Source organism: Cohnella rhizoplanae (assembly GCF_948329515.1).
Taxonomy (GTDB): Bacteria; Bacillota; Bacilli; order Paenibacillales; family Paenibacillaceae; genus Cohnella; species Cohnella rhizoplanae.
In genome coordinates, this window is record NZ_CAOJCN010000021.1 from 1 (window position 1) to 97,170 (window position 97,170).

Genomic DNA, 97,170 nt, shown 5'->3' on the forward strand with positions numbered 1-97,170 from the left:
GTCCCACGCGTACCCATCTCGAACACGACCGTTAAGCCCTCCAGCGCCAATGGTACTCGGACCGCAGGGTCCCGGGAGAGTAGGACGCCGCCAGGCCGACAAGCAGCACAAGAGAACCACCTTCTTCGGAGGGTGGTTCTTTTCGTTGTGTGCGGAAAAGAATGTTCAGACGTTGCCAAAAGAGATCTTAAACGCGACGCCTGGAGGTGAAGCACTGGAAGGTGACGCCGAACTTGTCCTTCACGACGCCATAGGCAGGGCTGAAGTGAAAGGCGCCAAGCGGAACCTTGACCTCGCCCTCTTCCTTCAGCGCCTCGTAAATACGGGTCGTTTGCTCGGCATGGGGCGTCGTGATACATATGGTGAGCAGATCGCCTTCTCGCGCGGGCTTGCCCGGATCGCAATCGGCGACCATCAACAGAGCGTCGCCGATTTTTAACTCGCTGTGCGCGATACGCCGCTGCGCCGAATCGGTCTCAGGCTGTCCGGGATCCTCCGTGCCGGCCTCGACCGTCTGCACGAAGGAGACCTCCGCGCCTAGTGCCGTGACGTAGAAATCGATCGCCTCGCCGGCGCGGCCGTCCAACATTACAAAAGGAACAAGTTGCACGCTCATTCTAACTCAACTCCTAGGCTTGAATTGAGGTAGGCAGCACCTCTAAGACGAGCCTAACGGATAATGGTGACAAGTGTTGTCATTGATCTTTGCTGCGTGCACATTAAATTTCGACTGTATCCTCGTAAGATGCCAAAATCGAGTTAAGAAGGCCGGGGAAACGCGTCTCCAGGTCGTCCTCGCGAAGCGAGAGGATGCGCTGCGTACCGTGTACCCGCGTGCGGATGATTCCGGCTTCTCGCAGCGTACGGCTGTGATGCGTGACGGTGGACTTGGCGATGGGCAATTCGATATCCCCGCAGGCTCGTTCTCCGGCCTGTTTGAGCTTGAATACGATCATAAGCCGGACAGGGTCGCTAAGGGCATATAAGACGGAAGAGAGCTGGATATCCGCCGTATCTGGATGAAATAGAGGCTTCATGATGCGGAGCCCTCCTTTGGTTTAGATTCGTAATTGCATTTTATCATAATGGATGTTATATTTCTATTGTTCGATAATCATAGTACAATAAAACATTGAAAATAAATGATTGGAGATGAATGACATGAACGCAAGCAATGCTGTGAATACAGCGAACCGCGTAGCTGCGAATACGGATATTCCGACGTTTAAGTCGGAGAAGGTCGCGACGCTCATACTTGGATTGGCGATGGTACTGGTCATCATGAATACGATGATGTTCAATCTGGCTCTGCCGGACGTTACGCAGGCCTTCGCGCTGTCGCCGTCGAGCGCTTCATGGATCGTGACCGGCTATTCTATCGTATTCGCGATTGCCTCGATTACGTACAGCCGATTGTCGGACTACGTGCCGATCCGGCGCCTTGTCGTAATCAGCTTGCTGCTCTTCAGCTTGGCTGCTATCGTCGGGCTGTTCGCGAACAGCTTCCTGATGCTGCTGATCGTACGGGTCGTGCAGGCGACCGGCGCCGGCGCGATTCCCTCGCTCTCGCTGGTGCTTATCAGCCGGTATGTGCCGGTGGAGCGCAGAGGCGCCGCGATGGCCATCATTATGTCTGCCGCATCGCTGGGTCTCGGTCTGGGTCCGGTAGTAGGCGGCGCGGTCGTGGAATACCTGGGCTGGCACTTCCTGTTCGCGGTCAGCGCGCTGACGCTGATCCTTGTGCCTATCCTGGCAATCGTGCTGCCTAAGGAAAGCAAGGGCGCCGGTTCGCTCGATCTGCCGGGCGCGCTGTTGGCCGCCGTCAGCACGACGGGACTGTTGTTATTCTTGACGAACCATCAATGGTACATGCTTGCCGGCGGCGCGCTGGCGCTCATTCTGTTCGCGGCTCGTATCCGCACGGCCCGGAATCCGTTCGTGCTGCCCGCGCTGTTCGGGAACCGCAAGTACCTGCTGCTAAGCGCCGTCGGCGTCGCGGCCTACCTCTCCAGCTTCGCGACGTTGTTCTTGCTGCCGCAGATTCTGGTGCATCTCCACGGCCTCAGCGCGATCGAGTCCGGTCTGGTGATCTTTCCCGGCTCGCTGCTGGCGCTCCTCATGTCGCGCAAGGTCGGCGGGATCATCGACCGCAGAGGCAACGCGGCGATTATCCGTTATATCCCGTTGCTGATCCTGCTGTCCGTCGTTTTATTCGCGCTGCTGTCCGGTACGTCGTATGTATCGATCCTGTTGATCTACATGCTGCTGAGTCTCGGCTTCACGTTCATGACCAGCAGCATCTCCAACGAGATGTCGCGGCTGCTGCCCGCTTCGCAGATCGGCTCGGGCATGGGGCTGTTCCAGCTCCTGCAATTCGTAAGCGGCGCATTCGGCGTCGCGCTGTCCGCGAGCGCGATCGACTGGCAGAAGAGCCTGCCGCTGAAGGAAGCATACAGCAACATCTACTGGGGGCTGGCCGTCGTCGTCCTGCTGTCGCTGGGCTGCGCGTACCTCTATCTTCGCGGCCGAGGCGCGAAGCCCGCGTTGTCTCCCGCCGTGCAAGCCGATCGCCCTTAAGCTATAGTAATAGCAAGAAGGGGGTTGAGCGCTCGCATGCACATTCGTCACCTGACGCTCGAGGATTTCGACGAGCGGATCGCTTTATCCGAATTTGCGTTTCAATTCAAGATGCCCGAGCGCAGGCGTGAAGAGGAACTCGCGTTTTTCCGCCCCGCAGAGCATATCGGCGCCTTCGATCAGCAGGGCAGGCTGCTGTCGGCGCTAATCCTCCTCCCGCTGCGCGTCTGGGTGAACGGTACCAGCATGAGCATGGGAGGCGTCGCCGGCGTAGCGACCTGGCCGGAAGCCCGAAGGCACGGATGCGTGTCGCGCCTGCTGCATCAGGCGCTCAGGGAAATGCGCGAGCAGGGGCAGACCGTCAGCATGCTGCATCCGTTCGCGTTTTCCTTTTACCGCAAGTATGGCTGGGAGATGACGGTGGAGCGCAAGAAATACGAGCTGGAGCCGCATCACTTCCCTGGAAAAAGCGACGTTGCGGGCACCGTCGAGCGAATCGGGACGGATACGGCCGTTGTGTCGCACGTATATGCAAAGGTAGCTGCGCGTTATACCGGTACGCTGGACCGGACGGAGGAATGGTGGACGCGCAAGCGCTGGAACACGCCGGGCCTGGTGGCGGTGTACCGCAATGCGCAGGGCGAGCCGGAAGGCTATCTGCATTATCAGGTGGAGAACCGGGTCATGACGGTATTGGAGTGGGTTGCGCAGACCGAGGACGCCCGCGGCGGATTGTGGAACTTCGTCCGCAATCACGACTCGATGATCGACCGCGTGCTCATGACGGTATCGGCGGACGACCCGCTGCCGTTTCTCGTCGCGGATCCCCGCTTCAAGCAGGAGCTGCAGCCGTACTTCATGTCGCGCATCGTCGACGCGGAAGCGTTCGTCTCGAAGTACAGGTTCGCGGCGGGTGCAGCAGAGGAGATCCTAGTCCGGCTGTCGGACGTTCATGCTCCATGGAACGAAGGCATGTTCCGCCTGATCTTCCAAGCGGACGGCGAGGCGATACTTATCCGAGTCGAGGAAGCCGGAGCCGATTCGGCCCCGGCTGCGGCGATCCTGGACACCCAGACGCTGACCGCGCTGCTGCTGGGCGGACGTCGCCCGGGGCTGCTGTCTGCGGCTGGCAGGCTGAACGCGGAACGTGCTGCCATCGATACGCTGGAACGCCGTATTCCGCGTTATCGCACGTTTCTGATGGATTTTTTCTAATTGATTATCGACACACGCGCCTATCCGCACCAATCACAAAACCGGCCACCCACGCGGCGGCTCGGTTTTGTGCTTTAATCGGCGCGTCACGGCTTCCGCCCCTTGGAGGCTTCGTAACGATCGACCGCTTCTTGGACGGGATCCTTGCCTGGAAGCTTGGCATTGATGCGCAGCAGAAGAAGGATCGCGACGACGAGCAGGATGAAGTTTACGAATTGCACGGCAAACACCGCCCTTGTGGGATATATTCCTAATGTATATGAAACGGGAAGGAGCGGGAAGTAAAATCCGGAAGCTCGGCGGCCGTCGTTAAATGACCCGTATTTGGTGCATACTGATGATCAGAATGCCGTGATCGGCGAACCTCAAGCGCTCGTGCGAGCGGGGTTGCATTTTCAAATAAAGCGCGTATAATATGGATATAGTCAAAGAAAGTCAAAGTCAGATGTCAAAGCCGTTCTCCGGAAAGGGGGTTAGGCTCTTGCTATGCGCAACATATCCGATCTGATCGAGCACTATCTGAAGCAGATATTGCAGAGCAGCGCGGGATCGATCGAGATCCAGCGGGGGGATCTGGCGGAGAAGTTCTCTTGCGTGCCCTCGCAGATCAATTACGTCATCAGCACCAGATTTACCCTTGAAAAGGGGTATAGTGTAGAGAGTAAACGGGGAGGCGGCGGCTACATCCGCATCCAGCGCGTGGACCTGCCGTCGCTCGAGGCCGTGCAGCGTCTGCTCCTTCAGAGCACGGGTACCCGAATCGACGAGACGAAGGCGAACGGACTGATCTATCAGCTCGAGGAGGCCGGGATCGTCACCGTCCGGGAGGCGCATCTCATGCGAACCGCATTGTCGCCGGAGGCGCTTCCTCTCAAGCAGCCGCTGCAGGACGAGCTGAGGTCGAACCTCATGCGGGTCATGCTGCTGGCGCTTCTGGCCCGGTAGACCCAGCCGGAAGATAACCGCGAATCATCGACGCTACGGGGAGGAGATTAAGGTGCTATGCCAGGAGTGCGGCCAGAGGCCGGCTACGCTTCATTTTACGAAATACGTAAACGGGGAAAAGACGGAGCTGCATATATGCGAGGCCTGCGCCAGGGAAAAGGGAGAACTCATCCCGGGCTCGTCCTCCGGCTTTTCCATCCATAATCTGCTCTCCGGTCTGATGGACTTCGATCCCGTCGGTCTCTCCGGCGCCAAGGCGCAAGCCCAGACGCTGCGCTGCGAAGGCTGCGGCATGACCTACGGTCAATTCAGCAAGCTCGGCCGGTTCGGCTGCGCGCGCTGCTACAAGCAGTTCGCGGAGCGGCTCGACCCGCTGCTGAAGCGCGTGCACGGCAATACGGTCCACGTCGGCAAGGTGCCGAAGCGGGCAGGCGGGCTGGTGAGGCTGCGGCGCGAGATCGACGGGCTGAAGCGAGAGATGCAGAGCCGGATCGAGGGCGAGGACTTCGAGTCCGCGGCCGACCTGCGCGACCGCATCCGCGAGCTTGAGCGCGAAGTCCAGAACGGTTAGGGGGCAGAGCACATGGGTAATCGGAAATATACCGCGGAGGCGCTGAGCCCCTGGATGAAGGGGGAGGCGCCCGATCGCGACGTGGTGCTGAGCAGCCGGGTCCGCATCGCCCGCAACTTGCGTCATCTGCCTTTTCCGATGATGGCCTCCGCCGCTCAATCGGTGGAAGCGATGGAGCGTCTGCTCCAAGTCGGAGAGAGCGGCAGGCTGAGCGGCTTGGGCGAAGTCAGCAGCGTGCGTCTGACGGAGCTGAGCGAGCTGGAGAAGCAGGTGCTGGTCGAAAAGCATCTGATTAGCCCGGCGTTGGCCAACCATGCCCAACACGGGGCGTTGATGCTCGGTCCCGGCGAGGACATCAGCCTGATGGTGAACGAAGAGGACCATCTTCGCATTCAATGTCTGCATGCGGGATTCCAGCTCAAGGAGACCTGGGATACCGCGAGCAAGATCGACGATATCTTCGAGGAAGCCGTCGACTACGCGTTCGACGAGAAGCACGGATTTCTGACCAGCTGCCCGACCAATGTCGGCACCGGGATTCGCGCATCGGTCATGATGCACCTGCCCGCGCTCGTGATGACGGGACAGATCAACAGGATCCTGTCGGCCGTCACGCAGGTCGGCCTGGCGGTCAGAGGCGTATACGGCGAAGGCAGCGAGGCGACGGGCAACCTGTTTCAAGTATCCAACCAGATCACTTTGGGTCAGTCGGAGAGCGAGATCATCGACCATCTGCACGCGGTCGCCCGCCAGATCATCGAGCACGAGAAGGCGGCGCGGGCCAGGCTGATGAGCGATTCCAGGTTGAAGGTGGAGGATCGGGTCAAGCGCTCGTTCGGCATCCTCAGCTATGCGGCGATGATCGACGCCAAGGAAGCCTCGCAGCGGCTGTCCGACCTGCGGCTCGGCGTTCATCTGGGCCTGCTGCCCGAGGTGGACGAGGGAATGCTGAACGAGCTGCTGGTCTCGATTCAGCCGGGATTCCTGCAGCAGGCGTACGGCGAGGCCCTCGATTCGGATCAGCGGGACATGACCCGCGCCCAAATGATCTCGTCCAGACTGGCAACTCATGCCTAAATCAACTATTCTTATATTATACGGAGGAGGTGCTGTCTCATGATGTTCGGACGATTCACCGAACGCGCACAGAAGGTTCTTGCATTGGCACAGGAAGAAGCAGTGCGCCTGGGACACAACAACATCGGTACGGAGCATATTCTGCTCGGTCTTATCCGCGAAGGCGAGTCCATCGCCGCCAAGGCGCTGATCGCGCTCGGTCTCGGTCTCGAGAAGATCCAGGACGAGGTCGAGTCCCTCATCGGACGCGGCCAGGAGCAGCCGACGAACATCGCGTATACGCCGCGCGCGAAAAAGGTCATCGAGCTGTCGATGGACGAAGCGCGCAAGCTCGGTCATACGTACGTCGGCACGGAGCATATCCTGCTCGGCCTGATCCGAGAGGGCGAGGGCGTGGCGGCCCGCGTGCTGAACAACCTCGGCATCAGCCTGAACAAGGCGCGCCAGCAAGTGCTGCAGCTCCTCGGCAGCAGCGAGAGCGTGTCGCAGAACCACGGCCCTTCGAACAACGTCAGCACGCCTACGCTTGACGGCCTGGCCCGCGATCTCACGGCCAGCGCCCGCGACAACAATATCGACCCGGTCATCGGCCGCGCCAAGGAGATCGAACGCGTCATTCAGGTGCTCTCCCGCCGGACCAAGAACAATCCGGTGCTCATCGGCGAGCCGGGCGTCGGCAAGACGGCGATCGCCGAAGGCCTTGCGCAGCGGATCGTGAACAACGAGATCCCCGAGACGCTCCGCGACAAGCGCGTCATGACGCTCGATATGGGCTCCGTCGTCGCAGGTACCAAGTATCGCGGCGAATTCGAAGACCGCCTGAAGAAGATCATGGACGAGATTCGCCAAGCGGGCAACGTCATCCTGTTCATCGACGAGCTGCACACGCTGATCGGTGCCGGCGGCGCGGAGGGCGCGATCGACGCGTCCAACATCCTGAAGCCCGCTCTCGCGAGAGGCGAGCTCCAGTGCATCGGCGCCACGACGCTCGACGAATACCGCAAATATATTGAAAAGGACGCCGCGCTCGAGCGCCGCTTCCAGCCGATCACGGTCGACCAGCCGTCGCCCGAAGAAGCGATCCTGATCCTGAACGGCCTGCGCGACCGCTACGAGGCGCATCACAGGGTCAAGATCACGGACGATGCCATCGAAGCCGCGGTCAAGCTGTCCGATCGCTATATCACGGACCGCTTCCTGCCGGACAAGGCGATCGACCTCATCGACGAGGCCAGCTCCAAGGTAAGACTGCGCTCGTACACGGTACCGCCGAACCTCAAGCAGCTTGAATCGCGCCTCGAGGATATCCGTAAGGAGAAGGACGCGGCCGTGCAAAGCCAGGAATTCGAGAAGGCGGCAGCGCTGCGCGATACCGAGCAGAAGATTCGCGAGGAGCTCGACTCCACGAAGAATCAGTGGAAGGAAAAGCAAGGCCGCACGGACTCCGAGGTGACGCCGGACGATATCGCCCAGGTCGTCGCGAGCTGGACCGGCATCCCGGTCGTCAAGCTGGCCGAGGAAGAGACCGAGCGCCTGCTCAAGCTCGAGAGCATCCTGCACGACCGCGTCATCGGCCAAGAAGAAGCCGTCAAGGCCGTCGCCCGCGCCGTGCGCCGTTCCCGCGCCGGACTCAAGGATCCCAAGCGTCCGATCGGCTCGTTCATCTTCCTGGGCCCTACGGGCGTCGGCAAGACCGAGCTCGCGCGCGCCCTGGCCGAAGCGATGTTCGGCGACGAGAACGCGGTCATCCGCATCGACATGTCGGAGTACATGGAGAAGCACTCGACCTCCCGTCTCGTCGGCGCGCCTCCGGGATACGTCGGCTACGACGAAGGCGGACAGCTCACCGAGAAGGTCCGCCGAAAGCCGTATTCGGTCGTGCTGCTCGACGAGATCGAGAAGGCGCATCCCGAAGTGTTCAACGTGCTGCTGCAGGTGCTCGAGGACGGTCGTCTGACCGACTCCAAGGGCCGTACGGTAGACTTCCGCAACACGCTGATCATCATGACGTCGAACGTCGGCGCCGACCAGATCAAGCGCAATTCCTCGCTCGGCTTCACCGCCGTGCAGGATGCGGGCAAGGACTACAACAACATGAAGGATAAGGTGCTGGGCGAGCTGAAAAAGTCGTTCCGCCCCGAGTTCCTGAACCGGATCGACGAGACGATCGTCTTCCACCCGCTCGCCGAAGAGCACATCGCGCAGATCGTCACGCTCATGGCCGACGATCTCAAGAAGCGCCTCGTCGAGCACGACGTCAAGTTCGAGCTGACCGAAGCGGCCAAGAGCTTCCTCGCCAAGGAAGGCTTCGATCCGGCTTACGGGGCGCGTCCGCTGCGCCGGGCGATCCAGAAGCATATCGAGGACCGTCTGTCCGAGGAACTGCTGCTCGGCAAGATCTCGAAGGGCGACTCGCTCGAGATCGACGAAAAGGAAGGCGCGCTGGTCGTGAACAACACCAAGCCGTCGTCTCCCGAAGAGAGCGAAGCCGTCAAGAACAACGTTTAATCCGATCGTATGCCCTATCCGCGCCGGCGGGACACTCGTTTAGAGTCGTCCTGCCGGCGTTTTTTGCGTTACCGGAGATATTCCCTCTTGCCGATTGCGCCCCGCACGCGCAACGCGTATGATCGAATTAGACTAAAGCGAGGTGGAAGGATTTGCCGATCAAGGTGCTGATCGCCGACGACAACTCATTTATCCGCGAAGGAATGAAGATCATCCTGTCGAGCTTCGAGGAGTTCGAGGTGGTCGGAACCGTGGAGGACGGGGCGCAGGCCGCCGCCTTCTGCGAGGCGCAAGCGCCGGACGTGGCGCTGCTCGACGTGCGCATGCCGAACATGAACGGGGTGGAGGCCGCGAGGCTCATCGCCGCCCATACGACGACCAAGCCGCTCATCCTGACGACGTTCGACGACGATGAATATATTCTGGAAGCGATCAAGGCGGGAGCCAGAGGCTACCTGCTGAAAAATAACGATCCCGAACGGATCCGCGACGCCATCAAGAGCGTGCACAACAACCATGACGTGCTTCAGGACGTCGTGCTGGACAAAATCAAGGCGCAGCTCGCGCAGAGCGCCGCCCCGCAGCAGCAACAGCCGGTACCGGCCGCACCTTATGCCCGGCCCGGCGAAGCGATCGACCGCAGTCTTTTCACCGAGCGCGAGCTCGACATTATGGAGCAGATCGCCCGCGGCTTGTCGAACAAGGAGATCTCGCGCAAGCTGTTCATCTCCGAGGGCACGACGGCCAACTACATTACTTCGATCCTGAACAAGACCGGCCTCGAGCACCGCACGCAGATCGCGATCTACTACCTAACGGGCGAGGCACGCGTGCCGGAAGAGGAGTAAGAGGCGACGATGGAGTTGTGGCTGCTCGGAAGCAAATCCGCATTGCTGCTGTTTATCGGATATATGCTGTACGCGACGCCTCACGATGCGTCGTTCCGTCCGGCTTATATGCTTGTTCTGTTGATCTACCTGTGTCTGAGCTTCGGCATTCCGCCCATGCGGCGCTTCAAGAAGGCGTCGCTCGCGCTGTATGCGCTGTCCGCCGCCCTCGCGGTCTACGGCGCCTTGGAGCTGCACCCGCTGTTCCTGCTGCTCGCCGTCCCGAGTCTATACGAGCTGGCTGCGGGTCTGGGCGCCGTCTCTTGGCAGACTGCGGCCGTGCTAATCGCGGCCGCATGGCTGCTGCCTGCGGAGGACCGGCCGCTGTACGCGCTGACCGCCGCGATGTGCTTCATGCTCTATATCTCCACTAACAGGCTGCACGCCAGGCTCGCCCTCCGCGAAGAAGAGCGGGACAAGCTGCAGGAGGACGCGCGCAGGCTGACCCGGGCGCTGGCGGACAACGAGGAGTATGCGCGCCAGTCCGAGTATACGATCAAGCTGGAGGAACGGGGCCGGCTGTCGCAGCAGATCCATGACGAGGTCGGCCACTCGATGGCGGGGGCGCTTATCCAGATGGAGGCTGCCAGACGCCTGCTGGACGCCGACCGGACCAAGGCGGAGGAACTGCTGGGCAACGCGATCGTCATCTCCAAGGAAGGGCTGGAGCGCATCCGGCTGACGCTGAAGCAGACCAAGCCGCCTGCCGAGCAGCTGGGCATCGGGCGCCTGCAGCTGTTCGTGGACGAGCTGTCGGCGAAGTACGATATACGGGCGACCCTGAACTACGCCGGCGATCTGGATGCGATCACGCAGCTGCAGTGGCGCATCATTCAGGCGAACGTTACCGAAGCGGTCACCAACTCGCTGAAGTACAGCGGCGCCGAGTCGATCGCGGTCGAGGTGATCGTGTTCAACAAATTCGTCAAGGCCGTCGTGCGGGATGACGGCCGCGGCGCGGACAAGGTCGTCAAGGGGCTCGGCATCGTCGGGATGGAGGAGCGTTCGGCCGCGGAAGGCGGCACCATCATCGTGGACGGCTCCCGCGGCTTCAGCGTGACGACGCTGCTCCCCGTCCGCGCAGGTTCATGACGATTCTCATGAACGCATCATATGAGATTTCTCATGTTAAAGGGTGAACTTATGCACTGACATAAGGGCGTCCTTTTTCTTTATGATTAGAGCATCAAATGAACGACGGGAGCGAATGCGCGATGAATATTATCGAGATCGGCGGACTGACCAAGAAGTTCGGGGACTTCGCGGCGGTGGACAATATGTCTCTTACCCTGAAGGAAGGGGAGATCTTCGGCTTCCTCGGCGCCAACGGCGCGGGTAAGAGCACGACGATCAGCATGATCGCCTCGCTGCTCCGTCCGACGAAGGGCGAGATCAAGTTTCTCGGCAAAAACATCGCGAAGAACGCGCACTTCGCCAAGATGAACATCGGCATGGTGCCGCAGGATCTGGCCATCTACGAGGATATGAGCGCGTATGAGAACGTAAGGTTCTTCGCCGGACTGTACGGCTTCAGAGGCGGCGAGCTCAAGGCGCGGGTCGAGGAAGCGCTGAGCTTCGTCGGACTGGGCGACAAGCAGAAGGAGCTTCCCAAGAACTTCTCGGGCGGCATGAAGCGGAGGCTTAACATCGCCTGCGCGATCGCGCACCGGCCGAAGCTCATCATCATGGACGAACCGACGGTCGGCATCGACCCGCACTCTCGCAATTACATTTTGCAATCGGTCAAGGAGCTTAACCGCATGGGCTGCACGATCCTGTACACGAGCCACTACATGGAGGAAGTCGAAGAGATCTGCACGCGCATCGCCATCGTCGACCACGGCAAGATCATCGCGGACGGCACCAAAGAGCAGCTCAAGGCGATCATCACCGACTCCAAGGAAATCTGGATCGACGTGAAGAGCGTCGAGGGGCTGAATCAGGAGCAGTTGAAGGAAATTCGCGGCGTCCTGAGCGTCCGGATCGAGGAGCAGCGGATCAAGATCCAATCCCGCGCCGAGATCGGCAACCTGAACGACATCGTCCAGCAGCTCATCCGCGACGGCATGGAGATCCGCGCGGTCGAGGAGCAGGCGCCGAACCTGGAGACGGTATTCCTGACGCTGACCGGCCGGAATCTGAGAGACTAAGGGGGACACGCGCGTGAACACGCTGCATATCGCAAAAAAAGAGATCGTAACGGCGCTCCGCAATAAATCCACCTTTATCTTCATGCTGGCCTTCCCGATCGCGCTTATGCTCATCCTCGGGCTGGCGCTGTCCAACGCTTTCTCCGGCAGCGTGGAGATCGACGATATCAAGATGGCGTACAAGATCGACCAGGCCAGCCCCGCGCTCGCCGCAGGATGGCAGAGCTTCGCGGATGCAGCCGAAGAGAGCGGAGTCACGATCGAGGCGCTCCCTCCCGGACAGGACGGCAAACAGGCCGTCAAGGAAGCGCAGTACGCGGCGTACGCCGAAGTCTCCGACCAGGGCATCGACTTCTACGACAACAGCCGGAGCACGATCGAGAGCAATATTTTGCAGGGGATGCTGACATCCTTCGCAGACCGCTACAATCTCGTGGCGGCCTACGCAAACGCCGGCGCCTCATCCCCGGCAAGCGATGCCGGGCAGACGTCCGTACAACTGGTGAAGACCTCTTCGCTCACGCCGGATAGCAAGCCCAATTCCATGGACTACTACGCGATCGCGATGACGACGATGATTGCTTTGTACGCCGCGCTCAGCAGCGCCTCTCTGATCGAGAGCGAGCGCTCCCGCCATACGATCGTCCGGCTGTCCGCCGCGCCGGTGTCCAAGACCGAGATCTTCGCGGGCAAGGTGCTTGGCGGCACCGTCATCAACGCCATATTCATCGTCGCGGTGATGCTGCTCAGCCACTTCGCATTCGGCGCGAACTGGGGCGATCATCCGGGGCATGTCCTGCTCGTCCTGCTGACCGAGGTCGTGATGGCGGTCGGATTCGGTCTCGCGGCGGGCATGATCTTCCGCAACAAAGCGTCGCAATCGTTCCTGCTCATCTTCATTCAGATCGCCTCGTTTGTAGGCGGCGCATACTTCCCTGTGGACGATTTCGGCGGCTTCATCGGCGCCATATCCTACTATTCTCCGCTTCGCTGGAACAACTCGGGCGTCATGCAGACGGTGTTCGGCGGCGATACCTCGGCCGCCCTATGGGCAGCCTGCTATAACCTGGCCGGCGCTGCCGTGCTGCTCGCCATATGCATGTTCCTGATCCGCAGAAGGGAGACGATCTAACCGTGAAAACGATCCTCTGGCTTATGGCGCATACGCTGCGCAATACATTCCGCAAACGGTCGAATATCATCCTGTTCCTGCTGCCGGTCGCCGGCGTGATGCTGTCGGCCGGCCTATACGGCCAGACCGGCGGTACCGGCCTTAGCATCGGCATCGTACAGCAAGACGGCGCGGATGCCGTCGGCCGCGACGTCGCCGCCTTCGTCGGGGCGCTCGACGGCGTGAAGCTGACGGATACGTCGGATGCCGATCTGAGAGACCGGATCGCGGCCGGCAAGCTCGATGCCGGCATCGTGATTCCGCCGGGATTCGGCGAGTCGCTCAAGGCGGGCAAGCCGATGCAGCTCGAGCTGCTGTCCGTCAAAGGCGCGCAGGTGACGGCTTACGTCCAGGCGATGCTGGACGGCTATCTGAACAACGTCGCCTCGATCGCCGCCCAAGCGAAGGGAGACGAGGCGCGTTTCGAACAAATTTACGGAGAATATACGAAGGGCAGCTTCAAGGTCAGCCGCGAGCAATTGACCGATGCGTCCAACGTGAAGGACACGACTTACCAATCGCTCGGCTTCCTGGTCGCCTTCATGATGTTCTCGGCCGTCAATATGTCGGAGATGATCCTGCGGGAGAAGGAGAATCGCACGTTCCTGCGACTGCTCTCCTCGCCCGTCACCGCCAAGTCGTACGTCGCGGCCAACGTCGCGGTCAACGTCGTCGCCATGGTGTTCCAGACCGCGCTCACGCTGTGCTTCATGCGATACGTGCTGGATATCGACTCCGGCGTGCCGATCATGCAGCTCGCGTTTTCCCTGGTGCTCTTCGGCATTGGAGCGATCGCGCTCTCGCTCCTCATCGTCTCGCTCTCCAAGTCCAGAGGCCAATCGAGCGCGCTGCAAAATCTCATCATCACGCCGACGTGCCTGCTCGCGGGCTGCTACTTCCCCATGGAGATCATGCCCGATGCCATCCGCAAGATCGGCGCATTCCTGCCGCAGCACTGGCTGCTCGACACGGTGAACCGCCTGCAGCAAGGCGACAGCTTCGGCAGCCTGTATATGAACCTGCTGATCCTTGCAGCCTTTGCCGCCGCCTTCGCCGCGATCGCGATCTTCCGGTTCAGCCGCAACAACGATACGAGAACCTTCGTTTAACGATGCCGCGTTCGCGACGCTCCGATGCCTTTCCTCCGTTCCGCCGCCAGGATTGTCCCTGCGGCGGATCTTTGCGCTTCGGGGAGGGGCGGACTTTAACCGGGTAATGCAAGTATGATACACTTCTTATAACTAGCGAATGACGAAGGGAATCCCATGGCCAAGCTGAAAATCAAGTTCGTCTGCACCGAATGCGGCACCGAATCGCCCAAGTGGATGGGCAAGTGCCCGGGGTGCGGCGCATGGAACACGATGGTGGAAGAAGCGGAGCAGGTCGTGAAGGCGAACGTCGGCCGCAGCAGCGAGCTGACCCGGACGAAAGAAAAGGCCCAGTCCATCATACACATAGAAAGCGGCAAGGAACCGCGTATCCCGACGGGCAACGGCGAACTCAACCGCGTGCTCGGCGGCGGGCTCGTGCCGGGCTCGCTGCTGCTCGTCGGCGGCGACCCGGGCATCGGCAAGTCTACGCTGCTGCTGCAGACGTCGAATACGCTCGCCGGGCAGGGCCTTACCGTGCTGTACGTATCCGGCGAAGAATCCGTGCGTCAGACCAAGCTTCGCGCCGACCGGCTGGGCGCGCTGAGCGAGCGTCTGTTCGTCCTATGCGAGACGAACCTCGATCTCGTCGAGCAGTCGATCGAGGAAGTGAAGCCGGACTTTCTCGTCATCGACTCGATTCAGACCGTATACCGTCCGGACGTGCCTTCGGCGCCGGGCAGCGTCGCGCAGGTGCGCGAGTGTACGGGCCAGTTCATGCGCATCGCCAAGCAGGGGGGCGTCGCGACCGTGCTGGTCGGCCACGTCACCAAGGAAGGCGCGATCGCGGGTCCGCGCCTGCTCGAGCATATGGTGGACTGCGTCCTCTACTTCGAAGGCGAGCGGCATCATTCCTACCGATTGCTGCGGGCGGTCAAGAACCGCTTCGGCTCGACCAACGAGATCGGCATCTTCGATATGTCGGAGGACGGTCTGCGCGAGGTGTCGAATCCGTCCGAGCTGTTCCTGACCGAGCGTCCGCTCGGGGTATCCGGTTCGACGGTCGTCGCGAGCATGGAGGGGACGCGGCCCGTGATGGTCGAGCTTCAGGCGCTCGTCGCGCCGACGCACTTTCCGTCGCCCCGCCGCATGTCCTCGGGTCTCGACCATCACCGCATCTCGCTCGTCATCGCGGTGCTGGAGAAGCGGATGGGCATGTTCTTCCAGAACCAGGACGCCTACGTGAACGTCGCCGGCGGCATCAAGCTGGACGAACCGGCGGCCGACCTGGCCGCGGCGGTCAGCCTGGCATCGAGCTTCCGCGACCTGCCGACCAAGCCGGACGACGTCGTGTTCGGAGAGGTGGGGCTCACCGGCGAGGTGAGGGCGGTCTCCCGCGCCGAGACGCGCGTCAAGGAGGCGCTCAAGCTCGGCTTCAAGCGGGTCATTCTGCCGGAGGCGAGCATGAAGGGATGGCAGCCGCCGGCCGGCATCAGGCTGGTCCCGGTCAAGTCGGTAGCCGAAGCGCTCAAGGCGGCATTGGAATAGGGGGTACGGATAGCGTGACGAAGGAGATCAAAGACAAAGAACGCGAGCAGCAGGATGTGATGAACCAGCTGCTGCAGATGGTCGCGCCCGGCATGCCGCTGCGCGACGGGCTGGAGAACGTGCTGCGCGCCAAGACGGGGGCGCTTATCGTCGTCGGCTACAGCCCGGAGGTGATGGAGGTCGTCGACGGCGGCTTTTCGATCAACTGCGACTTCAGCCCGAACTACCTGTACGAGCTGGCCAAGATGGACGGCGCGATTATCCTGAGCGAGGACGCCAAGCGGATCCTGTACGCCAATACGCAGCTCATTCCGGACCCCTCCATCTCCTCGATCGAGACGGGGATCCGGCACCGCACTGCGGAGCGCGTGGCGAAGCAGACGGGCAAGCTCGTCGTGTCCATTTCCCAGCGCCGCAACATCATCACGATGTACCAAGGGCAATTGCGCTACGCGCTCAAGGACATGGCGGTGATCCTCACGAAGGCGAACCAGGCGATCCAGACGCTGGAGCGGTACCGCGCGGTATATACGCAGACGCTGACGGACCTGTCGGCGCTGGAGTTCGAGAGCCAGGTCACGATGCACGAGGTCGTCTACGCGCTGCAGCGGGCGGAGATGGTGCTGCGCATCCGGATGGAGATCAAGCGGTACGTGCTCGAGCTGGGCAACGAAGGCCGTCTGATCAACATGCAGATGGAGGAGCTGGTGGGCAACGCCGAAGAGGAAGCGCGGCTGCTGCTCAAGGACTACGCCAAGGACGCCTCCGAGGAGCGCATCCGCGAGATCCAGCACGCGCTGAAGAAGCTGAGTTCCGAGGAATTGCTGGATACGGTGCTGATCATCCGCCTGCTCGGTTACCTGTCGCTGAGCGCCGTAGCCGAAGAGGGAATGCCGTCACGCGGCTACCGGATCCTCGGCAAGATCGCGCGTCTGCCGGCCGTCATCATCCACAATCTCGTCGAGCGCTTCGGCGCCCTGACGCATATCGCCCAGGCTTCGATCGAGGAGCTGGACGAAGTCGACGGCATCGGCGAGGTGCGCGCCCGCGCGATCCGGGACGGACTGCAGCGCATCCGGGATCAGGTGTTCATTGACAGACAGATATAGGCGTCATACAATGGGGAATGTTGCCTGCGGAGACGATATCTGCATCCGCTCGCAGCCGGCTCTTAGACTAGCCCGGCAGGGGCCATGCCGTCCAAGCGTTGGCGATCGGTCCGATCGGGTATAGTAAAGTAGAGGTGAAAACCAATGTTTACAAAGTCACTGCCGAACTTGTTCACCATAGGCAATTTGTTTCTCGGCGTCGTATCGATCATATTGGCTTTTAACGACCGCGCGGACGGCGCGGCGCTGCTGGTGATCATCGCCATGCTGCTCGACGGTCTCGACGGCCGGGTGGCCCGGGCGCTGAACGTCCAGAGCGAGTTCGGCAAGGAGCTCGACTCGCTGTCGGACGTCATCTCGTTCGGCGTCGCGCCGGCCTTCATCATGTATCAGGCCGCCTTCATCGACGTCAATCCGGCGCTCGCGTGGATCATTACCGCCATCTTCCCGATCTGCGGCGCCTTGCGGCTCGCCCGCTTCAACGTGATCGAGGGCATTCCCGGCTACTTTATCGGCCTGCCGATACCGGCGGCCGGAGGCGTGCTGGCGACACTCGCCCTCTTCCACAACGATCTGCACGTTTATCTGCTGCTCGTAGCCACATTGGCGCTGTCTTTCCTGATGGTCAGCAGCCTGAAGTACCCGAACTTCAAGAAGCTCGGCCTGCCCAAGGCCGCGATCTGGGCCGTGCCGCTCGTCGTGGCGGCCGCGGTCATCCTGGCGTTCATGTTCCCCCGCGCGATCCCCAACTTCATCCTCGTGATGCTGCTGCTGTACGCGCTCTGGGGCTTAAAAAAAAACGTTGAGCGCCTGTTCTCCGGCGCCTACAAGCGCCTGCGCCGCAAACGGCGCAATAAAGAGGAGCGCCCGCGCCGCGGCGCGTAGCCGGTCCCCGGCCGGTTCCGCAGGCCGCCTCCATGAACGCAAAAGCCGTCCCTCGCCGATAAGGCGAAGGACGGCTTTTTTGTATTGCCGCGACGGTCTCCCGATCTAGGTCAGGTTAAACCAGCCGAGCGTGCTGCATTTCTCAGATTCCTTGGTGACGACTTCATCCAGGTTGACGCCAAGCAGATTGCAATAAGCGGACAGATAGAACAGGTTCTTGCCCATCTCCGAACGAATGATGTCGGCGCATTGCTCGCAGAGCTCGCCCGCCATATGGGACTTGGTCTGACGCTTGGCCTCGTCCAGCTCCAGTTCGGGGGTGAAGCCCTGCTGCCTGGCGCTGAGCTCGATACACCCGCATTCGGTGATGGACTTGGACACAGCCCGGTTGACCGAAGCGTTCGATTGACTGTACTTGGTCATGACATCCAGCAAGCTGCGGTGACGAAGCAACAGCTCCGAGACCTGCTGCTGAAATTCCTGCAGCGTTGGCGCGCTCATTCCATCCACCTCGGTTGCCCGTATTGGCGTTGCTTAGCCATATTATAGTGCAAGGCGTCCGGTATTACAAAGCAATCCGGCGTTCACGAGCATCGGCTCTGCACGGACTTCCGCTCTTCCTTCCGGACTTCCGTCCCCCGGGGAGCAGCCCTCGGAGACGCGGACAGCGAATTTCACATTCGGAAATCGGCGTTCTTTCCCATCTCCATGACGATTAACTCTCGAATTTTTGGACCATACTGGTAGCAAATCAGGTTATTCTTGGGAGTGATTCTTATGTTGATGAAAAGACTGATTCAAGCCTTCGGATTGCTGGCAGGCCTCGCGATCGGACAAGGATTCGCGTCGTCGGCGGGCTCGCCCGGCAGCCGGACGTCCTGGATGGGTGGCGCGCTCGGCACGGCTGCGTACGGCGGCGGCATCGGCGCTTATTCCGCTTGGATCGGCGCCGTTCTGGGGCTGCTGATCGCGACGGCCTGCGCGGGAGCGCTGTCCGAGCTGCTGCGCAAGGGCGTAGACAGGCTCGCGGGCATGCCGGCCGCGCAGCTGCTCGCGGGGCTCGCGGGCGGCGGCACGGGCCTCATCCTCGCGATGCTGCTCATGCCGTATCTCGGCGCCGTGCCGCGCGTGGGCGCGCTGCTCTCGGCGTCGGCGGCGCTCGCGTTCGCGTATGCCGGAACGCACATCGGCCTGCGCAAGCAGGAGGAGGTATCCGGCTGGGGCGCGGAACGGCGCAAGCCCGAACCGGCCGCCGAGGCTTCGCCCAGGTACGAGGAACACAAGATTTTGGACACCAGCGTCATTATCGACGGCCGCATCGCCGACATTTGCAAGACGGGATTCATCGAGGGCACGCTGGTCATCCCCGAGTTCGTCCTGGAGGAGCTGCAGCATATCGCCGACTCGTCGGACCTGCTCAAGCGCAATCGCGGCCGCAGGGGGCTGGACATCCTGAACAAAATTCAAAAAGAGCTCGACGTGAAGGTACTGATCTACGAGGATCCGGGCGATGAGACCGGCGAGGTCGACAGCCGGCTGGTGAAGCTGGCTAAGGCGATGCGCGGCAAGGTCGTCACCAACGACTTCAACCTGAATAAGGTGTGCGAGCTGCAAGGCGTGTCCGTCCTCAACATCAACGACCTGGCGAATGCCGTGAAGCCGGTCGTGCTGCCGGGCGAAGAGATCGTCGTGCAGGTCATCAAGGACGGCAAAGAGCACGGCCAAGGGGTCGCGTACCTCGACGACGGCACGATGATCGTGGTCGAAGGCGGCCGCGACTTCATCGGCACGACGATGGAGGTACTCGTCACGAGCGTGCTGCAGACGTCCGCGGGCCGCATGATCTTCGCGAAGCCCAAGCTGCTCGAGCGCGCGCTCTAGGACGTCCTGCGCCGGCTATCCTGAGGCGTCAGCTAGACCGGCCGAATGCGCGAGCCGCCGCGTAGTGGCGATTCGCTGAGGCTGCATAAACTGCCGCGGCTGCTCAATCTGCCGCGTAATGGCGATTCGCCGCGATCGCTCTATCCATGCGTCCGGGCGATTCGCCGCGGCCGCTCAATCCGCAGCGGCCGGGCTTGTCCCGCTCCCTCTTGGAAAATAAGCGCCGACCGGGTATGATGGAAGGGTATACGGGCGGGACCCGCTGGGGTCCCGTCCTTCTTCACGATCGCGGACGGATGCGGGCTGGGTCCGCCCGCGGTCATGCCAAGCGAAAGAGGGCGTGCACATGGACTGGGGAGCGGTCATCGTCGCGGCGGGACGGGGCAAGCGCATGGGCGCCGACGTGAACAAGGCGTACCTGCCGCTGGCCGGGCGTCCGGTGCTGGCGCATACGCTGGAGGCGTTCGAGGCGTGCGAGGCGGTCGCCGAGATCGTCGTCGTCGCCGCTGCGGGCGAAGAAGCCGCGGCCGAGGCGCTGGCGCGCGAGCTGGGACTGCGCAAGGTGACGCGCGTGATCGCGGGCGGAGCCGAGCGGCAGGACAGCGTGTATGCCGGGCTGGCGGCGCTTCGGACCGAGGGCGCGCTGGTGCATGACGCGGCGAGGCCGCTCGTGACGCCGGAGCGGATCGCGGCCTGCTGCGAGGCCGCTGCGGCGCGGGGTGCCGCAGCGCTGGCGGTGCCGGTCAAGGACACGATCAAGCTGTCGGACGGCGGCGGGATGATCGTGTCTACGCCGGAGCGCAGCCTGCTGTGGGCCGTCCAGACGCCGCAGGCGTTCCGCCGCGCGGAACTGATGGACGCCCACGAGCGTGCGAGGCGCGAGGGCGCCACCGCGACGGACGACGCGATGCTGCTGGAGCGGCTGGGCCGCAAGGTGGCGATCGTGGAGAGCGATTATTCGAACCTTAAGATTACGACGCCGGAGGACCTGCCCATCGCTGAATTGCTGCTGGAGCGGCGCCGGCGGGACGGACTGGAGCGAATCAGATGATTAGAGTGGGACAAGGCTTTGACGTGCATCAGCTGACCGAGGGGCGTGCGTGCATCATCGGCGGCGTTCATATTCCATACGAAAAGGGACTGCTGGGCCACTCCGACGCCGACGTGCTGCTCCACGCGATCAGCGACGCGGTGCTCGGCGCGCTGGCGCTGGGCGACATCGGCAAGCATTTTCCCGATACGGACGCAGCCTTCAAGGACGCAGACAGCGTCCAGCTGCTGGAGCGGGTGTGGGCGCTCGCCAAGGGGCGGGGTTACCGGCTCGGCAACGCGGACGCGACGATCATCGCCCAGGCGCCCAAGATGGCGCCGCATATCCCCGCGATGGTCGACGTAATCGCGCGGACGCTGGAGGCGGAGGCCGACCAGGTGAACGTGAAGGCCACGACCTCCGAGCGACTGGGCTTCACGGGACGCGGCGAGGGCATCGCGGCGCAGGCGGTCGTGCTGCTGGTCAAGCAAGATTAACGATGCTAACTGTGGAGGTGCATGGACATGACTAATCTACCGGCCGGCAAGGTCCGGGTTCGCTACGCGCCGAGCCCGACGGGTCACTTGCATATCGGCAACGCGCGCACCGCTATTTTTAACTACTTATTCGCCCGCCATCACGGCGGGGACTTCATCATCCGCATCGAGGACACCGACGTCAAGCGCAACGTCGCCGGGGGCGAGGAGAGTCAGCTGACGTATCTCAAGTGGCTCGGCGTCGATTGGGACGAGAGCGTGGATCGCCACGGCGATTACGGTCCGTACAGGCAGACGGAGCGCCTTCATATCTACGACGAATTCACCAAGCAGCTGCTGGACCGCGGCCTCGCTTACCGCTGCTACGCGACCGAGGAGGAGCTGGAGGCGGAGCGCGAGGAGCAGCTCGCGCGCGGCGAGACTCCTGCCTATTCGGGCAAGTACCGCGATATCACGGCCGAGCAAGAGGCGCAGCTCGTCGCCGAAGGCCGCATACCGGCGATCCGGTTCCGCGTGCCGGAAGGACGCACGTACACCTTTAACGACCTGGTCAAAGGCGAGATTACGTTCCGCTCCGAGGACTTCGGGGACTTCGTCATCGTCAAGCGCGACGGCATCCCGACCTACAATTACGCCGTGGCCGTGGATGACCACCACATGGCGATAAGCCATGTGCTGCGGGGCGAAGACCATATTACCAACACGCCGCGGCAGCTGATGATCTACGAGGCGCTCGGCTGGGAGCCGCCCGTGTTCGGCCACATGACGCTGATCGTCAACGAGAGCCGGAAGAAGCTGTCCAAGCGCGACGAGTCGATCGTCCAGTTCCTCGAGCAATATGACGGACTCGGCTACCTGCCGGAGGCGCTGTTCAACTTCATCGCGCTGCTGGGCTGGTCGCCCGAGGGAGAGGAGGAGATCTTCTCGCGCGAGCAGTTCATCGAGATCTTCAAGGCCGAGCGGCTGTCCAAGAGCCCGGCCGTGTTCGATACGGCCAAGCTGAACTGGATCAACCAGCATTATATGAAAAACGCGTCGCCTGAGCGCGTGCTGGAGCTGTGCCTGCCGCATCTGAAGAAGGCGGGCAGAGTCTCCGAGCAGCCGGACGAACGGGAGATGGCCTGGGCCGCGGCGCTCGTGACGCTGCTTCGTGAGCATCTGCGCTTCGGCGCGGAGATCGTGCCGCTGTCCGAGCTATTCGTGCGCGAGCGGGTCGAAGTCGACGACGAGGCGCGCGAGGTGCTCGCCGATCCGCAGGTGGCGACGGTGCTGGAGGCTTTCGCCCGGCAGATCGAGGCGGCTGGCGACGAGGGTTTCACGGTCGAGGGCATGAAGGCGCTCATCAAGGCGGTGCAGACCGAGACCGGCGCCAAGGGCAAAGGGCTGTTCATGCCTATCCGCGTGGCGCTGACAGGGCAGATACACGGGCCGGACCTGAACGGCACGATCTGGCTGATCGGCCGCGAGCGCGCGCTGGCGCGCCTGCGCGAGACGGCCGCGTCGCTCGGCTGAGCCTGGACACGGCGGTTGGCGGCAGGGTTGCTGCTGAACCGCGGATTTTTCACCGCTATTCGCATGATGGCAGTGAGCTGTCGGGGCCGGATAGCGGAACTTATTTCCGCTATCCGGCAGGGAAGGTAGCATGTGCAGGTGAATAGCGGAGCTTATTTCCGCTATGCGGCAGGGAAGGCAGCATGTGCAGGTGAATAGCGGAACTTATTTCCGCTATCCGGCAGGGAAGGCAGCATGTGCAGGTGAATAGCGGAACTTATTTCCGCTATTCGGCCGGAAAGGAAGCATGTGAAGGGGATAGCGGAACTTATTTCCGCTATCGGCTACGAAGGCGACATGTACAGGTGAATAGCGGAACTTATTCCGCTATCGGCAGGGAAGGCGCCACGAAGGTGACTAGCGATGCTCCGCCGTCGCCTCGCACTCCGCGATGGCCCGCCGCGCCCCCCCTTGCCACCTGCAGGACGTTGCACTATACTTGCTGTAATAGCGACGAACAGGAGAGTACGCCACGACTAGGAACGACCAGAGAGGACTGTCCAGGGTGAGAGCAGTCTCGTTCCGACGTGGGGGAAATGCGCCTGGGAGCCGCAGCGCCGAGCGAATCGACGTGCGCCGCCGATCCGACCTGACCGCAGGCGGACGGCGGCGGGCGCGCGTTAGGCGTTGCCGGGGGGCCCCGTTAACGGCCGTGAGAGTCGGGCGATTCGCCGCGCCTTGCCGATGAGCAAGAGCGCCGTTCGCCCCAAAGCAGAGTGGGACCGCGTATCAACGACGCCTCTGCAGCGAGAGCTGCCGTGGCGTCTTTTTTCGCATCCGGCGGCTCCGCGGTTGACAGTCGATGCTCCGGCATGGCCGGCAGCACACATCGAGGGGGGAAGAACATGGGCTTCTGGGAAACGGTGCGTTCCGACATAGAAGCGGTGTTCGAAAACGATCCGGCCGCCCGAAGCCGGTTCGAGGTGGTCTTCACGTATTCGGGCCTGCACGCCATATGGGCGCACAGAATCGCGCACGCCTTCTTTAAGCGCCGATGGTACTCCGCGGCCCGCGTCATCTCGCAGGTGAGCCGCTTCATGACCGGCATCGAGATCCATCCCGGCGCGAGGATCGGACGCAAGCTGTTCATCGACCACGGGATGGGCGTAGTCATCGGGGAGACGTGCGAGATCGGCGACGAGGTCGTCATCTACCAGGGCGTGACGCTCGGCGGCACAGGCAAGGAAAAGGGCAAGCGCCACCCGACCATCGGCAACCGCGTCGTCGTCGCTTCGGGCGCCAAAGTATTGGGTTCGTTCAAAGTGGGCGACAATTCCAATATAGGCGCCAACTCCGTCGTGCTGCGCGAGGTGCCGCCGGACAGCACGGTCGTCGGCATCCCCGGCCGCGTCGTGAAGCGGGGCGGGCAGCGCATCGGCGACCGTCTCGACCATACCAACCTGCCGGACCCCGTCATCGAGACGTTCCGTTTCATGCAAAAGGAAATCGACGACCTGAAGGGCGAGCTCGAGCACCTGAAGCGGGAGCAGAGCGGTTACTTTGAACCGAGGCCGCTCGAGCTGAAGGCCAGATGCGATTCGGGGACCGACGAGGGCGACGGCAAGCCGGAGCCCGAACCCGCCTACTCTGCCGCGCGTTCAAGAACAACAAAGGAGCCGTAAACGACCATGACCCTTCGCATTTACAATACGCTGACCCGCGAGGCCGAAGAATTCGTGCCCCAGCAGCCCGGCCAAGTCACGATGTACGTATGCGGACCGACCGTATACGGGTATATTCATATCGGGAACGCGCGTCCCGTCATCTTCTTCGACGTCGTGCGCCGGTATATGGAGCATGCCGGTTACAAGGTCAATTATCTCACTAACTTTACCGACGTCGACGACAAGATGATCCGGCGCGCAGACGAGATGGGCATCACGGTGCCCGAGCTCGGCGAGCGCTTCATCCAGGCGTTCATCGAGGACACGACCGCGCTCGGCGTCGTTCCCGCTACGCAGAATCCGCGGGTGACCGATACGATTCCGGAGATCGTCTCGTTTATCCGGACCCTCGAGGAAAAGGGCTACGCTTACGAAAGCGGCGGAGACGTGTATTACCGGACCGCGCGCTTCCCCGATTACGGCAAGCTGTCTCACAAGAACCTCGCGGACCTGCAATACGGCATCCGGATCGAGGTGGACGAGCGCAAGGAATCGCCGCAGGACTTCGTCCTTTGGAAAGCGGCCAAGCCGGGCGAGATCAGCTGGAGCAGCCCATGGGGCGAAGGACGCCCGGGCTGGCACATCGAGTGCTCGGCGATGGTGCTCAAGTACGCGGGAGAGACGCTCGACATCCACGGCGGCGGCAACGACCTGCAGTTCCCGCACCACGAGTGCGAGATCGCGCAGTCCGAAGCGCTGACCGGCAAGCCGCTGGCGCGCTACTGGATGCACAACGGCTTCGTCAATATCGACAACGAGAAAATGTCCAAGTCCATCGGCAACGTGGTGAATCCCCGGGAGCTGCTGCAGCGTACGAGCGCGCAGGCGATCCGGTACATCATGCTGACGGGGCACTACCGGAGCCCGATCAACTTCAGCGAGGAATCCGTATCCCAGGGCGAGAACAGCGTCCAGCGCCTGGCCAACGCCCGGGACAATCTCAAGCACCGGCTGTCCTCGGTGTCCGATCTGGTGCCGGCGGATCCGTCCGTGACGCCCAGGCTCGCGCAGTTTCGGGCGGCGTTCGACGAGAAGATGGACGACGACTTCAATACGGCCGACGCGATCACGGTCTGGTTCCAGGCGGTGTCCGACGCCAATACCTACCTGAAGCGCGATGCCGCCTGCGCGGCCGATATCCACGCTTATCTGGAGCTGATGGCGGAGTTCGACCGCGTGCTGGGCCTGCTGCCGCCCGAAGCGGGCGCCGAGCTGCTGGACGCGGAGGTCGACGGTCTGATCGCCGAGCGCGCCGAGGCGCGCAAGCGCCGCGACTTCGCGAGGGCGGACGAGATTCGCGACCTGCTGGCGGACAAAGGGATTATCCTCGAGGATACGGCTCAGGGGATGCGGTGGCGCCGCAAATGACGGAGCGACTCGCGAACATGGAGCCGGTCATCGCGCCTGAACTGCCGCCGGACCAGCCCGTTCACCTGCTTAATCCGATCGTGCTCGCCTACGTCGGCGACGCCGTATTCGAGGTGTACGTCAGGCAGCGGCTGGTCGCCTCCGGCTCGCGCAAACCTCACGAGCTGCACAAGGCCGCCACGCGCTACGTATCCGCGGCGGCGCAGGCGCGCCTGCTGGCGCGCTGGGGGCCGGCGCTGACCGAGGAGGAGGCGGACGTCGCGAGGCGCGGCCGCAACGCGAAGTCCGGTCAGCCGCCGCGCAACGCGGACCCCGGAGATTACCGGCATGCGACGGGTCTGGAGTGCCTGGTCGGCTATTTATATTACAAGGGACAGCGCGCGAGGCTCGAGGAGCTGATCGGCCTCGCGTTCGCGCCCGAAGAGAACCAGCCGGAGCGTTCCGAGGGACCCGGGCGAAAGGAAGAGACGACATGAGCAATCGCAGCAATCGCCCGGGAGGTCCGGGCAAGCCGGAGCGTCCGGCGCAGAGAACGAGGACGCCGGCCGCCTACGGACGGCCGGGAGCAGGCGCGGAGAGCCGCGGCGCGCGGCAGCAGGCGGAAGGCAGGAACGCCGGGGCAGAAGGCCGCGGGGGGGCGGAGGGCCGTCCCGCGGACAAGCTGGGCGGCGGCATGGCCGGCCGCAGGCACGCAGGCGGCGGCGCAGGGTTCAGGTCCGGCGGAGCGGGGGACCGGCGGGGCGGCGTCTCGCAGCCGGCGCGCGAACGCCGGCAGGAAGCGGACGCCGCCGCGCGCGAGGAACGGTCGCGCGCGCTGGCATACGCGGACGGGGCTGAGGACGCCGGCGGCGACGAGGATGCGGCCGAAGAGGGCGAGCAGTATCTCGCCGGCAAGCATCCGGTGCTCGAGGCGCTCAAGGCCGGCCGGGCGCTGAACAAGATCTGGCTCTCCAGCCAGGCGCAGAAGAGCCTCGTCCAGCCGATCCTGGAGGAAGCCAAGGGACGCGGCGTCGTCGTTCAGTACGCCGACAAGCGCAAGCTGGACAGCCTGGCGCCCGGCATGCAGCATCAGGGCGTGGTGGCGCAGGCCGCCGCCGTCTCTTACGCCGAGCCGGCGGAGCTGCTCGCGCGCGCGGCCGAGCGCGGCGAGGCGCCTCTGATCGTGCTGCTCGACGAGATCGAGGACCCGCACAACCTGGGGTCCATCCTCCGGTCCGTCGACTGCACGGGCGCCCACGGCGTCATCGTGCCCAAGCGCCGCAGCGCGAGCCTCACGGCCGTCGTCGCCAAGACGAGCGCGGGCGCGGTCGAATACGTACCCGTCGCGCGGGTGTCCAACCTGGCGCAGACGATCGACCGTCTCAAGGAGGCGGGCGTCTGGATCGCCGGCGCGGCCGGCGAGGCGAAGACTGATGTCTACGCCACCGACCTCACCGGCCCGATCGCGATCGTGATCGGCAGCGAGGGCAAGGGCCTGTCCCGGTTGATCCGCGAGAAGTGCGACTTCCTCATCTCGCTGCCGATGTTCGGCAAGCTCAACTCGCTCAACGCCTCGGTCGCCGCGGGCATCATCCTTTACGAAGCCGTGCGCCAGCGGCTTGCGAAGCGCGGCGGCGGTCCGGGCAAGGGCGGCCATGCTTCGCCGTGAGGACATTCTGATCGTCGACGGATACAATATGATCGGCGCCTGGCCCGAGCTGGACCGGCTGAAGGCGAGCCGGCTGGAGGATGCCCGCGACAGGCTGCTCGACATGCTGGCGGATTATCAGGGATATTTGGGGCTTAAGATCGTCGTCGTATTCGACGCCTTTCGCGTGCCGGGCGCCGGGGCGAAGCTCAAGCAGCATCGGCTCGGCGTCGTGTACACCCGCGAGAAAGAGACCGCGGACGAGTGCATCGAACGTCTGGTGGGAGAAGTGAGGTCCGTCCGCCGCGACGTGTACGTCGCTACCTCCGATCAGACCGAACAGCATGTGGCCTTCGGCCGCGGCGCGCTGCGCCTGTCCGCGCGCGAGCTGCTGCTCGCGGTGGAGGAGAGCCGGCGGGAGATCGGCAGGACGATCCGCCGGGAGCCGCCTCCCAAGCGGAATCCGCTCGGCGGGGTGCTGAGCGAGGACGTGGCGCGGGTATTGGAGCAGTGGCGCAGAGGCGATCGTGCGTCCGACGATTCGGGCGGCAAGACCTAGGTCCGCAGTCGTCCGGGACCTCCCGCCTGCCGGCTGCCGGGTTCCGGTCGGGGTGCCGAATGGGCCGCAAGTCGGTTTACCAAAACGCAAACAAATGTCCGCATTCCCCGGAAGCCTTGAATTATAAGGGTTTTCTTCATTGACGCTATGGGGTACATCAAGTATATTGGTAATAGTTTGGTAGGTAGATCCAGTGCGTATCCTGGAATGTCTTGAAGCCGGAGGGATGACCCGTGAGCGTCGACGTGAACGAGCTTGCAACATATGATTACGACTTCAAGACCGACGAGGATATCGTAGAGTCGGTCCGCGCGGGCGATTCCGATGCACTGGAGTACTTGATCAATAAGTACCGCAATTTCGTCCGGGCGAAGGCCCGTTCTTATTTTTTGATCGGCGCGGAGCGCGAGGACATCGTGCAGGAGGGCATGATCGGCCTGTACAAGTCGATCCGCGACTTCAAGGGAGACAAGCTGGCTTCCTTCAAGGCGTTCGCGGAGCTGTGCATCACCCGTCAGATCATCACCGCGATCAAGACCGCGACCCGGCAGAAGCATATTCCGCTCAATTCCTACGTTTCGCTGGACAAGCCCATCTACGACGAGGACTCCGACCGTACGCTGCTGGATGTCATCTGCGGCTCCCGCGTCTGCGATCCCGAGGAGATGATCATCAACCAGGAGGAGTTCTACGGTCTCGAGGACAAGATGTCAGAGATTCTGAGCGACCTGGAGCGCAAGGTGCTGATGCTCTATCTGGACGGACGTTCTTATCAGGAGATCGCCGTCGACCTCGACCGTCACGTCAAGTCGATCGACAACGCGCTTCAGCGCGTGAAGCGCAAGCTGGAGCGGTATTTGGAAGTCAGGGATATCGGGCTTTAAGCCGGCACAATGCCGTTTAACTGCATAAGTAACGCATACAGGGCAGCGCCGGACGGCAGGCTGCTTTTTTCATTTTCAAGGGCGCGCGGCGCAGCGTGTTTAAAGAGCGCATCCGCATGGCTAGAATAGTAGAGAGCTCTGCGGCCCAAGTCCGGAATAACGTCCCAGACCGGCGCCCCTATATCAATAGTCAAGCTTTTTCGTTGACATTGCATATGGGCTATGATAAATTACTTTAGTAACCTTAAGGTGGAGTTTTATGCGCAGCCCTGAATATGGTGTGATACGCCAGGTGTCGTTGTCGTACGTAACGACGTAGGCGTGTTAACCGGATTCAATGTCTTTTTTTTTGTGATCTGGCACAGCCCGGGAGGTGGAACAGATGCGGGTAATCATCACTCTCGCTTGCACGACCTGCAAGCAGCGGAATTATGCGACGACCAAGAACAAGCGCACGCACTCCGATCGCATCGAACTGAAGAAGTTCTGCAAGTTCTGCAATGAGCACACAGCTCATCGCGAGACGCGCTAAGCTCTAGGAGGTTTTGGGACGTGACTTTCCTGGCCAAAATGAAACAGAGCTTTGGGTCCTTTACTTCGTTCTTTGCCGATAGTTGGAGTGAACTGAAGAAAGTCCGTTGGCCCAAACGTAAAGAGTTGGTCAGCTACACGCTCGTCGTTATCGTGACGGTAGTGATCGTAACTATTTACTTTTGGGTATTGGACGTCATCATTTCGCGGTTGATCGACCTCGTCATTTAACGCGGAACCCAAAGGTGGCTTTTCCGATGGAAAAAAGATGGTATGTAGTTCACACGTACTCCGGTTACGAGAACAAAGTTAAGACGAACCTGGAGAAGCGCGTGGAATCGATGGGCATGCAGGACAAGATTTTTCGCGTGCTCGTGCCCATGGAGGAAGAACTGGTCAACAAGGACGGCAAGAAAAAGACCGTGATGCGCAAAGTGTATCCGGGCTACGTCCTCGTCGAGATGGTTCAGACGGACGATTCCTGGTACGTGGTCCGCAACACGCCCGGCGTGACCGGGTTTGTCGGATCGACCGGATCGGGATCGAAGCCTACGGCCCTGTTGCCCGAAGAAGTGGATCAGATTCTGAAACACATGGGCATGGAGGAACCGAAGCCGGTCATCGACTTCGAATTGAAGGAAAATGTCCGCGTCAAGGTTGGTCCCTTCGCGAACTTCGTCGGATCGGTCGAAGAGATCCTTCACGACAAGAGCAAGCTGAAGGTGCACGTCAACATGTTCGGCAGAGAAACCCCGCTTGAGCTGGATTACACTCAGGTGGAGAAGATATAATAGTCTGGCGGATGGGGGCGTTCGCGCCGCCGCTCGCAGGTTTCTGGATTTGAGCGGGAGGGACCAAGCATCCCGTTATACCGCATTTTGAGCTGGAGGTGCAACAACATGGCAAAAAAGGTCATTAAAATGGTCAAGCTGCAGGTACCGGCCGGCAAGGCTAACCCTGCGCCGCCTATCGGTCCCGCACTGGGTCAAGCAGGCGTTAACATCATGGCCTTCTGTAAGGAATTCAACGCGCGTACGGCCGACCAAGCCGGCCTGATCATTCCGGTCGTCATCACCGTATTCGAAGACCGTTCCTTTACGTTCGAGACGAAGACGCCGCCTGCGGCAGTTCTGCTTCGCGTCGCTGCTGGCATCCCTAAGGGATCCGGCGAGCCGAACAAGAAGAAGGTCGCTACCGTTAAGCGCGCGAAGGTTCGCGAGATCGCCGAGCAGAAGATGCAGGATCTCAACGCGGCTTCCGTCGAAGCGGCTATGCGTATGGTCGAAGGCACTGCCCGCAGCATGGGCGTCGTCATCGAAGACTAATAGCGAACCTGCATCGGGGATCGCGATCGCGCTTGGCCCCTACCCGGGGACAACGCGCGAAGTGGGAGGAGACTTCCGTTACTACCACACAAGGAGGAGAACTACATGGCTAAGCACGGCAAGAAATACCAAGAAGCCGCCAAGCTGATCGACCGCGACGCAACTTATGAAGCTGCCGAAGCGATCGAGCTTGTGAAGCAAGCGGCCAAGGCCAAGTTCGACGAATCCGTCGAAGTGGCTGTCCGTCTCGGCGTCGACCCGAGAAAGCAAGACCAGAACGTGCGCGGCGTCGTCGTCCTGCCTCACGGCACGGGTAAGACCCAGCGCGTGCTTGTATTCGCCAAGGGCGACAAGCTCAAAGAAGCCGAAGCCGCTGGCGCTGACTATGTCGGCGACACGGACCTCATCAACAAGATCCAGCAGGGCTGGTTCGAATTCGACGTCTGCGTAGCGACGCCGGACATGATGAGCGAAGTCGGCAAGCTCGGCCGTATCCTCGGCGGTAAGGGCCTCATGCCTAACCCCAAGGCCGGCACGGTTACGAACGACGTGACCAAGGCCGTCCAAGAGATCAAGGCCGGTAAGATCGAGTACCGTCTGGACAAAGCAGGTCAAATTCACGCTCCGATCGGCAAGGTATCCTTCGATTCGGCGAAGCTCGCCGACAACCTGAAGGCACTGGTCGACGCGCTGAACCGCGCCAAGCCGTCCGCCGCAAAGGGCATCTACCTGAAGAACATCTCGATCTCCTCGACGATGGGCCCAGGTGCGCGCCTGAACGTTTCGGCGTACCGTCTCTAATCGCCAGCTTCTGGCGGTTGACAGACCGAGTATGGACGTGTTACTTTAATCAAGTTGAATATTAATACCGTAGACCGTAGGTGCCGCGAGGCTTAATTTCCTACCGAGGTGTGTGTATACATTCGTTACTCGTTTCTGCTTGGCAGAGATGCGTAAGATTAATGTAGCGATCATGCCTCCGCGATGTCTGCGGGGGCATTTTTTAATGCCTTGGTGAAGACCATCTGCCTTGCAGACGATCGGTGCGGTGAAGTCCTACGACCAGGAGGTGTACGAAATGGCAAATGCAAAAATTATCGAAGGCAAACAGCAGGAAGTCGAAGCGATCGCCGCCAAGCTCAAGTCGAGCGCGAGCACGGTCGTTGCCGATTACCGCGGTCTGAACGTCGCTCAAGTTACCGAGCTCCGCAAGCGTCTGCGCGATGCGGGCATCGAGTTCCAAGTTCTGAAGAACTCGCTGGTCAGCCGCGCTGCGGCTAGCGTTGAACTCAGCGATCTGGATGCCGTACTGACGGGTCCTACCGCTGTAGCGTTCAGCTCCACGGACGTCGTTGCCGCCGCGAAGATCCTGAACGACTTCGCGAAGAAGAACGATGCGCTTAAGCTGAAGGGCGGCGTCATCGAAGGCCGCTTTATCGACGCGGTTCAAGTTAAGGCACTGGCCGACCTGCCTTCCCGCGAAGGCTTGCTGTCCATGCTCCTCAGCGTCCTGCAAGCTCCGATGCGCAACTTCGCGCTCGCCGTCAAGGCGGTCGCAGAGAAGAACGAAGCAAGCGCATAAGTCGAACGCCTCGGCATCCGGGGCGCGCGAATTGAATTTCCACCAACAAATCATCTAATATAACGGAGGTACTACCATGAGCAAAGAGTCCATCTTGGAAGCCATCAAAGGCATGAGCGTCCTGGAACTGAACGACCTGGTAAAAGCAATCGAAGAAGAATTCGGCGTAACTGCTGCAGCACCTGTAGCTGCTGGCGCAGTTGCAGTAGCAGAAGTCGAAGAGCAAACTGAATTCGACGTTATCCTGCTCGAAGCTGGCGCTTCCAAGATCAACGTCATCAAGGTTGTTCGCGAAATCACGGGTCTCGGCCTGAAGGAAGCGAAGGACGTTGTTGACAACGCTCCTAAAGCCGTTAAAGAAAAAGTGGCTAAGGACGAAGCTGACGCTGTTAAAGCTAAGCTCGAAGAAGCCGGCGCTAAGGTCGAAGTTAAGTAATTTTGGCCTCACAATCGATTACAAACCCCTTGAAGCTTGTCTTCGAGGGGTTTGTGCATGAGAGGGGAAGAGGAGATGGCCGATCATTATTATTCGCGGCAGCCTAGCGCGCGCAGCGATCGCAAGAATATCGAGGCCGTGCTTCGCGGAGAGAAGCTTCGGTTCGTCTCCGATTCCGGCGTGTTCTCGCGGGACGGGGTGGACTACGGCAGCCGGGTGCTCCTTGATCATATCGAACTGGGGCAGCAAGACCGCGTGCTGGACGTGGGTTGCGGCTACGGCCCGATCGGCCTGACGGCGGCCCGCCTGGTGCCGCGAGGACATGTGACGATGCTCGACGTGAACGAACGGGCGGTGGCGCTGAGCCGGGAGAATGCCGCGCTTAACGGAATCGTCAACGTCGAGATTCAAGTGAGCGATCTCTATGCGGCCGTAGAGAACCGGACGTTCGACGTCATCTTGTCCAACCCGCCCATCCGTGCGGGCAAAGAAGTCGTGCATCGTATTCTCGAGGAAGCCGCCGCGCATCTGAACCCGGGCGGATCGCTCTGGATCGTTATTCAGAACAAGCAAGGCGCGCCGAGCGCCAGGGCCAAACTCGAGGCATGCTTCGGCGAAGAGCAAGTGAGCGAGGTCGGCAAGGATAAAGGTTATCGGGTGTACAGGGCGATAAAGTCTTGATCAATTCCCGTTTGACCTCGCTGGGCGATTGTGTTACTATTAGAAGATGTCAGATTTAAGATGGGCTAGTTGTCTGCATGTAAAAAGATGTTAGATGAGTACCATTCATAGGAATAAAAATACGCCGATTGGCGTATATTGGGTGAATGGGCTGGATATGAGTGCCATTGTGCCGCCGCATGGGGCATAGGGGCTTTTCTTTGTTTGCCGCTGCGTTTGGTTGACACATTTGCGCTTTTGCGTATCCTCCCGCTGTTATTTTACCCACTTTCCGCGTTTAATCATACCGTAGGGTTCCCCGCGGGACGGCTGCCTCTGCTAGTGCTGGAGAGAGGATCTCGCTCCGCTACCATATGCTTCACAGTAGACTGAAGGGGTGAGGATAAGTTGGCAGGACATCTTGTTCAGTATGGTCGCCGCACCAGGCGCAGTTATGCCCGCATTCATGAGGTGCTGGACATTCCGAACCTGATCGAGATCCAGCAGCAATCGTACCAGAAGTTCCTGGACGACGGGCTGCGCGAGATCTTCCAGGACATCTCCCCGATCTCGGACTTCACGGGCAATCTCGTGTTGGAGTTCGTAGACTACAGCCTTGGAGAGCCGAAGTATTCGGTCGACGAATCCAAGGAACGCGACGTGACGTACGCGGCTCCGCTGCGCGTCAAGGTACGCCTGCTCAACAAGGAGACGGGCGAGGTCAAGGAACAGGAAGTGTTCATGGGCGATTTCCCGCTCATGACGGAGACCGGTACCTTCATCATCAACGGCGCCGAGCGCGTCATCGTTAGCCAATTGGTGCGTTCGCCTAGCGTGTATTACAGCACCAAGGTCGACAAGAACGGCAAGAAGACCTACACCGCTACGGTTATTCCGAACCGCGGCGCTTGGCTCGAGCTCGAGACGGACGCCAAGGACATCATCTACGTGCGCATCGACCGCACGCGCAAGATTCCGGTCACGGTACTGCTCCGCGCGCTGGGATTCGGCATGGACGCCGAGATTCTGGACTTGCTCGGGCAGGACGAGTTCATCCGCAACACGCTGGATAAGGACAACACCGACTCCACGGAGAAGGCGCTGATCGAGATCTACGAGCGTCTGCGTCCGGGCGAACCGCCGACCCTGGAGAACGCGCGCAGCCTGCTGATCGCCCGCTTCTTCGATCCGAAGCGCTACGATCTGGCCAACGTCGGCCGTTACAAGATCAACAAGAAGCTTCATATTAAAAACCGTCTGTTCAACCAGCGCCTCGCGGAGACGCTCGTCGATCCGTCGACCGGCGAGATCATCGCCGAGTCGGGACAGGTCATCGACCGCCGTCTGCTCGACCAGATCCTCCCGATGCTGGAGAAGAACGTCGGCTTCAAGAACTATCGCGTGACCGGCGTCAACGAAGCCGAGGACATCCCGCTGCAGAGCATTCTCGTGCACTCGCCGGTTGAAGAAGGCAAGGTCGTCAAGATCATCTCCAACGGCATCATCGACAAGTCGGTGAAGCATATCACGCCGGCGGACATTATCTCGTCCATCAATTACTTCATCGACCTGCTGCACGGGATCGGCAGCACCGACGACATCGACCACTTGGGCAACCGTCGTCTGCGTTCGGTCGGCGAGCTGCTGCAGAACCAGTTCCGCATCGGCTTGTCCCGTATGGAGCGCGTCGTCCGCGAGCGCATGTCGATCCAGGACCAGAACGCGATTACGCCGCAGGCGCTGATCAACATCCGTCCGGTCATCGCCGCGATCAAGGAATTCTTCGGTTCGTCCCAGCTGTCGCAGTTCATGGACCAGACGAACCCGCTCGCGGAGCTGACGCACAAGCGCCGTCTGTCCGCGCTCGGTCCGGGCGGTCTGACGCGCGAACGCGCGGGCTTTGAAGTGCGCGACGTACATCCGTCCCACTACGGCCGCATGTGTCCGATCGAGACGCCCGAAGGTCCGAACATCGGTCTGATCAACTCGCTGTCCACGTTCGCGCGGATCAACGAGTACGGCTTCATCGAAGCGCCGTACCGCAAGGTCGATCACAGCACCGGCATCGTCACCGAAGAGATCGTCTACATGACCGCGGACGAAGAGGACAATTACATCATCGCCCAAGCGAACGCCCAGCTCACCGAAGAGGGCAAGTTCGCCGACGATATGGTCATCGTCCGTTACAATAAGCAAGCCGACAACATCCTGACCATGCCGAGCGACCGCGTCGACTACATGGACGTATCGCCGAAGCAAGTCGTGTCCGTCGCGACCGCGATGATCCCGTTCCTCGAGAACGATGACTCCAACCGTGCGCTGATGGGCTCGAACATGCAGCGTCAAGCGGTGCCGCTGCTCGTCCCGGATTCGCCGTACGTAGGCACCGGCATGGAGCACAAGGCAGCGAAGGACTCCGGCGTCTGTATCGTCGCCAAGCACGACGGCGTCATCGAGCGCGTCACGGCCAACGAGATCTGGCTGCGCCGGATCGAGATGCTGGACGGCAAGGAAGTCAAAGGCGACGTCATCAAGTTTAAGCTGCAGAAGTTCATGCGGTCGAACCAAGGTACCTGCATCAACCAGCGTCCGATCTGCCGCAAGGGCGACATCGTCAAGAAGGGCGACATCCTGGCCGACGGTCCGTCCACGGATACCGGCGAACTGGCGCTCGGACGCAACGTCGTCGTCGCGTTCATGACGTGGGAAGGCTACAACTACGAGGATGCGATCCTGCTGTCCGAGAAGCTCGTGAGAGAGGATGTCTACACCTCGATTCATATCGAGGAGTACGAGTCCGAAGCGCGCGACACCAAGCTCGGGCCTGAAGAAATCACGCGCGACATCCCGAACGTCGGGGAAGACGCGCTCCGCAATCTCGACGAGCGCGGCATCATCCGCGTCGGCGCCGAGATCAGCGCGGGCGACATCCTCGTCGGCAAGGTCACGCCGAAGGGCGTTACCGAGCTGACCGCTGAGGAACGCCTCCTGCACGCGATCTTCGGCGAGAAGGCGCGCGAAGTGCGCGACACCTCGCTCCGCGTACCTCACGGCACCGACGGCATCGTCGTCGACGTGAAGGTGTTCACGCGGGAGAACGGCGACGAGCTGCCGCCGGGCGTTAACCAGCTGGTGCGCGCCTATATCGCGCAAAAGCGGAAAATCTCCGAAGGCGACAAGATGGCCGGACGCCACGGCAACAAGGGCGTTATCGCGCGCATCCTGCCGGAAGAAGACATGCCGTTCCTGCCGGACGGCACGCCGGTCCAAGTCGTCCTGAACCCGCTGGGCGTACCGTCGCGGATGAACATCGGGCAAGTGCTCGAGGTTCACCTGGGCATGGCCTGCCGCTACCTCGGCATTCGCGCGGCGACGCCGGTATTCGACGGCGCGCGCGAGCACGACGTGTTCGACACGATGGAAGAAGCAGGCATGCAGCGCAACGGCAAGACCAAGCTGTACGACGGCCGCACGGGCGAACCGTTCGAGCGCGAAGTCACCGTCGGCGTTCTGTATATGATCAAGCTCGCGCACATGGTCGACGACAAGATCCATGCTCGTTCTACCGGCCCTTACTCGCTCGTCACCCAGCAGCCGCTGGGCGGCAAGGCCCAATTCGGCGGCCAGCGTTTCGGGGAGATGGAAGTATGGGCGCTCGAGGCCTATGGCGCTGCCTATACGCTGCAAGAAATTCTGACCGTGAAGTCCGACGACGTCGTCGGCCGCGTGAAGACGTACGAATCGATCGTCAAGGGCGAGAACGTCCCTGAGCCTGGCGTGCCGGAATCGTTCAAGGTCTTGATCAAGGAGCTTCAGAGCCTTGGCATGGACGTGAAGATCTTGTCCGGCGACGAGCAGGAGATCGAGATGAGAGAGATCGACGACGAGGACGATACGACCGGCGACAAGCTGAACTTGAACCTGGAAGGCTCCGAGGTCAGCGCCGAGTAATACCGATAGGATCCGTCCGGGTCCCGTGCGCGAACCGCACGGGTTCCGTCCGGGCCATCGCCGACGTAAGCAGCACGAGATCGTCACGACCGTTCGTCAATCGCAACGTAATCCGAGCCACGATGAAGGAGGGCTTGCTCCTTGTTAGACGTTAACAATTTCGAGTTTATGAAGATCGGGCTAGCTTCCCCGGACAAGATCCGTTCATGGTCCCGAGGCGAAGTCAAAAAGCCTGAAACGATTAACTATCGTACCCTTAAGCCGGAGAAAGAAGGTCTTTTCTGCGAAAAGATCTTCGGGCCGACCAAGGACTGGGAATGCCATTGCGGCAAGTACAAGCGCGTCCGTTACAAGGGCGTCGTGTGCGACCGCTGCGGCGTCGAAGTCACCCGCGCGAAGGTGCGCCGCGAGCGCATGGGCCACATCGAGCTCGCCGCTCCGGTTTCGCATATCTGGTATTTCAAAGGCATTCCGAGCCGCATGGGCCTCGCCCTCGACATGTCGCCGCGTTCGCTCGAAGAGATCATCTACTTCGCATCTTACGTCGTGACGGATCCGGGCGACACGCCGCTTGAGAAGAAGCAGCTTCTGTCCGAGAAGGAATACCGCAGCTACCGCGAGAAATACGGCTACGCGTTCAGCGCCGGCATGGGCGCCGAAGCGGTGAAAAAGCTGCTGCAGGACATCGATCTCGACCGCGAGCTCGAAATGTTGAAGGAAGAGCTCCGCACGGCGCAAGGCCAACGCCGCAACCGCGCGATCAAGCGTCTCGAAGTCGTCGAATCGTTCCGCAACTCCGGCAACCTGCCGGACTGGATGATCCTCGACGTGCTGCCGGTCATCCCGCCGGAGCTTCGTCCGATGGTACAGCTGGACGGCGGCCGCTTCGCGACCTCCGACCTTAACGATCTGTACCGCCGCGTCATCAACCGGAACAACCGTCTGAAGCGCCTGCTCGACCTGGGCGCGCCGGACATCATCGTACAGAACGAAAAGCGGATGCTGCAGGAAGCCGTCGACGCCCTGATCGACAACGGCCGCCGCGGCCGCCCGGTCACGGGCCCCGGCAACCGTCCGCTGAAGTCCCTCAGCCATATGCTGAAGGGCAAGCAAGGCCGCTTCCGTCAGAATCTGCTCGGTAAGCGCGTCGACTATTCCGGACGTTCCGTTATCGTCGTCGGGCCGAGCCTGAAGATGTACCAATGCGGTCTGCCGAAGGAAATGGCGCTCGAGCTGTTCAAGCCGTTCGTCATGAAGGAGCTCGTGCTCAAGGGCCAGGCGCACAACATCAAGAGCGCGAAGCGCAAAGTCGAACGCGTCAGCCCGGAAGTATGGGACGTGCTCGAAGAAGTCATCAAGGAGCATCCGGTTCTGCTGAACCGCGCCCCTACGCTTCACCGTCTGGGCATCCAGGCGTTCGAACCGATCCTGGTCGAAGGCCGCGCGATCAAGCTGCATCCGCTCGTCTGTACGGCCTACAACGCCGACTTCGACGGCGACCAGATGGCGGTCCACGTGCCGTTGTCGGCAGAAGCGCAGGCTGAAGCGCGCCTGCTTATGCTGGCGTCCGGCAATATCCTGAACCCGAAGGACGGCAAGCCTGTCGTCACGCCTTCGCAGGATATGGTTCTCGGATGCTACTATCTGACGATGGACAATAAGGACGCGCATGGCGCGGGCATGCGCCTCGCCGAAGTGAACGAAGCCGTATCCGCGTACCAACGCGGCGCAGCCGATCTTCATGCGCGCGTCGTCATTCCGGTCAAGGCATTGAACAAGAAGACGTTTAACGAGAAGCAGCAAGACGCATTGCTCGTGACGACGATCGGCAAGATCATTTTCAACGAGATTTTCCCGGATACGTTCCCGTACATCAACGAGGCGACCAAGGACAATCTGCTGAAGGGTACGCCGGAGAAGTACTTCATCTATGACAAGGGCGCAAATCTCGACCAGATCATGCAGGATATCCCTACGCCTGGCGCAGTAGGCAAGGAATATCTCGGCAATATCATCGGCGAGTGCTTCCGCATCTACCATACGATGAAGACGTCGATCATTCTCGACGACATCAAGCAGCTCGGCTTCACTTACTCGACCCGCGCGGGCATCACGGTCGCCGTATCGGACGTCACGGTGCCTGTGGAAAAGGTCGAGATCCTGAAGAAATCCGACGAAGCCGTCAAGACGATATCGAACCAGTATCGCCGCGGTCTGATCACGGACAGCGAGCGCTACGACCGCGTTATCGACATCTGGTCGAAGACGAAGGACGAGATCACGGAAGTGCTCATGAAATCGATGGACCGCTACAACTCCATCATGCTCATGGTCGACTCCAAGGCGCGGGGCAACAAGTCGCAGATCACCCAGCTGGGCGGCATGCGGGGTCTGATGGCAACGCCGTCGGGCCGTATCTTCGAGCTCCCGATCAAGTCGAACTTCCGCGAAGGCCTGACGGTCCTCGAGTACTTCATCTCGACGCACGGAGCGCGTAAAGGTCTGGCCGATACGGCGCTTCGTACCGCCGACTCGGGCTACCTGACCCGCCGTCTCGTCGACGTCGCGCAGGACGTCATCGTCCGCGAAGAAGATTGCGGCACGGACAAGGGCATTATCGTCAGCCGCATCGAGGACGGCAAGGAAGTCATCGAGGAGCTGTTCGACCGGATCGAAGGACGCTACGCGTTCGAGACGATCCGTCATCCGGAGACCGGCGAGATCATCGTCGGCCGCAACGATCTGATCGATACGCCGAAGGCGGAAGAACTGATCCGCGCAGGCGTGGAGAAGCTGCAGATCCGCTCCGTGCTGAGCTGCCGCGCCCGCCACGGCGTGTGCAAGATGTGTTACGGCCGCAACCTGGCGACGGGCAAGAAGGTCGAGATCGGCGAAGCGGTCGGCATCATCGCCGCCCAATCGATCGGCGAGCCGGGCACCCAGCTGACGATGCGTACGTTCCACACCGGCGGCGTTGCCGGAGACGATATCACGCAAGGTCTGCCGCGTATTCAGGAGCTTTTCGAAGCCCGGAATCCGAAGGGCCAAGCGGTCATCTCCGAGATCGACGGCGTCGTCAAGGAGATTCGCGAGACCAAGGATCGCCGCGAGATCGAAGTGCAGGGGGATGCCGAGACCAAGGTCTATCCTGTCACTTACGGCTCCCGGATCCGCGTCTACGAAGGTCTGCACATCGAGGCAGGCGACGAGCTCACCGACGGTTCGATCGATCCGAAGGAAATGCTCCGCATTAAGGGCGTACGCGGCGTGCAGAACTACATTCTGCAGGAAGTACAGCGCGTATACCGGAACCAGGGCGTTGAGATCAACGATAAGCACGTTGAAGTTATGATCAAGCAGATGCTTCGGAAGATCCGGATCGTCGATCCCGGGGATACGACGCTGCTGCCTGGATCCTTCGTCGACGTGCATGAATACGAAGCGGCGAACCGCGAAGCGATCTTTGCAGGCAACGAGCCTGCGGTCGCGCGTCCGGTCCTGCTCGGCATCACCAAGGCATCGCTCGAGACCGACTCGTTCCTCTCGGCTGCCTCGTTCCAAGAGACGACCCGCGTCCTCACGGACGCAGCCATCAAGGGCAAGGTCGACCGCCTGCTCGGCCTGAAGGAGAATGTCATCATCGGCAAGCTCATTCCGGCGGGCACGGGGATGTCGCGTTACCGCAACATCCGCGTCGTCGATCCGACCGAAGAGGGCTACGAAGACGAAGCGGAACTGGAACCGGTATCGGCCGAGTAACGCTTCTGTGACGAAAAAGACTGCCGGGCATCCGTCCGGCAGTCTTTTTTTGCGCTGTACGGGATACCTGCCGAGGAGGCCACTATGCCGGCCGGCGTTTACGAACGCGAGTAGAATCGGGTAAACTCTAAAAAAGCCCCGAATGAGAGCGGTAGCGCGGGAGACTGCGCCGTTGCCTTCATGATGGGGACAAGGGAGCCTAGCCGCCATGAAAAATACAAGAGCATCCGCGACGCTGCTTGTAAGTCAATTTATTTTTGTCCTGCTCGTCATTCCTTGGCTGATCGTCGCCTTGATGTCGTTCATGATTTTCGATTCGCCGGATTCGGTCGAGACCGCGTGGCCGATCGCCGTTGTCGTATTCGTATGGGCTTACCCGCTCGGCCTGATCGTCAGCATCGCCTTGAGCTGGGTGCTCTACCACAAGCGCAAGTTCAGGGGAGCGGTCTGGTGTAATTTCATTCCGCTTATTTGGCTGCTGCCGGCGGTATATGTTACCTTTTTCCTCGATTCCTTTTGAGCGGTCGTCGTTTGTAGCGCGCACCGCATATCGTCCGCGAAGCCTGTCCGCCTTCTCGACTGGAGAAGCGTGGGACGGGCTATTTGGCGTGCGGCGGGATTGTCCACATGTGGATGACGGATTATACGTCCGGATTGTCCACGGGGATGAGCCGGGTGAGCGGTTATGCGCCTGTGAATAACGCAGAAAGGATTGCAAATGCGCCTACATTTCCCCAAACTGCCCACAACCTTGGGATAAACCCGCCTCGAGTGTGAATAAACGCATTGTGAAACGCCCTTTAGATTTAATAGTATTAACGTATATGACCGTTAAAGAACGGAAGTGAAGGGCCTTTGCGTACGAACGCCATACTCCGGCTCGAGAAGGCGAGCAAGCATTATAAAGGAAAAGCGGTTTTGGACGATGTCTCGATAGCGCTGAACCGGGGAGAAACCGTGGCCATAACGGGACCCAACGGCTCAGGCAAGAGCACGCTGCTAAAATTGCTGGCAGGGCTCTCTGCGCTATCCTCGGGCACAAGGGAGCTTAACGGCGGCGGCGGAGGAGACAGAATGGTCATCGGATATGCGCCGGATCATCTCCCGAAGCTTAAATTCACGGCACGGGAATATTTGAACCATATGGCCGCGATACGGGGACTGGATGCCGCGACGAGATTGCGGAGAATCGAGGAGCTGCTCGAACAGGTAAATCTGAGGGATCGGCCAGGGCAGCAGATGAGGTATTTCTCGAAAGGGATGCTCCAAAAGGTGAATCTCGTGCAGGCGCTGCTTGGCGAGCCCGAGCTTCTCCTGTTGGACGAGCCGATCGGCGGTTTGGACGAGGAGGCGCAGAGCGTGCTCGGCGGCATGCTTAGGAGCCTAAGGCTAGAAGGAATGGCCGTCGTCGTCGCCGGTCACGAGCATGCCATACTCCGCCAATGGGCGGATCGCATTATCAGTATTAGCGACGGGCGGATCGTTGCGGTCGAGGATTCGCCGCTCTCGGTCGGAGAGATATACTGGCGACGGATTGTCTGCCGATGGCCGGCGGGAAGAGAGACGGAAGCGGCGGCGCTCGGACGCTTGTCCGGCATGCTGCAATACCGGCTGGAAGACCGGACGACAGCCGTCTATTGGGCCGATGCCGAGCGGAGCGACGCACTGCTGCGCGAGCTGCTGGAGGCAGGCGCCTCGGTCGATTCCGTAGCCATGGGAACGGGAAGGATGATCTGAAGCATGCTGCCGCTAATAGGTTATCATTTGGCTTACTATACGAGATCTTACCGCTACGTGGCACCTGTGATCGCATACGTGGGGTTTCTCCTTTTTATTTACACGCTTACGCCGAACCCGGTCATGGAGAGCTATGCGTTTTCCGCCGTCTGGCTATTCGTCGTCTCCGCCTGGATCGCCTTCGGCTTCGCGGATCTGGAGCCGGGCGCCCAACAGCCGGTGACCGCCTTGCACGCCGGCAGCGCGAACAACTATCACCTGTCCAAGCTGCTGTTGATGACCTTCGTCGGCTTGCTGCTCGCGCTGTTCGCCGTCCTGTATCCGGCCCTTGCCGGCAAATTCGAACGGGCGCCCGCGGCGGGAGAGTGGATCGCGGCATTATTCGCGCATGCGGGCCTATTCGTTCTCGGCATGGGCATCTCGCTCTGGTTCACCGAACGGGGGTTTGGCAAATCTCAAGCCTCGCTGCCGGCGCTGATGGCGTTCTCGTGCTGTCGCTCGCTTCGGGCCCAGCGCTCGAGCGTGTTCATGCTAGTGCGGGCTGCGTACGCTGGCTGCTGCCGCCGTCGGGTCTCGTATCCGAGGTCCTGACGAGACAAGATCGATACTCGGAATGGGAGACGGCAGGTATGATTTTGTATGCGTTTGCGTATGCGGCACTGTTGAGCGGAGGATTCGTGCTTCGGGCCTCCCGGCATAAGTTCTAGCCGAGAGGGCTCGGGAAAATGCGCATTTAATCATTGACAAAATAGGCTAAACACCCTAAAGTAATGATAAACGTTATCAATGATAATGATAATCATTAATATTTGGGGGCAAAGAAATGAAAAGACAGTCGTTTTTTCGAATGAACCGAAGCAAGCGGGGCAGAGGTCTTCTTCTGTTCGCTATGATGGCCGCGGTGTTCGCGCTGGCCGCGTGCGGCAACAGTAACAATGGGAACCATTCATCGCCTGCAGCGAGCAGCCAACCGGCAGCAACCGCCAGCGCGTCCCAGAGCGCGTCCGCAAGTCCTTCGGCCAGCCCGTCCGCCGAAGCGCAGACCGGTACGATCACGTATCAATCCGAAGCGGGACCGGTCGAGGTCCCCGCGAACCCTCAGCGGGTAATCGTGCTGTCGGGCTACACGGGAGACGTGCTTCAGTTGGGCGTGCCGCTGGTCGGCGTAGACTCGTGGTCGGTCGCGAATCCGCGCTTCGCCGACAAGCTTCAAGGCGTGACCGAGGTGTCGGACGAAGATCTGGAGAAAATTATCGAGCTGCAGCCCGATCTCATCATCGGCTCCTCGGATTCCAAAAATCAGGATAAGCTGAAGCAGATCGCGCCGCTTGTCACGTATACCTATAATAAAGTCGACTATCTGACCCAGCATCTGGAGATCGGCAAGGCGCTGAACAAGGAGAAGGAAGCGCAGGCTTGGATCGACGATTTCAAGCAGCGGGCGACCGCGGCGGGGGAAGAGATCAAGGCGAAGATCGGTCCGGACGCGACCGTGTCGGTCATGGAGGCGTACGATAAGGAAGTGTACACGTTCGGAGACGCCTGGGGCCGCGGCACGGAGATCCTGTTTCAGCTGATGGGTCTCAACATGCAGCCGAAGGTCAAAGAATCGACCGCGAAGGACGGATACTTCACCCTGTCCGCAGAGGTGCTGCCGGATTACGCCGGCGATTACATCATTCTGAGCAAGGACCCGGGAGCCGACACTTCCTTTCAAAAGACCGAGACCTACAAAAACATACCTGCGGTGAAAAACAACCGCGTGTATGAAGTCGATTCGCGAACGTTCTACTTCAACGACGCGATGACGCTCGAATGGCAGCTGGCGTTTTTCAAGGAAAAGTTCCTCGGTAACTAACTCACGGATGAAGCGGGAATTTCGCGACCGAGCGAGGTTCCCCTTTCCTATTTTTAATAGAAAGCGGAGCGGCTGATGAACTCGAACAGAAAAATGAAGTTTGCCGTGACGCTCGTCGCGGGATTGATCGCGCTGGCATGCATGTTCACGGTCTCCATGATATTCGGCGCCAAGGATACGACCGTCAACGACGTGTGGCTCGCTCTGACCACCCGGGAGGCGGGAGAAAGGCTTACCCCCCTGCGCGAATTGCGGCTGCCCCGCGAGACGGCGGGCATGATCATCGGAGCGGCGCTAGGCGTGGCGGGCGCCGTCATGCAGGGCCTGACGCGCAATCCGCTGGCCGACCCGGGAATCATCGGTCTATCCGCGGGCGCAAGCGCGGCTCTGGCGTTCACGATGGCGACGATGCCGTCCGTCGGTTACTTCGGCATGATGATCGCGTGCTTCATCGGCGCGGGTGTAGGCGCGGTGTTGGTGCTGGGCATCGGCGCCGCGCGCAAGGGCGGCATGTCTCCGATGCGGATGGTGCTGGCGGGCTCCGCCGTGTCGGCCTTTCTGTACGCCGTGTCGGAAGGCATCGGCCTCGCGTTCAAGATTTCCAAGAACATATCGATGTGGACGGCGGGCGGCCTGATCGGCACGACTTGGGGGCAGATCCAGACGATCTCGCCTTTCATAGGGCTCGGCATCCTGGCGGCCATCGTGCTGGGCAAGGCGCTGACCCTGCTGAGCGCGAACGAGGAAGCGGCGATCGGGCTCGGGCTGCGCACCGGCCAGATCAAATTCGTGCTGTATGCGGCCGTTATCGTATTGACGGGCGCATCGGTGGCGCTGATCGGCAATATGGCGTTCGTCGGTCTCATGATTCCGCATATGGTGCGAATGCTCGTAGGCACGGACTATCGCAAAGTTGTGCCGATGTCCGCGATCGTCGGGGCGATATTCATGCTGGCCGCCGATACGATAGCGCGGACGGTCATCGCGCCGTACGAACCGCCTATGGCGTCCATCATCGCGATCATGGGGCTGCCGTTCTTCCTGTTCATCGTGCGCAAAGGGGTGAAGACGACGCCATGACCGACACGCGTTCGCTTCGCAAACAGCAGATTATCGTCGTATCGCTCGTCGCTTTGACGCTCCTGACGATTGTCGTCAGTCTCGGTCTCGGATCTTCGTCCGTCTCTTACGGGCGGATCATCCCGACGATACTCGGGCACGGCAGCTTCAAGGAAAAGTTTGTCCTGTTCGATCTGCGCCTGCCCCGCATCTGCATCGTGGCCGTGGCCGGCATGGCGCTCGCGCTGTCCGGCTCGATCCTGCAGGGGATCACCAACAACGACCTGGCCGATCCGGGCATTCTGGGCATTAATTCAGGCGCCGGCATCGGCGTGGCGATCAGCTTCCTGCTGATCCCTGCCGAACCGGGTTCATTCGTGTATGTAATCCCGGTATCCGCCTTCCTAGGCGCGATGGCGACGGCCGCGCTGCTCTACGCTTTTTCCTACGATAGGCAATCGGGACTTCATCCGATGCGTCTAGTTTTAGTCGGCATCGGCTTTTCGTTGGCATTTTCCGGCCTGATGGTGTTCATCACTTCCGCGGTCGATATCTACAAAGTCGACTTCATCTCCCGCTGGCTCGCCGGCAACGTATGGGGGACGGACTGGACCTTCCTGTGGGCGCAGCTGCCATGGCTTGTCGTGCTGCTGCCGTATACGCTGTATAAGTCCAACACGCTGAACCTGCTGTCGCTCAACGACGCGACCGCGATCGGCACCGGGGTGCCGATCGCCCGGGAGCGCGTCGGCCTGCTTGTCGCCTCCGTGGCGCTCGCCGCCTCGGCCGTGGCCGTCACGGGCGGCATCGCGTTCATCGGGCTGATGGCGCCGCATATCGCCAAGTCGCTGGTCGGACCGCGCTATCAGCGCTTCGTGCCCGTAGCCGTGCTGACCGGCGGTTTCCTGCTGCTGCTGGCGGATACGATCGGCCGCAATCTGGGGAATTCGCAAGGCGTCGCCGCCGGCATCGTCGTTTCCTTTATCGGCGCGCCGTATTTCGTTTATCTGCTGCTGAGGCGGGTCTGAGGCGCGAACGGACTGATTTTTGCTTATGCCTGTCCGCGCTCCGTTCAATTAGGCTTATTCTTTCCCGTCCGAAATATACTTTGCAATGAAATAATCAGTAAAGTATACTAATCTTGTGACGGGGGGAGCGATTGGCAGCATGAAGACGATAAAGACTCCGAGATATCAATTGATCGTTGACGACATTAAAAAGAAAATATTAAACGGCGAGATCTCGACCGAGGAACCGATTCCTTCTCAGATCGAGCTGGCCAGAATATATGAGACGAGCGAGATCACGTCGCGCCGCGCTTTGACCGAACTAGCCCAAGAAGGCATGATTTACAGAGTCAGAGGCAAAGGTTCGTACGTCAGCAGGTTTTATGCCGAGACCTCCGGCGCCGAATCGCGCATCGAGACCATTTATTTAATCTATCACGCCCTGCCCGTCGAACAGTTCAACCATGGCTTTTTCGCCGACCTGTTGCGGGGCCTGCACGAGAAGTGCGAGGAGAACCAGGTGCAGTTCCAGATGTGGGATATCGGAGAACGCGAAAAGCTGCCGCCCAATCCCGAACGCTCCGGCCTGGTGCTGTTGCCCGGGGCGATGGAGACGGACTTCGTATCGGCCGATATCGTGGCAGGCTGGAAGAGCGAAGGCCGTAAAATCGTGACGGTTCATTTTTACTTTCCTCATCTCCAGATTCCGTATGTCATCGTCGACAATATGACAGGAGGATACCTCGCCACCCAGCACCTGCTCTCGATCGGTCACCGGCGTATCGGCATCGTGCTGACCGGCAGCTCGCTCGCGGGCCTTAACCAGGAGTTCTCGCTGCGGTTCCAGGGCTACAAGCTGGCGCTGTCGCAGTATAAGATCGAGTTCGACCCGGCGCTGGTCGTCGTCATCGAAGGAAGCATGGAGCAAGCGGACTCGGGCGCCCAGGGCTTCGACCGGCTCATGGACCTGGACGCGCCGCCGACCGCGGTCTTCCTGACGAGCGATATCAAGGCGTTTGGCGCGATGAAGGCGGCAGAGCGCAGAAATCTTGTCGTTCCGGGAGACGTCAGTCTGGTTGGTTATGACGATCTGTTCGTCAGCAGTTACGTTCGTCCCGGCCTGACGTCCATCAATCAGAACACGTACCGCGTCGGCAAAAGAGCGGTCGAGTTGCTGCTCGAGGGCGAGATCGCAGGCGACAAAGAATTCAGCAAGGACGAAATCGTGCCCAGCCTGATTATCCGGGACAGCACCACCGAATGGAATCCAGAAGATTGAAACGGATCCGATACGGAAGCATGAATAGACGGCCTAGGCCGTCTTTTTTTATTTTTCTTGAATAATCTTCTTTCAAAGTATATATTAATAAGTGCAAGTATACTTAATAAAGTTGAGGAGAGGTCCTATGAGAGCCTTGAACAAATGGTTGCCCGCAGTCGGCTCAACGCTAGCGATCGCTATGGTCGCTGCATGCTCGAACGGCAACGGCGATGCTTCTTCGTCTCCGATTGAAAGCGATTCCAGCAATTCTCCGGCAGCTCCCTCTGCGTCGGCATCTCCATCCGCGTCGGCATCGGCATCTGCGCCAGTCGCCTCGGAGCTTTCGGGGACCTTCAAAATATCGCTGCCCAATGCCTCCGCCTCCGTATGGAACGCAGTCGCCGATGCCTACATGGTCAAGCATCCGGGCGTGAAGATCACCGTCGACAACAAACCGATGGACGGTTACAAGGAATGGCTCACCTCCCAATTCGCTGCCGGTACGCCGGACGTGGATCTCGCGGTCATCAACGAAGTCGGCAGCCTGCAGGACGACAAAAAGTTCGTCGATTTCTTGCCATGGCTGGACAAGAACAACCCGTATACCGGCAAGGCATGGAAGGAGAGCCTTGATCTCGGCACGATGGGCATCAACTTGGACGCGCTTGGGGAAAACGATCACTTGTATCCGCTTAATTTCGAGTCGGTTCAAATCGTTTGGCTGTACAACAAGGAGATCTTCGACAAATCCGGCGTGCCGGAGGCGCCAAAGACATTTAACGAGCTGATCGAAGCGTTCAAAAAAATCAAAGCGGCCGGTTATATCCCGCTGTCCCTCGCGGGCAACTCCAACTCCATGTGGAGCGGCGAGGCGGGCTGGCTCGTACGCGTGTACGGCGATCAATATATGCGCGACTCGGTTAACGTCATCCGGTCGCAGCCGAACGACTATAACTTCGTGCCCGGGATGGACGACGTCTGGAAGTACGATCCGACCGATCCGTACAACGACTCCAACAGCAACGTGACCAAAAACGATCTTCGCGTATGGAAGGCGATCAAAGACAAGACGGGGCCTTTTAAAATCGAAGGCAATCCGCAGTGGAAGACGTTCATGGAAAATCTGAAGACGCTGTTCCAATACACCGAGCCCGGATTTTTCGGCGTAAACGCGGATCAAGCATACAGCCTGTTCCTGACCGGCAAGGCCGCGACGATGCTCACGACGCCCGGGTCGTACTGGCAGTTGCCGAAGGATCTGGCCGACGAGAAGAAGTCCGGCTCCACGGGAGGCGCGAAGGCGTTCGAATACGGATTTTTCAACATGCCGTCGATGGAGGGCGAAGGAGTGCTGGCCCCCGCCCGCACGATCCAGATCCCGATCGGATTCTATGGACTCGTGTCCAAGGATGCCAAGCAAACCGAGCTGGGCGTGGACTTCATGATGTATCTGACGAGTCCGGAAGGCTACAAGGTGTACGTGACCGCCATCCAGAACAGCAAGGATGCCTCGATCGCCGGAGCGCCGGCGCTGAAGGACATCGAGCTGCCCGAGGAGATGGCGAAGGCGTTCGCGAACTTCGAGCCGATCGGGAATACCGAAGGCTTCACCAGCGCGAACAACATGCTGGCACGCGGCTTGTGGGATTACCAGCCGTCCGTGCAGGAATGGGTAGGTCTGATCCAGCAGTACTTCGGCGGAAAGATCACGATCGATCAGTACTTGGCCAAATATCAAGCGACGGTCGACAAGTATCTGGAGGCCGCGCTGAAGGACAAGAAGAAGGAGCTGTCCGATCTGGAGACGCCGGAGCGCCAGCCGCCGGAGAGAAAATAAGAACGAAGCGTCTCGCGCGGACGGCGTCCGTCCGCGCGGAACGCTCCGCTTCGGAGCATCGGAGAGGGTGATGACTTGCGGAAAACCTGGAAGCTGGGCTGGGCCTTAATAGCGCTATGTATGCTGCTCGCGCCGGCGAGAGTTTGGGCGCAGACGGCGTGGAATCTTGAACAAGGAAAATCGGTCACCGCGATGGCGATGTCCCCGGACGGCAAGCTGCTTGCCGTCGCCAGCTCGGACACGCATGTGTATCTGTTCGGCGCGGACGGCAAGCGGATCGCCGCCATGAAGACCGGCAACGTCGTCACGGGCGTGGGCTTCGCCGGAGCGGATCGGCTGCTGGCATCTTCCGACGATCGCAATCTGTACGCCTTCGACTTGAACGGCGAGCTGTTGTGGAAGCGGGACCTGAAAAAGCGCGTCGAGGGCGTCGCTCCGTCGGCTGACGGAACGACGGCGGTAGTGACGATACAGAACAGCTCCGACCTGCTCCTCGTCGATCCGGCCGACGGCAGTACGCTGGCCAAGACGTCGATCGGCGCGCGCGCCGCCGATGTCGCGACCGCTCCGGGCGGCGGCTATATCGCGGTAGGCGGCAAGGATCAGAACGTGTACTTGCTGGACGGCAGAGGAACCCTGCTATTCGAGGCCGGCATGAGCGGCACGATCGGCAGCGTTGCCGTATCGGACGAAGGCCGCGTGGCTGCAGGCTTGACTTCATCGACGGTCGTGCTTCTAGATCGCGACGGCAGCAAGCTTCGCGAGATCGCCGTGACGGATTCGGTCAAGGACGTCGACCTGACGCCGGACGGGGAGACGATCGGCGTGGCGGACTATGCCGGTCATTTCTATCTGATCTCCTCGGCGGGCAAAACGATCTGGCAAACGCAGGTGCCCGCTTCGGCCACGCAGCTCGCGTTCGGCGCGGAGGGCAAGACGTTGTACGGCGGGACGGAGAACGGCGGCGTCTACAGCTATGACGTGAAGAATGCCATAGCGGGCGCCCAGTCCGAAGCGTCGAAAAAGCGAATGATGCAGGCTGCCGCAGGCGCAATCGCGCTTCTGTTGATCGCCGCCGCGCTCTACCTGCTCAAAAAATATAACCGGCTTTCCGTTCTCAAACGCATCTGGCAGGCTAAATGGATCTATCTAAGCTTGTCTCCGGCTTTTATTTTGCTGATTGGCTTCATGTACGTGCCGGCGCTATCCGGCTTGTACCACTCCCTGTACGAATGGAACCCGGGCGGCAGATCCACGTTCGTGGGCCTCGACAACTTCCGCAGAATCTTAAGCGACGACTATGTCGGCAAAGGCATCGTCAATCTCGGCATTCTGATCGTCGCGGGCCTTCTGAAGGCCATCGTGCCGCCGCTGTTCGTGGCGGAGCTAATCTATCACCTGAAGAATAAGCGGCTTCAATATTACTTCCGTACGGCGTTCGTGACGTCCATGATCGTGCCGGCCGTCGCGTTGCTGCTGATCTGGCAGAACCTGTACGACCCGAATATCGGACTCATCAACCGCTTCCTGGAAACTGTCGGGCTGGACGGACTGGTGAATTCGTGGCTCGGCGATCCCAAGACCGCGATCTGGGCCGTCGTTTTCATCGGATTTCCGTTCGTCGGCATTTTGCAGCTGCTCGTGCTTTATTCGGGTCTGATCGGCATTCCCGACGAATGGATCGAAGCCGCCAAGATGGACGGCGCACGGCTGCCGCGTATCATTCGGTCCATTCATCTGCCGCTGCTGGCGGGGCAGTTCAAATTTCTGATCATCCTGACGCTCATCGGCGTCATTCAGGACTTTAACGCCATATTGATCGTGACCGGCGGGGGGCCGATGGATTCCACCTACGTGCCCGCGCTGCAGATGTACTACGCCGCGACCAAGTTCGACGAGCTAGGCTACGCCTCGGCGCTCGGCGTCTCTATGTTCTTCGTCATCCTGGTCATTACGGTCGTCAATATGAAGTTCCTGCGAAGCTCGCGGGAGTGAGGAGGTTGCCTATGTCCGCACCCGTTCGCGCGACCCGCGCGCCCAGAACGATCGTCGGCCTGCCGATGCCGCGTCCGGCCGCCGTCCGGCAGGCGCTGCTGATCGGGACGCTGACGCTGCTGATCGTCTTGACCCTCGTACCGATCCTGTTCATGTTTTACAGCTCGCTTAAGAGCAATTCGCAGATTCTGGGCAGCTTTTGGTCGCTTCCCTCGCCGCCCCGTTGGGGGAATTACGGGGAGGCCTTCGACAGCATCTGGCGTTACGTGCTCAACACGATTCTTTACGCGGGAGGGGCGAGCTTGCTCGTCGTCGCACTGTCCGCGGTATCGGGCTATCTGTTCGCCAAGAAGGCGTTTCCGGGCAAAGAATTCCTGTTCCTTATGCTGCTCGCGATGATGATGGTGCCGGGCATCCTCACGCTGATCCCCGCCTTCGTATGGTACGAGAAGCTCGGGCTGACGAACACGCCGCTTGCGATTATCGTCGCGCATGCGGCCGGGGGGCAGATCTTCGGCACCTTCCTGTGCAGAACCTCGATGGAGGCCGTTCCTTCCTCGCTGTTCGAGGCCGCGCGCATCGACGGCGCCAAGGAGCTGACGGTATTCGCCCGAATCGTGCTCCCGCTATCCGTCCCGATTCTGGCGACCATTTTTATAATGCAGACTGTCGGCACCTACAACGATTACGTATGGCCGCTGCTCACGATCCGGGATAGCGACATGCAGATGATCGGCGTCGGGCTGACGCAGTTCACCAAGCAATTCGGCATTACGGACAAGGGCGTCCAGTTCGCAGCTTACTCTATCTCTTCGCTGCCGCTCATCGTGATCTTTTCGCTGGGCATGAAGTATTACATTCAAGGGATGGTTCAGGGCGCCTTGAAAATGTAGGGGGAGTCGCAAATGCAAACAGGCTTATACGAATGGCTGGAGCTGTATAAGAATCCGCCGGCCAAGTATCGGCCCGTGCCATTCTGGTCGATTAACGGGCAGCACGACGAGCACGAGATTCGGGAGCAGGTCGCCCGTCTGCAAGAGATGGGAATGGGCGGCGGATTCTTCCACCCGCGTCCAGGTCTCGTGAACGAGTACCTGAGCGACGAATGGTTCGACCTCTTCGCGGCTGCCCTGGACGAAGCGGAGAAGAGAGGTCTGCAGCTCTATATTTACGACGAAAATTCGTATCCTTCCGGCTTCGGAGGCGGGCATGTGTCCGCCGAGCTGCCGGACTGCCTGAGCCGGTCCGCCGGCCAGACGATACTGGAGCGTCCCGGGCCGGGCGAGCTGCCCTACGCGAACGCGCACTTCCTGTCGAGTCCCGGAAAGCCGATCGCGGCGTACGCATTCGAGCGCACGCCGGCAGGCGCGATCCGCCTAACCCGCCGCCTGGACGGGGTGCCCTCGTCCGAATGGGATCGGTACGGCCATTCTTACCTGATTTATGATTGGCGCGCGGCGGAGACGAACGCATGGCTGGGCGGCTTCGCCTATGTCGATCTTATGCGGCCGGAGGTAGCGCGCGTCTTTATCGAGCGGACGCACGAGCGCTACAAGGCGCGCTTCGGCGACCGCTTCGGTACGACGATACCGGCGGTGTTCACCGACGAGCCGGAGGTGTCGCCGGGCAACCTGTTCCACGCGGAAGTGGCGTTTCCTTTCTCCTACTGGTTCGCCGCGCAGTTTGCGGACCGGACCGGCTACGATCTGATCGCGCATCTGCCGCTGCTGTTCCAGGACGCCGAGGACGGCACCGGCACGCTGCGCAGTTCGCGGGAGGTGCGCGTCGACTACTACCGGGTCATGTTCGAGCTGTGGCGGGACAACTACGTCATCCCCCTCGGAGAGTGGTGCCGTGCGAACGGCCTGGCGTTCACCGGGCATTACCTGGAGCACCAGTGGCCGATTCCTTGGGTGCGTTTTTCTCCCAACGTCATGTCGCTCTACGAATTCATGGATTGGCCGGGCATCGACTTCCTGACGTGCAGCCCGCTGGCGGCGGACGGAACCGATTCGCTCCTCGTCACCGTGCGGGAGGCGGCGAGCGTCTCTCGCCAGCTTGGCAAGGCGCGGACGCTGTGCGAGGCATTCGGCGCAGGCGGCTTCGACGCCTCGACGCAGGACTTCAAGCGGATCGGAGACTGGCTGCTCGCGCATGGCATCGACTTCCTGAATCCGCATCTGACGGCCGCCTCTCTCGCGGGTGCGAGGAAGCGGGATCATCCGCAATCGTTCGACTGGCGCGTGCCCTGGCAGTACGAGCTGAGGGAGCTGGCCGATTATTTTGCCCGGGCGCAGCTTGCATTGACCCAAGGGAAGGCGGATCGCCGGGTCCTCCTGCTCCACCCGACGGAGACCGCCTATCTGTACCCGGCGACGACAAGCTGGGCGGCGAAGGGACATCCCTTCGAGGAGATGGTGGCGGCGTACAAGGCGCTTCTTCAACGGCTATCGGATGCAGGCATCGATTACGACCTGGGCGACGAGGAGATCATGGCGCGCCACGGGGCGATCGCGGAGGACGGCAGGTGGACGGTCGGGTCGGCGAAGTACGACGAGATCGTCTTGCCTGCGGGGATGGAGTCCATGAGACGGACGACGGTCAGTCTGTTCCAAGCCTACGTCGAGGGCGGCGGCATCGTGCGCGTTCTGGGCGACCGCCTCCCGGACTTCGTGGACGGCAGGCGCGACGACGCCTTGGCGGCACTGGCCGCCCGGATGCCCGAAGCGTTCGACCGCACGTCCGTCGACGCGCTCGTCTCGGCCTGGACGGCCGACAGCCGTCGGCGCAGCGGATACGGGCTGAGCGCGGCGGACGTGAGCGAGCGCGCCGGCGGCGAAGAGGCGGCATGGGCGGCGTCTGAGAGGCCCGAGATTCGAGGGCTCGCCGCCCAATCGCGGGAGCTGCCGGGAGGCGGGCGGCTATTGTTTCTTGCGTACAGCGCGCCCGAGCCCCGGACCGTGACGCTTGCCCTGTACGCGCCCGCCGCGCTGCGGCTTGATTTGCTGCGGGGGACGGCATGCCGGACTGCAGCCGACGGCGCACGCCAAGAACTTCGCCTGGAGCAGGGAGAATCGTACTGCTACCTGCTGCTGGACGGCGAGGCGGCCATCGGGGAGGTATCCGCTAGACTCCCGTTCGCCATAGCGTCGGAAGACATGCGCGCGGAGGCCGTCCCTTCCGGCGCAGTCGAGCGCAGTCTGACCTTCGACCGGATCGTTCCCCTGGGCGACAACGCGCTGATGCTCGACTATGCGGATGTGACGGGCCGGCATTTCAAGATGAGGGGCGCATCCGTGTACCGGGCTTGCCGCCTGCTTTATCAGGAGAACGGCTTCGACGACAATCCGTGGGACAATGCCGTGCAGTACAAACGCCGCATCCTAGAGCGGGCCCGGAACGCGAGCGCGCAAGGCTTCGAGGCGGTGTTCCGCCTGGCGGTCGGCACCATTCCCCGGCACATCCGTCTTGCCGTCGAGCAGGCGAGATTTTTTCGGCTCGAGATCAACGGCAGGGCGATCGCGCCTTCGCCTTCGGAGAGCTGGATGGATCGCTCGATCGGCGTGTACGATCTCGCAGGCGCGCTCTCGGCGGGCGACAACGAACTCAAGTTGACGGCGCCGCTATTCGATCCGCTGCTGGAGCTGGAGCCGGCGTACCTGCTCGGGGATTTCGCGGTGTCGCCGACAGAATCCGGATTCCGAATCGAGGCGGGCATGCCGCGACTGCTGCCAGGCGATTGGACCGCCCAAGGGCTGCCCTTCTACGGCGGGCAGGTGGAATACGCGTTGGAACCGATCGAGGCGGATGCGGATTCGCTCGCGTCCTGCAGATACGCGGTTCGGTTGGAAGGACTGCTGGGGGCGGCGGCGCATCTGCTGGTGAACGGCGTCCGGGTGCCGGCGCATATGGGCGGGAACGTCACGGATATCACGGCGTTGCTGTCGGCCGGGGCTAACCGGCTGTCCGTCGTCGTGTCCGCTACCCAGCAGAACGTGTGGGGACCCCACCATGCCGGCCCGCCCGCAAGGATCGCTTCTCCTTGGATGTGGAAAAACGGGCCGGCCGAAGGCCCGCCGCCCGGGCGGGAATATTCGTTCGCTCCCTGCGGCCTGACCGAAGTGCGCTTGACAGTCGAACGCCGCTGATCTATATTGGCACGCTGGAAAAAGTCATTCGCAAGAGCAAGTCGCATTTGGTTTCTCGATGCCGGCTTGCTCTTTTTATATAAATAAGCACCGACTATGAGGAGGTTCATGATGAGGCTTATATCGAAACGATGGCTGGCCGCGACGGTCTGTCTGGCTTTGCTGCTGCCGTTTATGCCCGCCGGAGGCGGGGAGCGGGCGACGGCAGCCGTGCTAGAAACGGAGATTGGCGGGTTCGAGGGCGGAACGGACAATTGGCAGTGGGGCGCCAACGTGACCGGGCTGGCCCATGTGGCGAGCAGCGCGAACGCGCCGACGACACCGTATTCGGGCAATCGAATGGCGGAGCTGTCGACGGCGAGCGTGCCCGGCACCTCCTGGCGGGCGGTATACCGCAACTTTTCTCCGGCGCTGAACGTCTCGTCCACGCCTTACTTCCACGGTGCGTTCAACACCTTCGGCATCAATGCGTCCAACACCCAATTCGAGGCGAGAATTACGTTTTACAGCAACAGTCAGACGCTCGTATCCACGCAGTCTATTCAGGGAGACCGCTGGAACGAGCTCGGCGTGGACCTGAGCGGTTGGAGCTACAGAAACGCCATTACGAAGATCGAAGTCGCTTTTCGCTCCGTCACGTACGCGTCCAATTGGGCTGGCAAGCATCAGCTCGACAATGTCGGCTTTTCCGCTTATCCCGCCGTTTATCCGGGTTCGGTAAGCCAGGCGACGGCTTCGGCGACCCAGATCGTCGTGTCCGGCACGTACGCGACATCCTCGGCAGCGCAGCTCGACCTCATCGAGCTCCAGCCGTACGAGAAGTACGATATGACCGCCGTCTATACGGCAGCGGCCACGCAATCCGTCACGCCGGGCGGCGGCGTCGCGAGCTTCGCGCTGAGCGGATCAAGGTACGACGGGTCCAGGGACAAAGTGTACTCCAAATTCGTGGTAGTCGACCATGCGACGAAAAAGCCGGTAGCGAGCCCGACCTACGTCACCTCGCAGACGGCGCCGGCGAGTACGTATGCCTTCCCGGCAGCCGCCTCGATCAAGGGTCTGCAGGTGCAGACGATCGACGACGCCCAGAAGCTCGGCATCGGCCACGCGGCGCTGAACGTCGCGTTCAACGAGTTGTTCTCGGATAGCGCGACGGGCGCGGTTCCTTTCGTCATGGACGGGACGACCTACTATTTGAACGCATCTTACGTGGGGCAGCTCGATCGCGACATCAAGACGCTGTCCGACGACGGCGTCGTCGTCAGCCTGATCCTCATTCTGTATCCGGATACGGGGACGATCAACGCCAAGCTGACCCATCCGGGCTACTCGGGCAGCGGGACGGTCGCAGCGATCGATGTCACGGACGCAGACGGTATCCGCTACTGGAAGGCCGGCATAGAATTTCTGGCGAGCCGCTATACGAGGGCCGACCAACAGTACGGCCGGGCGGTCAACTATATCGTCGGCAACGAGGTGAACTCCCAATTCGCTTGGTACGACATGGGATCCAAGACGCTGCAGGACTTTGTGGAACAGTACGCCCGCGCCTTCCGCATCGCCGAGACGGCTGTCAAAAAATATTATGCCAACGGCCGAACGTACATCTCGCTGGACCACTTCTGGAACGGCAGCATCGGGACCGACGCCCTTCGGGCATACAAGGGCAAGGCGCTGCTCGACGAATTCAACCGGCGCATCAAGGCGGAGGGCAATATTCCCTGGAATATCGCCTATCATCCGTATCCGGAAGACTTGTTCGATCCGACGGTATGGAACGATACGACCGCGACCAACTCGGCCGATACGATTCGCGTCACTTTTAAGAACCTGCAGGTACTGACGGGCTATATCGCCGCTTCCGATTACTTGTACAACGGGAGCAAGCGCCGGATCATCCTGTCGGAGCAGGGCTTCCACTCGCTCAGCAACTCGCTGGCCGACCAGAAGACGCAGGCCGCAGCTTATGCCTACGCTTACTATAAGGCCAAGTTCCTAGGCGGCATCGACTCGTTCATCCTGCACCGGCACGTGGATCACGGGCAGGAGGGCGGGCTGAATCTCGGCTTGTGGACGCGTGATCCTACGAAGTCCGTCGCATCGGCGCCTAAGGACCCCAAGTACGTATACGATGTGTTTCAAAAGATCGATACGAGCGAGTCGGCTGCGGTCACGAATTTTGCCAAAAGCATCATCGGCATCTCGGACTGGGCGAGCGTCATTCCAGGCTACAACGCCGGGCAGCTAGCCGACCGGGAGGCGCCCGCCGCCGGTACCCTGACCGCCGTCGGTTCGATCTCGCCTTCGCTGGCCGTATCCGGCTTCGAGACGTCGACCGACGGATGGGCGGCATCGGAATATGCAGCGTCCGTAGCCTCGGTGTCGAGCTTCGCCAATGCGCCGGGAACGCCGTTCGCGGGAACCAAGTCGCTGGAGATCAATATGGACATCGGCACGGCTGCCGGCGAAGGGGTGGGAGGCGCAAGGGCTGAGAAGGGCATTGTGAAGAAGTTCGCCTCCCCGGTGAACGCCTCTGCCGCTCCCAAGTTCCAGTTCGCGATCGATTCTTACGGCAGCGCGCCCGGCGCCACCCAATACAAAGTGACCGTGCGTCTCTACAGCGGAACCCATATTCTGGAGGGTAAAGCGACCCTGACGCCGAACGCGTGGAACAAGTTCTCGATGGACACGAGCGCTTGGCCGTACGAGGGCAGCGTCGACAAGATCAAGATCTGGTTCAGCGCCGATTCGACGGCGCTCTGGAGCGCCAAATACCAGGTCGATCAGATCGGCTTCGGCGTCTGACGGAGGGATTAACAGCGTGCATGAGGGCGCATGGTCTGCATGGCCGGCGCCCGGGCCCCTTCACTACTTTTAAAAGGTGGGATTACGATTCATGCGACGCGGCACATTCAGGACAACGGCGATCATTATAATTGCAATCGCTTCCATGCTTGTTCAGTTGATCGGCGCATCCGGCGCGCTGGCCGGTGCATACGAGCCCGAACTGACGGATAAGGATGCCTATAAGGGACGCGCCATCTATCCGTTGCAGATCATCGATAACTTTAACGATGCTTCGCAAGCGACGCTGTGGACACCTGGCCAGAACGTGGAAAAGGCGGGCGTGACGGGCACGCTGCTGAACGCGCCCGGGGCGCCGTACGAGGGCGCCGGCGCGCTTGAAGTGACGCCCCTCAAAGTCAAGGCTTACGAATGGCGCACGGTCTCCCGCGCCTTCGACGCGCCGCTCGACCTGTCGGACGCGAACTTTCTAGCCGCCGCCTTGGATATCTGGGGCTGGAAGCAGGACGACTTCTTCGTGAAGCTGACGCTCAGGAGCGGCGGCGATACGTTCGAGGCGGTGTCGGGGATCGCGGCCAACAAGTGGAATGTCGTCTACTTCGATATCCGCGCATGGAGCGGCAGGACCAGCATCGACGGCATGTCGATCTCTTATATGAAGAATTACGATCTGGAGGGCATGTCTCCAGGGGACCCCGGCTACGACTATTGGGACGGCAGACTGCAGATCGACTCGCTGGCCGCGACGGCGGCCGCCGATCTTGATTTTCATATCCCGGGCTCTGCCGAGGGCTTCACGGCGATGTCCGGCACGGCCATCCAATCGGCTGCGGCAGGGTCGTTGAAGTATGTCGTGACGGACCCGTCGGGATCGTACATCGAGTCTCCCGGGCTGTCGCTGGACGCCGCCAAGCGCAATGCGATCCTTCTCCGCATGGCGAACGGGACGGGCGCCTCGCGCCTCAAGGTTGCCTGGACGACGGAAGACGATCCGGTCTGGGACGAGGAGAAGTCGCAGTCGTTCCCGGCGTCGGATTCGGGATCGTTCGCAGATTACGAGTTGGTACTGATGAATTCGCTCTGGAAGGGCGTCGTGGACCGTGTCCGCATTTATCCGGAGGGAGCGACGGCCGGCACGACGATGGATATCGACAAGATCGATTTTGCGCTCAAAAGTGTGGACGAATACGTTTATCAAGGAAATCTGGCGCCTCTGACCGTAGCCGGCGATCCGTCCGTGGTGACAGCGGAGGGTAGCGTGGGTGCGGATTACCTGTCCGCTCATCCGGACGCGACAGTGGGTATATACGGGTTGCCTCTATTCGACAACGAGAAGTCGGCCGATTACTCTACGCTGACGCCGCTGGCCGAGACCGCTGCGGGCGCATCTTTCAGCATGACGTTTCCGGCGGTCGACGGCGTCAAAAACCGTGTATACGACAAATTCGTCGCAGTGCTGAAAGACGGCGACAACTTCGCACTGGTCGACGGTCCGCACTACGTGACCAATCCGGAAGCGCTGGCCGCGAACAAGGACCCGTATCCGTCCACCGACAGCATCAAGGGACTTCAGGTGCAGCTGCCGGCGGATGCGGAGCGACTAGGCGTACGGCACGGCGCGATCAATATCGCCTACAACGAGATGCTGACGCTGACGGACCACGGCGATTCCTCGATTCCGTACTCGTACGAAGGACAAACTTATTATTTCAGGAAAAATACGATAGCCGGCCTGGACAGCCAGATCAAATCGATGACGGATAACAAGATGGCCGTGACCGCCATCCTCATCCTGTATCGTACCGGCATGACGGATCCGGACTCTCCCAACAAGGATATCGTGCATCCCGACGCGACGGCGGAAGGGACAGTATTCGCCCCGAACCTGACGAACGAGACCGGCGTCCGGTATTACGAAGCGATCACCCGCTTCCTCGCAGAACGGTATTCGCGCGCCGATCGGGCTTATGGCAGACTGGCGGGCTATATCGTCGGCAACGAGGTCGGACAGAATAAAGTGTGGAACAACATGGGGCCGAAGCTGCTGGACGAATACGTGAAGCAGTACGAGCGCCAGCTCCGGCTGACCTACAACATCGTGCGGAGCGTGAATGCGGGCAGCAGGGCCTACATCTCGCTCGACCACTTCTGGAACGATTACCAGTCGCCGGACTCGCAGTGGATCTACAGCAACAGAGCGCTCGTGGATGCGCTGGCCAAGCTGGCCCGCGCTGGCGGGGACTATGCCTGGGACGTCGCTTTCCACCCGTATCCGGAGGACTTGTTCGATCCGAAAACGTGGGAGGACACGACGGCGACCGACAGCTTCGACACGCGGCGGATCACCTTCAAAAATCTACAGGTGCTGACGCAATATTTGCAGCAGGCATCGATGACGTACGAGGGTGCCCAGCGCCATGTGATTCTGTCGGAGCAGGGCTTCCACAGCGGCGGCAATACGCCCGAGGAGCAGCGGATACAAGCTGCGGCGTACGCCTACGCCTATTACAAGGTGAAGTCGCTGCCGGGGATCGACGCCTTCATCCTGCACAGACACGTGGATCATGCGGGCGAAGGCGGACTTAACCTCGGACTGTGGACCAATATGAAGGGACAGACCGCGGAGGCGGATCAGCCGAAGGTCATCTACGATGTCTTCAAGCAGATCGACACCGTTAACTCGCTGGAAGCGACGGCGTTCGCCAAGTCGATCATCGGCGTAGACGATTGGTCGGAGGCGATACCGGGATTCGATCCGGCGGTCCTGGAGAACAAACCGGCACAGGAGACGGCGCCCATGGGCGCGGCGTCGGGCGTCGAAGGCAACGTGCCGCTGAGCGACTTCGAGCTGGACGCAGACGGCTGGCAGGGCACGGACAACGCGGCCGGCGCGGAGCGGGATGCGGAGGACCGGGCATCGGGCGAGTCCAGTCTCAAGGCGCGTGTCGTCGGCGGCTACCGCGGCGACTTCAAGGGTGTCACTCGAAGCTTCGAAGCTCCGCTCGATCTATCGGCGACGCCGGTCATCCGGGCGTCGGTCAAGGCGAGCGGGATCGGGAGCGGCGCGAAGGCGGAGTTCATGATCCGTGCCTACAGCGGCGCGCGCGTGATCGAAGGCTCGGTCGTGGCCCCGGCGGAGGCGTGGAACGACGTGGCGATCGATCTGACCGGCTGGGCGGGGCTTTCGAGCGTCGACCGCATCAAGATATGGGCGCGGCCGTCGGAGCGAGTCGCTTGGACGAGCGGCGCGCTGCAGGTGGACGACGTGGCTCTGGCGTCATCTGCGGCGATCTCGAACGTGTCGGTCGTGCTGGAGGCGCTGCCTCAGCCGGGTAAGGTGCAGGCCGGCGACACGCTGACGGTCACTGTGAATAATGGGGGGAACCGCATTTTTGCGAGCGACATCGGCTTGAAGGGAACAGGCGGCATTGCGCTGGATCGGAGCGTCGTGCAGGTATCGGTGCAGCCCGGCGCCCTCGAGCGGGTCGAGACGACCGTGACGGAGATCGTGCCGGTGGAGGGCCGGAAGGGCACGCTGGAGGTGACGGCGGACGGTAAAACGTATACGTTCGACCTGACTGAAGCCTACGATCCGGATTACAAACAGGACGGCGACCGCCTCGTGTTCGGCGACTTCGAGGGCGGCGTGCGCGACGGCTGGACGGCAGGGACCGAGACGTCCGCGGTCGGCGCGGTGAAGAAGGGCTCGAACGGCCCACCGGGTGCGGCGAAACAAGGGAGTTATATGCTGGAGGCCGCGAAGACCGCCAAGATCGCGACGACCGAGAGCAAGGCGGTCAAGACGTTCAAGACGCCGGTCGACCTGCGTGCCTATAGCAAGATCGACTTCGATTTCTTCGGATGGGGCGGGACGTCGTCGGCGTATATGGTGAAGCTTAAGCTTACGTCGGAGAGCGGCGAGACATTCGTGGTCGACAAGCAGATCGCGAGCGACGGCTGGATCTCCGTGTCCGCCGACATCTCCGCGTTCGAAGGTCGGGACAGCGTCAAGAGTCTGGAGATCTCCTACCGCGGCAAGGATACGGCTCATCATTCGGGACCGTGGGGCGGATATTTCTTTATCGATCATATCCGTACCGATGCCGCGGCGGTCGTGACGACCGGCATCTCGGCGGCCAAGCCGGCGGAGACGTTGACGCTCGGCCAAGCCGGAGTGCAGCTCGCCATTCAGGCCACGATGTCGGACGGGAGTCAGCGGGACGTGTCGGCCTCAACCGCGGGTACGCGGTACGAGGGCTACGACAGCTTGATTCTGTCGGTGAGCCCCGACGGTCTGATGGAAGCGAAGGCCGCGGGCACGACGGTGGTCAGAGCGGTGTACGGCGCGTTCGACACCGCAGTGTCCGTCACGGTCAACGAAGCAGGTGGACCGGAGAATCCCGGCGGTCCCGACACTCCGGCGATTCCTGCCCGGCCGTCTGCGGTTGCGGTGGCCGTTCCGGGCGGCATCGCGACGGCGACGCTAGATCGTGCGACGGGGGAGCTGCGCGTGGCGCTGGATTCGGCGGCGCTGGACAAGGCGCTGGACGCGGCTCCGGCCGGCGCGGACGAACGCCGTTCGGTCCTGATTAAGCTGCCGGAGACAGCGGGTGCCTCCTTTTATACGTTGACGCTTCCGGCGGCTTTTTTCGCGGCTTCCGACAGAGGCCGTCAGGTGACCTTGGAGACGGCGCTCGGCACGGTCTCCATCCCTTCGGACATGCTTGCGAAGGATGCCGCAGGCGAAGAAGCGGGCGAGATCGCGATCCGGGTTGCTCCGGTCGACCGGTCGCTGATTGGCCCTGCGGCGGCGATGGCCATCGGCGACCGCCCGCTGATCGAGATCGTCCTGCTTCGGAACGGCAAAGCGGAACCGTGGCACAATCCGAAAGCGCAGGTTATAGTGTCTATCCCTTATGCGCCGACGGAGGAAGAACTCCGGTCGCCGGATGCGATCATTGCTTGTTACGTAAATGATCAAGGCGGCATGGTGCCGATTTCGACCGGGCGGTACGAGAGCGAGAGCGGCGCAGTCGTATTCGCGATCCATCATCTATCGCAGTACGGCGTAGCGTTCGCGAAGAAGAGCTTCGCCGATCTGGATCGCTATCCATGGGCGCGCGACGGCATTGAAGCGCTGGCGTCGAAAGGGATCGTCAGCGGCATCGACGGCCGGACGTTCGAGCCGAGCCGCGATGTCACCCGCGCCGAATTCGCCGTCATGCTGGCCGGGGCCATGGGGTTCGCGGACGATTCGGCGCCAAGCTTTTCCGATGTCAAGCCGACGGATTTCTTCTATCAAGCGGTCGGCGTCCTGCAGAGGACCGGCATCGCGAACGGAGCGGGCGACGGCCGCTTCTTGCCAGGCGCTGCGATTTCCCGTCAGGAGATGATGACGATGACGGCAAGGGCATTGCGGTTGGGTGACAGATTGGATTCGACTGCGGCCGAACCGGTGAAGGAGCCCGAAGACTTCGACGAGATCTCGGCTTACGCCCGCGAGGCCATATCGAGACTCGAAGCGGCCGGGCTGATACAAGGTTACGGCGGGCGGATCCGCCCCGCCGAGCATGCGACGAGAGCGGAGACGGCGGTCTTTTTGTACCGGATCTATGATTACCAGTGGTTGCACTGACGGATAGACAGGTACTGCCGACGAAGATCGGAATTTCTTGGAATTAGCAAAGACAGCTGCGTCGTTCGCCCGTTGGCGCGCAGCTGTCTTTTTTCTCCGAACCGATTCGTATTCTTCCGGTAATCGTGGCAAAAGCCTGCTTCCGGCGCATCGAAATTTTGCGCCAAGGCTTCCTTGACACTGCCCATCCGAGGTGTTAAGATAGCCTATGTGTGTGCCCGACGTGGTGGATTTTGATCGTTCCGTGGGAGTTGTTACGATGGACTTAATCGCTCATCATCTTGCGAATAACGTCAAAGTCGGCACCAAGCAGACGACCAAGATGGTGGAACAAGGCAAGGCCATCGGCGTCTATGTCGCGCAAGATGCAGATTCGCGCCTGATCGGCCGTATCGTTCAGCTTTGCCGGCAGCGAGGCGTTCCCTTAACCGAGGTGAACACCATGCGCGAGCTGGGTAGACAATGCGGGATCGATGTCGGCACCGCGATGGCCGTGGTAGTAGAGAGAGCATGAACCGGGACCTAACCGCGCTTCTCGTCAGAGGAGGTCAGCGGAGCGGACCCTTTCGTTTATCTCAAAATGAACCGCCTGGATCTGTGGGCTTCGCGCCGCGGGAACCGGTAGCCGTAAGTTTATGCAAGGCATTCATGGGAAGGGGGTGGCAACATGCCAACAATTAACCAGCTCGTACGCAAAGGCCGCGAGCCCAAGGTGGTCAAGTCGAAGTCTCCTGCATTGCAAAAGGGATTCAACGCCCTGAAGCGCATCGAGACCGATCTTAGCGCTCCTCAAAAGCGCGGCGTATGCACGCGTGTAGGCACGATGACGCCGAAAAAACCGAACTCCGCACTTCGTAAGTATGCTCGTGTGCGTCTGACGAACCGCGTCGAAGTCACGGCTTATATTCCGGGTATCGGTCACAACCTGCAAGAGCACAGCGTCGTACTGATTCGCGGCGGCCGGGTCAAGGACCTTCCGGGCGTACGTTATCACATCGTCCGCGGCGCGCTCGATACCGCAGGCGTCAACAACCGCAAGCAAGCTCGTTCCAAGTACGGTACGAAGCGCGCTAAGGTGAAGAAGTAAGATTATACGGCCGGAACAATTCGGCTTTATCATTGATATGGGAAAGGAGGAACTCAGATGCCACGTAAAGGCCCAGTACCGAAGCGGGACGTGCTCCCGGATCCGGTCTACAACAGCAAGCTCGTCACCCGTCTCGTCAACCGCATCATGATCGACGGCAAGAAGGGCGTAGCCCAACAGCTGCTTTACAACGCGTTTACGCTGATTCAAGAGCGTTCGGGCAAGGACCCGATGGAAGTTTTCGAAGCTGCCATCAAGAATATCATGCCCGTACTCGAAGTTAAGGCTCGCCGTGTAGGCGGCGCCAACTACCAAGTTCCGATCGAAGTCAAGCCGGAGCGCCGCACGTCCCTTGGACTGCGCTGGCTCGTCAACTACTCCCGCAACCGCGGCGAGAAGACGATGGAAGAACGTCTGGCGGCCGAGATTCTCGACGCTTCGAACAACACCGGCGCTGCCGTCAAGAAGCGTGAAGATACGCACAAGATGGCTGAAGCCAACAAAGCGTACGCCCACTACCGCTGGTAAAACCGCGGACATTAGGGAACGAAAGGAGACGATTGCATGGCTAGAGAGTTCTCCTTGCAAAATACGCGCAACATCGGCATCATGGCGCATATTGATGCAGGCAAGACGACCACGACCGAGCGGATCCTGTTCTATACCGGCCGTGTCCACAAGATCGGCGAAGTGCACGAAGGCGCCGCTACGATGGACTGGATGGAGCAAGAGCAAGAACGCGGTATCACGATTACGTCTGCCGCGACGACCGCTCAATGGAAGGGTCACCGCATCAATATTATCGACACACCTGGACACGTTGATTTTACGGTCGAGGTCGAGCGCTCGCTGCGCGTATTGGACGGGGCTGTCGGCGTATTTAGCGCCAAAGAAGGCGTAGAACCACAGTCCGAGACGGTATGGCGTCAAGCCGACCGTTACGGCGTTCCGCGCATCGCATACGTGAACAAGATGGACATCATCGGCGCGGACTTCTTGAACGTCGTTCGCGACATGCGCTTGCGCCTGCAAGCCAATGCTGTTGCCATCCAGCTTCCTATCGGAGCGGAGAACGGCTTCATCGGCATGATCGACCTGATCGAACGGGTTGCCTATGTGTATGAAGACGATCTCGGCAAAGATCCGAAGACGGTTGAGATTCCGGCCGACTTGGCCGAGCAAGCCGAAGAGCTCCGTCTGGAACTCGTCGAGAAGGTTGCCGAGCTTGACGACGATCTCATGGCGAAGTATCTTGAAGGGGAAGAACTGTCGGTCGCCGAGATCAAGGCAGCTCTTCGCAAGGGCGTCGTGGAAGTTCGTATCTTCCCGGTCGTCTGCGGCTCTTCGTATCGCAACAAGGGCGTTCAGCCTATGCTGGATGCCGTCGTCGACTTCCTCCCGGCTCCTATCGACGTCCCTGCTATCAAGGGCACGACCGAAGACGGCGAAGAGACGGTTCGCCATTCTTCCGACTCCGAGCCGTTCTCGGCTCTGGCGTTCAAGATCATGACCGACCCTTTCGTAGGCAAGCTGACGTTCTTCCGCGTTTACTCCGGCGTTCTGAACTCCGGTTCGTACGTCGTCAACGCGACGAAGAACAAGCGCGAACGTATCGGCCGTATTCTGCAGATGCACGCGAACAGCCGTCAAGAGATCAGCATCGTCTACTCCGGCGACATCGCCGCTGCAGTCGGTCTGAAGGATACGACGACTGGCGATACGCTGTGCGACGAGAAGAACCCGGTAATCCTCGAATCGATGAACTTCCCGGAGCCGGTTATCCAGCTTGCGGTTGAGCCGAAGACTAAGGCTGACCAAGACAAGATGGGTATCGCGCTTCAGAAGCTCTCCGAAGAGGATCCGACCTTCCGCGCGCACACGGACGAAGAGACGGGCCAGACGATCATCGCCGGTATGGGCGAGCTTCACCTGGAGATCCTCGTCGACCGCATGCTTCGCGAATTCAAGGTCGAGACCAACGTGGGCAAGCCGCAAGTCGCTTACCGCGAGACGTTCAAGTCCTCGGCGAAGGTCGAAGGCAAGTTCGTCCGCCAATCCGGCGGACGCGGCCAATACGGCCATTGCTGGGTCGAGTTCGAACCGCTTGAAGCCGGTTCCGGCTTCGTGTTCGAGAACAAGGTTGTCGGCGGCGTAGTTCCGCGCGAGTACATCGCGCCGGTACAAGCCGGTATCGAAGAGTCCATGAAGAACGGCGTACTCGCCGGATTCCCGCTCGTCGATATCAAAGCGACGATCTTCGACGGATCGTACCACGACGTCGACTCGAACGAAATGGCGTTTAAGATCGCGGGTTCGATGGCTCTCAAGGCCGCGAAGGACAAGTGTAACCCGATCTTGCTCGAGCCGATCATGAAGGTCGAAGTAACCGTTCCCGAAGAGTACATGGGCGATGTCATGGGCATGCTCAGCTCCCGCCGCGGACGCATCGAAGGCAGCGACACCCGTCACGGTGCGCTCATCGTGCGCGCCAAGGTGCCGTTGGCTGAAATGTTCGGCTACTCGACCGTTCTTCGTTCCGGTACGCAGGGCCGTGGCGTGTTCTCCATGGAACTGTCGCACTACGAAGAAGTACCGAAGTCCATCTCCGAAGAGATTATCTCCAAGAGCAAGGGCGCTTAAGTTAACGGGCATTCGGACGAGCCGCGGGGCCTGAGGTCTCCGGCTTTGTCCTCCCTATAAAATGGCTTTACTAACAAGGAGGAGAAAAGATCCATGGCAAAGGCTAAATTTGAACGTAACAAACCGCACGTTAACATCGGTACGATCGGCCACGTCGACCACGGCAAAACGACGCTGACCGCTGCCATCACGACGGTTCTGTCCAAGAAATACGGCGGCGCAGCCGTTGCGTTCGACCAAATCGACAAGGCTCCAGAAGAGCGCGAGCGCGGTATCACGATCTCCACGGCTCACGTTGAATATGAAACGCCTAACCGTCACTATGCACACGTTGACTGCCCTGGACACGCCGACTATGTCAAGAACATGATCACCGGCGCTGCTCAAATGGACGGCGCGATCCTGGTCGTATCCGCTGCTGACGGCCCTATGCCGCAAACGCGCGAGCACATCCTGCTCTCCAAGCAAGTTGGCGTTCCTTACATCGTCGTATTCCTGAACAAGTGCGACATGGTTGAAGACGAAGAACTCCTCGAGCTGGTTGAAATGGAAGTTCGCGACCTGCTGAACGAGTACGAGTTCCCGGGCGACGACACGCCGATCATCCGCGGCGCTGCTCGCGAAGCTCTGCAAAATCCTGACGGCCCTTGGGCTGACAAGATCGTCGAGCTGTTCGAACAAGTCGATACCTACATCCCGCAACCTGAGCGCGACGTAGCTAAGCCTTTCTTGATGCCTGTCGAGGACGTATTCACGATCACGGGTCGCGGTACGGTTGCTACGGGCCGTGTTGAGCGTGGCACGATCAAAATCGGCGATGAAGTTGAAATCATCGGTCTGGTTGAAGATTCCCGCAAATCCGTCGTTACCGGCGTAGAAATGTTCCGTAAGTTGCTCGACTCCGCTCAAGCGGGCGACAACGTCGGCGCACTGCTTCGCGGTGTTGACCGTAAGGACATCGAGCGCGGCCAAGTTATCGCTAAGCCGGGTTCGGTTAAGCCGCACACGGAATTCACGGCTCAAATCTACGTCCTGACCAAAGAAGAAGGCGGCCGTCATAAGCCTTTCTTCACGGGCTACCGTCCTCAGTTCTACTTCCGTACAACTGACGTTACGGGTATCATCAACCTGCCTGAAGGCACTGAGATGGTTATGCCTGGCGACAACATCACCGTTACCGTCTCGCTGATCGCTCCGATCGCCGTTGAAGAAGGCACTCGCTTCTCCATCCGCGAAGGCGGCCGCACAGTAGGCGCCGGCGCTGTTGCTTCCATTCAAAAGTAATTCAATTTACTTAAGGAAGACTTTATCGAGCTTAATCGCTCGGTAAGGTCTTTTTTTTGTTTGAAGAAAAATTGTCGGTTAAAAAAGCGACAAATTTGGTCTAAATTCGACAGTAAATGACATGTATTTCTAGCCACTCTACCTTATAATAGAAACAAATCCAAGGGCGAGGTGCATCTATCTGTCTAGACTTCAAATTCGCAAAAGCCTGGTTTTTACGGTTAGTCTTGTTTTGTCCGTTTTATTTATTCTGCTTATCGGGATCATGTCCTGGCTTCAATACAGCGCGCAGCGGAATGCCGCGTACAGGGAATTCATGTCTATAGGCGATCGGCTCGCCGCTCAGGCTTCCGCCAACACGAATTTGCTGCAGCCGGTAGCTGACGCCTACAAAAAGGGGGAATCGCCTGCCCCCGAAAGCCAGGCGATTCTGCGCAAATTGCTGGATGCCATGACGGATGGGAACGAGATAATCAATGCCTATTACTTCTCTACGTATTCGAAGGAGGCTGAAGAAGGTACGAACGTCGTGCTGCTTCAAGTGAATCAGGCGCTTGACGATGCAGGCAATCATACGGGCGACGATTATGGGATTTCCGGAGATTTTAAGCGTGCCTATACAGAAGCGTTGGTCGGAAAGTCGTCGCTCAGCAAACCTTATACGGATAACGTCGGAAGCTGGATATCCTATCAGGGACCAGTTACGGACGGCGAAGGAGAAGTCGTCGCGGTTCTCGGCATGGATTACGACTACGATAAAGTGCAAGCCCGAATTAAGGGCATGCTTTTTAGGACGATTTGGATCGGCATCGCTGCAGCTACGCTGGCGATATTGCTGCTCGTCCTTTTTGTTCGATTCGCGCTTCGTCCGCTTAAACGGCTGGCCGCGCTCGCCCAAGAGGCGGCAAAGGGAGATCTGACCGTGCAAGTGCCGGTGAAATCGGGAAATGAGATCGGTCAGGCGGCGGAATCGTTTAACGATATGGTTCGAAGTCTTAGGGAGTTGTCCGGCAGTATCAAACGCACGGCTGACGAAGTGTCTGCCGCATCGCGCACGCTGAAAGATACTTCCGCGCAAGCTGCGGTCGCCACAGGGGGGATTACGGAGTCGATTCAGACAGTGGCTTCCGGAGCTGAAACTCAGCTGACGAGCTCGCAGGAATGCCAGCGGGCGATGTCCGAGATTGCGGTGGGCATCGGCCGTATCGCCGAAACGTCAGCAACGCTGTCCGAGCTCGCCGGCGGCGCGGCTGAACTGGCAACGGAGGGCGAACAAGCCCTGGCGGATACCGCGCATCAAATACGCCAGATCGAACAAAACGTGTTCAGCGCCAGCGATACGATGAGCGAGCTGCAAGCATCTAGCGCGGAGATTCAGCAGATTGTCTCGATGATCGCCGAGGTCGCCAATCAGACGAATCTGCTCGCGTTGAACGCTTCGATCGAAGCGGCGCGCGCCGGCGAGCAAGGGAAGGGCTTCGCGGTAGTCGCGCAGGAAATCCGCAAGCTGGCCGAACGATCGAGGGAATCGTCCGAGGCGATCGCGGAGATCATTCATGCGGTTGGCGTCAAGACGTCCGCCGCTGCGGAGACGTTGTCGCAATCCGCCGGCGAAGCTCGCGCCGGAACGGAACTTGCGGCTCGTACGGGCGAATCCTTCCGCACGATCCTTCAAGCGGTTAGGCAAGTATCCGATCAAGTGCAGGACGTATCGGCAGCTTCGCAGCAAATGTCGGCCGGCAGCCAGCAAGTGGCCGCTTCGATCGAGGAGCTGGAACGCGTAGCGAAGCTTTCGTCTGAAGAATCCCAGCAGGTGGCGGCGGCTTCCGAACAACAGCTCGCTTCCGTCGAGGAGATCGCAGGATCGGCAGAACAGCTTCGCTCGCTGGCAGCGGAATTGAACCAAGCCGTGAGCCGATTCCGCGTTTGACCGACTTATATCTCATTCAAAGAAAGCCGTTGCCTGCAGGCAGCGGTTTTTCATTGGATCGATGTTCTCTTTATATAGAAGAAAGACGACGGAACTAATACGAATAGCAGCGCGTCATCAGCGGTTCCGGGCTCCGCATTACGATTCTTTTCATTTTGCATAAAAATTTGTTGCATTGGTCTAGGCGAATCGCTATAATAATAAATGTTGGTCTGCGACCGTGCGATGATGTGAGAGGTTGCCGACACACCCGGCCCCTTTGCCATAGGGTGGCGATAGGGTTGATGTCGGGGTATTCTCACGGAGTATGTCCGATTCCAAAATTGGACGAATGAAGGAGGGAATTTTCTATGGCAAAGCAAAAAATCCGTATCCGTTTGAAGGCTTACGACCACCGCATTCTTGATCAATCCGCGGAGAAGATCGTTGAAACGGCAAAGCGTACGGGTGCCGGCGTATCCGGTCCGATCCCGCTGCCGACCGAGAAGCAGATCATCACGATCCTGCGCGCGGTCCACAAGTACAAGGATTCGCGTGAGCAGTTCGAAATGCGTACGCACAAGCGCCTGATCGACATCGTCAATCCGACGCCGCAAACGGTCGACGCGCTGATGCGTCTGGACCTGCCGTCCGGCGTTGACATCGAGATCAAGCTGTAATAAGCAAAAAACAAAGACTTATCCAGATGTGAATAAGAAGTAGAAGAGAGGTGTCAACATGCCAGGAATCTTGGGACGTAAGCTCGGTATGACGCAAGTGTTCGCGGCTGACGGAAGCGTCGTGCCGGTCACCGTCGTCGAGGCAACGCCAAACGTCGTTCTGCAGAAGAAATCTTCCGACAACGACGGATACGAAGCTGTGCAGCTCGGCTTTGCCGACAAGCGCGAAAAGCTCGCAAACAAGCCGGAAACGGGCCATGCAAAGAAGGCCGGTACGGCGCCCAAGCGCTTCATCCGCGAAGTTAGCGGATCTTCGGAACTCGAAGTCGGCGCTGAAGTTAAAGTTGACGTATTTGCCGAAGGGCAATTTGTTGACGTGACGGGGATCTCCAAGGGTAAAGGTACGGCCGGTGCCATCAAGCGTTGGGGTTTCCAACGCGGCAAGATGACCCACGGTTCCAAGTATCACCGCGGTAATGGCTCGCTCGCAACGATTCGCGACGCGAACCGCGTACCTAAGGGCAAGAAAATGCACGGCCGTCTCGGATCCGAGACGATCACGGTTCAAAACCTCGAAGTCGTCAAGGTCGACGTTGAACGCAACGTTATCCTGATCAAGGGTTCCGTGCCGGGCGCTCGCAACAGCTACCTTAAACTCCGCTCGTCGGTGAAGAAATAATCCGATTTAACAGGAAAGGAGGACTACCACATGCCTAAAGTATCTGTATACAACGTGAGCGGCAGCGCAGTCGGCGAGATTGAATTGTCGGACCTGATCTTCGGCGTCAATCCGAATGCGTCGGTCATGCACAGCGCGGTCGTGCTTCAACAAGCATCCGTGCGCCAAGGCACTCACAAGACCAAAGGACGCTCCGAAGTACGCGGGGGCGGCCGTAAGCCATGGAAGCAAAAGGGTACAGGCCGCGCTCGTCAGGGCTCGATCCGTTCCCCGCAATGGAAGGGCGGCGGCGTCGTTTTTGGACCGACTCCCCGGAGCTACGGCTTCAAGCTTCCGCGCAAGGTTCGCCGTCTGGCGATCAAATCCGCGCTGTCCAGCAAAGTCATCGCCAGCGACATCATCGTCCTGGACCAACTGAGCTTGGCATCGCCTAAGACGAAGGAATTCCAAGGCATTCTGAACAACCTCAAGGTAGGCCGCAAGGCGCTCGTCGTCACTGCCGACTTTGAGAATAATGTGGCCCTGTCCGCACGAAATATTCCAGGCGTCAAGTTCGTCACCGCCAACGGAATCAACGTGCTTGATGTGCTTGTCCATGACAAGCTGATCATCACGAAGGACGCGGTCGCTAAAGTCGAGGAGGTATTCGCGTAATGAAAGACCCTCGCGATATTATCAAGCGCCCCGTCATCACGGAACGCACGAGTGAATTCATCGATCAGCTGAAGTACGTCTTCGAAGTCGATCTTCGTACGAATAAGACGGAAATCAAGCAAGCGATCGAAGCGATCTTTAAAGTGAAGGTCGTCAGCGTCAATACGATGCGCGTACCGCCGAAGCCGCGCCGCTACGGCCGTCACGCCGGTTACACTTCCGAATGGAAGAAGGCCATCGTACAACTGTCCGCGGACAGCAAACCGCTCGAGTTTTTCGAAGCATCGGTCTAACATCTTCGTAAAGTAAGGAGGGAAACCAAGTGCCAGTCAAAAAGTTTAATCCGACATCGCCAAGCCGTCGTGAGATGACGATGTCCACGTTCGAGGAAGTAACGACCTCCACACCGGAGAAATCCTTGCTTGCACCGCTGTCGAAGCGCGGCGGCCGTAACCACCAAGGTAAGATTACGGTTCGTCACCAAGGCGGCGGACACAAGCGCAAGTACCGGATCATCGACTTCAAGCGCAACAAGGACAGCGTACCGGGCAAGGTCGCCGAGATCGAATACGATCCGAACCGTACCTCCTACATCGCTCTGATCCATTACCTGGACGGTGCAAAAAGCTATATCGTCGCTCCGAAGGGCCTGAAGGTCGGCGATCAAATCGTCTCCGGTCCTGACGCCGACATCAAAGTGGGCAACGCCCTTCCGCTGGAGAATATTCCGGTCGGTACGGTAATCCACAATATCGAGCTGAAGCCGGGCAAGGGCGGACAACTCGTTCGCGCTGCAGGTACCGAAGCTCAATTGCTGGGTAAGGAAGAGACTTATGTCACGATCCGCCTGGCATCCGGCGAGATTCGCCGTATCCTGAAGCAGTGCCGCGCTACGATCGGATCCGTGGGCAACCAAGACCACGAGCTGATCAACATCGGTAAAGCCGGCCGCTCCCGCAACCTCGGCAAACGCCCGGTTGTCCGCGGTGTCGTCATGAACCCGGTCGATCACCCGCACGGCGGTGGCGAAGGCCGCGCTCCAATCGGCCGCAAGTCTCCTCTGTCCCCATGGGGCAAGCCGACGCTCGGTTACAAGACGCGCAAGAAGAAGAAGGCCTCGAGCCAATATATCGTACGCCGCCGCAAGTAAAGGCGAGTCCATTCCGGGCTGAAGGGAGGATTTACCCATGGGTCGCAGCTTAAAGAAAGGCCCGTTCATCGACGGCTATCTGTTGAAGAAAGTCGAAGTGTTGAACGAGTCCAGCAAGAAAGTCGTCATCAAGACGTGGTCGCGTCGCTCGACGATTTTCCCGCAATTCGTAGGTCACACGTTCGCCGTCTACGATGGCCGCAAGCATGTGCCGGTGTACGTATCGGAAGATATGGTCGGTCACAAGCTTGGTGAATTCGCGCCTACGCGCACGTACAAAGGCCATACCGCCGACGATAAGAAAACCGGCAAACGATAAATCCTAAGCGCCGGCTTCGTCCGGCGAACGCAACACGGGAGGAGGTACATCGATGGCACAAGAAGCCAAGGCCGTAGCGCGATACATCCGTATCCCGGCCCGCAAAGTCCGTCTGGTCGCAGATCTGATCCGCGGCAAGAAGGTAGGCGACGCAATCGCCATTCTGCGCCACACGCCGCGTTCGGCTTCCCCGATCCTGGAGAAGCTCCTGAACTCCGCAGTGGCTAACGCAGAGCATAACTATCAGCTCGACGTCAACAAGCTGGTCATCAGCGAAGCATTCGTCAACGAAGGTCCGACCCTTAAACGGTTCCAACCCCGTTCGCAGGGCCGCGCGTTCAGCATCTTCAAGCGCTCCAGCCACATCACGCTGGTCGTATCCGAGAAATAAGGAGGGATAACGTGTGGGTCAGAAAGTAAATCCGGTCGGTTTTCGTATCGGCGTCATCCGCGATTGGGAATCCAAGTGGTACGCTGATAAGGACTTCGGCACGCTTCTTATGGAAGATGTCAAAATCCGCGAATTCCTTAAGGCCAAGCTTAAGGATGCATCCGTATCGCGCTTCGAGATCGAACGCGCCGCGAACCGCGTCAACGTCACCATTCATACTGCCAAGCCGGGCATGGTCATCGGCAAGGGCGGTTCTGAAGTAGAAGTTATCCGCGGTCAGCTGACGAAGCTGACGAACGGCAAGAAGGTACACATCAACATCTCCGAGATCAAGACGCCGGAAATGGATGCCATCCTCGTCGCCGAGAGCATCGCACAACAACTCGAACGCCGTATTTCGTTCCGCCGCGCCATGAAGCAATCGATGCAACGCACGCTGCGCATGGGCGCTAAGGGCATCAAGACCCTGGTCAGCGGACGTCTGGGCGGCGCCGAAATCGCACGTACGGAAGGCTACAGCGAAGGAACGGTTCCGCTTCACACGCTGCGCGCCGACATCGACTACGGTACGGCTGAAGCGCACACGACCTACGGTCGCATTGGCGTTAAAGTCTGGATCTACCGCGGCGAAGTCCTTCCAGCCAAGAAGAAGAAAGTAGTAGCTGAGGAAGGAGGCAACTAAGCATGTTGGTCCCTAAACGCGTCAAACACCGCAAGCAGCACCGCGGGAAGATGAAGGGCCGTGCCAAAGGCGGCACGGAAGTGAGCTTCGGCGAATACGGCTTGCAAGCACTGGAGCCTTCGTGGGTGACGAACCGCCAGATCGAATCTGCGCGTATCGCAATGACCCGTTATATCAAGCGTGGCGGTAAGGTATGGATCAAAATCTTCCCGGCCAAGCCGATCACCCAAAAGCCTCTCGAGGTGCGGATGGGTAGCGGTAAAGGTAACGTCGAGAAGTGGGTTGCCGTCGTGAAGCCGGGCAAGATTTTGTTCGAGCTCGCAGGCGTCCCTGAGGAAATCGCACGCGAAGCGATGCGTCTGGCCGCGCACAAGCTGCCGATCAAGACGAAGTTCGTGAAACGCGAAGAACTGGGTGGTGAAGCAAATGAAGGCCAGTGAATTCCGTAACCTCACTTCGGTTGAAATCGAACAGAAGGTTTCCGGCTTCAAGGAAGAGCTGTTCAACCTTCGTTTCCAACTGGCTACCGGCCAACTGGACAACCCGCATCGCATCAGCGAGCTGCGGAAAGAGATTGCCCGGGCCAAAACCATTTTGCGCGAGCGTGAACTGGGCATCATCAGCTAATCGCTGACACGAGCCTACGACGCCTCCGGGAAGGAGTATTACCATGAGCGAACGCAACAACCGTAAGGTCCAGATCGGCAAAGTCGTTAGCGACAAGATGGACAAAACGATCGTAGTGGCTGTCGAAACGCACAAGAAGCACAGCCTGTACCATAAGCGCATCAAGTATACGAAGAAGTTCAAGGCGCATGACGAGAACAACGAAGCACAAATCGGCGACACCGTGAAGATCATGGAGACCCGCAAGTTGTCCAAGGACAAGAACTGGCGCCTGGTCGAAGTCACCGAGAAGTCCGTTATTCTGTAAGAAACGCCACCTTAGCACCGAAAGGAGGACCTCACGATGATTCAACCATTTACGAGATTGCGCGTGGCCGATAACTCCGGCGCAAAGGAACTGATGTGCATCCGCGTGCTTGGAGGCACGGGACGTCGCGTCGGTCACATCGGCGATCTGATCGTCGCTTCCGTAAAACAAGCAACACCAGGCGGCGTTGTCAAAAAGGGCGATGTCGTTAAATGCGTAATCGTCCGCACGAAGCGCTCGGTACGCCGTAAAGACGGTTCCTACATCGCGTTCGACGAGAACGCAGCCGTCATCGTCAAGGAAGATAAGAGCCCGCGCGGTACCCGTATTTTCGGGCCTGTCGCACGCGAGCTTCGCGAACGTGATTTCATGAAAATCATTTCTCTGGCACCGGAAGTGCTCTAATCCGGCCGATGTCCATGGAGAAACACTCAAGGAGGTGTACCCATGCCCCGTTTGAAAAAAGTGCTGGAATCGCACAACAATAAGCTTCACGTCAAAAAAGACGACAACGTCATCGTCATCACCGGCAAGGACAAGGGCAAGAAAGGCCGCGTAATCGCCGCTTACCCGCGTCAAAACCGCGTACTGATCGAAGGCGTCAACCTGGTGAAGAAGCACACGCGTCCTTCCCAGACCAACCCGCAAGGCGGCATCATCGAGCAAGAAGCGCCGATTCACGTATCCAACGTCATGCACGTGGATCCGAAGAGCGGCAAGCCTACGCGTCTCGGCTATAAAGTGCTGGAAAACGGCACGAAGGTTCGGATCGCGAAGAAGTCCGGCCAAGAAATCGACTAATACGATCCCCGAAAGAAAGGAGGTCACTGTGACACATGGCAGCAAGAATGAAGGAACGTTACAACGCTGAAATCGCACCTGCACTCGTGCAGAAGTTCAGCTACAAATCGGTCATGCAAGTGCCGAAGATCGAGAAGATCGTCATCAACATGGGCGTCGGCGAAGCGGTCTCGAACTCCAAGGTTCTGGACGCAGCGGTCGAAGACATGCAAAAGATCGCCGGCCAAAAGCCGGTCATCACCCGTGCGAAGAAGTCCATCGCAGGCTTCCGTCTCCGTGAAAACGCGCCGATCGGCGTGAAGGTCACGCTGCGCGGCGACCGCATGTACTACTTCCTCGACAAGCTGTTCAATATCTCGCTTCCTCGCGTACGTGACTTCCGCGGCATCTCGAGCAAATCGTTCGACGGTCGCGGCAACTACACGCTCGGCTTGAAGGAGCAACTGATCTTCCCCGAGATCGAATACGACAAGATCGATAAGGTCCGCGGGATGGATATCGTCATCGTCACGACGGCGAATACGGACGAAGAAGCGCGCGAACTGCTGACCCAACTGGGTGCGCCGTTCGTGAAGTAACTCCGCCGAACCTGGCCTGACCGGCCAAGGTACCCTACGGGAGGTGTGAAAGCAAAGTGGCAAAAACGTCTATGAAAATCAAGCAGCAACGCCCGCCGAAGTTCCAAGTGCGTGCTTACACGCGGTGCGAGCGCTGCGGACGTCCGCACTCCGTGCTGCAAAAGTTTAAAATTTGCCGGATTTGTTTCCGCGAATTGGCATACAAAGGCCAGATTCCTGGCGTTAAAAAAGCGAGCTGGTAATCAGCCTAGTTCGGGAAGGAGGTTTACCCATGGTTATGTCTGATCCCATTGCAGATATGCTGACGCGCATTCGCAACGCGAATCTCGTCCGCCACGAATCGGTGGAGCTGCCTGCGTCTACGGTCAAAAAGCAAATTGCTGAGATCCTGAAGCGCGAAGGCTTTATCCGCGACGCCGAATACGTAGAAGACAACAAGCAAGGTTTGATCCGCATCTTCCTGAAGTACGGACCGAACAACGAACGCGTCATCACCGGCCTGAAGCGTATCAGCAAGCCCGGCCTGCGCGTTTACACGAAGTCGAACGAAGTACCGCGCGTACTCGGCGGCCTCGGCATCGCGATCATCTCGACGTCCAAAGGCATCATCACCGACAAGGAAGCCCGTCAAGGGAAAGCCGGCGGCGAAGTCCTTTGCTACGTCTGGTAATTTAAAGCCACAAGTTAGGAGGTGTACCAATGTCCCGTATCGGACGCAAACCCATCCAGGTGCCAAACGGCGTGAACGTGAACCTGGACAACAACGTCATCACGGTAAAGGGCCCCAAGGGCACGCTGAGCCGCGAATTGCATAAAGACATGAAGCTGGTCGTCGAAGAAGGCGTCATCAACGTCGAACGTCCCTCCGACAACAAAGAACACCGCTCCCTGCACGGCACGACGCGCTCCGTCGTCGCCAACATGGTAAGCGGCGTTACCGAAGGCTTCGCAAAGAACCTTGAGCTTGTCGGCGTCGGCTACCGTGCCAGCAAGCAAGGCGAGAAGCTCGTCCTGAACGTAGGTTACTCGCACCCTGTCGAGTTCCTCGCAGCAGGCGGCATCGAGTTCGACGTGCCGGCTCAGAACCGCATCACGGTTCGCGGCATCGACAAGGAAGCGGTCGGCGCGATCGCAGCGAAGATCCGCGAAGTTCGTCCGCCAGAGCCATACAAGGGCAAAGGCATCAAGTACGAAGGCGAACGCATCATCCGCAAGGAAGGCAAAGCCGGCAAGAAAAAGTAATGAATGGCGGCTCCGCGCCGCTTAGAATATGGCACACGGCCGGCACACGGCGATCCGTTGCCTAAAATCCGGCTCGTTATCGAAGCGAGAAGGGAGTGAACTCCGGAATGATTACCAAAGGCGATAAGAACAAAGCCCGTCTGAAGCGTCACCTGCGCGTGCGCAAGAAGATCAGCGGCACGAACGAGCGTCCGCGCCTCTCCATCTTCCGTTCTTCCAAGCATATCTATGCGCAGCTGATCGACGACGTCAAGGGCGTGACCCTGGCATCGGCATCCACGCTGGACAAGGAAATCGGCGAGATCGGCAACGGCGGCAGCGTCGAAGCGGCAGCTAAGGTCGGTCAACTGGTTGCAGAGCGCGCTAAGGCAAAAGGATACGAGAGCATCGTATTCGATCGCGGCGGCTACCTGTACCACGGACGCATTCAAGCACTGGCAGACGCGGCTCGCGAAGCCGGTCTTCAGTTCTAATATTACGCAAACAAGGAGGTTAACGACTTGCGTGTAGATCCTAACACCCTGGAACTTACCGAAAAAATGGTCCAGATCAACCGCGTTGCCAAAGTCGTCAAGGGCGGCCGTCGCTTTAGCTTCAGCGCTCTTGTCGTCGTGGGCGACGGCAAAGGTTGGGTCGGCGCGGGCATCGGCAAAGCCGGCGAAGTGCCGGACGCCATCCGCAAAGGCATGGAAGACGCCAAGAAAAATCTGATTTTCGTTCCGCTTGTCGGCAAAACGATTCCGCACGCCGTTACGGGTCACTTCGGCGCCGGCAAAGTGCTGCTGAAGCCGGCATCCGAAGGTACGGGCGTCATCGCGGGCGGTCCTGTCCGCGCGGTACTCGAACTGGCCGGCGTCGGCGATATTTTGACGAAATCGCTGGGATCCTCCAACTCGATCAACATGATCAACGCGACGTTGGAAGGGCTGTCCCGCCTGAAGCGCGCCGAAGACGTAGCCAAGCTCCGCGGCAAAACCGTGGAAGAGCTGTTGGGTTAAGGAGGGGTTAAAATGGCGAAATTGCAGATCACCCTCAAGCGCAGCCTCATCGGCCGTCCTGAGAACCAACGCCAAACCGTCAAATCGCTGGGCCTCGGCAAAGTGAACTCGACGGTCGTCAAAGAAGACAACGCGGCGATTCGCGGCATGGTTAACACGGTTAGCCACCTGATCACCGTCGAAGAAGTATAAGGCTATATAGCCACTTGCAACACAAATCAATCAAGGAGGTGCGACGAACGATGAAATTGCATGAACTTTCTCCTGCAACTGGATCCAAGTTCAGCCGCAAACGCGTCGGTCGCGGCATCGGTAGCGGCATGGGTAAAACGTCCACGCGCGGCCATAAAGGCCAAAACGCTCGTTCCGGCGGCGGCGTACGCCCCGGCTTCGAAGGCGGCCAAAACCCGTTGTACCGCAGACTTCCGAAGCGCGGCTTCAACAACGACCGTTTTGCTACGGAATACGCGATTGTTAACCTGGATCAACTGAGCGGATTCGCAGCCGGCACGGAAGTAACGCCGGAACTGCTGCTCTCCGAAGGGATCGTAAAGAACCCTAAGGACGGCATCAAGATTCTGGGCAACGGCGAGCTGACTGCAGCTATCTCCGTTAAAGCCCACAAGTTTTCTAAATCCGCTGCTGAAAAAATCCAGGCCGCCGGCGGTAACTCCGAGGTGATCTAATGTTCGCTACCGTGAGCAACATCTGGAAGGTCGAGGACCTTCGCAAGAGGATCCTATTCACGCTTTTCATACTGCTCGTATATCGTGTCGGCTCCTTTATCCCGGTGCCGAATATCGACAAGAGCGTGCTGGAACAGGCCAATCAGCAAGGCAACGAACTGTTCGGCCTGCTCAACACGTTCTCGGGCGGCGCGCTGTTCCAGTTCTCGATCTTCGCGCTCGGGATCATGCCGTACATCACGGCATCGATCATCGTGCAGCTCCTCTCCATGGACGTTATTCCGAAGCTCGCGGAGTGGGCCAAGGAAGGCGAGATCGGCAAGCGCAAATCGGCGCAGTTGACCCGTTACCTGACGATTGTCCTCGGTTTGATCCAAGCCTTCGCGACCTCGATCGGTTTCAACCGAATCTACAGCGCGAAGATGGTCATCGATCCGTCGCCGGCGACCTATATCCTGATCGCCATCGTGCTTACGGCCGGTACGGCCTTCCTGATGTGGCTCGGCGAGCAGATCAACGAGAAGGGCATCGGCAACGGCATCTCGATACTGATGTTCGCGGCGATCGTCTCCCGGATTCCGACGTATATCCAAGAGATCTATCAGGACCAATTCGTGAACGGCGACCAGATCTTCTGGGCCGTGCTGAAGATGGTCATCATCCTGATCGTGATTCTCCTGATCATCGTCGGGGTAATCTTCGTCCAGCAGGGCGTGCGCAAGATCCCGGTCCAATACGCCAAACGCGTAGTCGGACAGAAGATGTACGGCGGTCAATCGACGCATATCCCGCTTAAGGTTAACGGCGCGGGCGTCATCCCCGTTATCTTCGCTTCGTCGCTCCTGATGTTCCCGATCACGATCGCCCAGTTCTGGGCCGGTCACACTTGGGCCAACTGGGTCATCACTCACCTGTACTACGACAAGCCGCTCGGTATGGTACTCTATATCTTGCTGATTGTCGGGTTCACCTTCTTTTACACGTTCGTGCAGTTCAACCCGCAGCAGCTCGCGGACAACATGAAGAAGAACGGCGGCTACATCCCAGGCATCCGCCCGGGCAAGCCGACGGCAGGCTACCTGATGAGAGTCATCACGCGCATCACCCTCGCCGGGGCGCTGTTCCTGGCTGTGATCTCGATCATTCCCGTCATCTTCGGCTCCGCTTTCGGTCTTCCGAAGTCGGTTCAGCTGGGCGGCACGTCGCTGCTGATCGTCATCGGCGTCGCGCTCGAGACGATGAAGCAGGTCGAGAGCAACCTGATCAAGCGTCACTACAAGGGTTTCATCAATAAGTAAGCTCAGCTTCAAAAAGAGGGACATTCAGGAGGTACGGCAATGAACATCCTGTTTATGGGGCCTCCTGGGGCCGGCAAAGGCACGCAGGCGGAACGCATCGTCGATTCGTTCGGCGTGCCGCATATCTCGACCGGCGACGCATTCCGGCTGGCGATGAAGGAAGGCACCGCGCTTGGCGTCGAAGCCAAGAAATACGTGGATCAAGGCCTCCTCGTCCCGGACGAAGTGACGAACGGCATCGTCAAGGACCGCCTGTCCTTGGCCGATTGCGACAAGGGATTCCTGCTCGACGGATTCCCCCGCACGCTGGCTCAGGCCGAAGCGCTTGACGAGATTCTGGCCGGACTCGGCAAGAAGATCGATCACGTCGTGAACCTGAAGGTAGATCGCGATCGTCTGCTCGCGCGCCTCACGGGCAGACGGATCTGCCGCACCTGCGGCGCCACGTATCACGTCCTGTTCAATCCGCCGAAGGTCGAAGGCGTGTGCGACAAGGACGGCGGAGAGCTGTACCAGCGTTCCGACGATACGGAGGAGAAGGTCGGCACCCGGCTGGATGAATACACGAGCAAGACGGCTCCGCTGCTTGCCTATTACGAAGGCAAAGGGCTGCTCCGAGAAGTGGACGGGGAGAAGGACATCGACGCGGTTACGGCCGATATTTCCTCCCTCCTCAGAGGGTAACCGCCATGATCGTGTGCAAGTCCGAATCGGAACTGAACTTGATGAGACGGGCCGGAGAGATCGTCGCGAAGACGCATCAACTCATGCGTGAGGCTGTGCGTCCGGGCGTGACGACCGCCGAGCTTGATCGGATCGCCGACGCATACATCCGAAGCCAAGACGCGGTTCCGTCTTTCAAAGGCTATAACGGTTTTCCATCCAGCATTTGCGCATCGGTCAACGAAGAGCTAGTGCACGGCTTCCCCGGTCCCCGGGTGCTTCAAGAGGGCGATATCATCAGCATCGACATCGGCGCGCAGTACAAGGGTTACCATGGCGATTCCGCCTGGACCTACGGCGTGGGCGCCATCTCGGCGGACGCGCAGCGGCTGCTCGAGGTGACCGAAGCCTCGCTGTACGCAGGCCTTGAGCTTGTGAAGCCGGATGTCAGGCTGTTCACGGTGTCACACGGCATCCAGAAGGTGATCGAAGAGGCGGGCATGTCGGTCGTGCGTGAATACGTCGGACATGGCGTCGGACGCGAACTCCACGAAGAGCCGCAGATTCCTAACTACGGCGTGCCCGATCGAGGGCCGCGCCTGAAGCCGGGCATGGTGCTCGCCATCGAACCGATGGTGAACCTGGGCTCGCGCTACGTTCGGACCCTCTCGGACAACTGGACGGTCGTGACGGTGGACGGCTCGCTGTGCGCGCACTTTGAGCATACCATCGCCGTAACCGAGGACGGGTTCGAGATACTGACCCGTGCGGAAGACTAGGCGGCGGCCGTGACGGAGACGTCATCGCTGTCGCCCGGGGAAGTCGTGAGAAGCCGCCGCGGCAAAGACGAAGGTCAGCTGGCGGTGGTCATCGCTCTCACGGACGAACGGTTCGCGATCGTGGCCGACGGCGACAAGCGCCGGTTCGATCGGCCGAAGCGCAAGAACTTGCTGCATCTCGAATCGGTCGGCATCGTGAACGACGAAGTCGCAAGCAGCATTCGGGACACCGGACGCGTGACGAACGGCAAGCTGCGGCATGCCGTAGTCACTGCCATGAGGCGGCTCGAAGCGCATGCTGAAGAGAAAGGAGAATGACGGTGGCCAAAGAGGACGTAATCGAAGTGGAAGGCGTGGTCGTCGAACCGCTGCCGAACGCGATGTTCAGGGTGAAGCTTGAGAACGGCCATGAGATTCTTGCTCATGTCTCCGGCAAGCTGCGGATGCACTTTATCCGGATCCTGACGGGCGACAAGGTCGTGATCCAGCTCTCGCCGTATGATCTGACGCGAGGCCGCATCACTTACCGCAAATAGTTCTTCCGGTCTACCGAACCACACGTGACGGCAGCATGAGGCTTCTAGCGTCAGCGCCGCCGCACACTTTAGGAGGGTATTACCATGAAGGTGAGACCATCGGTCAAACCCATTTGCGAAAAATGCAAAGTTATTCGCCGCAAGGGTAACGTAATGGTTATCTGCGAAAATCCGAAGCACAAACAAAAACAAGGCTAAGAGGAGGTGCTCCTAACATATGGCACGTATTAGTGGTGTTGACCTTCCGCGCGACAAGCGCGTGGAAATCGCCCTGACGTACATCTTCGGGATCGGCAAGACGACGTCCCAGAAGCTTCTTGCTACGGCAGAAATCAACCCCGACACTCGCGTCCGCGATCTGACCGAAGACGAGCTCGCTCGTTTGCGCGAAGCGATCGACAAGACGCAAAAGGTCGAGGGCGACCTGCGCCGGGAGATCGCGCTGAACATCAAGCGCCTGATCGAAATCGGCTGCTACCGCGGTGTCCGTCACCGTCGTGGCCTGCCCGTCCGCGGACAACGTACGAAGACGAATGCCCGCACGCGCAAAGGTCCGCGTCGTACGGTAGCGAACAAGAAGAAGTAAGAAGGGAGGATAAATCAGCATGGCACAAAAAGGCAAGAAGGTTGTCCGCACGAAACGCCGCGATCGGAAAAATATCGAAACTGGCGTCGCGCACGTCCGCTCGACGTTCAACAATACGATCGTCACGATCACGGATCCGCACGGCAACGCGATCTCCTGGGCCAGCTCCGGCAACATGGGCTTCAAAGGCTCGCGTAAGAGCACGCCGTTCGCCGCGCAAATGGCAGCAGAGACTGCTGCTCGCGCCGCGATGGAACATGGCATGCGCGCCGTCGAAGTCATGGTCAAAGGCCCTGGCGCCGGCCGCGAAGCCGCGATCCGTTCCCTGCAAGCCGCAGGTCTCGAAGTCAGCATGATCAAAGACGTAACGCCGATCCCTCACAACGGCTGCCGTCCTCCGAAGCGTCGCCGCGTATAATATGCGCCACTATGTGGTATCAAACAAAAACAACTTGTGAATAATGGTTGTAATGGTTAGGCATACTACATGGTTTGCCCAATTCGGTTATACTGGTTGAAGGACTGCACGTCATCCCGGATGACCGGACGGGGCGAACAAACGGCAACGTCAGCAACGCAGCGACGTTTTGAAGGAGGGTTTGGTTGTGATTGTGATCGAGAAGCCAAAGATCGAATCGGTGGAGATTCAAGAAGACAAGAGGTACGGACGCTTCGTCGTGGAACCGCTGGAACGCGGCTATGGCATGACGCTCGGCAACTCCCTTCGCCGGATCCTGCTGTCGTCTCTGCCAGGCGCCGCCGTCATCTCGGTTCAGATCGACGGTGTGCTTCATGAATTCTCCACCATTCCGGGCGTGATTGAGGACGTCACCGAGATCATCCTCAATCTCAAGCGCCTCTCCCTGAAGATTCACTCTGACGAGGAGAAGGTGCTGGAGATCGACGCTGAAGGCGAGGGCATCATCACGGCCGGAGACATTCGGGCAGATAGCGACGTGGAGATCCTTAATCCGGATCTGCATATCGCGACGCTGGCTTCCGGTGCGCGCCTCCATATGCGCATCTTCGCCAGACAGGGACGCGGCTATGTCCCGGCGGATCGCAACAAGAAGGAAGATCAGCCGATCGGCGTCATTCCGATCGACTCGATCTATACGCCGATTACCCGCGTCAACTATAAGGTCGAGAATACCCGCGTAGGTCAAGTTACCAACTACGACAAGCTCACGCTTGAAGTATGGACCGACGGCAGTATCCGGCCCGAAGAAGCGGTCAGTCTGGGCGCCAAGATCCTGACGGATCACTTGTCGCTGTTCGTCGGCCTTACGGACGAAGCCAAGGACACCGAGACGATGAAGGAGAAGGAAGAGGACAAGAAGGAGAAAGTGCTCGAGATGACCATCGAAGAGCTCGATCTCTCCGTTCGCTCTTACAACTGCCTGAAGCGCGCCGGTATCAATACGGTTCAAGAGCTGATCACCAAGACCGAAGAAGACATGATGAAGGTCCGCAACCTGGGCCGCAAGTCTTTGGAGGAAGTGCAAGAGAAGCTCGAAGAACTCGGTCTCGGTCTCCGATTCGAAGAATAGAAGACCTGATAAGACCGCATCAAGCGACAAGGAGGGAATAACAGATGGCATACCAGAAACTGAGTCGTGATTCGAGCTCGCGGAAGGCGCTCTTCCGTGACCTGGTCACCGACCTGTTCCTCTACGAACGTATCCAAACGACGGAAGCGAAGGCGAAGGAAGTTCGCTCCATCGCCGAGAAGCTGATCACGCTCGCTAAGCGCGGCGACCTGCATGCGCGTCGCCAAGTGGCGGCATTCGTGCGTCGCGAGACGCTGAACGGCGAGCAGGACGCGATTCAAAAGCTGTTCTCCGATCTCGCGCCGCGTTACGCGGAGCGTGCAGGCGGCTACACGCGCATCCTGAAGCTGGGACCTCGCCGGGGCGACTCCGCTCCGATGGTGTACCTCGAGCTCGTCGATCGCGCGTAATCCCGCGCAGCAAGCGCTTCGGTTTCGACCTCTCTCGTTTAGACGAGAAGCCGTCGCTCGAACGTAAACGGCTTCGCCCTCCTTCGGGAGGCGATTGCCCGTTCACGCCGAGAATTCCAGGCTGACGATGCTTCGGCATGAACCGGCTTAGAATTCAAAAAAGGATGGACCGAATGCTACCCTTTCGGCACATCCTTTTTTTGTGTCACGAGGAGGAATGGCGCATGCGCAACATCGCGCTTCTGATCAGCTACGACGGCGCCGGCTACTATGGCTTTCAGAGTCAGCCGGGCGGAAATACGGTGCAGGATAAGCTGGAAGAAGCGATTCATATGCTTGCCGGGGAACGCGTCAAGCTGACGGGCTCCGGGCGTACCGACGCCGGCGTTCATGCGCTCGGTCAGGTCGCCAACTTCTATACGGCCTCCAGCATCCCGGCCGAGCGGTGGGCTGTCGCGCTTAATTCGCGGCTGCCTGACGATATCGTCGTTCATGCCGCCGTCGAAGTAGCGGAGGCATTTCACGCCCGACGCTGCGCCGTGCGCAAGACCTATCGGTACTCCATCAATTCGTTCCGTTTCCCGGACGTATTCGCCAGGCATCGCGTCTTCCATCACCCCGCGCCGCTCGATTTCGGCGCTATGAGGGAGGGATTGACGCATTTGCTCGGCGAGCACGATTTCACTTCCTTTACCTCGCCGCTCTCGACCAAGCCTCATCACGTCAGGACGCTCTATGAGGCCTCTCTCGCCGTGGATACGGCGATGACGGGCAGCGAGCAGGCAGGAAGAGGCATCGCGCATATTACGGTGAGCGGAAACGGATTTCTCTATAACATGGTGCGCATTATCGCGGGTACCATACTCCAAGTCGGTGAGGGTAAGCGGAGGCCGGCGGAGATCGCCGATATTCTGGCTGCCAAGAGCCGTGCGAGGAGCGGTCCGACGGCCGTTCCCCATGGTCTCACGATGTGCGCCGTTCAGTATGGACCCGAGTGGGGACTGAATTGGAGGCCGCCTTATAATTAATGCGGTAAACTTGCGATTTGGTATTGCGACGCCCAGAGTTATCATGTACAATAGTCATTGTGTGTTCTTCATGGCTTCCCACGGCCCCGATGAAGAACATTACAGCGGCCGGTGACGCGCCGCGCTGTCTCTTTCCCGAAGATGGAGACCGGCGAAGCGGACGATGTATGTAGCATTTCCCGATGATACGTAAACGATGAGGCCTACAGGCCGATCACGGATAAGAAGCAGGATTGAAGGAGGCAGTAACATGCGCACAACGTACATGGCGAAGACGAACGAAATTGAACGCAAGTGGCATGTCATCGACGCTGAAGGCAAGACGCTGGGCCGTCTGGCTACAGAAGCAGCATCGCTGATTCGCGGCAAGCACAAGCCGGAGTTCACGCCGCATGTCGATACGGGCGATTTCGTCATCGTTATCAATGCCGAGAAGATTGTCCTCACGGGCAAGAAGCTCCAACAAAAGAAGTACTACACGCACTCGCACTACCCGGGCGGTCTGAAGACCACGACGGCTGGCGATATGATCGCCAAGAAGCCTGCTCGCATCATCGAGCTCGCCGTTTACGGCATGCTGCCGAAGAACAAGCTCGGCCACCAGCTTCAGACGAAGCTGAAGGTATACGCAGGCGCAGAGCATCCGCACCAAGCACAACAACCTGAAGTTTACGAACTTCGCGGTTAAACGAGAGGGAGGACCTACCAATGGCTCAAGTGCAATACATCGGAACTGGCCGACGCAAGCATTCGGTAGCGCGCGTACGTCTCGTGCCCGGCGAAGGCCGCATCGTGATCAACAAGCGCGACATCAACGAGTACTTCGGTCTGGAGACGCTCAAACTGATCGTCAAGCAACCGCTGAACCTGACCGAAACCACCGGCAAGTACGACATCATCGTACTGGCTAACGGCGGCGGCATCGCAGGCCAAGCTGGCGCGATCCGTCACGGCATTTCCCGCGCTCTTCTGAAGGCCGATCCCGAGCTTCGCGGCTCGCTTAAGAAGGCCGGTTTCCTGACACGCGATCCGCGTATGAAGGAACGTAAGAAGTACGGACTCAAGGCCGCACGCCGTGCGCCTCAGTTCTCCAAGCGTTAATCGATTTATACAAGCCTCTGTGCCGTTTCGCGACGGCACGGGGCTTTTTTTATTCCGATCTTTATTCTTGTATATTCCGATCAGAAATCGTATAATTTTTTAGACTAAAGCATCAAAGTGCAGAACCTACTTGTCAACAGGGGGTAGTGAAAATGATGAATTTGCTTGAGAAAGAAGCGCTGATCCGCGAAAAGGCGGAAGAATTCGAGCATGCTTCTCCAGAGACAGTCATCCGTTGGGCCGTCGAGACATTCCCCAATATTACGTTCGCATGCAGCTTCGGAGCCGAGGACGTCGTCTTGGTCGACATGCTACAGAAGATCAGCCCGAAGACCGATATTTTTTATTTGGATACCGACTTCCACTTCAAAGAGACGTACGAGACCCGCGACAAGCTCGCGGCTTATTATAATCTGGAATTCGTGCGCGTCAGCCCCGTCATCACACCCGACGAGCAGGTCGCGCAGCATGGACCCGAGTTGTGGAAAGCTAACGCAAACGCCTGCTGCAATATCCGGAAGGTCGAGCCTCTGACCCGGATTCTAAGCCAGTACGAAGCTTGGATCACGGGCATCCGGCGCGACCAGGCTCCTACCCGAGCCAATGCCAAGAAGGTCGAATACGACACCAAGTTCGGCCTGGTGAAGTTCAACCCGATCGCCTCTTGGACGAACGAAGACGTATGGGATTATATCCGTTCGAACAATATCATCTATAATGCGCTTCACGACAACCACTATCCAAGCATCGGCTGCGAGTACTGCACGCGTCAGGTCATGCCGGGCGAGGATCCGCGCGCGGGACGTTGGGCGGGTCAAGAGAAGACCGAATGCGGTCTGCACAAATAAGCGGCCTTACGAGAGGAGCAGCAACTTCCAATGAGTACGATTCAGCCGCATGGCGGCACTTTGATCAACCGCGTGCTGGAGGGAGCCGCCAGGGATGAACTGTTGGCTCAAGCCGGAGGCTTCAAGACGATCGCGGTCAATGCTTGGACGATATCCGATCTCGACCTGATCGGTGTCGGCGCGTTCAGCCCGCTCACCGGTTTCTTGAACGAACAGGACTACAAGAGCGTTGTAGACGGCATGCGCCTGGCCAGCGGCATCGTATGGAGCATCCCGATCACGCTGACGGTGAATGAAGAGCAGGCGGGCAACCTGTCCGTTGGCGATCGCGCGGCGCTCGTTGGCGAGCAGGACGGCGTCGTATACGGCGTCATCGATATCGAGAGCATTTATACGCCGGACAAGAAGCATGAGGCCGTCCAGGTGTTCAAGACGGACGATCTGGAGCATCCGGGCGTCGTTAAGCTCATGGAGCGTCCGAACGTATACGTCGGCGGACCGGTCCAGGTACTGAATCGTCCGCAGCCGGAGAAGTTCGGCGAGTACTACTTCGATCCCGTCCAGACGCGCCGTATCTTCGCAGAGAAGGGCTGGCGATCCGTCGTCGGCTTCCAGACGCGCAATCCGGTCCACCGCGCCCACGAGTACATTCAGAAGTGCGCGATGGAGATCGTGGACGCGCTCTTCCTGAACCCGCTTGTCGGCGAGACCAAGTCCGACGACGTGCCGGCCAACGTGCGCATGCGCTCGTACGTCGCCCTGCTTGAGAATTACTATCCGCAGGACCGCGTATTTCTTGGCGTTTTCCCGGCCGCTATGCGTTATGCAGGCCCGCGCGAGGCGATCTTCCACGCCATGGTCCGCAAGAATTACGGCTGCACCCACTTCATCGTGGGTCGCGACCATGCCGGGGTGGGCGACTACTACGGCACGTACGAGGCGCAGGACCTGCTCAAGACCTTCTCGGCGGACGAGCTTGGCATCACGCCGCTGTACTTCGAGCACAGCTTCTTCTGCAAGAAGTGCGGCAACATGGCTTCTAGCAAGACTTGCCCGCACGGCAAGGAAGAGCACCTGACACTGTCGGGCACCAAGGTGCGCGCTTTGCTGCGCGACGGCGTCTGCCCGCCTCCGGAATTTTCAAGACCGGAAGTGGCCCAGATCCTGATCGAAGGCATGTCCGCTTCCGCTGAGACGGCCGCCCGATAAGTCCGATCATAAATAACCGCCCTGTCCCATAAGATGTAGCGTACATCATATGGACAGGGTGGTTTTTATTATGCGGCAAAGACACGGGCACCTATATTCGCGCACCAGGCATCCGGGACGGATCATCGTCTGGATCACACGCAAAGGAGCCGCTCGTCTCGGCGCCGTCACAGGCCTCGTTGCGCTGCTCGGCGTCTTGTTGTGGACAGAGATTCCCGCACTCGAGACGGGAGGACGGAGCTACCTAAGCACGCCGCTCACGGGCAAGACGATCGTGCTGGATGCAGGGCACGGCGGCGTGGACGGTGGCGCGGTAAGTCGCGACGGCGTCATCGAGAAGGACATTAACATGGCGCTCGTGCTGCAGCTACGGGATTACCTGCAGCAGGCCGGAGCCGTCGTTTATCTGACGCGGGAGGGGGATCACGATCTGGCGGATACGGACCTCAAGGGTTATTCGAAACGCAAGACGCAGGACTTGCTGAAACGGACCGCGATGATCATCGAGAAAAAACCCGATGTCGCGTTGACGGTTCATATGAACAGCGTTCCTTCGTCTAGATGGTCGGGTGCGCAAACCTTTTATTATCCGGATAATGCCGAGGGCGGCCGCCTGGCGACGCTCGTTCAAGCCGAGATCCGCGAGTCCGTGGGCAATACCAACCGCGTCGCATTGACCAAGGATAACGTATACCTGCTCAAGTCGCTTAAGATGCCGGCAGCGCTCGTCGAGGTCGGCTTCCTGTCCAATCCCCAGGAGTCTCGCCTGCTTGCGGGCGAAGCTTACCAGACAAAGGTAGCTGCCGCTTTGTATAGAGGCATCCTCCGTTTTGTAGAGGGAGAAGGCAACTCTTCGCCAGCCAAGGCGGTGCAGTAATCGGCGGGCCGGAATAGCATGGCCGAACGTCATTCGCGCCCTGCGATTGTGCTATAATAGACAATCAAGATACCGCGGAGCGGGTGGAGGTTGTAATGCGAATGGCCACGAGAGAAGAAGTAATCGAGGCGCTCAAGGAGCTGCAAGAGCCGACCTTGAAGCAGTCTCTTGCCCAGTTGGGCTTGCTTAGGGATATCGTCGTCCGAGAGAGCGGCATCTCGCTGACGGCCGTGCTTCATCCGGACAGCATCGCCGAGTCGGGACGACTGGAGGAAGCGGTCGCGACGGCGCTTGCCGCGCTTCATGCGAACAAGCCTCATGTGCGTATGCGTCCCATGACCGAGCATGAGCTTGGAGAAGCGCAGTCGCGCGCCGAAGGCGGCCATGCGGGCACCGCGGCGACTGCAGGCGCCCATAAGGAGTCCGCGCCGGTCAAAGGGCACAGCGCGGGTCTGGAACGGCATCCGCTGCTCAGCCCGGAGAGCGACGTCGTATCCATCGCCATTGCCAGCGGCAAGGGCGGCGTGGGCAAGTCTACGGTGACGGTAAATCTGGCCGTTGCGCTCGCCCGGAGAGGCAAACGCGTCGGTCTGATCGACGGCGACATCTACGGATTCAGCGTGCCCGACATGATGGGCATCGAGGAGCGGCCCGAGCAGGTGGGCGACAAGATCAAGCCGATCGAGCGATTTGGAGTCAAGGTCATCTCGATGGGCTTCTTCGTCGAGGACAACAGCCCGATCGTCTGGCGGGGACCCATGCTCGGACGGATGCTGCGCAATTTTTTCTCGGACATCGACTGGGGCGAGCTCGATTACTTGCTGCTCGACCTGCCGCCGGGCACGGGCGATATCGCGCTCGACGTCCATCAGATGCTGCCGCGCAGCAAGGAGATCATCGTGACGACGCCTCATGCGACTGCAGCGTTCGTCGCCGCACGCGCCGGAGCGATGGCGATCAAAACGAACCACGAGATCATCGGCGTCGTCGAGAATATGGCATGGTACGAGAAAAACGGAGAGCGCGATTATGTGTTCGGCCGAGGCGGCGGGGGCATGCTGGCGGATACGCTGCACACCTCGCTGCTCGCCCAGTTTCCGCTCGGCGCGCCGGATAATCATCCTTCCGAGCCGGACTTCTCGCCGTCCGTTTACAAGGCGGACCATCCGACAGGCCAAGAATACTTGACGCTCGCGGACGAGATCGTCGCCCGCTGCGGCAAATAAAAAAAAGCAACCGCCGACGCACCTAGCGCCGGCGGTTGCTTTTTACCTCATCATCCCTAATTTTGCAACGCGTTTACTGACCGCCGCCGCTGTCGGACTGCTGTTCGCCGCCGCTGCCGCCGCTCCCGCCGCCTTCTCCGCCGCTCTCGCCGCCGCCGCCGCCCGACGAACCGGACTTTTCAGGCTTCGGCGTGAGCTCTTCCTTCACCACATCCTGCAGGATCTTCATCAGTTCCAGCTTAAACACGGGGTTTTGGATCGCTTCGCCCACGGCGCTCATCATTTGCTTCCGGTACTCGGCCGTTTTCGTCGTTTCAAAAAGCACGGACTTCATGTCGCCGGTCTTGAACACGTTCACGAGCTCTTGCTGGTACATCGGGTCCTTAAGCAGGTCTTTATGGATCTGCTTGTTGTCCTTGCTGACCGCCTTGGCGAATTCGCCGGCGAATTTGGTGTCCGTCATGATCTCGCGAAGCACCTTGGAGTAATTGGACGAGGTCAATACATCCTTCACCGCCGTCCTAATTTGTTCCTGATCCGACGGGGTCAACGACTGCGCGTGGAGGGAGCTGGTGCCGTATTTCTCCGTGGACGCTTTGTCAAGCGCTTCCTGTGCCTCTTGCGAACCGAGAATGTCGATTACCATCGATTTGACGTCTTTATAGCTCATTTGCTCGCTGCTGCCGCTCGATTCGGGACCGCAGGAGGTAAGCAAGATGACGGCCGAGAGGGCGAGGCCGGTCCACCATAAGCGAAGCCGCATAATGCGATCATCACCCTTTCCGGGAATTTGATCGTAGTATGCGACTTCCGGAGGACGATTATAAGGGAAGACTTCATGGCTTTTTGGGACGAACATGGTAAAATGTTTGTGTACTGACGGGGGAGGAATACAATTGAATTTGCGTAAATGGATGACCTTGTTCGGCACGACGATCCTGATCGGCGGCGGGGCCGCATTGGTTACAGGCGTCGTGATGATGGTATGCGACCCGAACTTCCAGATCGGCGGCGCGCGCGGCTGGGCCTTTAATCTGATCATGATGGCGCTTGCCGGCCTTTCTTTCGGCGCGTTTGCGCATATGGGCTTTTTTGCGTACCTCATGCTTAACTACATCGCCCGCAGCATTATCAAGCGTCCTTATCTTTGGGTTGCGCTTCAGGGCTTCGTGGCGCTATTCGTGTTGGCCGAGATCATATACTGGACGCATGACAGCGAGTTCCCGCCCCATGCCTTCTGGTTGGTGCCGCTGCTCCTTATGTTAGGCGCGCTCGCGGTTGCCTGGCGCAAGGTCAAGGAGACGACGTCCGGCGCATGGATTCCGACGCTCTTTTTCATGATAGCCGTGACCACGATCGAGGGATTGCCGGGATTCCGCTCGGGCGGACTATGGACGCAGCTGACCTTTACGCTGGTTCCGATCTTCGTTTGCAATGCGTATCAAATATTGCGCCTGCACCATATTTTGAGCGTACCCGGCTCGGCCGCGAAGCTGAACACCGAAGCGGGCAGCCACTAACGGCAGGAGAGAGCCTAAGCGATCTGATTCCAGGTCTGCTTGTCTTGGACCGTCTGTCCCTTGGTGTCGGTCTGGCTCATCAGCTGAGAGACCGTGACGAACTCATAGCCCTGGGCGCGCAGTTGATCGATGATTTGCGGGAGCGCTTCATGCGTCTGCAGGCAGGAATCGCTGGCATGCAGCAGGATGATATCTCCCGGGTGGGCCTTGGTGACGACGCGCTGCACGATCGTGTTGACGCCAGGGTTTTTCCAGTCCAGCGAATCGGTATCCCACTGTATGACCTTATAGTTCAGATCCTCCGCAATGCGCAATACGCGCTTGTCGAAGTCGCCGTTCGGCATCCGGATCAGATTCGGGCTTTTGCCGGTCTGGTCGGATAGCATCCCATGCGCCGTTTGGATCTGCTTGCGGATGTCGTCTTCGCTCAGCTGGCTGTAGTTTACGTGCTTGTGGCCATGGCTGCCGATCTCGTAGCCGCTATCCACGATTTTTTGCACGATGTCCGGATGCGTCTTGCTCCAGGGCGAGGACAGGAAGAACGTGACGTTGTTAACGTTCTTCTGTTTCAGAATGTCCAGGATCGGCTGCGCTCTCTTTTCTCCCCAGCTGATATCGAAGGTAAGCGCGACGACCTTGCGGTCGGTCGGCACGCTGTAGACGGCAGCCGGCGGATGCGGTGCGAAGACGCTGATGTTGTCCCTCTCCGTCCATATGACCCCTACAGACAACAGCACGGCCAGCGTGAGGAAAAAATACCGTTTGATGCGGCGGCCGCTCCATACGAAAAAGTAATTCATGATTCCGTTCCCCTCTCGATTAGAAGTTAGAATAAGGCTTGGACGCTACAGCTTGTTCTAATTGCAATGTATGCTTGACCCATGGCAAGTTATGATACGGGCGCGAAGGGGAGAATCAAATTGATCAGAAAATCGCTTTTACTGGCGTGGACGGACGTTAAGCCCTATTTCTGGGCGGCTGCCGTTATTTTTTTGGCCGGTTTGTTCGTCGGCGCCATGTCGAAGGGGGATATCGGCTGGCTGGACAAGCAGCTTCAGAGCATTAGCGATATCGCGAAGCAGGCGGACGGGTCCGATCACCCTAGCCGCACCATGTTCGGTCTTATTTTCGTGAATAATCTCGTTGCGACGGCTTTTGCGATGTACCTGGGTATTGCGGCTTGCATCATGCCGTTGTTTTCGCTTGCGCTGAACGGGCTGGTCATGGGTTATCTCTTCGGTCAGCTGGCCGACGAGGGCGCGAACATTTGGCCGCTGATCGCGCGGGGCATATTGCCTCACGGCATTTTGGAGCTGCCTGCGGTGTTCCTGGCGGCCGCGTACGGCATTCTGCTCGGCGCGCGATTGCTTCAGGGCATAGGGCGTTCTGTGGCGGGAAAACCGGAGCCGTGGGGGAGGTTCGTCGGCGCGTTGAAAAGATCCGTGGCTGTTTACGTCGTCGTGGCATTCATACTTTTAATCGCGGCCGCGATCGAGAGTACGATTACGCTTTACCTTGTACGCTCCTGATTTATTTTGCGGGGAGACAAGTCATATTTCCGGCTGAATTGGTGCATAACAGTAAAACGCTTAAAGGCGGACCGCCGCACGCGATGCTGGGATTGCACAGGAGGCCTCGGAACGTATGCTTGGTATGATGTTCACGGACAAGGAATGCAGAGAGCTGGATTATATGCTGCGCAAGGAGCTCGACGAGATGCTGCTCGATCTGGGCGATCGGAGAATGGAAGGTCCCGTTAAGGAAGCGATCTTCAAGCGGTACAAGACCATCTTTAGAATGTATGCCCGGATCGCGGCGCCCAGAGAGCTCTCCAGATACGCCACGGGTCTTCGGAATCAGCGTACATAGACTGCATTCGGGCCTCTATGAAAAAGATTGAATATAGCGGGATAAAAGTATTGACGATATGCGACGGAATGTGATAAATTATCTAACGCCCCACCTGATGGGGACAGCGGACAAGCGGGTGCAGCAAGCGAGATAATGACTTACATATCTTACAAGTTGCATTGCCTGGGCTCGCTGTGATATATTATAAAAGTCGCCGTTGCGAGGGAATGATGCAGCGAGTTGACAAGATTGCTCCTTGAAAACTGAACATCGAGCGTTAAAACAAACGGACGCTGAAGCCTTTCGAGGCGGAAGCAAAAGTTATACCAGCATGAAATGAGCAAGTCGAACTACCCTATATGGAGAGTTTGATCCTGGCTCAGGACGAACGCTGGCGGCGTGCCTAATACATGCAAGTCGAGCGGATTTAGTTTGTAGCTTGCTACAAGCTGAGTTAGCGGCGGACGGGTGAGTAACACGTAGGCAACCTGCCCTTGAGACCGGGATAACATTCGGAAACGAATGCTAAGACCGGATAGGCAACGAGGTCGCATGACCTTGTTGAGAAACACGGCGCAAGCTGTGGCTTGGGGATG

General features: G+C 59.6%; 100 protein-coding genes, 2 rRNA genes and 1 other annotated feature. Of the genes, 96 read left to right on the plus strand and 6 right to left on the minus strand.

Annotated features, from left to right (window positions below; genetic code table 11):
* Positions 1-96: ribosomal RNA gene (gene rrf / locus PQG80_RS22930) — 5S ribosomal RNA — on the plus strand; the annotation flags it as partial.
* 91 nt (positions 97-187) lie between these two features.
* Here the strand turns inward: rrf and PQG80_RS22935 are convergent.
* Together PQG80_RS22935 and PQG80_RS22940 are read right to left on the minus strand one after the other, a co-directional pair.
* Positions 188-616: a VOC family protein gene (locus tag PQG80_RS22935; protein ID WP_271753986.1), complete on the minus strand. Its 429-nt coding sequence runs from the start codon at positions 614-616 to the stop codon at positions 188-190.
* A 103-nt stretch (positions 617-719) separates the two neighbouring features.
* On the minus strand, positions 720-1,037 hold the full coding sequence (locus tag PQG80_RS22940) for an ArsR/SmtB family transcription factor (RefSeq protein ID WP_271753987.1): 318 nt from the start codon (positions 1,035-1,037) through the stop codon (positions 720-722).
* Between the two features lie 124 nt (positions 1,038-1,161).
* Between PQG80_RS22940 and PQG80_RS22945 the strand changes: the two genes are divergently transcribed.
* Both PQG80_RS22945 and PQG80_RS22950 read left to right on the plus strand, forming a co-directional pair.
* Positions 1,162-2,577, plus strand: coding sequence for an MFS transporter (locus tag PQG80_RS22945; RefSeq protein WP_271753988.1), 1,416 nt, complete (start codon positions 1,162-1,164; stop codon positions 2,575-2,577).
* Between the two features lie 36 nt (positions 2,578-2,613).
* Positions 2,614-3,792, plus strand: coding sequence for a GNAT family N-acetyltransferase (locus PQG80_RS22950; protein ID WP_271753989.1), 1,179 nt, complete (start codon positions 2,614-2,616; stop codon positions 3,790-3,792).
* Positions 3,793-3,878: 86 nt separating this feature from the next.
* On the opposite strand, the gene PQG80_RS22955 is transcribed toward PQG80_RS22950, so the two are convergent.
* Positions 3,879-4,013 (minus strand): hypothetical protein, encoded by a 135-nt coding sequence (locus tag PQG80_RS22955; RefSeq protein ID WP_271753990.1) that lies wholly within the window; start codon positions 4,011-4,013, stop codon positions 3,879-3,881.
* Positions 4,014-4,278: 265 nt separating this feature from the next.
* Here PQG80_RS22955 and PQG80_RS22960 point away from each other — a divergent pair, with 265 nt between their 5' ends.
* The 12 genes from PQG80_RS22960 to pssA all read left to right on the plus strand — a co-directional run bounded on the left by PQG80_RS22960 (position 4,279) and on the right by pssA (position 17,731).
* Positions 4,279-4,737: a CtsR family transcriptional regulator gene (locus PQG80_RS22960; protein WP_271753991.1), complete on the plus strand. Its 459-nt coding sequence runs from the start codon at positions 4,279-4,281 to the stop codon at positions 4,735-4,737.
* Between the two features lie 52 nt (positions 4,738-4,789).
* On the plus strand, positions 4,790-5,308 hold the full coding sequence (gene mcsA, locus PQG80_RS22965) for a protein-arginine kinase activator protein McsA (RefSeq protein WP_271753992.1): 519 nt from the start codon (positions 4,790-4,792) through the stop codon (positions 5,306-5,308).
* Between the two features lie 12 nt (positions 5,309-5,320).
* Positions 5,321-6,385, plus strand: a complete 1,065-nt coding sequence (locus PQG80_RS22970; RefSeq protein ID WP_271753993.1) for a protein arginine kinase — start codon at positions 5,321-5,323, stop codon at positions 6,383-6,385.
* 39 nt (positions 6,386-6,424) lie between these two features.
* Positions 6,425-8,893 carry an ATP-dependent protease ATP-binding subunit ClpC gene (gene clpC, locus PQG80_RS22975; protein ID WP_271753995.1) on the plus strand — a complete coding sequence of 823 codons (2,469 nt, stop codon included), beginning with the start codon at positions 6,425-6,427 and terminating at the stop codon, positions 8,891-8,893.
* Between the two features lie 203 nt (positions 8,894-9,096).
* On the plus strand, positions 9,097-9,741 hold the full coding sequence (locus tag PQG80_RS22980; RefSeq protein WP_432432802.1) for a response regulator: 645 nt from the start codon (positions 9,097-9,099) through the stop codon (positions 9,739-9,741).
* A 9-nt stretch (positions 9,742-9,750) separates the two neighbouring features.
* Positions 9,751-10,872: a sensor histidine kinase gene (locus PQG80_RS22985; RefSeq protein ID WP_271753998.1), complete on the plus strand. Its 1,122-nt coding sequence runs from the start codon at positions 9,751-9,753 to the stop codon at positions 10,870-10,872.
* 122 nt (positions 10,873-10,994) lie between these two features.
* The gene (locus tag PQG80_RS22990) at positions 10,995-11,930 is read left to right on the plus strand and encodes an ABC transporter ATP-binding protein (RefSeq protein ID WP_271753999.1); all 936 of its coding nucleotides are present in this window, start codon (positions 10,995-10,997) and stop codon (positions 11,928-11,930) included.
* Positions 11,931-11,943: 13 nt separating this feature from the next.
* Entirely contained in the window at positions 11,944-13,062 is a 1,119-nt protein-coding gene (locus tag PQG80_RS22995) for an ABC transporter permease (protein ID WP_271754000.1), read from the plus strand.
* 2 nt (positions 13,063-13,064) lie between these two features.
* On the plus strand, positions 13,065-14,210 hold the full coding sequence (locus PQG80_RS23000; protein WP_271754001.1) for an ABC transporter permease: 1,146 nt from the start codon (positions 13,065-13,067) through the stop codon (positions 14,208-14,210).
* A 156-nt stretch (positions 14,211-14,366) separates the two neighbouring features.
* Positions 14,367-15,737: a DNA repair protein RadA gene (gene radA, locus PQG80_RS23005; protein ID WP_271754002.1), complete on the plus strand. Its 1,371-nt coding sequence runs from the start codon at positions 14,367-14,369 to the stop codon at positions 15,735-15,737.
* Between the two features lie 14 nt (positions 15,738-15,751).
* Complete coding sequence (gene disA / locus PQG80_RS23010) at positions 15,752-16,846, plus strand: DNA integrity scanning diadenylate cyclase DisA (protein ID WP_432432800.1); 1,095 nt, start codon at positions 15,752-15,754, stop codon at positions 16,844-16,846.
* A gap of 144 nt (positions 16,847-16,990) precedes the next feature.
* Positions 16,991-17,731 carry a CDP-diacylglycerol--serine O-phosphatidyltransferase gene (gene pssA / locus PQG80_RS23015; protein ID WP_271754003.1) on the plus strand — a complete coding sequence of 247 codons (741 nt, stop codon included), beginning with the start codon at positions 16,991-16,993 and terminating at the stop codon, positions 17,729-17,731.
* 105 nt (positions 17,732-17,836) lie between these two features.
* Here the strand turns inward: pssA and PQG80_RS23020 are convergent, their stop codons facing one another.
* Positions 17,837-18,232, minus strand: a complete 396-nt coding sequence (locus PQG80_RS23020; RefSeq protein ID WP_271754004.1) for a DUF1573 domain-containing protein — start codon at positions 18,230-18,232, stop codon at positions 17,837-17,839.
* A gap of 276 nt (positions 18,233-18,508) precedes the next feature.
* Here PQG80_RS23020 and PQG80_RS23025 point away from each other — a divergent pair, with 276 nt between their 5' ends.
* The 77 genes from PQG80_RS23025 to PQG80_RS23405 all read left to right on the plus strand — a co-directional run bounded on the left by PQG80_RS23025 (position 18,509) and on the right by PQG80_RS23405 (position 93,203).
* On the plus strand, positions 18,509-19,612 hold the full coding sequence (locus PQG80_RS23025; protein ID WP_271754005.1) for a PIN/TRAM domain-containing protein: 1,104 nt from the start codon (positions 18,509-18,511) through the stop codon (positions 19,610-19,612).
* A gap of 346 nt (positions 19,613-19,958) precedes the next feature.
* A complete protein-coding gene (gene ispD, locus PQG80_RS23030) occupies positions 19,959-20,663 on the plus strand; it encodes a 2-C-methyl-D-erythritol 4-phosphate cytidylyltransferase (RefSeq protein ID WP_271754006.1) in 705 nt (234 codons plus the stop codon).
* On the plus strand, positions 20,660-21,139 hold the full coding sequence (ispF, locus tag PQG80_RS23035; RefSeq protein ID WP_271754007.1) for a 2-C-methyl-D-erythritol 2,4-cyclodiphosphate synthase: 480 nt from the start codon (positions 20,660-20,662) through the stop codon (positions 21,137-21,139). Before ispD ends, ispF begins: the two co-directional genes overlap by 4 nt.
* A 27-nt stretch (positions 21,140-21,166) precedes the next feature.
* Positions 21,167-22,651: a glutamate--tRNA ligase gene (gene gltX, locus PQG80_RS23040; protein ID WP_271754008.1), complete on the plus strand. Its 1,485-nt coding sequence runs from the start codon at positions 21,167-21,169 to the stop codon at positions 22,649-22,651.
* Positions 22,652-23,535: 884 nt separating this feature from the next.
* Complete coding sequence (gene cysE / locus PQG80_RS23045) at positions 23,536-24,312, plus strand: serine O-acetyltransferase (protein WP_271754009.1); 777 nt, start codon at positions 23,536-23,538, stop codon at positions 24,310-24,312.
* 6 nt (positions 24,313-24,318) lie between these two features.
* Entirely contained in the window at positions 24,319-25,722 is a 1,404-nt protein-coding gene (gene cysS / locus PQG80_RS23050; protein ID WP_271754010.1) for a cysteine--tRNA ligase, read from the plus strand.
* Positions 25,719-26,198: a Mini-ribonuclease 3 gene (locus tag PQG80_RS23055; RefSeq protein WP_271754011.1), complete on the plus strand. Its 480-nt coding sequence runs from the start codon at positions 25,719-25,721 to the stop codon at positions 26,196-26,198. The genes cysS and PQG80_RS23055 overlap by 4 nt, the downstream gene beginning before the upstream one ends.
* Positions 26,199-26,623: 425 nt before the next feature.
* Positions 26,624-27,370: a 23S rRNA (guanosine(2251)-2'-O)-methyltransferase RlmB gene (rlmB, locus tag PQG80_RS23060; RefSeq protein ID WP_271754080.1), complete on the plus strand. Its 747-nt coding sequence runs from the start codon at positions 26,624-26,626 to the stop codon at positions 27,368-27,370.
* Positions 27,357-27,908 carry an NYN domain-containing protein gene (locus PQG80_RS23065; protein WP_271754012.1) on the plus strand — a complete coding sequence of 184 codons (552 nt, stop codon included), beginning with the start codon at positions 27,357-27,359 and terminating at the stop codon, positions 27,906-27,908. Before rlmB ends, PQG80_RS23065 begins: the two co-directional genes overlap by 14 nt.
* Positions 27,909-28,141: 233 nt before the next feature.
* A complete protein-coding gene (sigH, locus tag PQG80_RS23070; RefSeq protein WP_090117938.1) occupies positions 28,142-28,792 on the plus strand; it encodes an RNA polymerase sporulation sigma factor SigH in 651 nt (216 codons plus the stop codon).
* 382 nt (positions 28,793-29,174) lie between these two features.
* Entirely contained in the window at positions 29,175-29,324 is a 150-nt protein-coding gene (gene rpmG / locus PQG80_RS23075) for a 50S ribosomal protein L33 (RefSeq protein WP_271754013.1), read from the plus strand.
* Positions 29,325-29,344: 20 nt separating this feature from the next.
* Entirely contained in the window at positions 29,345-29,554 is a 210-nt protein-coding gene (gene secE / locus PQG80_RS23080; RefSeq protein WP_271754014.1) for a preprotein translocase subunit SecE, read from the plus strand.
* Positions 29,555-29,580: 26 nt separating this feature from the next.
* Positions 29,581-30,114 carry a transcription termination/antitermination protein NusG gene (gene nusG, locus PQG80_RS23085; RefSeq protein WP_090117935.1) on the plus strand — a complete coding sequence of 178 codons (534 nt, stop codon included), beginning with the start codon at positions 29,581-29,583 and terminating at the stop codon, positions 30,112-30,114.
* A gap of 108 nt (positions 30,115-30,222) precedes the next feature.
* Positions 30,223-30,648: a 50S ribosomal protein L11 gene (rplK, locus tag PQG80_RS23090; protein WP_090117934.1), complete on the plus strand. Its 426-nt coding sequence runs from the start codon at positions 30,223-30,225 to the stop codon at positions 30,646-30,648.
* Positions 30,649-30,753: 105 nt separating this feature from the next.
* Positions 30,754-31,449 (plus strand): 50S ribosomal protein L1, encoded by a 696-nt coding sequence (rplA, locus tag PQG80_RS23095; RefSeq protein ID WP_271754015.1) that lies wholly within the window; start codon positions 30,754-30,756, stop codon positions 31,447-31,449.
* 49 nt (positions 31,450-31,498) lie between these two features.
* Positions 31,499-31,662 (plus strand) — a sequence feature (ribosomal protein L10 leader region).
* A gap of 64 nt (positions 31,663-31,726) precedes the next feature.
* Complete coding sequence (rplJ, locus tag PQG80_RS23100; protein WP_271754016.1) at positions 31,727-32,230, plus strand: 50S ribosomal protein L10; 504 nt, start codon at positions 31,727-31,729, stop codon at positions 32,228-32,230.
* Positions 32,231-32,306: 76 nt separating this feature from the next.
* Positions 32,307-32,666, plus strand: coding sequence for a 50S ribosomal protein L7/L12 (gene rplL, locus PQG80_RS23105; RefSeq protein ID WP_090117931.1), 360 nt, complete (start codon positions 32,307-32,309; stop codon positions 32,664-32,666).
* 75 nt (positions 32,667-32,741) lie between these two features.
* Entirely contained in the window at positions 32,742-33,347 is a 606-nt protein-coding gene (locus PQG80_RS23110; RefSeq protein ID WP_271754081.1) for a class I SAM-dependent methyltransferase, read from the plus strand.
* Between the two features lie 387 nt (positions 33,348-33,734).
* Complete coding sequence (gene rpoB, locus PQG80_RS23115; protein ID WP_271754017.1) at positions 33,735-37,277, plus strand: DNA-directed RNA polymerase subunit beta; 3,543 nt, start codon at positions 33,735-33,737, stop codon at positions 37,275-37,277.
* A gap of 141 nt (positions 37,278-37,418) precedes the next feature.
* Positions 37,419-41,036: a DNA-directed RNA polymerase subunit beta' gene (gene rpoC / locus PQG80_RS23120; RefSeq protein WP_271754018.1), complete on the plus strand. Its 3,618-nt coding sequence runs from the start codon at positions 37,419-37,421 to the stop codon at positions 41,034-41,036.
* 208 nt (positions 41,037-41,244) lie between these two features.
* Positions 41,245-41,556, plus strand: coding sequence for a hypothetical protein (locus PQG80_RS23125; protein WP_271754019.1), 312 nt, complete (start codon positions 41,245-41,247; stop codon positions 41,554-41,556).
* Between the two features lie 335 nt (positions 41,557-41,891).
* Entirely contained in the window at positions 41,892-42,773 is an 882-nt protein-coding gene (locus PQG80_RS23130; protein WP_271754020.1) for an ATP-binding cassette domain-containing protein, read from the plus strand.
* A gap of 3 nt (positions 42,774-42,776) precedes the next feature.
* Complete coding sequence (locus tag PQG80_RS23135) at positions 42,777-43,364, plus strand: hypothetical protein (RefSeq protein WP_271754021.1); 588 nt, start codon at positions 42,777-42,779, stop codon at positions 43,362-43,364.
* Positions 43,365-43,596: 232 nt separating this feature from the next.
* Positions 43,597-44,631 carry an iron-hydroxamate ABC transporter substrate-binding protein gene (locus PQG80_RS23140; RefSeq protein WP_432432801.1) on the plus strand — a complete coding sequence of 345 codons (1,035 nt, stop codon included), beginning with the start codon at positions 43,597-43,599 and terminating at the stop codon, positions 44,629-44,631.
* 75 nt (positions 44,632-44,706) lie between these two features.
* On the plus strand, positions 44,707-45,711 hold the full coding sequence (locus PQG80_RS23145; RefSeq protein ID WP_271754022.1) for a FecCD family ABC transporter permease: 1,005 nt from the start codon (positions 44,707-44,709) through the stop codon (positions 45,709-45,711).
* Positions 45,708-46,718: a FecCD family ABC transporter permease gene (locus PQG80_RS23150; RefSeq protein WP_271754023.1), complete on the plus strand. Its 1,011-nt coding sequence runs from the start codon at positions 45,708-45,710 to the stop codon at positions 46,716-46,718. Before PQG80_RS23145 ends, PQG80_RS23150 begins: the two co-directional genes overlap by 4 nt.
* Positions 46,719-46,857: 139 nt before the next feature.
* The gene (locus PQG80_RS23155) at positions 46,858-47,976 is read left to right on the plus strand and encodes a GntR family transcriptional regulator (RefSeq protein ID WP_271754025.1); all 1,119 of its coding nucleotides are present in this window, start codon (positions 46,858-46,860) and stop codon (positions 47,974-47,976) included.
* A gap of 127 nt (positions 47,977-48,103) precedes the next feature.
* A complete protein-coding gene (locus PQG80_RS23160; protein WP_271754027.1) occupies positions 48,104-49,795 on the plus strand; it encodes an ABC transporter substrate-binding protein in 1,692 nt (563 codons plus the stop codon).
* A 75-nt stretch (positions 49,796-49,870) separates the two neighbouring features.
* A complete protein-coding gene (locus PQG80_RS23165) occupies positions 49,871-51,790 on the plus strand; it encodes an ABC transporter permease subunit (protein ID WP_271754028.1) in 1,920 nt (639 codons plus the stop codon).
* Between the two features lie 11 nt (positions 51,791-51,801).
* On the plus strand, positions 51,802-52,683 hold the full coding sequence (locus PQG80_RS23170; RefSeq protein ID WP_271754030.1) for a carbohydrate ABC transporter permease: 882 nt from the start codon (positions 51,802-51,804) through the stop codon (positions 52,681-52,683).
* 12 nt (positions 52,684-52,695) lie between these two features.
* Positions 52,696-55,938 (plus strand): glycosyl hydrolase, encoded by a 3,243-nt coding sequence (locus tag PQG80_RS23175; protein ID WP_271754031.1) that lies wholly within the window; start codon positions 52,696-52,698, stop codon positions 55,936-55,938.
* 111 nt (positions 55,939-56,049) lie between these two features.
* Positions 56,050-58,743: a DUF5722 domain-containing protein gene (locus PQG80_RS23180; RefSeq protein ID WP_271754032.1), complete on the plus strand. Its 2,694-nt coding sequence runs from the start codon at positions 56,050-56,052 to the stop codon at positions 58,741-58,743.
* A 91-nt stretch (positions 58,744-58,834) separates the two neighbouring features.
* Positions 58,835-64,378 carry a DUF5722 domain-containing protein gene (locus tag PQG80_RS23185; RefSeq protein ID WP_271754033.1) on the plus strand — a complete coding sequence of 1,848 codons (5,544 nt, stop codon included), beginning with the start codon at positions 58,835-58,837 and terminating at the stop codon, positions 64,376-64,378.
* Positions 64,379-64,637: 259 nt separating this feature from the next.
* Positions 64,638-64,892 (plus strand): ribosomal L7Ae/L30e/S12e/Gadd45 family protein, encoded by a 255-nt coding sequence (locus tag PQG80_RS23190; RefSeq protein WP_271754034.1) that lies wholly within the window; start codon positions 64,638-64,640, stop codon positions 64,890-64,892.
* 153 nt (positions 64,893-65,045) lie between these two features.
* Complete coding sequence (rpsL, locus tag PQG80_RS23195; RefSeq protein WP_090117921.1) at positions 65,046-65,465, plus strand: 30S ribosomal protein S12; 420 nt, start codon at positions 65,046-65,048, stop codon at positions 65,463-65,465.
* A gap of 57 nt (positions 65,466-65,522) precedes the next feature.
* On the plus strand, positions 65,523-65,993 hold the full coding sequence (gene rpsG / locus PQG80_RS23200) for a 30S ribosomal protein S7 (RefSeq protein ID WP_090117920.1): 471 nt from the start codon (positions 65,523-65,525) through the stop codon (positions 65,991-65,993).
* A gap of 36 nt (positions 65,994-66,029) precedes the next feature.
* On the plus strand, positions 66,030-68,105 hold the full coding sequence (gene fusA / locus PQG80_RS23205; RefSeq protein WP_271754035.1) for an elongation factor G: 2,076 nt from the start codon (positions 66,030-66,032) through the stop codon (positions 68,103-68,105).
* Positions 68,106-68,198: 93 nt separating this feature from the next.
* A complete protein-coding gene (tuf, locus tag PQG80_RS23210; protein WP_271754036.1) occupies positions 68,199-69,389 on the plus strand; it encodes an elongation factor Tu in 1,191 nt (396 codons plus the stop codon).
* Positions 69,390-69,654: 265 nt separating this feature from the next.
* The gene (locus tag PQG80_RS23215) at positions 69,655-71,319 is read left to right on the plus strand and encodes a methyl-accepting chemotaxis protein (protein WP_271754037.1); all 1,665 of its coding nucleotides are present in this window, start codon (positions 69,655-69,657) and stop codon (positions 71,317-71,319) included.
* A 350-nt stretch (positions 71,320-71,669) separates the two neighbouring features.
* Positions 71,670-71,978, plus strand: a complete 309-nt coding sequence (gene rpsJ / locus PQG80_RS23220; RefSeq protein WP_027087350.1) for a 30S ribosomal protein S10 — start codon at positions 71,670-71,672, stop codon at positions 71,976-71,978.
* Between the two features lie 58 nt (positions 71,979-72,036).
* On the plus strand, positions 72,037-72,657 hold the full coding sequence (rplC, locus tag PQG80_RS23225) for a 50S ribosomal protein L3 (protein ID WP_271754040.1): 621 nt from the start codon (positions 72,037-72,039) through the stop codon (positions 72,655-72,657).
* Positions 72,658-72,687: 30 nt separating this feature from the next.
* Positions 72,688-73,311 (plus strand): 50S ribosomal protein L4, encoded by a 624-nt coding sequence (gene rplD, locus PQG80_RS23230; RefSeq protein ID WP_271754041.1) that lies wholly within the window; start codon positions 72,688-72,690, stop codon positions 73,309-73,311.
* The gene (gene rplW / locus PQG80_RS23235; RefSeq protein ID WP_271754042.1) at positions 73,311-73,604 is read left to right on the plus strand and encodes a 50S ribosomal protein L23; all 294 of its coding nucleotides are present in this window, start codon (positions 73,311-73,313) and stop codon (positions 73,602-73,604) included. The genes rplD and rplW overlap by 1 nt, the downstream gene beginning before the upstream one ends.
* Positions 73,605-73,633: 29 nt before the next feature.
* Positions 73,634-74,461, plus strand: coding sequence for a 50S ribosomal protein L2 (gene rplB, locus PQG80_RS23240; RefSeq protein WP_271754044.1), 828 nt, complete (start codon positions 73,634-73,636; stop codon positions 74,459-74,461).
* A gap of 37 nt (positions 74,462-74,498) precedes the next feature.
* Positions 74,499-74,780, plus strand: coding sequence for a 30S ribosomal protein S19 (gene rpsS / locus PQG80_RS23245; protein ID WP_271754045.1), 282 nt, complete (start codon positions 74,499-74,501; stop codon positions 74,778-74,780).
* 52 nt (positions 74,781-74,832) lie between these two features.
* Positions 74,833-75,171 carry a 50S ribosomal protein L22 gene (gene rplV / locus PQG80_RS23250; RefSeq protein ID WP_090117911.1) on the plus strand — a complete coding sequence of 113 codons (339 nt, stop codon included), beginning with the start codon at positions 74,833-74,835 and terminating at the stop codon, positions 75,169-75,171.
* A 13-nt stretch (positions 75,172-75,184) separates the two neighbouring features.
* Positions 75,185-75,853 (plus strand): 30S ribosomal protein S3, encoded by a 669-nt coding sequence (gene rpsC / locus PQG80_RS23255; protein ID WP_271754047.1) that lies wholly within the window; start codon positions 75,185-75,187, stop codon positions 75,851-75,853.
* A gap of 2 nt (positions 75,854-75,855) precedes the next feature.
* Positions 75,856-76,293 (plus strand): 50S ribosomal protein L16, encoded by a 438-nt coding sequence (gene rplP, locus PQG80_RS23260; RefSeq protein ID WP_271754048.1) that lies wholly within the window; start codon positions 75,856-75,858, stop codon positions 76,291-76,293.
* Positions 76,280-76,480, plus strand: coding sequence for a 50S ribosomal protein L29 (rpmC, locus tag PQG80_RS23265; RefSeq protein WP_090117908.1), 201 nt, complete (start codon positions 76,280-76,282; stop codon positions 76,478-76,480). Before rplP ends, rpmC begins: the two co-directional genes overlap by 14 nt.
* 43 nt (positions 76,481-76,523) lie before the next feature.
* Complete coding sequence (gene rpsQ, locus PQG80_RS23270; RefSeq protein ID WP_271754049.1) at positions 76,524-76,787, plus strand: 30S ribosomal protein S17; 264 nt, start codon at positions 76,524-76,526, stop codon at positions 76,785-76,787.
* 36 nt (positions 76,788-76,823) lie between these two features.
* Positions 76,824-77,192: a 50S ribosomal protein L14 gene (rplN, locus tag PQG80_RS23275; protein WP_090117906.1), complete on the plus strand. Its 369-nt coding sequence runs from the start codon at positions 76,824-76,826 to the stop codon at positions 77,190-77,192.
* Positions 77,193-77,234: 42 nt separating this feature from the next.
* Positions 77,235-77,588 (plus strand): 50S ribosomal protein L24, encoded by a 354-nt coding sequence (gene rplX, locus PQG80_RS23280; protein WP_271754050.1) that lies wholly within the window; start codon positions 77,235-77,237, stop codon positions 77,586-77,588.
* Positions 77,589-77,623: 35 nt separating this feature from the next.
* Entirely contained in the window at positions 77,624-78,166 is a 543-nt protein-coding gene (gene rplE, locus PQG80_RS23285; RefSeq protein WP_271754051.1) for a 50S ribosomal protein L5, read from the plus strand.
* Between the two features lie 56 nt (positions 78,167-78,222).
* Positions 78,223-78,408 (plus strand): type Z 30S ribosomal protein S14, encoded by a 186-nt coding sequence (locus tag PQG80_RS23290; protein WP_090117903.1) that lies wholly within the window; start codon positions 78,223-78,225, stop codon positions 78,406-78,408.
* Positions 78,409-78,437: 29 nt separating this feature from the next.
* Positions 78,438-78,836 (plus strand): 30S ribosomal protein S8, encoded by a 399-nt coding sequence (gene rpsH / locus PQG80_RS23295; RefSeq protein ID WP_090117902.1) that lies wholly within the window; start codon positions 78,438-78,440, stop codon positions 78,834-78,836.
* 29 nt (positions 78,837-78,865) lie between these two features.
* Positions 78,866-79,408 carry a 50S ribosomal protein L6 gene (gene rplF / locus PQG80_RS23300; protein WP_271754053.1) on the plus strand — a complete coding sequence of 181 codons (543 nt, stop codon included), beginning with the start codon at positions 78,866-78,868 and terminating at the stop codon, positions 79,406-79,408.
* 107 nt (positions 79,409-79,515) lie between these two features.
* A complete protein-coding gene (gene rplR / locus PQG80_RS23305) occupies positions 79,516-79,881 on the plus strand; it encodes a 50S ribosomal protein L18 (protein WP_271754055.1) in 366 nt (121 codons plus the stop codon).
* Between the two features lie 27 nt (positions 79,882-79,908).
* A complete protein-coding gene (gene rpsE, locus PQG80_RS23310) occupies positions 79,909-80,406 on the plus strand; it encodes a 30S ribosomal protein S5 (RefSeq protein WP_271754056.1) in 498 nt (165 codons plus the stop codon).
* Positions 80,407-80,418: 12 nt separating this feature from the next.
* Positions 80,419-80,598: a 50S ribosomal protein L30 gene (rpmD, locus tag PQG80_RS23315; RefSeq protein ID WP_090117898.1), complete on the plus strand. Its 180-nt coding sequence runs from the start codon at positions 80,419-80,421 to the stop codon at positions 80,596-80,598.
* 50 nt (positions 80,599-80,648) lie between these two features.
* Entirely contained in the window at positions 80,649-81,092 is a 444-nt protein-coding gene (gene rplO, locus PQG80_RS23320) for a 50S ribosomal protein L15 (protein ID WP_090117897.1), read from the plus strand.
* Positions 81,092-82,390 (plus strand): preprotein translocase subunit SecY, encoded by a 1,299-nt coding sequence (secY, locus tag PQG80_RS23325; protein WP_271754057.1) that lies wholly within the window; start codon positions 81,092-81,094, stop codon positions 82,388-82,390. Before rplO ends, secY begins: the two co-directional genes overlap by 1 nt.
* Positions 82,391-82,429: 39 nt before the next feature.
* On the plus strand, positions 82,430-83,074 hold the full coding sequence (locus PQG80_RS23330; protein ID WP_271754058.1) for an adenylate kinase: 645 nt from the start codon (positions 82,430-82,432) through the stop codon (positions 83,072-83,074).
* Between the two features lie 5 nt (positions 83,075-83,079).
* Complete coding sequence (gene map / locus PQG80_RS23335) at positions 83,080-83,832, plus strand: type I methionyl aminopeptidase (protein WP_271754059.1); 753 nt, start codon at positions 83,080-83,082, stop codon at positions 83,830-83,832.
* A gap of 9 nt (positions 83,833-83,841) precedes the next feature.
* Positions 83,842-84,150: a KOW domain-containing RNA-binding protein gene (locus tag PQG80_RS23340; RefSeq protein WP_271754060.1), complete on the plus strand. Its 309-nt coding sequence runs from the start codon at positions 83,842-83,844 to the stop codon at positions 84,148-84,150.
* A 2-nt stretch (positions 84,151-84,152) separates the two neighbouring features.
* Positions 84,153-84,368 (plus strand): translation initiation factor IF-1, encoded by a 216-nt coding sequence (gene infA / locus PQG80_RS23345; protein ID WP_090117962.1) that lies wholly within the window; start codon positions 84,153-84,155, stop codon positions 84,366-84,368.
* 84 nt (positions 84,369-84,452) lie between these two features.
* On the plus strand, positions 84,453-84,566 hold the full coding sequence (gene rpmJ / locus PQG80_RS23350) for a 50S ribosomal protein L36 (RefSeq protein WP_003333770.1): 114 nt from the start codon (positions 84,453-84,455) through the stop codon (positions 84,564-84,566).
* Between the two features lie 19 nt (positions 84,567-84,585).
* On the plus strand, positions 84,586-84,954 hold the full coding sequence (rpsM, locus tag PQG80_RS23355) for a 30S ribosomal protein S13 (RefSeq protein WP_271754066.1): 369 nt from the start codon (positions 84,586-84,588) through the stop codon (positions 84,952-84,954).
* Positions 84,955-84,973: 19 nt separating this feature from the next.
* Positions 84,974-85,372, plus strand: a complete 399-nt coding sequence (gene rpsK, locus PQG80_RS23360; protein ID WP_271754067.1) for a 30S ribosomal protein S11 — start codon at positions 84,974-84,976, stop codon at positions 85,370-85,372.
* 187 nt (positions 85,373-85,559) lie between these two features.
* Positions 85,560-86,504, plus strand: a complete 945-nt coding sequence (locus PQG80_RS23365; protein ID WP_271754068.1) for a DNA-directed RNA polymerase subunit alpha — start codon at positions 85,560-85,562, stop codon at positions 86,502-86,504.
* Between the two features lie 44 nt (positions 86,505-86,548).
* Positions 86,549-86,914: a 50S ribosomal protein L17 gene (rplQ, locus tag PQG80_RS23370; RefSeq protein ID WP_090117889.1), complete on the plus strand. Its 366-nt coding sequence runs from the start codon at positions 86,549-86,551 to the stop codon at positions 86,912-86,914.
* 224 nt (positions 86,915-87,138) lie between these two features.
* Positions 87,139-87,942, plus strand: coding sequence for a tRNA pseudouridine(38-40) synthase TruA (gene truA, locus PQG80_RS23375; protein ID WP_271754069.1), 804 nt, complete (start codon positions 87,139-87,141; stop codon positions 87,940-87,942).
* 250 nt (positions 87,943-88,192) lie between these two features.
* Positions 88,193-88,630: a 50S ribosomal protein L13 gene (rplM, locus tag PQG80_RS23380; protein ID WP_271754070.1), complete on the plus strand. Its 438-nt coding sequence runs from the start codon at positions 88,193-88,195 to the stop codon at positions 88,628-88,630.
* Between the two features lie 20 nt (positions 88,631-88,650).
* Positions 88,651-89,043, plus strand: coding sequence for a 30S ribosomal protein S9 (gene rpsI, locus PQG80_RS23385; RefSeq protein WP_090117886.1), 393 nt, complete (start codon positions 88,651-88,653; stop codon positions 89,041-89,043).
* Between the two features lie 155 nt (positions 89,044-89,198).
* Complete coding sequence (locus tag PQG80_RS23390) at positions 89,199-89,891, plus strand: phosphoadenylyl-sulfate reductase (RefSeq protein ID WP_271754083.1); 693 nt, start codon at positions 89,199-89,201, stop codon at positions 89,889-89,891.
* Positions 89,892-89,921: 30 nt separating this feature from the next.
* Positions 89,922-91,100: a sulfate adenylyltransferase gene (gene sat / locus PQG80_RS23395; protein ID WP_271754071.1), complete on the plus strand. Its 1,179-nt coding sequence runs from the start codon at positions 89,922-89,924 to the stop codon at positions 91,098-91,100.
* A gap of 70 nt (positions 91,101-91,170) precedes the next feature.
* Positions 91,171-91,977 (plus strand): N-acetylmuramoyl-L-alanine amidase CwlD, encoded by an 807-nt coding sequence (gene cwlD / locus PQG80_RS23400; protein ID WP_271754072.1) that lies wholly within the window; start codon positions 91,171-91,173, stop codon positions 91,975-91,977.
* 101 nt (positions 91,978-92,078) lie between these two features.
* Complete coding sequence (locus PQG80_RS23405; protein ID WP_271754073.1) at positions 92,079-93,203, plus strand: P-loop NTPase; 1,125 nt, start codon at positions 92,079-92,081, stop codon at positions 93,201-93,203.
* A gap of 73 nt (positions 93,204-93,276) precedes the next feature.
* On the opposite strand, the gene gerD is transcribed toward PQG80_RS23405, so the two are convergent.
* Positions 93,277-93,966, minus strand: a complete 690-nt coding sequence (gene gerD, locus PQG80_RS23410; RefSeq protein ID WP_271754074.1) for a spore germination lipoprotein GerD — start codon at positions 93,964-93,966, stop codon at positions 93,277-93,279.
* Positions 93,967-94,099: 133 nt separating this feature from the next.
* Here gerD and PQG80_RS23415 point away from each other — a divergent pair, with 133 nt between their 5' ends.
* Positions 94,100-94,723: a KinB-signaling pathway activation protein gene (locus tag PQG80_RS23415; protein ID WP_271754075.1), complete on the plus strand. Its 624-nt coding sequence runs from the start codon at positions 94,100-94,102 to the stop codon at positions 94,721-94,723.
* Positions 94,724-94,737: 14 nt separating this feature from the next.
* Here the strand turns inward: PQG80_RS23415 and pdaB are convergent, their stop codons facing one another.
* Positions 94,738-95,523 carry a polysaccharide deacetylase family sporulation protein PdaB gene (gene pdaB / locus PQG80_RS23420; RefSeq protein ID WP_271754076.1) on the minus strand — a complete coding sequence of 262 codons (786 nt, stop codon included), beginning with the start codon at positions 95,521-95,523 and terminating at the stop codon, positions 94,738-94,740.
* A 120-nt stretch (positions 95,524-95,643) separates the two neighbouring features.
* Here pdaB and PQG80_RS23425 point away from each other — a divergent pair, with 120 nt between their 5' ends.
* From PQG80_RS23425 to PQG80_RS23435, 3 genes are all read left to right on the plus strand, one after another.
* On the plus strand, positions 95,644-96,252 hold the full coding sequence (locus PQG80_RS23425) for a stage II sporulation protein M (protein ID WP_271754077.1): 609 nt from the start codon (positions 95,644-95,646) through the stop codon (positions 96,250-96,252).
* Between the two features lie 115 nt (positions 96,253-96,367).
* Positions 96,368-96,592 (plus strand): hypothetical protein, encoded by a 225-nt coding sequence (locus tag PQG80_RS23430; RefSeq protein WP_271754078.1) that lies wholly within the window; start codon positions 96,368-96,370, stop codon positions 96,590-96,592.
* A 338-nt stretch (positions 96,593-96,930) separates the two neighbouring features.
* Positions 96,931-97,170 (plus strand): 16S ribosomal RNA (locus PQG80_RS23435); the annotation flags it as partial.

What these genes read in the sequence shown, in the direction of transcription:
- PQG80_RS22935 (WP_271753986.1), bottom strand. Translation starts at nt 616, where the DNA reads ATGAGCGTGCAACTTGTTCCTTTTGTAATGTTGGACGGCCGCGCCGGC.
- PQG80_RS22940 (WP_271753987.1), bottom strand. Translation starts at nt 1,037, where the DNA reads ATGAAGCCTCTATTTCATCCAGATACGGCGGATATCCAGCTCTCTTCC.
- PQG80_RS22945 (WP_271753988.1), top strand. Translation starts at nt 1,162, where the DNA reads ATGAACGCAAGCAATGCTGTGAATACAGCGAACCGCGTAGCTGCGAAT.
- PQG80_RS22950 (WP_271753989.1), top strand. Translation starts at nt 2,614, where the DNA reads ATGCACATTCGTCACCTGACGCTCGAGGATTTCGACGAGCGGATCGCT.
- PQG80_RS22960 (WP_271753991.1), top strand. Translation starts at nt 4,279, where the DNA reads ATGCGCAACATATCCGATCTGATCGAGCACTATCTGAAGCAGATATTG.
- PQG80_RS22970 (WP_271753993.1), top strand. Translation starts at nt 5,321, where the DNA reads ATGGGTAATCGGAAATATACCGCGGAGGCGCTGAGCCCCTGGATGAAG.
- clpC (WP_271753995.1), top strand. Translation starts at nt 6,425, where the DNA reads ATGATGTTCGGACGATTCACCGAACGCGCACAGAAGGTTCTTGCATTG.
- PQG80_RS22980 (WP_432432802.1), top strand. Translation starts at nt 9,097, where the DNA reads ATGAAGATCATCCTGTCGAGCTTCGAGGAGTTCGAGGTGGTCGGAACC.
- PQG80_RS22985 (WP_271753998.1), top strand. Translation starts at nt 9,751, where the DNA reads ATGGAGTTGTGGCTGCTCGGAAGCAAATCCGCATTGCTGCTGTTTATC.
- PQG80_RS22990 (WP_271753999.1), top strand. Translation starts at nt 10,995, where the DNA reads ATGAATATTATCGAGATCGGCGGACTGACCAAGAAGTTCGGGGACTTC.
- radA (WP_271754002.1), top strand. Translation starts at nt 14,367, where the DNA reads ATGGCCAAGCTGAAAATCAAGTTCGTCTGCACCGAATGCGGCACCGAA.
- pssA (WP_271754003.1), top strand. Translation starts at nt 16,991, where the DNA reads ATGTTTACAAAGTCACTGCCGAACTTGTTCACCATAGGCAATTTGTTT.
- PQG80_RS23020 (WP_271754004.1), bottom strand. Translation starts at nt 18,232, where the DNA reads ATGAGCGCGCCAACGCTGCAGGAATTTCAGCAGCAGGTCTCGGAGCTG.
- PQG80_RS23025 (WP_271754005.1), top strand. Translation starts at nt 18,509, where the DNA reads ATGTTGATGAAAAGACTGATTCAAGCCTTCGGATTGCTGGCAGGCCTC.
- ispD (WP_271754006.1), top strand. Translation starts at nt 19,959, where the DNA reads ATGGACTGGGGAGCGGTCATCGTCGCGGCGGGACGGGGCAAGCGCATG.
- ispF (WP_271754007.1), top strand. Translation starts at nt 20,660, where the DNA reads ATGATTAGAGTGGGACAAGGCTTTGACGTGCATCAGCTGACCGAGGGG.
- gltX (WP_271754008.1), top strand. Translation starts at nt 21,167, where the DNA reads ATGACTAATCTACCGGCCGGCAAGGTCCGGGTTCGCTACGCGCCGAGC.
- cysE (WP_271754009.1), top strand. Translation starts at nt 23,536, where the DNA reads ATGGGCTTCTGGGAAACGGTGCGTTCCGACATAGAAGCGGTGTTCGAA.
- cysS (WP_271754010.1), top strand. Translation starts at nt 24,319, where the DNA reads ATGACCCTTCGCATTTACAATACGCTGACCCGCGAGGCCGAAGAATTC.
- PQG80_RS23055 (WP_271754011.1), top strand. Translation starts at nt 25,719, where the DNA reads ATGACGGAGCGACTCGCGAACATGGAGCCGGTCATCGCGCCTGAACTG.
- PQG80_RS23065 (WP_271754012.1), top strand. Translation starts at nt 27,357, where the DNA reads ATGCTTCGCCGTGAGGACATTCTGATCGTCGACGGATACAATATGATC.
- rpmG (WP_271754013.1), top strand. Translation starts at nt 29,175, where the DNA reads ATGCGGGTAATCATCACTCTCGCTTGCACGACCTGCAAGCAGCGGAAT.
- nusG (WP_090117935.1), top strand. Translation starts at nt 29,581, where the DNA reads ATGGAAAAAAGATGGTATGTAGTTCACACGTACTCCGGTTACGAGAAC.
- rplK (WP_090117934.1), top strand. Translation starts at nt 30,223, where the DNA reads ATGGCAAAAAAGGTCATTAAAATGGTCAAGCTGCAGGTACCGGCCGGC.
- rplA (WP_271754015.1), top strand. Translation starts at nt 30,754, where the DNA reads ATGGCTAAGCACGGCAAGAAATACCAAGAAGCCGCCAAGCTGATCGAC.
- rplJ (WP_271754016.1), top strand. Translation starts at nt 31,727, where the DNA reads ATGGCAAATGCAAAAATTATCGAAGGCAAACAGCAGGAAGTCGAAGCG.
- rplL (WP_090117931.1), top strand. Translation starts at nt 32,307, where the DNA reads ATGAGCAAAGAGTCCATCTTGGAAGCCATCAAAGGCATGAGCGTCCTG.
- PQG80_RS23110 (WP_271754081.1), top strand. Translation starts at nt 32,742, where the DNA reads ATGGCCGATCATTATTATTCGCGGCAGCCTAGCGCGCGCAGCGATCGC.
- PQG80_RS23125 (WP_271754019.1), top strand. Translation starts at nt 41,245, where the DNA reads ATGAAAAATACAAGAGCATCCGCGACGCTGCTTGTAAGTCAATTTATT.
- PQG80_RS23135 (WP_271754021.1), top strand. Translation starts at nt 42,777, where the DNA reads ATGCTGCCGCTAATAGGTTATCATTTGGCTTACTATACGAGATCTTAC.
- PQG80_RS23140 (WP_432432801.1), top strand. Translation starts at nt 43,597, where the DNA reads ATGAAAAGACAGTCGTTTTTTCGAATGAACCGAAGCAAGCGGGGCAGA.
- PQG80_RS23145 (WP_271754022.1), top strand. Translation starts at nt 44,707, where the DNA reads ATGAACTCGAACAGAAAAATGAAGTTTGCCGTGACGCTCGTCGCGGGA.
- PQG80_RS23150 (WP_271754023.1), top strand. Translation starts at nt 45,708, where the DNA reads ATGACCGACACGCGTTCGCTTCGCAAACAGCAGATTATCGTCGTATCG.
- PQG80_RS23155 (WP_271754025.1), top strand. Translation starts at nt 46,858, where the DNA reads ATGAAGACGATAAAGACTCCGAGATATCAATTGATCGTTGACGACATT.
- PQG80_RS23160 (WP_271754027.1), top strand. Translation starts at nt 48,104, where the DNA reads ATGAGAGCCTTGAACAAATGGTTGCCCGCAGTCGGCTCAACGCTAGCG.
- PQG80_RS23170 (WP_271754030.1), top strand. Translation starts at nt 51,802, where the DNA reads ATGTCCGCACCCGTTCGCGCGACCCGCGCGCCCAGAACGATCGTCGGC.
- PQG80_RS23175 (WP_271754031.1), top strand. Translation starts at nt 52,696, where the DNA reads ATGCAAACAGGCTTATACGAATGGCTGGAGCTGTATAAGAATCCGCCG.
- PQG80_RS23180 (WP_271754032.1), top strand. Translation starts at nt 56,050, where the DNA reads ATGAGGCTTATATCGAAACGATGGCTGGCCGCGACGGTCTGTCTGGCT.
- PQG80_RS23185 (WP_271754033.1), top strand. Translation starts at nt 58,835, where the DNA reads ATGCGACGCGGCACATTCAGGACAACGGCGATCATTATAATTGCAATC.
- PQG80_RS23190 (WP_271754034.1), top strand. Translation starts at nt 64,638, where the DNA reads ATGGACTTAATCGCTCATCATCTTGCGAATAACGTCAAAGTCGGCACC.
- rpsL (WP_090117921.1), top strand. Translation starts at nt 65,046, where the DNA reads ATGCCAACAATTAACCAGCTCGTACGCAAAGGCCGCGAGCCCAAGGTG.
- rpsG (WP_090117920.1), top strand. Translation starts at nt 65,523, where the DNA reads ATGCCACGTAAAGGCCCAGTACCGAAGCGGGACGTGCTCCCGGATCCG.
- fusA (WP_271754035.1), top strand. Translation starts at nt 66,030, where the DNA reads ATGGCTAGAGAGTTCTCCTTGCAAAATACGCGCAACATCGGCATCATG.
- tuf (WP_271754036.1), top strand. Translation starts at nt 68,199, where the DNA reads ATGGCAAAGGCTAAATTTGAACGTAACAAACCGCACGTTAACATCGGT.
- PQG80_RS23215 (WP_271754037.1), top strand. Translation starts at nt 69,655, where the DNA reads ATGTCCTGGCTTCAATACAGCGCGCAGCGGAATGCCGCGTACAGGGAA.
- rpsJ (WP_027087350.1), top strand. Translation starts at nt 71,670, where the DNA reads ATGGCAAAGCAAAAAATCCGTATCCGTTTGAAGGCTTACGACCACCGC.
- rplC (WP_271754040.1), top strand. Translation starts at nt 72,037, where the DNA reads ATGCCAGGAATCTTGGGACGTAAGCTCGGTATGACGCAAGTGTTCGCG.
- rplD (WP_271754041.1), top strand. Translation starts at nt 72,688, where the DNA reads ATGCCTAAAGTATCTGTATACAACGTGAGCGGCAGCGCAGTCGGCGAG.
- rplW (WP_271754042.1), top strand. Translation starts at nt 73,311, where the DNA reads ATGAAAGACCCTCGCGATATTATCAAGCGCCCCGTCATCACGGAACGC.
- rpsS (WP_271754045.1), top strand. Translation starts at nt 74,499, where the DNA reads ATGGGTCGCAGCTTAAAGAAAGGCCCGTTCATCGACGGCTATCTGTTG.
- rplV (WP_090117911.1), top strand. Translation starts at nt 74,833, where the DNA reads ATGGCACAAGAAGCCAAGGCCGTAGCGCGATACATCCGTATCCCGGCC.
- rplP (WP_271754048.1), top strand. Translation starts at nt 75,856, where the DNA reads ATGTTGGTCCCTAAACGCGTCAAACACCGCAAGCAGCACCGCGGGAAG.
- rpmC (WP_090117908.1), top strand. Translation starts at nt 76,280, where the DNA reads ATGAAGGCCAGTGAATTCCGTAACCTCACTTCGGTTGAAATCGAACAG.
- rpsQ (WP_271754049.1), top strand. Translation starts at nt 76,524, where the DNA reads ATGAGCGAACGCAACAACCGTAAGGTCCAGATCGGCAAAGTCGTTAGC.
- rplN (WP_090117906.1), top strand. Translation starts at nt 76,824, where the DNA reads ATGATTCAACCATTTACGAGATTGCGCGTGGCCGATAACTCCGGCGCA.
- rplX (WP_271754050.1), top strand. Translation starts at nt 77,235, where the DNA reads ATGCCCCGTTTGAAAAAAGTGCTGGAATCGCACAACAATAAGCTTCAC.
- rplE (WP_271754051.1), top strand. Translation starts at nt 77,624, where the DNA reads ATGGCAGCAAGAATGAAGGAACGTTACAACGCTGAAATCGCACCTGCA.
- rpsH (WP_090117902.1), top strand. Translation starts at nt 78,438, where the DNA reads ATGGTTATGTCTGATCCCATTGCAGATATGCTGACGCGCATTCGCAAC.
- rplF (WP_271754053.1), top strand. Translation starts at nt 78,866, where the DNA reads ATGTCCCGTATCGGACGCAAACCCATCCAGGTGCCAAACGGCGTGAAC.
- rplR (WP_271754055.1), top strand. Translation starts at nt 79,516, where the DNA reads ATGATTACCAAAGGCGATAAGAACAAAGCCCGTCTGAAGCGTCACCTG.
- rpmD (WP_090117898.1), top strand. Translation starts at nt 80,419, where the DNA reads ATGGCGAAATTGCAGATCACCCTCAAGCGCAGCCTCATCGGCCGTCCT.
- rplO (WP_090117897.1), top strand. Translation starts at nt 80,649, where the DNA reads ATGAAATTGCATGAACTTTCTCCTGCAACTGGATCCAAGTTCAGCCGC.
- secY (WP_271754057.1), top strand. Translation starts at nt 81,092, where the DNA reads ATGTTCGCTACCGTGAGCAACATCTGGAAGGTCGAGGACCTTCGCAAG.
- PQG80_RS23330 (WP_271754058.1), top strand. Translation starts at nt 82,430, where the DNA reads ATGAACATCCTGTTTATGGGGCCTCCTGGGGCCGGCAAAGGCACGCAG.
- map (WP_271754059.1), top strand. Translation starts at nt 83,080, where the DNA reads ATGATCGTGTGCAAGTCCGAATCGGAACTGAACTTGATGAGACGGGCC.
- rpmJ (WP_003333770.1), top strand. Translation starts at nt 84,453, where the DNA reads ATGAAGGTGAGACCATCGGTCAAACCCATTTGCGAAAAATGCAAAGTT.
- rpsM (WP_271754066.1), top strand. Translation starts at nt 84,586, where the DNA reads ATGGCACGTATTAGTGGTGTTGACCTTCCGCGCGACAAGCGCGTGGAA.
- rpsK (WP_271754067.1), top strand. Translation starts at nt 84,974, where the DNA reads ATGGCACAAAAAGGCAAGAAGGTTGTCCGCACGAAACGCCGCGATCGG.
- rplQ (WP_090117889.1), top strand. Translation starts at nt 86,549, where the DNA reads ATGGCATACCAGAAACTGAGTCGTGATTCGAGCTCGCGGAAGGCGCTC.
- truA (WP_271754069.1), top strand. Translation starts at nt 87,139, where the DNA reads ATGCGCAACATCGCGCTTCTGATCAGCTACGACGGCGCCGGCTACTAT.
- rplM (WP_271754070.1), top strand. Translation starts at nt 88,193, where the DNA reads ATGCGCACAACGTACATGGCGAAGACGAACGAAATTGAACGCAAGTGG.
- rpsI (WP_090117886.1), top strand. Translation starts at nt 88,651, where the DNA reads ATGGCTCAAGTGCAATACATCGGAACTGGCCGACGCAAGCATTCGGTA.
- PQG80_RS23390 (WP_271754083.1), top strand. Translation starts at nt 89,199, where the DNA reads ATGAATTTGCTTGAGAAAGAAGCGCTGATCCGCGAAAAGGCGGAAGAA.
- sat (WP_271754071.1), top strand. Translation starts at nt 89,922, where the DNA reads ATGAGTACGATTCAGCCGCATGGCGGCACTTTGATCAACCGCGTGCTG.
- cwlD (WP_271754072.1), top strand. Translation starts at nt 91,171, where the DNA reads ATGCGGCAAAGACACGGGCACCTATATTCGCGCACCAGGCATCCGGGA.
- PQG80_RS23405 (WP_271754073.1), top strand. Translation starts at nt 92,079, where the DNA reads ATGGCCACGAGAGAAGAAGTAATCGAGGCGCTCAAGGAGCTGCAAGAG.
- gerD (WP_271754074.1), bottom strand. Translation starts at nt 93,966, where the DNA reads ATGCGGCTTCGCTTATGGTGGACCGGCCTCGCCCTCTCGGCCGTCATC.
- pdaB (WP_271754076.1), bottom strand. Translation starts at nt 95,523, where the DNA reads ATGAATTACTTTTTCGTATGGAGCGGCCGCCGCATCAAACGGTATTTT.
- PQG80_RS23430 (WP_271754078.1), top strand. Translation starts at nt 96,368, where the DNA reads ATGCTTGGTATGATGTTCACGGACAAGGAATGCAGAGAGCTGGATTAT.